Here is a 111,978-nt window from a genome sequence, read left to right as displayed (position 1 = left end):
CCGGCCCGCCGCGGCCGACCAGGTCACGCAGTCGGTGCTCGACGGTGTCGCGCAGGCCCGACGCCAGGTCCGCGAGCCCTCGACTGGAGAACCATCGGGCGTGCGCGGGACGCAACCGCTGGTGGTCGGCCCCGTCCGAGACGACAAGCATCCGGCCGCTGGCGGCCGCCACCGAGTCGCCACCGCCACCGAGGCGCATACCCCGGGTCGAGGTGAAGGTTTCCGGCTGCCGCAACACCTCCCGGGCCGGGCGGTACGCGGTGACCGACCAGAAACCGTCGCGGCCCGGGTTGGTCCAGGCGACCGGGTGCCGGCGGCGGGCCTCGCCGGCGACGTCCAGGAAGCGGTCCCCGGTGAAGAACTGTGGGTCCGCCAGGTCCACGTCCGACCCACCGGCGACGAATAGTGGAGTGCGATCGGTCACAACCATCCTCCGATAATTCCTGCATTTGGGTCACGCAATTATTACCGCTGCCGAAAGGCATCGGAAACGGTCTTTCCTCAGTCCTGTTCTTTTGAAACTCTGGCAATTTCGCAGAGGCCCCCTACAATTGATTCATCCGGCCATCCAGCAGTCCGGGAGACCACGGGCACCCGCAGCGTCGCCCGACGTCCGGCATCGTCACGCCGATATTTCCAGCGTGCTGACGACCGCTTTCCGGGCGTACCGCGCATTCAACTCGGCCGATACGCCGTGGTGTCTGACCGCAACGGGCGCAGCGCGCGTGGTCGCCACCGCACCGACGCACGATCGACAAGTGGGAGAGGGAAGCCACCATGTTCGAAGAAGCCACCGTCTACTCACCGGTGATCCGGCAGGAGAACGGGACAGTCTCGGTGATATTCGCCCGCGAACATCCCGGCTTCGAGGATGCCGACTATCAGCGCCACCGCGCGCGGATCGCGGAGCTGGCTCTGACGTACCAGCTCGGCGATCCGGTGCCCGAGGTCGAGTACACGGCCGAGGAGGTCGACCTCTGGCGGCAGGTCGTCGCCGACCTTCAGGAGAAGCACCGCCGGTACGCCGCGCCGGAGTTCCTCGACGGATCGCGACGCCTCGACATTCCGACGGACCGACTGCCGCAACTGCGCGAGATCTCCGGCCGGCTGCGCACCCTTACCGGGTTCCACTTCACGCCGGCGGCCGGCATCGTCGGCCTCCGCGACTTCTACGGCTCCCTGAACGAGAGCCGGTTCCAGGCCACGCAGTACATCCGGCACTGCTCGATGCCGTACTTCTCGCCCGAGCCGGACATGATGCACGAGGTGGTCGGGCACGGAAACGCCCTGGCCAACGACCGACTGGCGGCGCTCTACCGCCGGGTCGGCCGGGCCGCGAGTCGCGCGGGCAGCAAGAAGGCGCTCGAGGTCCTCTCGCAGGTCTTCTGGTTCACCCTGGAGTACGGGCTGGTGCTCTCCGACGGTGAGCCCAAGGTGTACGGCGCCAGCCTGCTGTCGTCGGTCGGCGAGCTGGAGCAGTTCCGCAGCGCCGCGGAGGTGCGCCCGCTGGACGTCACGGCGATGGTCCAGCAGAGCTACACGGTGCAGAACTTCCAGCCGGTGCTCTTCTGCGCCGAGTCGTTCGACCAGCTGGAGGCGTTCTACGAAGAGTTCCTGTCCTCCATCGAGGCCGGCGAGCCGGTGCTTACCGGCTCCTGAGCGGCGTGCGCGGCCCCGGCGGCCGGCCGGTGTGCGGCACCGGTCCGGCCGGCCGGACCGGGCATCGGCCGAGTCGCCGGGCGTCCTGCTCATGCCGTCGCTCCCGAACGCTGGCGGCCGGGGGTCGGCCCGGCGGCGGCAGCGCTCGCCGGCGACAGCACCCGCAGCAGGTTCTCCCGCAGGATGAGGTCCTGGTCGCGCTGGGAGACCCCGGCGAACACCTCGCCGCCGTCGCGGATCTCGCCGACGAGTCCCTGCAGGCCGCCGGTGAGCTGGTTGAGTGGCCAGTCCGTACCGAAAATGATCTTGTGGTTGATGCCGAGCCGGAACAGCCGGTTCAGGTGCGCGACCCAGCCGCCGACCACCGGGGAGCCGGCGAAGCCACCGGTGTCGACGTAGATGTTGGGCCGGTGCGCCGCCAGGTACGAGCTGACCTCGACGTCGGTGACCCCGCCATGGCCGAGTACGAAGGGCACGTCCGGAAAGTCCCGGGCGGCACGGTCCACCAGGATGGCCTCGCTGGTGGTGAATGTCAGCGACTGCGCGGTCGGTCCGGTGTGGACGAAGACCGGCAGGCGGCGGCTTCGGCACACCTCGTAGTAGGGGTAGAGCGACCGGTCCGAGGGCGAGTAACCGCACGGCGGGTAGAGCTTCATCCCGTCGAGCCCGAAGCGGTCCACGAGATCGGCGAAGGCGCGCGCGCCCGCCTCACCCCGGCGCGGGTCGGCGCCCAGGTACACCCAGAACCGGCCGGGGTGGCGCAGCCTGATCTCGTGGTGCCGCTGGGCCATCGCGGCGAGGTCCGGCTGACCCGGCATGACGTACCCGAAGTCGGGCACCAGCAGCACCGACCGGGCGATGCCGGCGGCGTCCATCTCCGCGACCAGCCGGTCGGCGTCGTGATCCCGGTGCTGCGCGCGGTAGCTCTCGTGCAGCCGGTCCAGTGGGGGACCGGCCGCCACCAGGTCCAACCGCCGGTGCATGCCGTAGGCGACGTCGCCGAGGAACGCGTCCGGGATGAAGTCCGTCGAGGCCACGTGGCAGTGACCGTCGTAGATCATGGCTTCAGGCAGTGCTCGACCGTCTGACGGATGGTCGCGGCGCGGCCGGCGTTGAACGTCATGAGGTTGAACTTGCGGCCGGTGCGGTCCTCCAGGAACGACAGGTAGGCCACCATCCCCATCGAGTCCAGGAGCCCGGTGGTGAGCAGTGGGGTGTCGGCCGTCACCGCGGCCGTCGTCTCACCGTCGTTCCAGTTCTCGATCCACTCGATCAGCTCCTGGTGCAGGGTCGTGGTGTCGACTTCCATCGGTGCCTCCCGAGGCGACGGTGGCCGACGCCTCGCCGTACAGGCGAAGGGCGTTGCCACTCATGATCAACTGGCGGTCCCGGCGCTTGACGCCGGCGAAGAGCGCGTCCCCGGTGAACTCCTCAAGCACCGCGGAGAGCGACAGGGACATGCGGAACGAGGGCCAGCACGTCCCGAAGAGGATCTTGTGGTTGATCCCCCTGCGGAACAGCCGGTTGAGGTGCGCCACCCAACCGTCGGCGCTGAGCATCGACGGGAACTGGCTGATGTCCAGGTGGATGTTCGGCCGGTGGGCGCACAGGTACGACGCCTCGTCGACGTGGGTCACCCCGCCGTGACCGAGGACGAAGTCCACTGTCGGGAAGTCCCGTGCGGCGTGGTCCACAAGCAGCGGTCGCCCGAGCGTGAAGTCGAGCGGACCCCAACCCGGTCCGGTGTGCGTGAGAACCGGAAGTCCCAGTGCCGCGCACACCTCGAAGTAGGGATACAGCCGGCGGTCGCTCGGCGAGTAGCCGGTGAGCGGATAGAGCTTCATCCCGGCGAACCCGTACTCCGTCACGTACCGCTCGAACAGCTCCACGCCCTGCGTGCCAGCCCGGGGATCGACGCCCCACAGCACCCGGAACCGGCCCGGGTGGCGGGCACAGACCCGGTGGTGCAGCACTGCCAACTCCGCCGGGGCGACAGCGTGCGGGCTCGCCCACGAGTAGTCGGCGGCGACAAGCACCGCCTGGTCGACCCCTGCATCGTCGAGTTCGGCGACCAGCCGGTCACCGTCATGGTCCTGATAGCCGGCGAGCAACTGGTCCAGGACAGCGTCGGAGCGGTCCCCGACACCGTAGGCGGCGAGCCGGGCCGCGACGTTTGCCGCCTGCGCCGCGAGGAAGTCCCGTGGTGTGGCCCGGTCGCTGGCCAGCGTGACGTGCGCGTCGACGATCATGCGATGGGGACGGCCGAGTCCCGCCGCTCGGCGTAGTAGGCGGCAGCGGCCGCCCGGCTCAGCTTGAGGTTCGCGGTCAGGAACGCCGGATCGCTGCGCAGCGGCTTCGCGCTGAACAACACAGCGGTGAGACGGTACTGGCCGTCCAACTGCTCGTTGACCTTGGCGATTCCCTCGACGATCGCGGCGCGCTGGCCGTCGCCGTCGTCAGTGGGCGTGCCGATGGCGGCGAGACCGTGCGAGTTCGGGGTGGGCACGACGATCAGGTCCGCGAGGCCGGGCACCCCCGCGAAGTGCGACTCCACCTCGCCGGGATGCACCTTGCGTCCGCTGGCCAGCGCGATGACATCCTTCTTGCGACCCAGCAGGGTGAGGTAGCCGTCCTCGTCCAGGCGCCCGTAGTCACCAGTGACGATGGTGCCGTCGGACCGGAACGTCTCCTCCGCCACCTGCTGGTCCAGCCCGAAGTAGCCGATGCTCAGCGGTGCCGGCCGGTGGATCAGAAGCTCGCCGTCCGCCAGCAGGGTCACCGCGTCCGGGTCGATGAGCTTGCCGACAGTGCCCGGACGGTTCTCCGCCAGGGTGTTCCAGCCGATCATGCCGCTCTCGGTCATCCCGTACGCCTCGAGCAGCGGGACGTCCTGGGACCAGTAGGCATCCATCGTCTTGCGTCCGATGGGCGCCATGCCGGTGATCGCGAACCGCAACCGCCCACCGAGGAACTCGCCGAGTGGCATTCCGGCGCCCGAGGTGGCCGCGAGCTGCAGCACGGCGTCGTAGAAGATCGGCGGCCCGATCAGGAAGGTGGGCCGCTCGGCCCGCAGCGCGGCGAAGACCCGCTGGTACGGCGCGAGCACCAGGTCCGCACCGGTCCACAGGCAGCAGTAGACCGACAGTCGCTGCTGGTAGTTGGCCAGCGGCAGGAAGATCAGGTGCCGGTCCCGGGAGGTGACGTCGAAGCTGTCGATGAACCGCTGGATGACGTACTCGGTGCCCTTGGCGCTGATCCGCAGGCCCTTCAGCAGCCCGCTGGTGCCCGAGGAGTAGACCAGGCTGTGCAGGTCCGGGTTGTTGTGCCGGGCCGGACGCCCGGGATCCCCCGGGTAGGTCTCCTCGCCGAGGACCAGCAGCGCGAGACCGTGCTGCTGGGTGAACGCCGGCACGTCGTCGATGGGGAAGTCGTCCGGGAACGCCTGGAGCACGGCGCCGACGAGCAGTGCGCCGAGATCCCAGGTCAACCAGTCGATGCTGTTGGGCGCGCGCAGCCCCACCACGTCACCCGGTCGGACCCCGGCGGCACGTAACTCCGCGGCCCGACGCTCGGCAAGATTCGCCAGCTCGGCGTGGCTGATCTCCCGGCGGTCGCCGGCGGCGTCGATCTCGACGACCACCGAGTCGGCGTTGTCGCGGTAGTGCTCGATCAGACTGGACAGCTTCACGATCGTCCCTTCGCGTCGGTGGCGCCGGGCGGGCTGGCGCAGCTGGGTGAGCAGGTTGTCCAGGCGGTCGTGTGCGAGTCGGCCGAGGTGGCCGCCCAGCATCGGCTCGTACGGGCCGGTGCCGGCGTCCCAGTCGAGCCGGATGGTGAGCGCGCTGCCGCCCGCCTCGTCGGGCCGCCACCGGACCGAGCGCTCAAGGGAGTTCCAGAGCCAGTCGGGATCGGCGCGGAGCACGACTCCGTCCGGGGTCAGCTCGACGCGGTCGGTCCAGTGCGCCGACCGGCCGCCGAGCGTTCCGGCGAAGTCCGGCTCGACGGTCGCCCCGGTGGCCGCCGGATCGGCGGCGAACGGGTCCAGCAGGTGCGGCCGCTCGTGCAGCAGCGCAGCCAACTCGTCGGGGCTCAGCCCCACGGACACCGTCCGCGTCAGCGGGGGTAGCCGGACCGGAACTGGACCGCCGGCGCCGTCCAGGGTGTCCAGCACCTCGTCGAGCACCGTCAGGCCCGCGACCAGGTCGTCGGTGGAGATCACCATGGGCGGCTGCACCCGCAGGACCCGGTTGTTGTAGAGCGAGTACGTCGAGGTGACACGGCGGCCCAGGAGTTCCCCGAGAACCATCCCGCCCAGCGACTCGTCGTGGAACTCCAGGCCGTGCATCATGCCGACGCCGCGGTGCGCGCTGAGCAGCCGCGGATGGCGGGCCACCATCGCGGCCAGCCGCTCGGTGATCAGCGCTCCCTTGGCGACCACGGACTCGACGAAGCCGTCCGCGGTGGCGATCTCCAGCACCTCCAGGCCCACCCGGGAGGCCAGCGGGTTGCCGCCGAGGCTGGAACCGAACGTCGACGGTTGGTCGCGCAGCGACTCCCAGACCCGCGCGGTGCCCAGGACCGCGGAGATCGGCACGATGCCGCCGCCGAACGCCTTGCCGATGCAGACCAGGTCGGGAGCCACGTCGAAGAGTTGGTGCGCGAACAGGGCGCCGCACCGGCCGAACGCGGTCTGCATCTCGTCGAGGATCAGCAGCGCCCCGCGCTCGTCGCAGAGCCGCCGCACCTCGGCGAGGTATCCCTCGGGTGGCAGCACCACCCCGGCCTCCGCCTGCACCGGCTCCAGCAACACCGCCGCCGTGTCGGTGCCGACCGCGCGGTCGAGGGCGTCCAGGTCACCGAACGGCACCTGCTGGAAGCCGTCCATGAACGGCCGGAACAGCGCGGCGTGCTCCGGGCGCCCGGACGCGCTGAGGGTGGCGAACGTCTTGCCGTGGAAGCAGTCGACAGCTGTGACGAAGCCCGGCCGTCGGGTCGCCGCCCGAGCCAGCTTCAACGCGTTGTCGATGCTCTCGCCGCCCCCGTTTGCGAGGTACGCGTACGGCAGCCGACCGCCGGTGACCTCGGCCAGGCGGGCGGTCAGCCGGATCTGCACCTCCTCGAACATGATCTTCGTGCTGTTGAGGCGGCGACTTCTCAGCTGCTCCTCGATCGCCTCGATCAGCCGCGGGTGCGAGTAGCCGAACGACTGGTTGCCGTACTGGTCGAACAGGGCCAGCAGCTGGGCGCCGTCCTCGTCGGCGACGAAGCTGTCCGACCCTTCGCCCTGGACGCCACAGCCCATGACGAACGACATCGTGGCGTAGGTGGGATGGTTGTGCGCCGCCTTGGACTCGGCCAGCCGCTGTCGTTGTGATCGCACGATGCCCCCGTTCCCCCCGCCGTTGTCAGGCCGCGGCTACGTACGCGTCGTAGTCGGCGAAGAAGTACTGCAGAAGGCGGTTGGTCCGGCCCTGCTCGGTGTGGCACCGGCGGGCGGCATCCTCGACGTCGAGGACCCCCACGATGCTCAGTGGCGCGCTGTGGAACCGCTCGTCCGCGTACGGCGGGGACAGCGCCACGAAGCCGATCTCCAGGTAGAAGGGCCGCAGCCCGCCGGTGTCATCGACGAAGAAGTCCCCGAGCACGTGGGTGGCGCGGTACCGCGCGACGCTGTGGACAAGCGCCTCCCGCATCAGAGCCATGCCGACCGACCGCTGCCGGATCCGCGGCAGCGTCATCAGGTGGCCGAACTCCACAAGCCGGTTCCCGGGCCGACGCAGGGCGCTGAGGTCCACGACGTCGTCACAGGGCAGGCCGATCTCCGCGTCGGGCACCACCTTGATGGTGCCCACCGCGTCGGGTCCGTCCTCGGCGAGGATGTAACTGGCGTACCCGTCGAAGCGGTCGAACGTGTCGGCCGTGTCGGCGACGTCCGCGAGCCGGGACTGCTCGTGCACGTACACCGCCTCACGCAGCCGTCTCACCGCGCTCCAGTCCTCCGCCGACCGCGCCACCCGGAAGCACGTCACGTCCGCCATCAGCCCCGCACCACCTTTCGGAAGAAGTCCACGTAACCGGTGTGGAAGTGCTTCAGCCGAGGCCGCACCTCGTCGTGCAGGGCCGGCAGCCGTTCGATCGGCAGGTTGGGCATGAGGTGGTGCTCGACGTGGAAGTTGTTTCCGTTCGTGAACCACGTCATCAGGCGGTTCGACCGGATGGTGCGGGTGTTGGCGAACGCGTCCTGGCTGAGGGTTTCGCAGCGGAAGTGCTCCGGCAGCTCGATGAGCGCGTGCACCGGGCCGGCGACCAGCAGCAGCGGAAGGAGCCACACCCACAGCACGACCGGCTCGCGCAGCACGACGGAGAGCAGAGTGAACGCCAGCAGGGCGGTGAGGATGAGGTAGTGGTCGCGTCGGATGCGCCGGGACGTGGTCGCCGACTCACCGTCGTAGTCCCGGCGCAGCACCGCTCGGGCGGCGCAGGCCAGGAACTGCACGTAGAAGTGCAGCATCGTGAACCGGATGGTCCAGGTCAGTGCGGTACGCCACCGGGAACCGCCGCCGTCCACGCCGTACTGGTCGCCGTAGTCGAAGAACTCCCGGTTCTCGGGGGTCCCCAGGTCACGGTGGTGACGCATGTGCGTAGCCCGGTAGGCGGCGAACGAGATCAGCATGGGGATGCCGAGAACGATGCCGGCGACAGTGTTGGCACGCCGGTTCCGGAACCCGAGACTGTGCAGCGTCTGATGCTGCAACTCGGCGGCGTGCGCGAACATGCACCCGAGCAGCAACATCCCGGCGGCGCGGCTCCAGAGCGCCGGCTGCCCGGCAAGCGCCGCGCCGGCACCGGTCAACGCAGCCCAGAGAGCCAGCTTGGCGGCGAAGGTGCGGTCACTGATTCTGGTACGCAGATGCCGGAACTCACCCCGTACGTCCGCCGGGGTGACCGGCTCGGCGCTGCCCAGCGACTGTCGGTCGTCGATCATCTTCATGTGCTCGTCACTTTCTGCCGCTGGCCGGTCTCCTGATGCGGAAGGTCGGCGGCGGTCGCGGTCAGGCGGTTCGGAACGGCGTGCAGGATCGCCCCGAGGCGGGCCAGCGGCTCCGGATCGAACGGCTCCGCCGAGTGGGGGCCGAGATCCTGCCCGCTGACGACGACGGTCTCGCCGCGGTACGCGGGTGCACCGAGACCCGCCGGCTGTACCAGCACCAGGGTTCCCGCTGGTGTGCCGTCGGCCGACAGTGCGGCGGCGAGCCGGCGGGCGAGGTCGGCCGCTTCGCCCACGCCGACGAGGTGGTACGGGCCGGGCAACCCGGTAGCGCGGATGCGTTGGACGTGCGCCGCGATCTGGTCGTCGGTCACCGGGAGCGGCGTGGACAGGCCGTACAGCGGACGATCTGGCAGATGCGGGGCCAGGCGTAGGTGGATCCACGGGTCCGCACCGGGCGCCGCGACGCAGAACAGGGGCTCCCGGCCGCCGGCGGGCCGCAGCGGCACCAGCGGATCCCGACCCCAGACCGCACCGACCACGGCGGCGACCCTCTCGGCCACCGCCTCGACGGTCAGGTTCCGGAACAGTTCCCGGACGTCGAGTCGTACCCCGAACCGGTTGCGGAGCCGGCCGACGAGCCGCGTCGCCGACAGCGAGTGACCACCCAACTCGAAGAAGCTGTCCCGGAGGGCGACAGTGGGGATCTGGAGAACCTCGCGGAAGGCGGCGGCGACCGCCTCCTGCACCGGCCCGCGCGGCAGCCGATCGGCCGGCTCGGTGGAGCCGCGCAGGTCGGGCAGAGCCCGGCGGTCCAGCTTTCCGCTGCGGGTCAACGGCAGTTCGTCGAGCACGCCAAGCAGTTGGGGCACGAGGTGGGACGGGAGATCCGCGCTCAGCGCCCGGCGTAGGTCACGTGGGTCGACCCGGGCGCCGGGGACCGGCACGACGTAGCCGAGCAACCGCCGTTCGCCGGTCGGGTCCTCGTGGACCGTGGCCGCTGCCCGCGCCACACCGGGCAGCCGGACCAGCGCCGCCTCCACCTCGCCAAGCTCGATCCGGAATCCGTTGACCTTCGCCTGCCCGTCGTCCCGGCCGACGAACAGGAGTTGGTTGTCGGCGTTCCACCGCACCAGATCCCCACTGCGGTACATCCGCGCGTCGGATCCGGCGAAGGGGTCGGGCAGGAAGCGGTTGTCGGTCAGCTCGGGCCTGTTCAGGTAGCCCAGCGCGACGCCCGCGCCGCCGATGTACAGCTCTCCCACCGCGCCGACCGGGACCGGGCGTAGCTGGTCGTCGAGCACGTGGACGCGCAGGTTGCGCAGGGGCGTGCCGATCGGCGGAGCGGTGGCGTCGGCCGGCGACAGCGGCGGACTCATCGCGGTCGAGATGGTGCCCTCGGTCGGGCCGTAGCCGTTGATGAGCCGGCAGGCCGGGGCGAAGCGCTCGATGACGGTGGGCGCCGCCGCCTCCCCGACGATGGAGACCGTCGTGCCGGGTGGCAGGTCCGCCGGGGTGAGCTGAGCGAGGACCGACGGCACGAGCACGACATCGTTGACCCGGTGCTCGTGCAGCAGTTTCGACAGGTCGGGACCCGGGGCGAGCCGATCCTGCGAGGCAACCACCAGCGTCCCGCCCAGGAAGATCGACTGGGTCATCTCCCCGACGAAGGCGTCGAAACTCGGTGAGGCGAACTGCAGCGTCCGTCGGCCCGGCCCCGGCCCGAGCCGGTCGACCATCGCGTGTGTCACGTTCACCACGCCCCGGTGTGCCACCAGGACCGCCTTCGGGGTGCCGGTGGAACCGGAGGTGTAGATCAGGTACGCGGGCGACCGGGGCGAGAACGGGGCGAGCCGGTCGGCATCGGTGAGCAGCGTCGGCGGCTGCGCGGCCCACGCCGCGCTGGTCTCCGGCGCGTCCAGCACCAGGCGCTCGACGGTCTCTCCCACCACGTCGGCGGTTTCCTCGTGCACCAGGACGACGCCCACCTCGGCATCGGCCACCATGAACGCGATCCGCGCGGCGGGGTAGGTGGTGTCCAGGGAGAGGAAGGCCGCACCCGTCTTCAGGACCGCCAACACCGACACGACGAGGTCCGGGCAACGGGGCAGCGCGATGCCGACGGTCCGCCCCGGTCCGATGCCGCGAGCGACAAGGAGACGCGCCAACCGGTTTGCGCGTTCGTCCAGGTCCCGGTACGCCACGACGGTGTCCGCGTAGTGCAGAGCCGGGGCATCCGGCGTGCGGTCCGCCCACTCCTCAACCAGCTGGTGCACGCCGATGTCCGGAATCGGGTGACTCGGTCCGCTGCCGAGGTCTCGCAGGCGGCGCGACTCCGCCTCGTCCACCAGCGGGACGTCGACCACCGCGGTCGCCGGGCCGGCGTTCGCGGCACCCTCGAAGAAGAAGAGCAGCCGCCGCAGGTGGGCACGAAGCTCGGTGGTCGAATAACCGCCGGCGTCGACATCGATAATCAGTTCGACGTCGCCGCCCGGCAGGTGGAAGAAAATCGCGGAAAAATCCTCGATGTCGGGCTTGGATATCGTTCTGAGCTCGGATCTCTGGCCGGCGAAATTTAATAGTGCGTCCGAGCCCATCACGTTGACAATCGGACCCCACAGGGCGCGTCCCGTGCCGGTCAGGCCCAGGTCAGCAATCATGCTGGGAGTGGGATAACGGCTGTGCGACAGCGCCTCACGCAATTCCAGGGCAACCGAGGTCAGAAATTCACCGAGCGTTACCCGCGAGGTCAGCCGCAGCCGTAGCGGCATCCCGTTCGTCGTCATGCCGGGGGTGGCTCGCTCGGCGCGGCTGATCCGGGCGGTCACCGGCATTCCGACCACCAGGTCGTCCGCACCGGTCATCCGCGCCACGTACGCGGTCACCAACCCGACGGCCAGTTCGGACCAGCCGACACCGAAGCGGTCCGCGGTCGCCCGCAACCGGGCCAGGAGGTCGGCGGGGATGACGGCGCGCTGCCGCAGGACGGTGCCGGAGGGCGCGTACCGGCGACCGGCGAGCCGGACCGGCTCCGGCAGGTCACGCAGGTGCTCGCTCCAGAAGAGCCGATCCTGCGCGTGCCTGGGGCTGGCGCGATAGGCGACGTCGGCGTCGACGAGGACCCGGTAGGGCGGGAACGGCCGGCCAACCTCGGCCGGCTCGGTGGCGGGTGCCGAGACGAAGGCGCCGTAGAGCTCGGCGGTGCGGCGGTGCAGCGCGGCCAGACTCCAGCCATCGACCACCAGGTGGTGGACCCGGCGGTAGAGCACGTGGTGCCGTGGCCCGAGCCGGAGCAGCGCGGCGGTGCACAGCGAGGATCCGAGAGCATCGACCGGAGCGGCGGTGTCCGCCTCCATCCAGTCCGCCGCGGCGCGCTCCGGATCGGCCTCGCCACTGACGTCCACGAACCGCAGCGGTGTGCTCGCCGCGGCATCCACGTACTGCACGGGCCCGTCAGCAGTGGCCCGGAAACGCAGACGTAGCGCCTCCGCCTCCCGCTCGACCTGCCGATGCGCTGCGCTCATGGCCCCACGGTCCAGAGCGCCGAAGAGATCGATGCGGTCGCTGATGCTGCTCGACGCGCCGCCGGAGCCGAGCGCCTCGGCCAGCCACACCCCCGACTGCGCGGGCAGCAGCGGCCAATGCTCCGGTTCGTTCGTAGACACGGTTGAGTCCTCCCCGTTGCACGCCGCTCCCTCCGACCGACTGTCCAACCAATTAGCACGGGCCGAAAGGTGTGGACCACCCACATTTACTTGCGCGACTGGCAAACATCAAAGGGGTCCACTATTCAGTAGTGCAGATTGTGCTAACGGCGATTGTGCGAGGTAATAACTTGTCGCCTTGTTCCACGGACGCCGATGTCTCGGCTACGCTTCGAGGAGATGGCATTCACCGGGGGAGGGTGCCGTGGTCGATGAGTGAGCTGCCCGAAAGTTTCGCCAAGGAGTTCCGCCTCCTGGCGCCGCATCTGGACGAGCGTCAGCGCCGCCTCGTACTGGCCGCCCGCGCCGTGTCCCTTGGGCAGGGCGGAGCCCGCCGCATCGCCCGGGCCGTCGGGGTGCACCCACACACCGTGTCCAAAGGCATCCAGGAACTCCAGGGACCCGAGGAGAACGGCGGCAACCTGCGCCGGCCGGGTGGCGGGCGTAAGAAGATCACGGAAAGCAACCCGGAAGTGCTGCCGGCCCTCCTCGACCTGATGGAGCCGGGCCGCGCCACCGCCCCGCACCTGCAGTGGACGACCTCGTCCACCCGTGCGCTCGCGGCGGCCCTCAAGCGTCGCGGCCACCGCATCTCGGCCTGGTCGGTGGCGAGCCTGTTGCGGCAGAACGGCTTCCGACTCTTTCCCGGCTCCCGTCCGACGGATCAGCACCGGCGGCTCGACCAGCGCGAGCAGTACGAGCGGGTGAACGACCGGGTGGGTCAGTGGTTGGCCGCGGAGCTGCCGGTGGTGACCGTGAGTATTCGCCGCGACCGCCTCGGCTCGCTGCCCGCCGACCCGGATCCGGCCAGGCGGAGCACGGACCGGCCGCCCCGCGGCGCCCCGGCGGCCGTCGCCGGACCGGGTCGCCACGCCGATGACGCGAGGTTGATGCTGGCCTCCGGCACCATCCGCGCCTGGTGGGAACGGCAACCGGAGTGGAAGGGCCAACTTCTGGTGGTGGCCGACAGCACACTGTGGACCGCTGGCAGCCGGTCCCTGCGTCGGGCCATGACGAAGCTCGCGGGCGAGACGAGGCTGGCCATCTCCATCTGCTACCTACCGCCACTCACCATGCGGTGGACGTGGATCAACGAATGCATCCGCTCCAGCATCGTGGTGCAGCGGCCCGGTCGGGAGGCCGACCGCCACGAGGTCGAGCTCGGCGTCATGGCCGGCGCCGGCCGGGGTGCCCAGTCGGCCGCCCCGGTCGTCGACGGCCCTCCGGCGTGGAACTACACGGTCGGCTCGGCGGCCTGAGCCCGGCTCAGCTGGTCGACCAGTTCGGCGAGCGGGTGGTTGACCGAGGGTCGGTGGGAACTGGAGCCTGGTGTGGAACGCAGGCCGCGGTGGCGGCCCACACGGACGACTGCCGGCCGCTCAGGTGAGCGGCCGGCAGCCACGAATCGGGTACGAGTCCTCGTGCGGACGCCAACCGATCAGCCGCGGATCCACTGCTGGTTGCTGCCACCGGTGCAGGTCCAGAGTTGGACGGCGGTGCCGTTGGCGGTGCCCGCACCGTTGACGTCCAGGCAGAGCCCCGAGCCGACCCCGGAGATGGTGCCGTCGGTGTTGACCCGCCACTGTTGGCCACTGCCGCCGTTGCAGGTCATGATCCGTGCGCGGCCTCCCGACGCGGTGCCCGACACGTCGAGGCACTTGTTGCCGTAGATGGTCAGTTGGTTGCTCGAGGTGAGCGTCCACTGTTGGTTGGCGCCGCCGTTGCAGTCCCAGATCTGCACTACCGAACCGTCGGCCTGGCTGGCTCCGTTGACGTCCAGGCACCGGTTGGAGCCCGCGCCCCGGATCGCTGTGGTCGCGCCCGGCTCCCCGGAGTTGCCGACCGGGGTGATGGAGAGATTGTCGAACTGGGCGGAGACTCCCTGACCCGTGCCGTACCCGATCTGGCCGGCGACCCAGGTCGAGTCGGAGGCCGTGCCGACGGTGTTGCCGTCGATGGCCGCGGTCAGGGTGCTCCCGTTGAGCGTCAGCGCCAGGGTGTGCCAGCGCCCGGTGCCCAGCGCCGAGGTGTTCCCGCTGGCCAGCGTGCGCCAGTTGCCACTGGTGTTGTTGCTCCGGATGGACCACGCGCCACCGTCGGTCACCCGGAAGTAGTAACCGTTCAGGTTCTGTGGCCCCTGGTGGTTGTACGTGTTGGCGCGCCCGATGAGCTGCGCGTAGCCGGACTTCTCCAGCAGCACGTCAGAGGAGACCGTGTAGTTGCGCCAGGACAGGTCACCCAACAGCGTGTACGGCTCGGCCTGGCCGGACGTCCAGAAGATCGGCGTCTGCTCCGACATCTGGCGTACGCACCGGCCAGCGCGACCACCCCCGCAGCCGGCGATCTCGAACGAGCCCTGCTGGTCCATCAGATACCGGGCCTCGCGCCCCACGTCGTAGCTGTCGAAGGTGTCGTTGTACGGCAGCTTCAGGTTGCCCTGCGCCGGGCTGACCGCGGTGCCCTTACCCTGGCCGGTGGTGGTGGTGATGCTGTAGACGTAGCCGGGCTGGACGGTGAGCGAGAAACGCCCCCCGCTCGGCGTGATGTCGTTGCCCCGGACGAAGTGGTCGGCGGTGTTGTTCGACCGGACGTTCGTCGACCAGACGTGCACGGCGCCGGTGGACAACCCGCCGGTGACGGTGAAGTCGAGGGTCTGCGCGGAGCCGGCGTCCATCGTCTCGATGACGGTGCTGTAGTCGCTGTTGTTCGTCGACTTCAGCGAGACGTAGCTGCCGTTGTTGCGGTTGCCGCCGAGGTAGCCGCTCGACCCGTCGAGGTAGCGCCAGCCCGGGGCGGTGAACTGCGTGGTCTGCGCCATCACCCACGCGTTCTTGCCGATCGAGTAGGCGCCTGACCAGGGCTGCTGGGCCACCGCCACGCCCGTGGTCGCCCAGGGGATGTTGGGGGTGATGGCGGCGATGGCGGGCCAGTTGATGTAGCCGGTCATCTTGCCGTCGATGTAGCCACGGTTGATGCCCCGGGCGAGGGCCTGCGCCCCGGCGTTGTAGTCGTCGGAGCCGTTCTCGCTGGCCCACAGCGACTTGCCGGTGGACACCGCGTTGCCGGAGCTGGGGCAGCTGGTCTGGGCGCTGCGGTATCCGCAGACGTAGTGGCTGCCGAAGACCTGCACGGCGTTGGCGAACGCCGGATCCCGCAGTGACTCGTCGGCGGCGCCCCAGCCGAAGTCGTCCGAGGCGACGATCTTCACGCTGCTGTAGCCGTGCGAGTTGAGGGCGGAGCGCAGGTTCTTGTACCAGGTGGCGTTGTAGCCCTTCTCGTTCCACCCGCCGAGATAGTTGATGGTCAGCCCGTGGGTACCCGCGCAGTCCAGCCAGGCCACCAGGTAGTCGATCGAGTCGTTGGACCAGAAGTTGCCGTTCCCGATCCAGCCCGGGGCTCCCCAGGACAGGCCCGCCAGGGCGATGTTGGCGTTACGCGCCCTCGCCTGCTCCATCAGCCACCACTCGTAGCCCCGGTTGCAGTTCACGTTGCCCCGGGTGTGTTCGTGGCTGGGCTCCGCGCCGGAGGTGGAGTTGGTGTCCCCGCCGATCTCCACCTTCAGCAGCTGCATCGCGGCGCCGCGACCCGGCTTGAACAGGTAGTCCAGGATGTCGCTGCGTTGCGGTTCCGGGTAGTCGATCAGCAGTCTGCTGTTGCCACCGCCACCACTGACCGCGCCGATCCCGTCGAGCGCCCGTCCACCGGACCCACCGTTGATCGTGATGGCGGTTGCCGCCTGGGCCGGGGAGGCGAAGCCGGTCAGCACAGCTGCCGCCGTCACCACCGCCCCCACCACCGAAGCGGTCAACCGACGCGGACGCCATGTGCTCCGCCACGACAGTCCGCGTGGCCCAACTTCGCCAGCACCGCGCCGACGACTCTCTCGATCGAACATCTGACCCGCCTCCCCAGCCGGTTTCGACCGCGAAGCCGTACGTCACACATCGAGCTGGCGTACTGCACGCAGTCGCTTCAATCGAAGATCACTAATGAGCAGACGTCGTATGTTAGGCACCGGATCGATCGGCGGTCAACCGTGTTGACCAGGTATGCGTCGCTGGTCGGTGCCGGTGACGTGGGGCACCGGGGCGCGGAGATATCCGATGAATGCGCCGCGTCGCCCGCCGGCGGAGCCGGTTGGTTCGGCGGCGAAACCGGGTGGTTCCGCCGCCGAACCGGACCTACCGTTGCCCTCCCGAGACGTTCGCCGGAATCAGCTGCGACTCCATCGTTGGTTGGCCGCGCCGTTGCAGTCCCAGATCTGGATACGCGTGCCGTTGGCTGTGCCGTTGCTGACCACGTCCAGGCACCGGCCCGAGCCAACGCCGGTGATCGAGCCGTCGGCGTTGAGCCGCCACCGCTGGTTGGACTGGCCGTTGCAGTCCCAAATGATCACCGAGCTACCGTTCGCGGTGCCGCCGCCGTTGACGTCGAGACACTTCCCGCCGAAGACGCGCAGCTCCTGGGCGGCGGTCGAGGTCCAGCTCTGGTTGCTCTGGCCGTGGCAGTCCCAGATGATCGCCGCCGCGCCGTTGGTCTGCGCGGCGCCGTTGACGTCCAGGCACCGTCCGGAGGCCGTGTTGCGCAGGGCCGACGTGCCACTCGGTGGCGGGGTGCTGGTCGGGCTGGCGGTGGGCGACGTCGTCGGGGTCGGCGTGGGGTCGGTGCTGCCGAACTGGGTGAAGAACCTCCACACCTCGCCCTTGGTCCAGGTCCTGGCTCCGCTGTCCCCGCCGCCGTCCACCGGACCGGGGGTGTGCCCGCCGTCGAAGGCCGCCCACACCACCGGATAGCCGGATCGGCAGCCGGAGTAGGTGGTGGTGATGTGGGTCAGGCTCCCCGCCCTCGGCTCGGGCGGGCTCTGTGCGGTGCACCCGTTGTTCCGGACGAACGTGTCCCGCAGGGACCGTCCGGCGGAGACGTTCAGCACCGGGTCCCCGATGCCGTGGATTCCCATGTACGCGATCGGCTGGGTGCCGCCGCCGCACCCGCTGAGCTGCCCGCCGGAGTAGACCGCGACAGCGCGGAAGACACCCGCCCGCGAGCAGGCCAGCGAATAACTCATGCCTCCGCCGTAACTGAAGCCGAGCGCGAAGAGCTGCGTGGTGTCGACACACAGGTCTGCCTCGATCAGCGCGATCATGTTGTCGACGAAGGTGACGTCCTGGCCGCCGGGGTTGGCCCAGCCGTTGCCGTTGCCCTGGGGGGCGACGAAAATGGTGCTGTTGTTCGCCTGCTGCCGCAGCCCGTAGTAGGACCAGGCCGCCCCGTCCGCCCCGCCGCCGTCGACGTCGTTGGCGGTGCCGCCGTTCCAGTGGAATCCGAAGATCAACCGGTAGGGGTGACTCCTGTCGTAGTTGTCAGGAATCCGCAGGATGAAACTACGGTTCTGGCCGCCGCTCTGGATGGATCGTGAACCGCTGGTCAGCGTGGGCGCCTTGCCGCACCCGGCGGTCGCTGCGGCCGGTGCGACGTCCGCGGCCGACGCGGTGGTGCCCAGACCGCCGGCCAGTGCCGCAGCGCTCACGGTGACGACGACAGCCGCCGCCGTGGCCAGAAAACCAAGGATGGGTCTACGTCTTGTCATGATGGGGCTCCCGCCACTCGACACGAACTGACTCAGGTGCGGGGATCCACGGCGACACCCACACCGCTACGACTCGCCACTCCCGGTCACCCCGCCGACCACACTCGTCGCGGAGGAAACCTCAGAGACGCGATGTGCCCACGGCGTCCGGCCGGCTCATCGCCACAGGGTCCTGCGGCTGGCCTCGCCGCCCACGCGGGACCAGTTGGTCGTCGAATCGTTGACGGCCGACACCGTGCGCGCCCGAACACCAACGACTGACCGTCGGACGGTCCCCGAGCACCCGGCTCGACGTCGAATCGATTCGCTCCGACGCTAGATCGCGCAGTGAAGTATGTCAATGCTGTGTCCGGCAGGTTGCGGCCTGGTCCCGAGCCTGTCGGCGCGATCGGCCCCCGGTGTCGAGGTCACTCGCGGATCAGCCCCGGTGGCAGCGCGTCCTCGTCGGGCCGGACCCGGCGGGCGTTGGCCAGCGGGTCGCGTTCGAGGGTGTGGATCAGCGGCTCCGGGCCGCCGACGCAGGCCCAGGTGTCGTCCCAGAGTGCGGAGACCAACCATGATCGGTCGGCGGGAAAGAACAGGTCGGGAAGCGATCCACGGCCGTGGCGCAGGTGACCGGTCCGCCAGGTGAGAGCCTGCTCGGAGCCGGCCTCGACCAGCACGTACGGCCAGTCCCAGTAGAGCTTTTCGGGCTCGTGGTCGCCGTCGCGAACGATCCCAACGGCGTTGGCGAATCGTGACGCATGGACGAGGGTCGCCACCTTAATGACGAGTCCGCATGCCTTGGCAGCGGGGCGTGCCTCCGCTACCGTCCATGGGAACGCTCCCATGAATTCGGTAACATCTATGTGATCAGGAGGCAACACGTCGTGGCTATGCTTTCCTCGCTTCTCCGCAGATCGGTGGCCACCAGTGTGGCGGCCGTCGCGGGTGCCACCGCCGTCGGCGTCTGCCTCGCCGTCGGCAGCGCCTCCGCCGGCACGCTGTCCGGATCGCTATACCGCGACCCGAGTTCGGCTGTCGTCCGCTGGGTCGCCGCCAACCCCGGCGACTCGCGTGCCGCCGTCATCCGCGACAAGATCGCGAGTCAGCCGCAGGCCCGCTGGTTTGCCAACTTCAACCCCTCGACCGTGCAGTCCGAGGTCTCCGGGTTCATCGGCGCTGCCAACGCCGCGCAGCAGATCCCGGTGCTGGCGGTGTACGAGATCCCCAACCGGGACTGCGGCGGGGCCAGCGCCGGTGGGGCGCCGGACCTCAACCAGTACCAGACGTGGGTGTCCAACTTCGCCCGAGGGCTGGGCAACCAGACCGTCATCATCATCCTGGAAACCGACTCGCTCGCCCTGCTGACGTGCTTGAACAGCAGCGAGATCAACGCGCGTAACCAGGCGATCTCGACGGCCACCCGGACCATCAAGTCGGGCAACCCCAATGCCAAGGTGTACCTCGACGGTGGCCACTCCACCTGGAACAGCGCTGGCGAGACGGCCAACCGGCTGCGGGCGGCCGGCGTGCAGTACGCCGACGGCTTCTTCACCAACGTGTCGAACTACAACTCCACCTCCGGTGAGGCGAACTTCGGCCGGGCCGTCATCTCCGCCCTCAACGGCATGGGCATCTCGGGCAAGCGCCAGGTCATCGACACCAGCCGCAACGGGGGCGCCAGCGGGGACTGGTGCGGCGACGACAACACCGACCGGCGCATCGGGCAGTACCCGACGACCAACACCGGCGACAGCAACATCGACGCGTACCTCTGGGTGAAGCCGCCGGGAGAGGCGGACGGCTGCCGTTACACGGCCGGTTCGTTCCAGCCCGACCTGGCCTACAGCCTGGCCAACGGCGTGCCCAACCCGCCCACCACCGCGCCGCCGACGACCGCCCCTCCGACCACGGCTCCGCCGACCACGGCTCCGCCGACCACCGCCCCTCCGACCACGGCCCCGCCGACGACCGCGCCGCCGACCACGGCCCCGCCCACCACGGCTCCCCCCACCACCCCGCCGCCGACCGGTAACGGCTGCTCCGCGTCGGTGGCGGTCAACCAGTGGTCCGGCGGCTTCACCGCGAGCGTGACGGTCACCGCCGGCTCTGCCAGCATCAACGGCTGGACCGCGACCATCACGCTGCCCAGCGGCGCCACGGTCACCAGCGCTTGGAACGCCCAGGCCAGCGGCACCAGCGGAACCATCCGGTACACCAACGTGAGCTACAACGGACGCGTCGGCGCCGGACAGTCGACCAACTTCGGCTTCCAGGGCACCGGCACCGGCCCGGGCACGACGGCCACCTGCGCGGCCAGCTGACCACACCCGATGCCAGGGCCCGGCGCGGAGGACCATCCTCCACGTCGGGCCCTGCGGTACGAGCACCTGGACACGTGCTTCGTGGCGACGTCGGAGGTGTCGTCGGACGCGTCCCGGCCGACCACCAGCACTTGGTCGTCATCGTGATTCACGTCCTGGCGGACGAGGGACTCAAGCATCAGCTGCGGAATGTCCGACCGGTTGTAGATCGGGACTACGACGGACAGTTTCCTGGCCGTTCCCTCTCCTGCGGGACAGCTCGTGGCAGGCGAGCAACGCGAACGCCGCGGCCGTCAGCAGGCCACCGAACAAGGGGATGACGCGTACCCCGGTCGTCGCCAGCAGGCCCGCGCCGATGAGCGAGCCGGCGGCGAGGCCGACGTTGAACGCGACGCTGAGGCTGGCCGACGCCATGTCGGTGGTCGACGGGGTCACCTGCATGATGCGGTGCTGGAGGCCCGCGATCAGCGAGCTGAACGACATCCCCGCCACGGCGAGCAACGGGATCGTCAGCGCCTTGCTCGCGCCCACTCCGTAGAGGCCGAGCATCGCGGCGGTGATGAGCCCGAGTAGAGCCAGCACGACACCGAGCGGAAACCGGTCCAGGACCCGGCCCACCGCCCAGGTGCCGGCGACGCCGAACGAGCCTTGGACGAAGAGCAGCATGCCGAGAGATGCTGCGGCGAACCCGCTGACGTCGAGGAGGAAGACGGTCATGTAGGTGAACGCGCCCATGGCGCCGGTGACCGCGAGGACGGTGGCGACGAGGAGCACCACGAAGCGGTGTCGATCCGGCAGTGGCCCGGTGTCGCCCGTACTCTCCTGGGGTGTGACGCTCGGCAGGAGCAGGGCCACCGCGAGGCAGGTCACGAAGCCGAGGATGGCCATCGCGACGAACGCCGCCCGCCACCCGGCCTGCCCGCCCAGCCAGGTGCTCAGCGGCACGCCGAGGACCGGGCCGAGGGCGTTACCGATCGACAGTCGAGCCACGATGCGGCCGCGGACGTTCGCGGGGAACATCGAGATGGCTACGGGGAACACCACCCCCCAGAAGACACCGTTGGTGGTGGCGGACACCAGCCGTGCGGCGAGCAACACCTCATAGGAGGTTGCGAAGGCCGACACCGCTGTCGCTGCGGCGAACACACCGAGGGAGCCGACGAGCAGTGGGCGCCGGGGCACTCGCCGAGTGACCCGGGTCAGCGGAAGCGCCACAATCATGACCACCACGGCGTATCCGGTCACCAGTAGGCCGGCCTCCGACCTGGAGCGTCCCAGGTCCGGCGCGATCAGCGTGAGCAACCCGATCGGAAGCACCTCGGTGGTGACGTAACAGAAAGTGGCCGCGGACAACGCGGCGAGGGCATAGGCCGCGCGTCGTTGGTGCGCCATTGGCTACCTCCCAGGTCTTGGGCAAGGTGCGGCAAGAAGCCGCAACGCAAGCGGTACGCAGGAGACCCTCGATCATCCCGAAGGCACCAGCTGCGCCGGCGTGATTCTTGCTAATCGGGTTTTGACGGTAGCATAGACAACTCGACATCTCTCGCCATCTGCACCCTGCGAAGCCGTACTGCACAGGCAGGTCTCAGCCACCAAGCCGCTCGGGTAAAGCTGACTAAAGCCGCAGGCCAAACGGTGGGCTTCGCCGTGCTCACCAGCCAGCCCTGATGCCGAGCGGATAATAACCGTCTTAGGCGGTCTAGGTGGTAGCCTCTTCGGCATGCCACTCGACGTGTGCCAGCTACCGTTGGTCGGCGGGCACCCCGCACTCGATCTGGTCAACACACTCGAGCGAGGGGGCGGGTCGCCGCACGACTTCCTGTCCGATAGCTCCGCTCTGCTGCGCTGGTCGGCCCGGGTGGGCATGATCAGCGCCGCGGAGGCCGACCAGGTTGGCCGGGCGTGGCTTGACGAGCCCGCGGCGGCGCACGCGGGACTGGCCGCCGTGCGGGACGTTCGTGAGGGGCTGCATCTCGTGCTGCTCGCGACGATCGCCGACGCGGACGGTGGGACGGCAGGTGACCCTGTCGCGGCCGGCGCCGCGCTGGTCGCACTACATCAGCGCTGGTCCGGCGCGGCCGCCCGAGCAAGATTCGTGCTCGACCCGTCGAGGGTGCGGCTGACCTACGGCACGGTCCCGGCCATGATGGTGCCCGACCGGATCGCCGAGGCCGCCCGCGACATCATGCTGACCGCCGACCTGACCCGGGTGCGCCGCTGCCCGGTGCTCGAAGGTGGCTGTGGCTGGCTGTTCCTCGACCAGAGCCGCAGTGGTTCCCGCCGTTGGTGTCGCATGGCCGACTGCGGCAACGCGGTGAAGGCCCGACGGCTCACTGCGCGTCGCCGCGCCGCCCGGGCACCCCGCTCGTAGACAGTCGACCATGACTGTGTCGGCGTCACGGAGGCCGCGTAGGTTTCCGAACCTTGATCGCCGATTTACCGAAGGGTCATATTCGGCGCGGTTCGGCTCCGTCCTGCCAGCGGTAGAGGTCGCGTAGCAGGGAGATCTCGGCGCCGTGATGGATCAACTCCCTGTTGACGTGCAGGACGATGCCCTCCATGGGACGCAGCTCGGGACCCACCGTGGGCGGATTCTCCAGGTCAGCGTCCGAGAGTTCGCGGACCCCCGCGTTCCATCTCCCATACAACTCATCGAGCTGTTTCAGCGCCTCGTCAGCGGTCCCCGCGTAGGCGAACGTCTGGGAGTCGATGTCCTGGCCGCCGAAGTGCCATCCGACCCGATAGCCCAGGCACGAGACGATGATGTGCGCCAGCCGCCAGGCAATCGTGGTCACCGGCGCCGGCACCGGGTCAGGGGACGCGGAGTCCAGCGTCCACTCTCCCGAACCTGCCGACATCGGTGCGGCCGACATGCCACGGGGGCGGATGCTCCAGCAGCCGCGCACCGGCTCCCAGAGGTACTCCACATCGGTAAGACCGTCCAGCCGCGGCCGCAGGCTTCTGTGCCAGTACCAGTCCAACTGCTCCGCGAGCCGCTCGCTTCTTGTCACTTCCGCACCTTACAGACAACGGAGACCTGGCTGTGACCCTCGCGGACGCCGGCAGGCCCCGATCCAGGGGCATGGCATGGGACGACGAGTTGCGGGTCCAGCGCAGCCCGTGGCTGATCCGGGCGCTGAACGTCGTGCGGGATTCCTGCCGGACGCTGACCGGCATCCGCGTCGTGACCTGAGTCAGCCCTCGAAGCCCGCGAGAGATGCTGTCGATTTATCGCTGCCAAAAGCTGGAAGTAGAGTCACCCTGGGCCTCGGCGAAATTCTTTGTTTATGCCTTAAGAGGCCAAGAGCGCAGGGCGCCAACTGAGCCCCGTGGGATCAGCTGAAGGAGCTGTCAGGTCGACCGGGTTCCTCCGCGCCGAGCAGTTCACGGCGCCATTCGGCGAACGGCGTAACCGCCGGCCAGAGCGAAGCCGTATCGATCGGCCGCTCCGAGTCCGGTACGGGCGAGGCGTTCGTGGAAGGGGTCCACCGCTACGCCGCGTTGCTGCGGGTTGCGGCGAGTTCGGGAAAGGCTTCCTCCCAGCGCTGACGGAGCTGGGGTGGCAGCCAGATGGTGGGCCAGAGCCGCCGGAGGGGGTCGCCATTGAGCCAGGTGTTCAGATCCTCGACCGTATTGGCTTCGGTGAGCACCACCTTGTACATGCTGGCCAGGCGTGCGATCCGGTTCAGGTCGTACTCGGCCTGCCCGGACCAGTCGAGATGACGCGGAAGCGTCACCGTGCCTTCGGTCGGGCCGTGCAGTTCGGCAAGGGTTTCGGCCACCACGTAGGGCCTCCGGTCACCGTAGCTCCGGTAGTCCGCCGGTGGCTGTGGTGATGTCCTGCGTCGGTTGATGTTGGTCGCCCGCCGGACTTCCACCCGGCAGCGCCGGTACGGGCCAAAGATCGACGAACTCGGCCACTGAACCCATGCCGACCATCCTCGCGCATCGGGCTCCGAACACCTCGGCACCGGTTCGATATCCTCTGCCGATGGCATCGAAGGGAACGCCGCTCTGGAGGCGATGGTCGAGGACGCCACTGTCGACGCGTACGGCGACGACGAGCAGCTCACCGGCCTGTTCGCCATGATCGATGAACATCTGGCGGTGCTGTTCAACACCACCGTCCTCGGCGTCGAGGTCACCGTAGGCAAGATCGACCTGGCCGCGGACAGCATAGGCGCGGTCTGCGCCCGAGGCCGCCACCGGCAGAGGACCGACCTACTCGACCTGCAGCTACCCACCCCCGCGCCGGACGGCGCCGGGTGGATCGACGCCTACCGGCACTGGGCCGGGAGGTAGGCCACGGTGAGCGAGTACCAGTACTACGAGTTCACCGCCGTCGACCGACCCCTTACCGGCCGGGAGCGGGCCGAGCTGCGGTCGCTGTCCACCCGGGCCGACATCACCGCCACCAGCTTCGTGAACACCTACGAGTGGGGCAACTTCAAGGGCGACCCGCGCAAGCTGATGGAACGATACTTCGACGCGCACCTGTACCTGGCGAACTGGGGCACTCGCCAGCTCATGCTGCGGCTACCGAAACACGTGCTCGACCCCGCAACCGTCGCCCAGTACCGCCAAGGTGACAGCGTGTCCGCTTGGACCGCCGGCGAGCACGTCATCATCGACCTCCATGACGAGGACGAGGACGGCACCGACGAGTGGGACCTCGGCGGCCACGGTCTGCTCGCCTCCATTATCCCGGTCCGGGCCGGCCTCGCCGCCGGCGACCTGCGACTGCTGTACCTGGCCTGGCTGCGCTGCGTACAGTCGGAGGAGATCGCCGACGGCGAGCCCGAACCGCCGGTGCCGGCCGGACTAACGACCCTCGACGCGCCCCTCACCGCCGTCGCCGAGTTCCTGCGCATCGACCCCGACCTGATCGCGGCCGCGGCAGCCGGGTCGGCGCCGGCCGCCGCCGGCGAACCCACCGCTGCGCAACTACGCACCTGGGTCGTCGGGCTGCCCGCCCGGGACAAGGACGCCATCCTGACCAACCTGATCACCGGCGGCCACAGCCATCTACGCAGCGGACTGCTGCGCCGGTATCGCGACACACACCGCACCGACGCGTCCACCCCGACGGCTGCCCGTACCGCTGCGGAACTGCTCGCCACCGCCGTGGACCTGCGCGCCGAACGGGAACGACGGGACACCGAGCAGCGCGAACGCGACCGGGTTCGCCGGGAACGGTCCGCCGCAGCAGCTCGGCAACGGCACCTCGACACACTCGCGGTCGATCAATCCGCCGCATGGCTGCGGTTCGACGAACTCATCGCCACCAAGAAACCCCGCGAGTACGACACCGCAGTTCAACTCCTCGTCGATCTGCGCGACCTCGGCGAACGCGACGGAGACAGCACATCGTTCCGAAACCGGCTGGCCGAGCTACGGGCGGTGCACGCCCGAAAGCCCAGCCTGCTCGAACGCCTCAACCTCGCCGGCCTCGACATCTGACGTATGGTTCGCCGCCCGGCGACCGTCGCCAAAATGCGGAAAGGCTCGTAGCGGCCGCCGCGACGTACTGGCGTGACGCCCCGGACGGCCGCCGCCAACGGACGCAGACTTCAGGACGATGGGCAGCCGGTGGGCCGGCGTCGACGTCGGCAAGACCCATCACCACGTGTGCGTGTGGTCCTGGGGCTGCGAGAACGGCAGTCCGGGTGACGTGGGTGAGCGTAAGCCACTCCCTGCCACCCCAGGTGGAGCCCATGTCGCTAGACTGTGCGCTCGCGCCCCCGTAGCTCAGGGGATAGAGCATCGGTTTCCTAAACCGTGTGTCGCAGGTTCGAATCCTGCCGGGGGCACCAGGCAAAACACAGATCATCTCCCTGATCTGGAACTTCGCGTGGCCTCACCGCTTCCGCAAGAAGCGACACCTTCCAGCACTTCTCCGCGGGTTTCCGTGGGGCGGCTGGTGCCTCGGTGGGGCGAGCCAGCTGGCGAGCGTCGGCGGGCGGCGACTGAGCCAGCCTGATTCATCAAGCCCTCGCCAGCCGTCAGCCGCCCTTGCCGCCAGCGCTGAGCGACGACGGCTGAGGCTCGCCAATGTCGCGACGTGGGCGGCCGGCAGTCCCGCGATGACGTCGAGTTCCCAACAAAAATGATGTTGGACGTAACTGGGAGACGTCATGCTCGTACTGGCTGGAGGTAAGCCGGGGTTAAGCGGCCGTCGGCGATCGTCTCGGACGACCTGCGGGCCGAGATTAAGCCGCTCTGCCACCTCGACCGCCTCGCCGGCACCGGTTCCCGGGGGCGCAGCCCCTCGACGACCCCAAGGTGCTGTGCAGGTCGTCATCGCTCTCCGGGTAACCAGCAGCCCGGCAACCGCAACAACGATCGTTTACCGCACCAACGGCATCCAAGACAACTCAACGGACGGCCCTTCGTGGCCGACGGGGGCTACTGCGGCAGCGAGGTGATCATGCCCGTACACGCAAGCCCGCCGACGGTGGCGTCCTGCCAAGCCTGAGAGAACCTGAACAGCCACCACCGCAACGTCCGCGCCGCCGTCGAATAGACTCTCGCCAGGAAGAAAACGCTTCAAGGGCCTCGGTGGCTACCGGTCGCGCCATTCATACATTGACCGATTGATTACAATACCCTTGACCGGCCACAACATCGTCCTGATCGCCCGTGCCGGCGCGCGAAGCCGCGTCTTCTTCTATTTATGAGATTCCCATCTAGGTTGAAGACGGCTCGCTTGCCCTCCGCTTTGCTTGCGAAGCATTAAGGGTGGGTTGTCAGGTTGGACAAATGGCCATGTGATTGGTCGGCACCTTTACGCCTCTCTCATTCGCTGCCATTTCAATTATAAGGTCGTATGCTGCGGGGCATCCAATTTCGCCTTGGGTGAAGGATTCAGCGAGCACTTGCGAAGTATCTAGCGCAAATATCCCCCGTCTTAGAGCGAAATCCAAGGCGGGTCTGTCATCGGTGATGAATATACCTGAGGGCTCCCGGCGCTGGAGGTGGTAGATAACTTCCGCCTCGCCTAGGTGCTTAAGTGGGTCCGCGCTAGTTCCGCCCATCGCTTGGCGAATTAGGTCGATCTCCCGAAGCGCGCGCCGATCTCCCTCCACCTCTACCGGATCACCGAGCCATGACGCCTCTTGGACGCGGCGGAGTCGTGGTTCACCGCACCGATACCCCTCGTCGATCTCGAATCTGACCGTCTCTGTCCAGCGTGCTCGCCAACTGTACCTAATCTCTAGGAGGTCCAGCCTGTCGACGACCGCGAAGTTCCAAAGCGTGCATGTATCGAAAAAGACGTTTCCGACTAGAGCATTCACAATGCAGGCTCCAGCGTGTCCAGGTCCGCCTCCAAATCGCCTGCCACCGGATCATGCTTCGGCGGTGAAAGCTCGTCCAGCAATTGCTCGGGATCTACTCGCAGAAGTCCGGCCAGTGGGCGAACGCTGATCTTGCCGCCGACGTACGCCTCGGCGGCGCGTATAAGGAGGTTTCCAGGTACGCGCTGGTCGTTGCGCGCCTGCAGGTCGGCAGCGCGCCCGCTCCGTAGCGCGATCCGGCTGGACGACATGGACCGAATTCGCTCGCGGCTCGTGGCATTGACCAGGCCCAGGTTGTGTAAACGGAAAGCGAGAGCATCCAGGCTGACGCCGTATATGCCAAGCATGCCCGCCACTAGTTCCTCGCTTGGGAAGGCGCGTGAAACATGGGCTTGCATGGACGCGGCCGGCATCAAGAACGCCGCCGCAAAGGCATTGGCTCGCCGCTCGTCTGGGGTCTTTCGTCCGTAAAGGTTTTCATCCACGAGTAGGTCTTGCGAGTCACCTGCAATCAGGTGGCCCAGTTCGTGGGCAAGCGTGAATCGCTGTCGTGTTGCAGATACTCCACTAGCGACGATCGCCAACCGCAAACTTCCTCGTGCGATGCTTAGGCCATCGAGTCCGGCCGGCAATGACTCAAAGCCGATGTCAACACCGACTCGTTTTTCTATCAGCTCGGCCAGTTCGGCAAGGTCGTAAGGAAGATCTTCCGCGCCAATCCCAATCGCGTCTCGAAGCTCCTGGGCCAGCCTTTCGCCTTGCTCATAGGGGGTGGGAGCGTCGCTGGAAAATGGCCCAATCAAGGAACTTGATTCAAATCCGAGGTTGGACAGCAGGTTGTCCAGCTCGAGGATCTGCTGTACTCGGGTTAGCGCCTCTGCTACGGCTGGATTAGAGTTAGGTTGCGCCCGAGCCGCGAGAGCAACGACAGGCGGTTCCTCCTCGGTGAGGAGTGACTCGGCGGATACGCGGAGGGCTCTGGCGATCAGCGCTATCTCAAGGGACTTGAAGTTGCGTTGTCCGGAGAGTGCGCGGGACAACGCAGAGGGGCTGATATTTACGCTTCTGGCCAGGTCAGCCTGACTGATTCCCGCCTGGGCGATAGCCTTGGCCACCCGTTGAACGAGCGTCTCGCGAGTTACTGCCATGAACCAACAGTAGCGGTGCGTTGCGAAAATCGCAACGATACGCGGCTCAAGCCGGGTAGGCAAGTAATAAAGTATGTCCTTGTCGGATTAGTACACATGTGCGAGCGATTCGAAGCTGGTTGCCCATGTCAGCCATGCGCCCTCCATGCCTGCTGGGTGGACGGCTTGGAGGGTCCGGACGTCGGCGTGCAGCGGCAAGCCCAGCGGGAGATTGGGCCGACTGTCGGCGGTTTAATCGCGGAATCCCGATGGTTGCGGCGCTAGCCGGACTCGACTTGCAGCCGACCCCGACCCCGACCCGGCATCGGGCGACTTCGCAGGCCGGCGATGTCGCGGATCTGCCAGCCGGCGGGCCGCTCGGCCCTTTGCCTTCTGTTGGTAACTCCGGGTGGCTGGCTGGCCGGCTCTAAAGCTCGCCTTGGATCAAGGTCTAAGTCGCAACGGCGGTCACCCTCCGTGAGGCCATGGCCTCACGGGATGTGTCTTCCAGACTCTTACGCGCTACTCCGTGCCTCTGCATCGGTAGGGTGTGACCTGCGGGTCCACTCCCGCCCCTGGGAGGCGCAGTCTTGCGAGTTCGTTTCCTAAACCGTGTGTCGCAGGTTCGAATCCTGCCGGGGGCACCAGGCAAGAGAGCGATCCCTGATCGTCTGGCCGCGCACCAGATACCAGGTGCGACCACCCCGCTACCCGCGCCGCCCCAGCACCTCGGCAATCCGGATGAACCCGTCGGTGCCGTGGCCCAGTCCGATCACCCGGCGGGCCATGCCCTCGGCCGCGCGCATCACGCCAGCGTCGATGCCATGGGCCTCGGAGGTGTGGACGATATGGGCCATTGACGATGCCGCGGAGGTGATGGGGTTGCCCTCGCCGGAGAAGCTGCCGCTGTCCACCTCCTCTGCGGCCTGTTCGAAGATTGGCGGCAGGATCGCGCCGATGCCCCTGGCGAACGGGGCCAGTTCCCGCGCGGTGACGCCCTCCGCCCGCGCCACCGCCAACGCGTGCGCATAGCCCGCCATCGCGGTCCAGAAGATGTCGAGCAACGCGATGTCGTACGCCGCTGCCCGGCCGATCTCCTCGCCGAGGTGGGTGTGGATGCCGCCCAGCGCGTCCAGCGCCGGCCGATGCTCCTGGTAGAGGTGCGTCGGCCCGCTGTGGATGAACACCGCGGCCGGTGTCCCGATGGTGGAGATCGGTGTCATGATCGCACCGTCCAGGTACCCGATGCCGTGCCTGGCCGCCCATTGCGCGGTGTCCCGGGCCCGCCCCGGCGTGTCCGCGGTCAGGTTCGCCACCGTGTGCCCCCGGAGCGCGTCGGTGACCGCGTCGCGTCCCAGGATGGCGTCGGACGCGTCGTAGTTCACCACGCAGACAACTGTCAATTCACTCGCGGCGACCGCGTCCTCGGCTGAGGGGGCGGCGATGGCGCCTCGCTTGACCAGTTCCGGTCCCCGGCCCGGGGTTCGGTTCCAGACCGTGGTCCGTAGGCCGGCGTCCAGGAACGCGCCGGCCAGGGCCCGTCCCATCGGCCCCAGACCCAGCACCGTGACAGACTTTTCGGAGTACGAGGACATGATTCAACTCCCGGAAAGCATATTAAAGGTTACGAATGGGGCGAGGATGACGCGCAGTCGGGCGCAGGACCTGAACGTCTGCGGGGTGACCGCCGCGATCGCCGTGATCGACGGCAAATGGAAGACGGCTCTGCTCTGGCTGTTGGAGTCCGGCCCGCACCGGCCCGGCGAGCTGCGCCGGCAACTGCCGGGCCTCACCGAGAAGGTGCTGACTCAGGCGCTTCGTGAGCTGGAGACCGACGGACTGGTGCACCGGGAGGTGCACGAGGTGCTGCCGCTGAAGACCGTGTACTCCCTGACCGCGTTCGGCCGCGAACTCGCCGAGGCGTTGGCTCCCGTTTCCGACTGGGGCCACCGCCGCCTGGCGAAGCTCACCGAGGCGGGCGGGCTTCCTGGAACATCGGCCACCTCCCCGTAAACCCGGCCGCGACTGCCCACCACCAGATTCACCCCGCGCCCACGCGCCGGCAAGTACCCACAAATAAGTGGCTACCGCAGGCGGCGCGGTGCCCGGATCACCAGTGGTAGGCCAGGTTCACCGCCAGCGTGGCCACGGTGGTGGAGAAGAACACCGCCCACCCCACCAGGTGGCGGGAACCCACCCGCAGGTGCGCGATGAGCGCGCCGACGAAGTACAGCACGAGGCCAGCGGCGGCGAGGGTGCCCAGCAGGGGTACGGCGAATCCGGCCAGCAGCCCCAGGGAGCCCGCCGCCAGCGCCAGGCCCAACCGGGGCAACCACGAGTGTGGCAAGCGCTTCATGTCGGCCTGGGCCTTCGGATAGTCGTGGCCGATCAGGTAGGTGACGGCGGCGATGCCGGTGAAGACCGAGGCGAGAATCGTGATCGTGACGTAAGCGGCGAACATGTGCCCTCCCTTGTGGTTGTCTGCCTCAAGGACGGATCGGTGCCGCGGATTGTTACCTGCGGTGCTGTGAGCTGGGGCACAGCGTTCTCGCAGCGTGTGCCACGCCGGGTCGCGCTTGTCGGCTGACGCAGCGTGGGCTGCGGGAAACCCGCAGCCCACGCTGGTGACGCCGACGATGTGCCGGCCGGTCAGAGGAAGGCGTACATCTCCTCGTCGGCCGCCTCGGTGTCGGCGGCGGGTGGGGCGTCCACAGTGACCGGCTTGCCGAAGTCGCTCATCCGCATCTCGGTGACGAGGTCACCCAGCGACTTCGTGGCAATGGTGTAGGAGAGCATGGTGAGGCGTCCGTCGGCGTCGAGGGTCGCCTCGAACGGAATCGCCGTCGGGTCCTTCGCCAACTTGGCGGACGACTCGATGCCCTCCCGCATTCCGGATTCGGTGCTGGCGACCTCGGCCGCCTTGTTGAGATCGGCGATGCCGGTGTAACGGCCATCGCTCACCTCTTGGGCGGACACGGTGCCGCCGACGAGGCCGGTCTGCGACTTGAAGTCGAACGACTGGCGCAGCGTACTCGTCGACTTGAGCTTGCCGAGGTCGATCTTCATCCAGGGCCTCTCGCCCTCCATCGACTCCGACTTGATGTAGGCGGTTTCGCCGATCAGCCGGACCTCGATCGGTTCCGGAGCGTTGCCGCTGATCTGGATCGCTTTGGCGACGGGGTCCATCTTTCCGCCGAGGGTGATCGACTGGTTGCCAGCCTTGACCGAGGCTTGCATGCTGAGCGTGCCTGCGAGGCTGCGGTCCATGCCCTGCTTGACGGCGGCGACCGGTTCGAGTTTGGACGGGGCGGCCGAGGCGCCGGGCGCCGCGGAGTCGCCGGAATTGGTGCCGCAGCCGCCGACGAGGGCGACGGCGAGGGCTATCGATAGGGTGGGAATCAGTCGGCGCATAGACGTGACCCTAATAGGCGGTCGCTACCCGATTTTCGTCAGTGGCGGCAGCGCTGGCAGGCCGGGGCGGATTCAGACCGCCGTTGGCAGCTGCTCGGCTCGGGTGAGCACCTGGTCGATGAGGCCGTAGTCTCGGGCCTGCTCGGCGGTGAACCACCGATCCCGATCCCAGTCCTGCTGGATCTCGGCGAGGGTCCGTCCACTGTGCTGGGCGATCAGCTCCTGCATCGTCCGCTTGACGTGCAGCATGTTCTCCGCCTGGATGGTGATGTCCGAGGCGGTGCCGCCCATTCCACCGGACGGCTGGTGCATCATGATCCGCGAGTGCGGCAGCGCGTACCGCTTGCCGGCGGCGCCCGCACACAGCAGGAACTGCCCCATCGAGCCGGCGAACCCGAGCGCCAGCGTGGCCACGTCGTTGCGGACGTAGCGCATCGTGTCGTAGACCGCCATCCCCGCGCTCACCGACCCACCCGGCGAGTTGATGTAGAGGAAGATGTCGCGGTCGGCGTCCTCCGCGGCGAGCAGCAGGATCTGCGCACAGATCTGGTTGGCCGACTCCTCGGTCACCTCGTTGCCGAGGAAGACGATCCGCTCGCGCAGCAGCCGCTCGAATACATGGTCACCGAAGGACGGCTGAGCGCCGTCCAGCATCCGTACCCCGTAGGAGATCATGCCGCCGCCTTCCACCACGCCGGCGAGCGGTGGGACCGCCCGATGGACCGGCCCCTTCAGCGTGCGTGCGGCGGCGGTGGCTGGCCCAGTGATTCTGCCGCCGGCAGATCCGCTGACGGCAGAACCGCGCGGCCTACGCGGCGGTCAGCCGCCGCAGGCCCAGCCGGGTCTGTGCGCTGTCAGCCAGGGCGGCGGTACGCGGACCGGGGCGCGAGCCACCAGCGGAGGCTTTTCCGTCGACGCTGAGGGTCGGCTCGCTCGCCCCCGGCCCGCGGTGCAGGACGAACCCGCCAGTACGCGGACCCACCAGCAGGGTGGCGTTGCCGATCTCGCGTCGAGTCGCATCGACCCGCTCGAGGTGGGTCAGCGCGGCGCGCGGCGCGGCCGGGAGGCGGGGCTCGACCCGGCGCATGTCGTCGCGGGCCTCCCCGAGCAGGTCGGCGAGGCTGATGCCGAGTGCCCGGCAGATCGCCGCCAGCACCTCCGACGAGGCCTCCTTGCGGCCCCGCTCGACCTCCGACAGGTAGGGCACCGAGACGTCGGCCGACGCCGCCACCTCGCGCAGCGTGCGGCCCTGACGCAGGCGGTGGCGGCGCAGCACCCCGCCGATCACTCGTCGCAGTAACGACATGCGGGCCTCACTCTCGCGGTCGTCGTCCGGGAACAGTCCCATCATGCCCGCTGCCGGACCCGCCGGCTGCCCGTGCGGGCCCGCGTCGCCGCGCGGCGCGGGCCCGACACGTCACCGAGCGAGGTGGGTGTGCCAGTTGGCGGTTGTCCGCACTGCGCAACCCGCACGTGCCGGGGATGGCGTACCCGCTATGTTGTGCTCGTGCAGGCGACGCTGACGGGGCAGGTTCGACGGTGATCCATTTTCCCGCGCAGCGCCGGGGCCCGCTGAGCGCGCTGAGCCTGCGGCTCGCCGCCGCCCTGGGCCTGGTCTTCGCCGTGGTCGCCGCGGTCTATCTGGGCCGGGCCGGCTACCGTGATGTCAACGAGGACGGCCTGACCCTGCTCGACTGCTTCTACTACGCGGTCGTGTCGCTCTCCACTACCGGCTACGGCGACATCACGCCGGCCGCGCAGTCGGCCCGGCTGGTCAACGTCCTCTTCATCACTCCGGCCCGAGTGATCTTCCTGATCATCCTGGTCGGCACCACCCTGGAAGTCCTGACCGAGCAGTACCGGACCGGCCGTCGCCTGTCGCGGTGGAGGAGAAGCGTGAAGGACCACGTCATCATCTGCGGCTACGGCACCAAGGGGCGAAGCGCGGTCTCCGCCCTGCTGGAGAATGGTCTGGACCGGTCGCGGATCGTGGTGGTGGAGCGCAGCGCCGCCGCGCTGCGGCAGGCCACCTCCGCGGGTCTGGTGGCGATCGAGGGCTCGGCGACCCGCTCGTCGGTGCTGAACGAGGCGCACGTCAAGAACGCCAAGGCCGTGATCATCGCGACCGACAGCGACGACGCGTCGGTGCTTGTCGCGCTGACCGTACGGCAGCTCACCGCCGGGCAGGTCCGGATCATCGCGGCGGCCCGCGAGGCGGAGAACGCGCCGCTGCTCAAGCAGAGCGGCGCGCATCATGTGATCGTCTCGTCGGCCACCGCGGGCCGGCTGCTCGGCCTGTCCACCTCGGCTCCGCCGCTGATCGACGTGGTGGAGGATCTGCTCACTCCGGGCCAGGGCATGGCGCTGGCGATGCGCTCGGCGGAGCGGAACGAGGTGGGTCGCTCGCCCCGCGAGCTGGACTCGTTGGTGATCGCCCTGGTGCGGCGGGGCAAGGTGGTCAGCCTGGCCGACCGGGCCGGCGCGGTGATCGAGACCGGCGACATGCTGGTGCATGTCCGCGACGACCGTCCGCAGTCGGCGACGACCGCCTGACCGTCCCACCCACCCCCCGCACGGCCTTGCCGCCGCCCGTCAGGATGGCTGATCGTCCGGTCGTCAGGGTGGCGGTAGTGGTGCGGCGTCAGCAGGTCTCGTCGGCCGCGCGGATCGCCTCGGTGCAGCTCACCGGCGTCGTGGTGGAGGCTCGCCGGAGCAGTTCGTAGAGCGTCTCCCGCTCGCCGGGAGCCAGCGCCCCCAGCACCTCGTCCTCGGCTCCGGCGAGGGCGCATTCGGCCTGGTTGAGGCGTTTTGCACCGTCTTCGGTGAGTTCGACGACGTGTCGGCGGCGGTCCTCCGGTGAGCGGCGACGCTCGATCAGTTGCTCCGCTTCCAGGTCGTTGAGCAGCCCGACAATGTTCGTGCTGTCCATCTCCAGGATGGTGGCGAGCGCCTGTTGGCTGGTGCCGCCGCCGGCGCGCAGCACGGTGAGCGCGACCAGATGCCGCGGCCGTAGGCCCAGCGGCGCCAGCACCGACTCCGACCGCAACCGCATCCGCCGGGCCAGATGGTCCAGGAGTGCGCCCGAGCGGTGCTCCGAGGGGTCAGGCGGCAGGGCGGACATGTGACCCAGTCTACCGAGCAGATGGAACATCGGCCTGCTATAAATAGTTGGTGCTGCACAGACGATCCTTGTAGGAGGAATAATGCATCTGCTGCATATCGACTCAAGCATTCGGGGTGACTGGTCGGTCAGCCGTCGACTCACCGCCCGCGCGGTCGCCACGTGGCGTGCGGCCCACCCGGACGGCACTGTGACCTACCGGGACCTCGGCGCGGATCCGCTGCCGCACCTCGACGCGGCGGGCGGCCTGGCTCGGATGACGCCGCCGGACCAGCACACCCCTGCCCAGCGCGAATCCTGGGAACTCAGCGAGCGGCTTGTCGACGAGGTGAAGCAGGCCGACGTCGTGCTGCTCGGTCTGCCGCTCTACAACTACGGCGCGCCCAGCAGCGTCAAGTCCTGGGTCGACCACCTGATCGTGCCCGGCCTCGCGTACGACCCGACGACCCAGCAGGGCATGCTCGGCGAGCGCGAGTTCGTGGTGCTGGCCACCCGGGGTGGCGGCTACGGCGAGGGCACCCCGCGCAACGGCTGGGACCACGCGGAGCCGTGGCTCCCGCACGGCCTGTCCCTCACCGGCATGGAGCCGCGCTTCATCAGCACCGAGTTGACCCTGGCGCCCTCGGTTCCGGCGATGGCCGAGCTGATCCCGCTGCACGAGGCGAGTCTCGCGGCGACCGAGAAGGAGATCGACAACCTCTGGACGTTGGCCTCGGCTCAGCGCTGAGGCAGCGCCGGTACGACGAGAGCGGCCGCCCCCGGTTCGGGGACGGCCGCTCTCGTCAACACTGTCGGATCAGAGGATCGTCCAGGTGTCGCCACTGGCCAGCAGGCCGGCGAGCTGCTGCTCGGGACTCTCGGTGACCGTCGCCTTGGCCGCCGCGAGCTGACCCTGCACCACACTGTCGTAGGACGGTCGGTCCACCGAGCGGAACACCCCGATCGGGGTGTTGCGCAGGTCGAGGCCGGGCAGCCGGGACAGCGCGAAGGCGTACGCCGGGTCGCTCACCGTCGCGTCGTGCACGACGATCTCCTCCGGGCGGACCGAGCTGGTCTCCCGGACCTCCAGGCCGAAGGCGCCCGGCGGGTGCACCACACAGAACTGCCCATCGGCCCCGAACGTGATCGGCTGCCCGTGCTCCAGGCGGATCAGGTAGTCGTCCCGGGTGGACGGGTCCTTGAGCTGCTCGAACGCCCCATCGTTGAAGATGTTGCAGTTCTGGTAGATCTCCACGAACGCCGAACCCTCGTGCTCGGCGGCGGCCCGCAGCACCGACTGCAGGTGCTTGCGGTCGGAGTCGATGGTCCGACCGACGAAGCTGGCCTCCGCGCCGAGGGCGAGCGAGAGCGGGTTGAACGGGGCGTCCGCCGAGCCGGCCGGAGTCGACTTGGTGACCTTGCCGACCTCGGACGTCGGAGAATACTGGCCCTTGGTCAAACCGTAGATCCGGTTGTTGAACAGCAGGATCTTGAGGTTGACGTTGCGTCGCAGCGCGTGGATCAGGTGGTTGCCACCGATGGAGAGCGCGTCGCCGTCGCCGGTGACCACCCAGACCGACAGGTCCGGCCGGGACACCGACAGGCCGGTCGCGATGGCCGGGGCGCGGCCGTGGATCGAGTGCATCCCGTACGTGTTCATGTAGTACGGGAAGCGCGACGAGCAGCCGATCCCGGAGACGAAGACGGTCCGCTCGCGGGGGATGTTCAACTCCGGCATGAACTGCTGGATGGCCGCGAGGATCGCATAGTCACCGCAGCCGGGGCACCAGCGCACCTCCTGGTCGGACTTGAAGTCCTTCGCGGTGAGCTTGAGGGCGATGGGCTCAGACATTCTTCAGGACCTCTTCCAGCGTCGTCTCCAGCTCGGCGGCCGTGAACGGCAGGCCGCGGACCTGGTTGTAGCTGATCGCGTCGACCAGGTAGCGGGCCCGGATGACGTGGGCGAGCTGGCCCAGGTTCATCTCCGGGATGACCACCCTGTCGTACGAGCGCAGCACCGCACCGAGATTGGCCGGCATCGGCGCCAGGTGCCGCAGGTGCGCCTGGGCGATGGACAGGCCGCGCTGACGCACGCCGCGGCACGCCGCGCCGATCGGCCCGTACGTCGAGCCCCAGCCGAGGACCAGCACCCGGGCGTCGCCGTCCGGGTCCTCCACCTCGATGTCCGGCACCGGAATCGCCTCGATCCGGGCGGCCCGGGTGCGCACCATGAAGTCGTGGTTGGCCGGGTCGTAGGAGATGTCGCCGGTCTTGTCGGCCTTTTCCAGGCCACCGATCCGGTGCTCCAGCCCGGCCGTGCCGGGGATCGCCCACGGCCGGGCCAGGGTCTCCGGATCACGCAGGTAGGGCAGGAAGGTGGTGCCGTCCTCGCCGTTGGGCTCGGTGGCGAACTCGACCCGCAGGTCGGGCAGCGACTCCACGTCCGGCAGCAGCCACGGCTCCGAACCGTTGGCGACGTAGTTGTCGGAGAGCAGGATCACCGGGGTGCGGTAGGTCAGCGCGATCCGGGCCGCCTCCAGGGCCGCGAAGAAGCAGTCCGACGGCGACCGGGGCGCGATCACCGCGACCGGGGCCTCGCCGTGCCGGCCGTAGAGCGCCATGTTGAGGTCGGCCTGCTCGGTCTTGGTCGGCATGCCTGTCGACGGGCCGGCGCGCTGCACGTCCACGATCACCAGCGGCAGCTCCAGCGCCACCGCGAGGGAGATCGTCTCGCTCTTGAGCGCCACGCCGGGGCCGCTGGTGGTGGTCACACCGAGTGACCCGCCGTACGACGCACCCAGCGCCGCGCCGACCGCGGCGATCTCGTCCTCGGCCTGCACCGTGGTGACGCCGAAGCGCTTGTGCTTGCTCAGCTCGTGCAGGATGTCCGACGCGGGCGTGATCGGGTACGCGCCGAGGAACACCGGCAGCCCGGAGCGGACCCCGGCGGCGACCAGCCCCAACGAGAGCGCCGCGTTGCCGGTGATGTTGCGGTAGGTGCCCGGCTTCATCTTCGCCGGCTTGACCTCGTAGCGGACCCCGAAGTCCTCGGTCGTCTCGCCGAAGTTCCAGCCGGCCCGGAAGGCGGCGACGTTCGCCGCGACCAGCTCCGGACGGGAGGCGAACTTGCGCTCCAGGAAGCGCAGCGTCGACTCGTAGGGTCGCGAGTACATCCAGGAGAGCAGACCGAGGGCGAACATGTTCTTCGACCGCTCGGCGTCCTTCTTGGACACCTGGTGGTCGGCGAGCGCGCCGACCGTCATCGAGGTCAGCGCCACCGGGTGCACGACGTAGCCGGCCAGCGAGTCGTCGTCCAACGGGCTGGCCTGGTAGCCGACCTTGGCGAGGTTGCGCTTGGTGAACTCGTCGGTGTTGACGATGATGTCCGCGCCGCGCGGCAGGTCGGCCAGGTTGGCCTTGAGGGCTGCCGGGTTCATGGCCACCAGCACGTTGGGCGCGTCGCCCGGGGTGAGGATGTCGTAGTCGGCGAAGTGCACCTGGAAGCTCGACACACCGGGCAGGGTGCCGGCGGGAGCCCGGATCTCGGCGGGGAAGTTTGGCAGCGTGGAGATGTCGTTGCCGAGCTGCGCCGTCTCCGAGGTGAACCGGTCGCCGGTCAACTGCATGCCGTCGCCGGAGTCACCGGCGAACCGGATGACCACCCGGTCGAGTTGACGGATCTGCTTGGTCACTGTGCCACCTTCGTTCGGGGCTCGCAGAGCTTGACCTCGCCTTGCCCGGCCACGGAACCTCCTTGACGCGACGTTTCACCGCACCGCCCCAGGCTGGTCCGGCCGCTGTCGTACCTCATCTGAGAGCCTACGTCTAAGGGAGCCCTAACCAGCGCCGGAGGTCCGCCGACTGGGACCGGACTGGGCGGAGAAATGCCCGCCATTGCGCGGTTATGCCCCGCCCGCCGTAATTCAGATCACCACGGGTCCACCCCGGCGACCCCGAACAGACCCGGTCCGGGGTCGCTCGTCGATCAGTCGGCGGTGCGCGGCGCCGGCTCGGGCGTCGGGCCGGCGAGCCGGCGACGCAGCGAGATGGTGGCCAGCGTGAGAGCCAGCACCACCAGCAGCGTGGAGACCGCGATCAGGATGATCGCGGTGCGCCGCACCGAGGTCGTGCCGTCGTCGTTGGCGGCAGCACCCCCGGGGAGTACGCCCTGGGAGCCGGTCGGCGCGGGCGGTGAGACCACCGGCGTGGCCAGCGCGGCCGCCGCGGTGATCCGGAAACTCATCTGCATCTGCCGGGTCGGGCCGCTGCGTGGGTCGAGTTGGCCGATCACGGCGCCGGACAACGGCGCTTCCCGCTGGGCCTGCGGCGTCGCCTCCACCGGCAGCCGCAACTCGGCGGTCCGGCCCGCCGCCACAGTGCCCGCGTCGCAGCGGGTCCGGGTCGGGTCGACCGCCACGCAACCGGGCGGCGGGGTCGGGACGGTCACCCCGGCCGGCAGGACGATTTCTACCCGGCCGTCGGCGTCCACCGTGCCGGTGTTGCCCAGCCGGAGCGTGAGGGCGCTGGCGGTGCCGCTGATGTCGAAGCCGACCTCGTCGGCGGCCAGCGTTATCCCGGGCACCGGCGGACCGGGCGGGAAGAGCACAGCGAAACCCTGGTTGTCGACCGCTTCCCCGGGCACTCCCGGCGCGTCCGCGACGACCTGGACGGAGCCGGCGAGGGGCATCTTGCGCCACGCGGCGCCGTCGACCCGCAGCCGGAGCAGAGCGCTGAACCGGACGCCGGCTCCGGCCGTCCAGGCCCCACAGTGGTACGCACCCCCGCCGGCGGCGGCGCAGCCCTTCGTCCCGGCATCGGTCAGCCCGGCCGGCAGCGTGTACGAGAGCCGGATCCGTTGCGTTGTCGTGCCGGTGTTGTTGACGGTGACCTGCAGGGTGGTGGCCGTGCTGGCCGCGTTCCAGTACGCCTTGGTGAGGATGACGTCCTGGGTGGTGACCTGCACACCGAGCGGATTCGGCGGCGGTGCCTCCGGGCCCGGGGCGGGGGGCCGGACCGGCGGGACCGGCGGCGCCGGCGGCAGCGGGGGCGCCGGTGTGGGTGGTCCGCCCGGCGCGGGCGCGGTGTTGCTCGGCGCCGGCGGCACCTCCGGCGCGGTGGTCTCCGGCGCCGGCGGCGGGGTCTCCGGCGGCGGCGCGGTGGTCTCCGGCGCCGGGTTTGTCGGTTCCGGAGACCCGCCCGGCTCCTCGGTCGGGGTCGGGTCCTCCGTCGGGCTGGTGCCGGGGTCACCCCCGGGTTCGCTGACCGGGTCGGTCAGCGCCACGACCGGGTCCGCGTCCGGCGTTGCCGCGCTGGCCCAGGCCGGCCCCACGGCGAGCGCGACGAGCAGACCGAGCGCGAGCGAGGTCCCCAGCAGGGACACGGGGCGCCGCCCCTTCGCCCGCTTACCGGGCGATGCCTTCAGGCGGGCCATCTGTCCTCCGGTGCATGGGTGGGTGTCCAATGTTCGGTAATAGTTGCCCCAGCGCACTAGTCCCAACCCGGAAACAAATCCGTAACGTGTTTGGGACGACCCGTCCGGGCGGACGGTAGGCTCCCGACTGTGACCGGATACCTGGGCTCGTACGCGACGCTCGGGCTCTTGCTGCTCGCCAGTGTTCTGTTCTTTGTTACGGCGTTCTCGGCCAACCGGGTGTTACGCCCCGCGCGTCCGGCCGACCCGCCGGGCAAGCGGGCCAGCTACGAGTGCGGGCTCGACCCGGTGGGCGCGGACTGGGCACAGATGCAGATCCGCTACTACGTCTACGCGTACCTGTATGTGCTGTTCGCGGTCGAGGCGGTGTTCCTCTTCCCCTGGGCGGTGGTCTTCGACCGGCCGGGCTTCGGTCTGGTGACGGTGGTGGAGATGGCGGTGTTCGTGGCGGTGCTCGCGCTCGGCATCCTCTACGCCTGGCGTAGGAACATCCTCCGCTGGACCTGAGCGTCACGACCTCCGGCGATCGGGCCGGTCAGCCCGGCCGTTGACGGTCGGTTCCGGCGACGACCGGTCAGGCCAGGCCGCGGCGGGTCGCCGACGGTGGGCGGTCGCCCCGGATCGAGGCCACCATGTCCAGCACCCGGCGGGTCGGCCCGACCTGGTGGGCCCGGAACACCCGGGCACCCAGCCAGGCCGAGACCGCCGTCGCGGCGAGCGTCCCCTCCAGCCGGTCGGGCACCGGCAGGTCCAGCGACTCACCGATGAAGTCCTTGTTGGAGAGCGCCACCAGCACCGGCCAGCCGGTGTCGGTCAGCTCGCCCAGTCGGCGAGTGATCTCCAGGGAGTGCCGGGTGTTCTTGCCGAAGTCGTGCGCCGGGTCGATGAGGATGCCGTCGGGGCGTACCCCGGCTGCCACCGCTCGCTCGGCGAGCCCGGTCACCGTCGCGACCACGTCGCTGACCACGTCGGTGAAGGCGGCCCGGTGCGGCCGGGTCCGTGGGACCAGGCCGCCGGCGTGCGAGCAGACCAGGCCCGCGCCGGTCTGGGCGGCCACCCGGGCCAGGGCCGGATCGGCACCCGACCAGGTGTCGTTGAGCAGGTCGGCGCCGGCAGCCACGGCCTCCGTCGCCACCTCGGCGCGCCAGGTGTCGATGGAGATCACCACCGCTGGGAACGCGGCCCGGACGGCGGCGATGGTGTCCACCGTGCGGCGGATCTCCTCGACGACGTCCACCTCCGCGCCGGGGCCGGCCTTGACCCCGCCGATGTCGATGATCGCCGCACCCTCCGTCACAGCCCGCTCCACCGCGCGCAGAGCGCTGTCAGCGGCGTAGGTGGCCCCTCGGTCGAAGAACGAGTCCGGGGTGCGGTTGACGATCGCCATCACCACCAGCTCGTCGGGGGCGAACGTGCGCCCGCCCAGCCGAAGCGCCCCGGCCATGCCCGCCTCCCGAGAGTCTGCCGTCGCCGCCGCGTCGGCCGACCCCGACGCTAGTCGGTGGCCCGACCGCAAGTCCGGGCGGCGTCGGTACGGATCGCGATCGGGACGGGTGGCGGGGTCGCTCCCGGCCGGCTGCCGTGCCACGATCAGTACATGGGTCAGCTTCTGCTCCTCCTGGTCGTGGCATTGACGGTTGCGGCGGTGATATTCGGCGTGACGGTGCTGGTCAGCGGCCGCGATCCCGGTCTGGTGCCCGCCGAGCCGGATTCGCAGGCCGTGGCGTTGCCAGGCACCCGGCCACTGCGCGAGTCCGACGTGGGTGCGGTCCGTTTCGACACCGGTTTGCGCGGGTACCGGATGGCCCAGGTCGATCAGGCGATGCGCCGTGCCGCCTACGACATCGGCTACAAGTCGGAGCTGATCGGCGTACTGGAGGCGGAGGTCACCGCGTTGCGTGCGGGCCGCACCGACGACGCGGACGTGCTGCGCGACGCCCGCGAACAGTCCGCCAGCAGGGCGACGAACCCCGAGGCGGCCGACGTGGCGAAGGCCGACGCGGCCGAGCCCGACGCGGCCGAGTCGCCGGCCGACGAGGTGGGCTCCGGAGCTGCCCCGGTCGGCTCGACCGGCGCTGACCCCGAGCCCGCCGCCACCTCGTCATCGGCGGATTCCGACGGTGTGGCGCCGGCCGTCGTGCCGGCCAGTGGTGCGGCGGCCGATTCTGAGCAGACCGACGGCGCACCCGCCGACGGCACCGGGCAGCACGGCGCGACGGTTCGGTCGGAGTCGGCGTGACCGGCCCGGGGGGCGCCGACGATCTTCGTGAGGCCGCCCAACCCGGCGCTGGTGAGGTAACCGCCACAGTGCTCGTCGACGCTCCCGCCGAGCGGGTCTTCGCCGCCCTGCTCGCCTGGGACCGTCAGTCCGACTGGATCCCGTTCACCCGCGTGCGCGTCGTCGAGGGCGACGGGCGCGAGGGCAGCCGCATCGAGGCTGTGACAGCGCTCGGCCGGGCCGTGCTGCGCGACGAGATGCGGGTGGTCCGGGTCGACGAGCCGTACGAGATCGGCGTGGTGCACTACGGCCAGTTGCTGCGCGGGCCGGGTGTGCTGCGCTGTACCCAACTGGGCCGGGACCGTACCCAGGTCGTCTGGCACGAGTGGTTCCACCTGCCGGGCGGCCGGGCCGGTCGACTGGCGTGGCCGGTGCTCTGGCCCGGCTCCAAGCTCGGCCTCACCCAGGCGCTGAAGAGGTTCGCCCGTCTGGTCGAGCAGGGCCGGCTGCCCTGAGCGCTCCCGCCGCCGGCCGCCAGCCCGGTGCCGGCGGCGACGGGATGTCGGAGCGATGCCCTAGCGTGTACGACGTGACTGACCTGGTGATCGGTGCCGACGGGCTGCCTCGCTGCGCCTGGGGGTCGAGCACCCCCGACTACGCCGTCTACCACGACACCGAGTGGGGGCGGCCGCTGCGCGGCGACGACGCGCTCTACGAGCGGATGACGCTGGAGGCGTTCCAGTCCGGGTTGTCCTGGCTGACCATCCTGCGCAAACGCCCCGCGTTCCGGCTGGCCTTCGACGAGTTCCACATCCCGACGGTCGCCGGATACTCCGACGCCGACGTGACCCGGCTGCTCGCCGACGCCGGCATCGTCCGTAACCGGGCCAAGATCGAGGCGGCGATCGCCAATGCCCGCGCCGCTCTGGAGGTGCCGGAAGGGTTGTCCGCGCTGCTCTGGTCCTTCGCACCGGAGCCCCGGCCGACCCGCCCCGCCTCGTTCGGCGAGCTGGCGCCGATCACCCCGGAGTCGACGGCGATGGCCAAGGCGCTCAAGAAGCGCGGCTTCCGGTTCGTCGGCCCGACCACCGCCTACGCGCTGATGCAGGCCACCGGCATGGTCGACGATCACATCGTCGGCTGTCACGTCACCCTCCCATCGGCGACGTGATGGGATGGCTGACATGACGACCGAGACCGCGTACCGGGCCGGCGAATCCGGCCGTGCCGACGGCGTGGGCGCCTGGGCCGTGCTGCTGCCAGCCGAGCGGTACGAGGCCGAGCGGCTCGTGCAGCACGACACGCTGGAGCTGACCGGGCTTGTCGACAGCACCCGGCCGGGCCCGGGAGACCAGGTGGCGGTGCTTGTCGACGCGCCGCCGCGGCTGGTCGCGCTCGGCCGGGTCACCGGGTCGGGTCAGCGCCACCGCGAAGACCCGGACGATCCGCAGTCCCCGGTCGAGCCGGGGACGGTCGTCGTGGCGTACACCCGGCGGGCCTTCGACGAGCCGGTGCCGGCCGACCTGCTGACGCTCGACGGGCCGGTCACCGCGCTGGAGCCGGCGGCCTTCCGGGCGCTGGCCGACCAGCTCGGTCCGCCCCCGGCACGGCGCACCTGGCTGGTCAGCCTCGACCTGCCGATCGAGGCCAGCACGCGGGCCGAGGCGGTCCGGCTGTTCTGGTCCTACGTGCAGGAGCTGGGTCCGCGTGAGCTGCCCGCCTTCGTCTCGCCGTCCGGCGACGAGCTGGCCATGCAGGCGTTCGTGCTGGGCGCGGAGGCCAACCAGGACCCGGAAGAGGACGACTAGAAGAGCTTGTCGAGACGTCCTCGCCAGTCGGCGAGTACCGGGCCCGGGTCGGTGTCCAGCACCCGTTCCAGCAGCGTGGCGTAGACGTCCCGGAAGTCGGTTGTGTATTTCAGGTCGCCGTCGTCGAGGTCGGTGAGGCTCGGTGCGTCCCCGTGCCAGCCGCCGCGTACGCCGCCACCCAGCAGCAGCACGTCCGAGGCGGTGCCGTGGTCGGTGCCGTCCGAGGCGTTGGCCCGGACGCGGCGGCCGAACTCGGAGTAGACAGCCACCACCACCTTCCGGCCCGCCTCGGTGCGACTCATCCGGTCGGCGAACCCGGTCAGCGCCCGGTCCAGCTGACCCAGCAGGACGGCCTGCAACTGCTTTTCGTCGGCGTGCGTGTCGAAGCCGCCGAGCGACACCGAGAAGGCCCGGGTGGACACTCCGGCCTCGACGCACTGCGCGACCAGGTCCAGTTGCGCGTCCAAAGGCGTGCGGGCCCCGCCGGTCGCCGTCGCGGGTGCCTGCTCGCCGTCCGGGTCCGCCGTGTCCGGGTCGGCGGAGTCGCGTACCTGGCGGATCATCTCGTCCACCGACCGCAGGTCGGCGAAGCAGGCGGCGGCCCGGCCCCGGGCCGCCGACTCACCCGCCTCGGCGGCGGCGAGCGCGGTAAGTGTCTCCGCGGGCAGCCCCTTGGCGGCCTTCCGGTCGGTCACCGGCACGGCGGCGCCCGCGCTCTGCGCCCCGGCCAGCAGCGGCGGCAGCGCCGGCTCGAAGGAGACCGCCAGCCGGGGGTCGCCGCCGGCCTGGTCCAGCCAACGACCCAGCCACCCGGTGTTGCCCGGCCGGTCCGGTTGCGCGGTGTGCCAGATGTCCATCGACCGGAAGTGGCTGCGGTCGGGCTTCGGGTAGCCGACCCCGCGCACGATCGCCAGGCCACCGCCGGACCAGCGCTGGTGTAGGCCGGCCAGTGCCGGGTTGAGGCCGAAGCCGTCGTCCAACCGCCGCACCTCCCCGTCCGGGTAGGCCAGCTCGGGACGGGCCGCCCGGTAGGCCGGATCGGCGTACGGGATGACCGTGTTGAGCCCGTCGTTGCCGCCGTAGAGGGTCACCAGCACCAGCGTGCGAGCCTGTGGATCACGGTCGCCGCTGGTGTCCAGCAGGTCCCGCAGGCGGTACGCGCCGGCGCCGGCGGCCAGCGCGCCCGCGCCGACCACCCCACTGGTCACCAGGAACCTGCGTCGGGTCTGGGTGTCCATGTCGACTCCTCCGCTCAGCTGACTGTGTATTCGGGGCTGACCAGGCCGGCGGCCAGCAGCTTGCGGGGATCGCCGGCCAGCGGGGTGAGGGCGGCCCGGGTACGCGCGCTCCAGCCGTCGACCACCAGCAGTCGCGCCAGCGCGTCCGGCCGGCCGGCGGTGGGCGCGGCGGTCAGCCGGGCCAGCACCGCGGGGTTCACCGCCGCGGCGAGCATTTCGGCCGTCCGCAACCGCGCCTGCAACGACGAGGTGGTCAGCCAGGCGGCCCCGGCCGGCCAGCCGCCCACGCTGGGCGGCCGTAGCGGCACCTGGTCCAGTGCGTTCAGGCCGGCCAGTAGTTGTTTGTGTTGCTGCTCGGGCAGGGCGGAGGGTCGGATGCCGAGCTGTCGCAGCGCGCCGACCAGCCACTCCACCGGCTGCTTGACAAGCGTGCCCCGGGTCTGGGCGAAGGCCGGCGCCGAGAAGATCGCCCGCAGGGTCGCGACGGTGTCCGCTCCGGACAGGCCCTCCGGTGCCGGGCTCTCGGTGCCGGCATAGCGGAACCAGAGCCGCCCGGCCACGAACGTCGCCGCCGCGGGTTGGCCGGCCAGCAGCCCGGCGTACGCCTCGGCGTCGAACCGGCCGCTCTGCCCGAGGATGGTCTTCTCGCCGGGGTCGTGCCGTTTGGCCTCGAAGCGGGCGACAGCGGTGGTCTTGTCGACCACCCAGCCGGTGAGGGCTCGCGCGCCGGCCTTCACGTCGGCCTCGGTGTACGCGCCGATGCCAAGCGTGAACAGCTCCATCAGCTCGCGAGCCAGGTTCTCGTTCGGTGCCTTGCGAGTGTTCTTCTGCCCGTCCAGCCAGATGATCAGGGCGGGGTCGCGCACCATCGCGGTGACCAGCGGGCCGAACGGCCCACGTCCGTGCCGGCGCAGCGTCTCCAACTGGCCCTGCATCACCCGTGCCGACTTGACCTTCTGCGCGCTGGTCGCCCAGTGCCCGTGCCAGAAGAAAACCAACTTCTCGGTCAGCCCGTCCTCGGCCGCGACCATCCGGTCCAGCCACCATCCGGTGAGTTGCTGGAGCTGCTTGCGCCGCTCCGCGCTGGCTGCCTGACGCTGCTCGCGGGTGGATTCCTTGGTCAGTGCGGCATAGGGGTCGGCGGCCAGCGGCGGCGGCGGTGTGGCCGCCGCACCACGGTCGGCCCGGGCAGGTGCGAGCAGACTGTCCAGGGTTGCCGCCGGCCCAGCCCGCTCGGCGGCGTCCACCTCGTCTGCGGTCGGCCCGAAGGTGGCCCGGCGCAGCAGATGCGCCACCGCTTCACGATCGCTCATACCGGCCGACGCTAGGCGGCCCGTGTTCGAGGACGGTAAGGGCGGCGTGCGAATTGCGTTCAGCGTCCCTCGAAGACCGGTTTCTGCTTGCCGACGAAGGCGAACGTGGCCGCCCGGTGGTCGGCGGTGGCGCCGCAGATCGACTGGGCCTGCGCCTCGGCCGCGAGGGCGTCGGCGAGGGTGCCGGCGTCGGCGATGGAGAGCTGCCGCTTGATCGCCCCGTAGGCGACAGTCGGGCCGGCGGCGAGGCGAGCGGCCAACTCCTGGGCGGTCGGCAGCACCAGCTCGTCGTCATCCACCAGGCGGTTGAGCAGGCCGATCCGGCAGGCCTCCTCGGCGCGGACGGGCTCGGCCAGCATCAGCAGCTCCACCGCCTTGGCGTGGCCGACCAGCCGGGGCAGGGTCCAGGAGGCGCCGGTGTCGGCGGCGAGGCCGACCTTGGCGAAGGCCATCAGGAAGCTGGTGGTCGGGCCACCGATGCGGATGTCGGCGAGGAAGGCCAGCGACGCGCCCGCGCCGGCGGCCATTCCCCGGACCGCGGCGATCACCGGCTTGGGCAGGTTGGCGAGCCGGGCGGCGATCGGGTTGTAGTGCGCCCGCACCGTACCCAGGGGATCGCTCGCGGAGTTCTCCAGCGTCGACACGTGCTCGCGCAGGTCCTGACCGGCGCTGAACGACCCGCCCGCCCCGGCCAGCACGACCGCCCGGCAGGACCGGTCGGTCTCCAGCTCCGCCAGGGTGTCCCGCAGCGCCTCCTTCAGCGCCACGTCGAGCGCGTTCATCGCGTTCGCCCGGTTCAGCGTGAGAGTGACGACGGCGTCGGTCCGGTCGACAAGCAGCGGCTCGGTCACGTGTCTAACGACCCTTCTGTCGGACGAGGCGGTTGCCGGCGTCGAGGCACTGTTCGACGTACCGGTCCGCGGCCGGACGCAGCCGGGCCGCGTGCCGGTCGAAGAAACTGGCCGCGGCGGTGCCTGGCCAGCGTTCGGGTAGCAGCGCCGGGGGCAGCTGCGGGTCCTGGAAGAGGAACGTACGCCACGCGTGCACCAGTCGGAACCGGGTCGCGTACGCCTCCTCGTCGCTGCTGCGCACGGTGACGGCGGAGAGCAGCGGGCGCTGGTCCGCGACGAACCGCTCGTAGGCGCGGCCGATCTCGGTGAGGTTCCATGCTCGCCGGACCACACCCATCGCACCGGGGGTGCCCGAGAAGTGTGCGGCGGTGAACCGTTCGAACCGGATGCCGGCCTCGGCGAGGATCAGGTCGACGTCCTCGGCGGGACGGGTGGCGACCCAGGTCTGCTCGTCGAGCGTGCCGTAGCCGAGGAAGCTCAGGTTCGCGGCGAGCCGCTGCCGGTCCCGTCGGGAGCCCGGGGCCTCCAACACCAGCAGATCGAACCTGCCGTCCCAGGTGACCCGGCCGGTCCGGTAGATCCGGGACGCCGCCTCGTCGAGTCGCCGGGCGGCTTTCGGTGTGATCGAATATCCCGGTCCGGAGATCAACCGGAGCGGTTCGAGCCAGCCCTGACGCACCATCCGGGACACGGCGGTGCGAACGGCTGGCGGTGCGATTCCCAGCGGCGCCAGCAGCTTGACCAGGGCAGCAACCGGTGCGCGGCCACCCCTCGGCCGGAGGTGGTCGCCGTACAGGTCGAAGAGTGCCGACCGTGCCTGCATGACCGCACATTGTGACAGGCCTTCTCAAGATAAGCTAGATGCTGTTACATCAATGCTGCTCCGGTTTGGGTCCGGCGGTGTTCATCAGGGAAAATCGTCTGTCGACGCCCCCGCGACCGTTGCGGGTGGTCGTGACGAAGTGGCTGTGGGGCAACCCACCGACCCTGGTGTAGGTCTGAGGGGAGACAACATGGCGGCGATGAAGCCGCGGACGGGCGACGGTCCGCTGGAAGTCACCAAGGAGGGCCGGGGCATCGTCATGCGGGTCCCGCTGGAGGGCGGTGGCCGGCTCGTCGTCGAGATGACTCCCGACGAGGCCAACGCGCTCGGTGACGCGTTGAAGGCGGCGGCCGGCTGAGTAAGGAGTGCTCCGGGCGGCTTCCACCGCCCGGAGCGTTCTTCGACCCTGGGCCACCGGTATCGCCGGTGGCTCAGGGTCTTCATCACTGCGGGCAGGCGGGCTGAGTTCCGCTCCGCGACACTTTCCTGGAGGTACGGTTCCGCGTGCTCGCCATCCGTCTGATCGCCGAGCCCGACCGGCTCGACGTCCTCGTCCTGCCTGTCCGTCCCGCCGATCCGGCAGCGGGCGGTGACGCCTCGGCCGAGCCCGTGTCGACCGCTGCGACCCCGCCGGACGACACGGCCGACGAGGCAGCCGCGCTGGTGTCGGCGGCCCGACTGACCGGCCGAGCTGGCGAGATCCACACCCAGCTGCGCCCCGGACGTACCCCTGGCCGGCTCCTGCTGCTCGGCATCGGCGACGGTGGCGAGGCGGCCTGGCGGACGGCCGGCGCGGCCCTGGCCCGCTCCGCGGCGGATGAGACGCATATCACCATCGCGTTGCCGGCCGAGCTGACTCCGGCCGCGGTGCGCGGGCTGACCGAGGGCCTGCTGCTCGCCTCGTACCGGTACCGGCTGACCGAGGCCGGTGACGCGCCGACGCTCGACGGCGTCGACCTGCTGCTCGCCGACCCGGCCACGTTCGAGGCCACCGTCACCACGGCCCGGACCACCGCGGCGATGACCCATCTCGCCCGTGACCTGACCAACACCCCCTCCTCGGTGAAGACCCCGCAGTGGTTCGCCGACCAGGTGGCGTCCGCCGCAACCGACCTGCCGGACCTGCGACTGCGGGTGCGCGGCCCGGCCGAGTTGGCCGCCGAGGGCTTCGGCGGGATCCTCGCCGTGGGCGGTGGCTCGGCCAGTGGCCCCCGGCTGGTCGAGCTGGACTGGCACCCCGCCGACGCGCGTACCCACGTGGTGCTGGTCGGCAAGGGCATCACCTTCGACACCGGCGGCATCTCGATCAAGCCGGTGTCGGCGATGAAACTGATGCGCAAGGACATGGCCGGCGCGGCCGCTGTCGTCGCCGCCACCCTCGGCGCCGCCACCCTACGGCTGCCGGTCCGGATCACCACGCTCGTCCCGCTCGCCGAGAACATGGTCAGCGGCTCGGCGTTCCGCCCTGGCGACGTCATCCGGCACTACGGCGGAACGACAAGCGAGACGACCAACTCCGACGCCGAAGGCCGACTGGTCCTCGCCGACGCCCTGGCGTACGCGGTGCGGCAACTCAAACCGGACCTGCTGCTCGACCTGGCCACCCTCACCGGCGCCAACGCCGTGGCGCTGGGCAAGCGCACCGCCGCCCTGTACAGCGAGAACGACCAACTGGCCGCTGACGTGCTGGCCGCGACCGAGGCGGCCGGCGAGTCGGCCTGGCGGATGCCGCTGCACAGCGACTACGCCGAATACCTGGGCAGCGACATCGCCGATCTCTACAGTGCGCCGGCGCAGGGTGCCGGCTCGGTGCTGGCCGCGCTCTACCTGCGCGAGTTCACCGGCGAACTACGGGACCGCTGGCTGCACCTGGACATGTCTGCCCCGTCCTGGGCGGACGGCGACCAGGCCGAGGTCAGCCGCGGCGCCACCGGGTGGGGCGTTCGGTGGTTGCTGCGCTGGCTGGCCAGCGTCGACTGAACCCAGGTCAGCACTTCACCGCGGCGAGCACCCCGTGCCCGACCGGGAGCAGCGCGGGGATCCAGTGCTCCGACTCCCGGACCGCTTTGATCGTCTCGCGGACCGTCACCGTCTCCGCGTCCCGGGCGGCCGGGTCACCGATCCGGCCGCCTGCCAACACGCCGTTGAGCGCGAGCACGCCGCCCGGGCGCAACAGCCGCAGGGCGGCTTCCACGCAGGCATGGAAGCCGGTCGCCTCCGCGTCCACGAAGACCAGGTCGTACGCGCCGTCGGCGAGCCGGGGCAGCACGTCGAGCGCCCGACCGGTGATGATCCGCGTACGGCCGGCCGCGAAGCCCGCCTCGGCGAAGATCCGCCGCGCGATCCGCTGATGCTCCACCTCCACGTCGATGGTGGTGAGCACACCGTCGGCGCGCATGCCGCGCAGCAACCAGACCCCGCTCACCCCGGTGCCGGTGCCGATCTCCACCACCGCGCGGGCGTTGCCGGCGGCGGCCAGCAGCCGCAACGCCGCTCCCGCGCCGGGGGTGACCGCGTCGAGGCCCACCTCCAGGGCCAGGCTGCGGGCGGTGCGCAGGACGAGATCCTCGGTGACGTAGGACTCGGCGAACTGCTGAGCCTGAGCCGTCGAACTGCCGATACCGGCGACCGTGGCGATGGGGCACCTCCGGGGGCGGTGCGTGGTGCGGGGGGCGGGTTGGCACTGTGAGCGTAGAGGCGACCGCCAGGGCGCGCAGTCGGGCCTCCTCCTGACGCGATCACCGGGGCAACCGCTGACTCCACCGCGTGCATCCGTGCAATCCTGGAAGCGGTATCCCGTCAGCCGCGACCAGACCGGCCCGTGGCCGGGCGACGCGGCGCGGGATCCGGGGACCGACTGGGAGGCACCGACGTGACCGACGGCTGGGACTGGCGCCGGGGCGGTGAGACTCCGGCTCCGGCGCGACCGCCCGGGGCAGAGGCCCCGCCGGCGGGATCGCCAACCACGCCGGGGGCCGGCAGCACGCCTGCCGTGGTGCCGCCGGGCGGCACGCCCGTTGTGCCGCCGGCCGACGTACCGACATCCGGGTACCCGCCCGTGCCGCCCTTGGCCGACGTACCGACATCCGGGTACCCGCCGGTGCCGCCCGTGGCCGGCGTGCCGACCGTGGGGCCGTCGCCGAGTTGGCCGGCACCGGTCGCGGGCGGCACCGGCCCGGCCGGGGCGTCGCCCTGGTGGTCGGACGCGCTCGCCGATCCCTGGCGGGACCCGGCGGCGCCGACAGCGGTGGTGGTGCCGGGGGTGGTGGCGGCCGGCTCCGAGCCCGAGCCGGTCACCGATCCGGACGCGCCGGGTCGGCCGACGCTACGCCAGCTGTTGCTCATTCCCGTGATCACCGCGCTACTGGCCGGCACCCTCGGTGGGGCGCTCGGCTACGCGTTCGCGGTCCGGGGTGGGGCTGGTGGGGTGGTGCTCGGCGGTGTGCCAGCGGAGCCGCCGGCGCTGGCCCAGCGCAAGCCGGAGTCGCTGGCCGGTGTCGCCGAACGCGTCCTGCCCAGCGTGGTCACCGTCCGGGTGAGCAGCCTCGGCGGAACCAGCGAGGGCTCCGGCTTCATCGCCACCGCCGACGGCCATGTGATCACCAACGACCATGTGGTGGCCGGCGGCAGCGGCAAGGCCTCGGTGGTCTTCAACGACGGCAGTACCGCGCCGGCGACCATCGTCGGTCAGGATCCGGAGTCGGACATCGCGGTGATCAAGGTGAGTCGTAGCGGGCTGCGACCTGTGGAGTTCGGTGACTCCGACGCCCTGGCCGTCGGTGACCCGGTGCTCGCCATCGGCTCGCCGCTGTCGCTGGCCAACACGGTCACCGCCGGCATCGTGAGTGCCCTGGACCGGACGATGCAGGCCGGCGAGCCGGGTGGCCCGATCCGCTACTACGCGGCCATCCAGACCGACGCGGCCGTCAACCACGGCAACTCGGGCGGGCCGTTGGTCGACGGCGCCGGACGGGTGGTCGGGGTGAACTCGACAATCAAGTCACTTGTCGCCGAGGGGCAGGAGGCGGGCAACATCGGGCTCGCCTTCGCCATCCCGATCAACCAGGCCAAGCGGGTGACCCAGGACATCATCGGCACCGGCAAGGCCCGGCGTACGGTGATCGGCGCCCGGGCGGACGGCCCGACCGGGGTCGCCGGGGGTGGCCTGCGGCTGGCGGAGGTGGAGCCGTCCGGGCCGGCGGACAGCGCCGGGTTGAAGGTCGGCGACGTCATCCTCAAGATCAACGGGCGGCCGATGACCGAGCCGACCGACCTGACCGCGTTGGTCCGCAAGTTCGCGCCGGGCTCTGTGGTATCCGTCGAGTTTCGACGGGGCTCCGCCCGGCAGAACACCTCGGTAACTCTCGCCGCGGACGCGAAGTGAACACGGCTCACCCCTTGCCCGAACGCCGTCCGACGTGCGTAGTCTTGCTGCTGACGCGGAGAGGAGGCCAGCGGGGATGTTCGAGAACCTGAACTGGTGGGAGATCGGGGCGCTGCTGCTCCTGGCGCTGCTGATCTTCGGTGATCGGCTGCCCGCAGTCATCAACGATGGTCTGCGGCTGGTGCGCAACCTGCGCAACATGGCCCGTAATGCCACCGGTGACCTGAGCCGTGAGCTGGGCACCGACATCCAGCTGGAGGACCTGCACCCGAAGGCCTTCATCCGCAAGCACCTCCTCAGCGAGGAGGACGAGGCGGCGATCCGCAAGCCGTTGCAGGGCGTCTACGACAACCTGCGTGCGGACGTCGGCGGCGTGCACGACGACCTGAAGGACGTGGCCAGCGCCGCGGATCTGCGGTCGAACGGGACCCGACCCGGCACGGCCACCAGCAGCACCGTCACCCCGGCACCCCGCGCCAGCTACGACGACGCCACCTGACCGTCCGCCCCCGCCGCACGCCGCACCCGCCGATCCCGCGCGCCCAGCGCCCGTTCAGCGCCCGCGTGGCGGTGGTCACCGCCTCCGCTTGACAGTGGTCAGCGGCCGGCGGGCTTGAGGCCGAGCGGCTTGCCGAGCAGCGACTCACGGCGCAGCGCCAGCCGGTCGGCGACCGCGTTGAGGGCCTGCGCGGCCGGGGACTCCGGCTCGGCCAGCACGATCGGGTTACCCGCATCACCGGCCTCGCGGACCCGGGTGTCCAGCGGGATCTGACCGAGCAGCGGCACCTGGGCGCCGATGGTCCGGCTCAGCGACTCGGCGACGGCCGTGCCACCCCCGGCGCCGAAGATCTCCATCCGGGAGCCGTCCGGAAGCTCCAGCCAGGACATGTTCTCGATGACGCCAACCACCCGCTGATGGGTCTGCAGGGCGATCGCACCGGCACGCTCGGCCACCTCGGCGGCGGCGGTCTGTGGGGTGGTGACGATGAGGATCTCCGAGTTGGGGAGCAGTTGGGCCAGCGAGATGGCCACGTCACCGGTGCCCGGGGGAAGGTCGAGCAGGAGCACGTCCAGGTCGCCCCAGTAGACGTCGGCCAGGAACTGCTGCAACGCCCGGTGCAGCATCGGGCCGCGCCACACCACTGCGGCGTTGCCGGAGGTGAACATGCCGATGGAGATCACCTTCACGCCGTGCGACTGCGGCGGCATGATCATGTCCTCGACGCGGGTGGGCCGGGCCTCAGTGCCGAGCATCCGGGGCACCGAGTGGCCGTAGATGTCCGCGTCGACAACGCCGACGGAGAGCCCGCGGGCGGCGAGCGCCGCCGCCAGGTTGACAGTCACGCTGGACTTGCCGACGCCACCCTTGCCGCTGGCCACCGCGTACACCCGGGTGCGTGAGCCGGGCTGGGCGAACGGGATGACGGGCTCCTCGGTGGCACCCCCGCCGCGCAGTTGCGACTGCAACGACTGCCGCTGCTCGGGGGTCATCACACCGAAATCGATCTCGACACCGTTCACACCGGGCACCGCGGCTACCGCGGTGGTGATGTCCGTCCGCAGCTTGTCCTTGAGCGGGCAGCCGGCGACGGTGAGCAGCAGCTCGACGCGTACGACGCCGTTGGCAGCGATCGTGGCGGAGCGGACCATGCCCAGCTCGGTGATGGGCCGGCGGATCTCCGGGTCGTTGACGGTGGCCAGGGCGGCCTGGATCGCGTCCTCGACGGTGCTCACTGGTGCTGACATGCCCGCAATGCTACGTCGCGGGGCATCCACTGCCGCTGCTGGCCAGGGCGGTGTGAGCCAATCGATGACCCCGCCGATCACTTGTCCGGCAGGCGCGGCCCGGTGCCGTCCGGCCGGGCGTCCCGGGCGAAGTCGCCGTCCAGGTCGTCGCGTGGTTCGTCCAGGCCGACACCGTCGGTCGGCCGCTGGCTCCGCTTCTCCTGCCGGTTGTCCTTGTCCTGCTGACGGCGCTCCAGCCGTTGCCGGCGCTGCCCCACCTCGTCCAGCTCCTCGGCCAGCCGGGCCAGTTCGGAGCGGAGGAAGTCGCGGGTGGCCACCTCACCCAGCGCGATCCGCAGTGCCGCGATCTCCCGGGCCAGGTACTCGGTGTCCGCCTTCTGCGCGGTGGCTCGCCGCCGGTCCTCCTCCAGGGCCACCCGGTCCCGGTCGGCCTGCCGGTTCTGCGCCAGCAGGATCAGCGGTGCCGCGTAGCTGGCCTGCAACGACAGCACCAGGGTCAGGAACGTGAAGGTGTACGGGTCGAAGCGCAGCTCCGCCGGGGCCAACGTGTTCCAGACGAACCAGATCGCGATCACCACCGTCATGACGACGATGAAGTTCGCGGTGCCCATGCCCCGGGCGATGCCCTCCGACCACCTGCCGAACGCCTCCGCGTCGAACCGGGGCAGCTTGATGCCCCGGGGCTCGCGCGGCTGGTCGAGCCGCTCGTTCCGCCGCTGCTCAGCCATCCGCGCCGTCCATCGCCGCGTCGGTGGTGCCCGGGGCGGTCAGGGCGTCGCGGTCCCGCCAGTCCCGGGGCAGCGAGTGGTCCAGCACGTCGTCCACAGTCACGGCGCCGACCAGCCGGTTGTTCCGGTCGATCACCGGCATGGCGACCAGGTCGTAGGTGGCCATCCGGCGGGTGATCTCCGGCAGCGGGGTGGTCGGGCGCAGCGGGTCGATGTCGTTGACCACCACCTTGCCCAGCAGGTCGGCCGGGGGTTCGCGCAGCAGCGCCTGGAAGTGCACCATGCCCAGGTAGCGGCCGGTCGGGGTGTTCTGTGGTGCCCGGGTCACGAAGACCTGCGCGGCGACGGCGGGGGAGAGCTGGGGCTCCCGGATCCGGGCCAGCGCCTCGGCGACTGTGGCGTCCGGCGGCAGGATGACCGGCTCCGAGGTCATCACACTGCCGGCCGTGCCGGGCGTGTACTTCAGGAGCTGACGCACCGGGTCGGCCTCGTCCGGCTCCATCAGGTCCAGCAGCACGTCCTGCTCCGGTGGGGGCAGCTCGTTGAGCAGGTCGGCCGCGTCGTCCGGGTCCATCTCCTCCAGCACGTCGGCGGCCCGTTCCCGGTCCAGGGCGGCGAGGATCTCCACCTGGTCGTGCTCCGGCAGCTCGCTGAGCACGTCGGCCAGCCGCTCGTCGTCCAGCGCGGCGGCGACCTCGTTGCGCCGTGCGTCGGGCAGGTCCTGGAGCGCGTTGGCCAGGTCGGCGGGGCGCATGTCCTCCAGGACGGCGAGCAGATTCGCCGTACCCCGGTTGTCGGCGATGCCGCTGAGCCCGCGCACCCGGTCCCACTCGACCTGGTGCAGGTGGCCGCGGCGGGTGAGCCGCCCGGTCTGCTCGCGTACGGCGACGCGGGTCAGCGACCACTCGCCGCCCCGGGTGCACTCCATCGCGACGTCCACGACCGCGCCGGGCTGGCCGCCCGGGTCGAGTTGCACCCGCCGGTCGAGGAGTTCCTGGAGGACCAGCAGCTCGTTCTGGCGCTTCTCGAAGCGGCGCAGGTTGAGGGTGCCGGAGCCGAGCACGACGGCGTCCGCGTCGATGGAGGTGATCCGGTTGATGGACAGGAAGATCCGGCGACGCATCGGCATCTCGGCGACGAGGCCCACCACCTCCGGGGGTCGCTTGGTCGCCCGCAGCCGGGCCACGGCGTCACGAACCCGGCCCACCTGGTCACCGTTCGGGTCGAAGACGGCGACTCCGGCGAGGCGGGCGATGTAGACCCGGGTCGGCGTACTCACGGGCACCAGCCTAAGCGCCTAGTGTTTATCAACATGTCGACAGTGGCCTACGAGATCGTGGACGTCTTCACCGACCGCCCCTTCGCCGGCAACCCGCTGGCCGTGGTGTTCGGCGCGCAGGCGCTGGCCACCGAGCAGATGCAGGCGCTCGCGCTGGAGTTCAACCTCTCCGAGACGGTGTTCGTGCTGCCACCGACCCAGGTCGGTGCCACCTACCGGGCCAGGATCTTCACGCCGGTCGAGGAGTTGCCGTTCGCCGGGCACCCCAGCGTCGGTGCGGCGGTCACCGCGAGCCGGCGGGGCATGTTCGGTGTGGGGCAGGTCACCCAGGAGTGCGAAGCCGGGGTGCTGCCGATCGAGGTGACCGCGACCGGCGCGACGCTGACCGGTGGCACCCCGACCCTCGGGCCGGAGTTGGACCCGGAGCCGTTGCTGGAGATCGCCGGGTTGACCGCGGACGACCACGTCGGGCCGGCCCCCCGCGTCGCGGGCTGCGGGCTGGAGTTTCCGTACCTGCCCGTGCGGCCGGAGTCGGTGGCCCGTGCGCGGGTGGACGCGGCGGCGGCGCAGCGGTACGGGGTGTCGCACGTCAGCGTCTTCTCCTGGGACGCCGCCGCGCAAACCGCGCACGCCCGGGTGTTCGTGCCGGGGATGGGCGTCCCGGAGGATCCGGCGACCGGCTCGGCGGCGCTCGGCCTCGGTGTCTGGCTGGTGGCGACCGGGCTGCTGCCCGGTGCGGGGTTGTCCCGGTACGCGGTGCGTCAGGGTGTGGAGATGAACCGCCCGTCCGCGCTGGCCTGCACGGTCACCGCGGCGAACGGGGTGGCGGTCGGGGCGACGGTCGCCGGTCAGGTGATGCCGGTGGCCCGGGGCGAGATCACCGTCCCGCCCTTCGTGGGTTGAGCGGAGGCGCCGATGGGGGAGGATGCGGGTGTGACGGACGAGGACGCCCCCGGGGGCACACCGCTTGTCGACGAGGCGATGAAGAAGGCCGCCGTGGCCTGGGTCAGCGTGTCCGGCGGGCCGGCGCTCGCGCTCTGGTGCGCCCCGCTGGAGGGCGCGCTGCTTGTGGTCTCCGGGCCGGGCGAGCAGGCCGCGCCGGGTCTGGCCGACGCGAGCGAGGCGCAGGTCACCCTGCGCGGCGATCACGGTGGTCGGATCGTCACCTGGCCGGCCCGGGTGAGCCGGGTGCGGCCGGGCACCGAGGCGTGGGACACCGCAGCCCCGCTGGTGGCGGCGAAGCGCCTCAACGCGCCGGGTCCGACCGCCGACCTGGTGGCCCGCTGGGCCGCGGACGGCTGCGCGGTGAACCGGCTCGCCCCGGCCGGTACGCCGCTGGCCGGCGCGGATCTGCCCGCCGACGCGCAGGCCGAGCCACCCCGGGCCACCCCGGCGGTCCGGGCCACCCGCAAACCGTTCCGCCTGCACCGGGTCCGCCGCCGCTGATCAGTTGTTCAGCCGGCCCGGCCGCCGACGCCCGCGACGTCGACGTCGACGTCGACGAGGGTGAGCACCTCACCCAGTGCGCCGAGCGTGGGGCCTCGCCAGTCCAGGTCGGCGTTGAACACCATGTGCGTGGCCAGGTCCGGCGCGGCGAGTCGGACGGCGGTCATTCCGGCCCGCTCGGCGCCGGTCAGCTCCTGGCTGCCGCCGTCGCCGACGTAGAGGCAGTCGCTCGGCGCGAGCCCGAGCCGCTGGCAGGCGGTCAGGTAGAGCGCCGGATCCGGTTTGCACCGCCCGACCTGCACCGAGAAGACCCGCACGTCGAGCAGCGGGGCTACCGCGAGCTGCGGCAGGAAGGCCGGCAGTTCGTGCGTACAGTCGCTGATCACGCCGGTCCGTAGACCGCGTTGGCGCAGGGCCGCCAGGACGGGCACGGCCTCGGCCCGCAGCCAGGTGTCCGCGCGGACCGCCCGGTGCCGGGACGCCACCGCCGCCCGCACCGCATGGTCACTCGGGTGTACGCCGACCTGGGCGCACACCCAGCGCAGGGTCGCCTCCGCGTTGCCGAGCCGGCCGGTGGCCCGCTCGTAGTAGGTGCGGTTCAGCACCTCGGTCAGCGCATCGGTGTGGCAGCCGAGCAGCTCGGCGGTGCCGAGATGCGCGACACCGCGCTGCACCGAACGGGTCAGGGTGCCGAAGAAGTCGAACAGCACCGCCTGGTAGCTGGGCATGGGGAAACGCCTCCGGGCGGTCGAGGGTCGCCGGCGCGGAACCGCGTGATCGTAACGGAGTGATGACCCTCCGTGCTGACCGTCATACGTGTGAGGATTACGTCCCGTGCCCCCACCTTCATCCCGGCCGACAGTGGATCCACTGACCACCGGCGCGGTCGGCCTGGCCGTGGTCGCCGTGTCGTCGTCCGCGCCGCTTATCGCGTACGCGGCCGCCCCCGCGCTGGCCATCGCGTTCTGGCGCAACCTGCTCGCGGTGGCCGTGCTGAGCCCGTTCGCGCTGGCCCGGCGCCGTGCCGAGTTCCGCAGGCTCACCGTGGGGGCGGGGCGGCGGGAGGGCCTGTTCTGCGTCCTGTCCGGGGTCGCGCTCGCCGGGCACTTCGCCACCTGGGTGCCGAGCGCCCAGCTCACCTCGGTCGCCACGTCCACCGCCCTGGTCGCCACACAGCCGGTCTGGCAGGGGTTGATCGCCCGCGCCCAGGGGCGTCGGTTGCCCCGGGTGGTGTGGATCGGCATCTCGGTGGCGGTCGGCGGCGCGGCGGTCGCCACCGGGGTGGACGTGGGAGTCTCCGGTCGGGCCGTCCTCGGTGACGTGCTGGCGTTGGTCGGCGCCATGTTCGCCGCTGTCTACACCGCCTTCGGGGAACGGGCCCGGACCAGCATCAGCACCACCACCTACACCACCATCTGCTACGGGATCTGCGCGCTGATCCTGCTGGCCCTGTGCCTGGTCGGCGGCGTACGGCTGACCGGGTTCGACGGGCGCACCTGGCTGGCCATCCTGGCCCTGGTCGCCGGCGCCCAGTTGCTCGGGCACTCGATGTTCAACTACGCCCTGCAAAAGATCTCGGCGACCACGGTGAGCGTGCTGATCCTGCTGGAGGCCCCCGGCGCGGCAGTGCTCGGCTGGGCCTGGCTGGGGCAGCTGCCCGGCCCGTACGCGCTGGTCGGGATGGCGCTGCTGCTGGTCGGGGTGGCGGTGGTGGTGCTCGGCGGTGGTCGGGCGGCTCGCCGGGTCGCGCCGACCGCGTTGCCGGCCGACCCCGCTCCGCTGGACGGCTGACGGCTCTCACAGGTACGGCGCGAAGTGCTCCGCCACCAGATCGGTCAACTGGTCGCCGTCGAGGCTGCCGTCGACCTGGATCACCCGTACGCCCAGTCGCTCGGCCTGCGCCACCGCGTCCGCCGCCACCAGCTCGTCCCGCGCCCACCGGTTGCGCAGTGCCCGTTCCGGGTCGCTGACCCCGGCGGTGATCGCGCGCGCCCGTGGCAGTCGGGCGATCTGGCGGGTGCGGAACTCGGCGGTGGGCACCAGCACCGCCACCTGTCGCAACGATTCGACGACCGGTGCCACCAGCTCCGGCCGCAGCCCCCACCCTTCGGCTACGACTCGGCGACCGGGCACCAGCGCGCTCAGGTCGTCCAACACCCAAGCGAAGCGGCGAGGGAAGGCGGCCAGCGTGTCGGCCGCCATCCGCGCCGGCTCGGTGCCGAGCCACATGGTCTCCGCATCGGGGCCGGCGGGCGGCTCGCCCCGCCGGGCCCGGTCGGCGATCCGTCGATCGTCGTGGCCGCGGGCATCGTGCCGGTCATAGAGGTACGCGGTCAGCCCGTGTCGCAGAGCCAGGTTGACGGCGACCGTGGACTTGCCGGCCCACTGTCCGCCACCGATCCAGAGAGCTCGCCGCGCGGTGGCTGTCGCATCGAATTCCATGCCTCGACCCTGACCGCCACACCACTCAAGATCAAGTCTTGTTCTCGCCCGCCATGCCGTGATGAAGTGAGGGAAGACGCAGGTCTGCAACTTTGCGGCGCGTGCTGCTGAAGCAATCTTGGACATTTTCCGTTAGCAGTTAACGGAAACTGTCCAAGATTGCCGGGGAATCCGCGGCTCGCCCTGGTGAGGGTCCGATCCCGCCGCTGGGGCGACCACTGCCGCCGAAGGTCAGGCCTCGTGGACCTCGATGACCCGGGTGGTCGGGGCGGACCCGCCGAGCGCGTTCCGCAGAGCCGCCCGCTCCGGGTCGGCGAGGAACGACTCGTACCCGGCCGGGGAGTCGAACCGGATCACGTGCACCTCGGCCTGCCCGTCAGTGCCGCGCAGTCGCCGCTCCAGCCGGCCGCCGTGCCGGCCGAGCAGGGTCAGCACCGTGTCCTCGTAGCGCTGCCCGGCGGCCTCGGCCCCGGCCGGATAATCGACGACAGCGATAAGAGTCAGCATGGCGGCCACGCTACCCATCGATACCGACGGCCGTGGCGCTGGCCGCCCAGAGCCGGGCCGCGAGCTGTGGGTTGGCCGCCTTGCGGTACGGCCTGCGTACTCTGCGGTTGTAGTAGTAGCCGCCGGTGATCAGCCGGGCTGGATCCTGGTTGGCCAGCCACACCAGGGTCTCGGCGCCCTTCTCCGGGCTGCGGAACGGCATGAAACGCATGCCGAAGGCGACAAGCCTGCTGTCGTTGGCGAACCGGGTGCGCACCACCCCGGGGTGGAAGCTGTACGCGGAAATGTCCGGCCAGCGCCGCGCCGCCTCGGCGGTGAACAGGATGTTCGCCTGCTTGCTGGTGCCGTACGCGCCCAGCGAGCGGTAGCCGCGCAGCGGGGCGTTCAGGTCGTCCGGGTCGAGCGCGCCGAAGCGGTGTGCGCCGGAGGCGGTCACCACGATCCGGCCCAGCCGGTCGGCGAGCAGGTTGGTCAGCAGGAACGGGGCCAGGTGGTTGGCCTGGATCGACATCTCGAAGCCGTCGACGGTGCTCAGTGGTTGCAACGCGATCGCGCCGGCGTTGTTGGCGAGCACGTCGATCCGGTCGTACGCGGCCCGGAGCTGCTCGGCCAGTCGGCGCACGTCGTCGAGGCTCGCGAAGTCGGCCCGGAACAGCTCCGGACGCTCGCCCGAGGTCTCCCGTACCCGTTCAGCGGCGGCCTGGAGGCGGGCCGGGTCCCGTCCGACCAGCACCACCCGGTCACCCCGGCAGGCCAGTTGCACGGCGGCGGCCAAGCCGATGCCGGAGCTGGCCCCGGTCACCACCACCAGTCGACGCCCAGTGAGATCTTCCACAGGTCCATTCACCCCGGTCATGGCGCGAGGTTACCGTGGCGTCACAACGCCCTTTGGGATCGTTAAGTTTCCCGCCGAGTCAGGTGGCGTCGGCATGCCCGCCGGACGCTGGAAGGAGCCCATCCATGGCCGCAGTCGGTCGTCCCCGCCGGTCGTGCCTCGCCGTGCCGGGTTCCAGTGTCAAAATGCTCGGCAAGGCGCAGGGGCTGCCGGCCGACCAGGTCTTTCTGGACCTGGAGGACGCAGTCGCCCCCCTGGCCAAGCCGGAAGCGCGCAAGAACATCGTGGCCGCGCTCAACGAGGGCGACTGGGCCGGCAAGACCCGGGTCGTGCGGGTCAACGACCTGACCACCCCGTGGACCTACCGGGACGTCATCGAGGTCGTCGAGGGCGCCGGCGCCAACCTGGACTGCGTCATGCTGCCGAAGGTGCAGACCGCCGAACAGGTGCACTGGCTGGACCTGCTGCTCACCCAGATCGAGAAGACGCTCGGCCTGGAGGTCGGCCGGATCGGCATCGAGGCGCAGATCGAGAACGCAGCCGGTCTGGTCAACGTGGACGCGATCGCCGCCGCCTCGCCGCGCGTGGAGACCATCATCTTCGGCCCGGCCGACTTCATGGCGTCGATCAACATGAGGTCGATGGTGGTCGGCGGCCTGATCCCGGACTATCCGGGCGACCCGTACCACTACATCCTGATGCGGATCCTGATGGCCGCCCGGATGCACGACAAGCAGGCCATCGACGGCCCCTTCCTGCAGATCCGGGACGTCGACGGGTTCCGCGCGGTGGCCAAGCGCTCGGCGGCGCTGGGCTTCGACGGCAAGTGGGTGCTGCACCCGGGTCAGATCGAGGCCGCCAACGAGGTCTACCAGCCGGCGCAGGCCGACTACGACCACGCCGAGTTGATCCTGGACGCGTACGAGCACTACACCTCGGAGGCCGGCGGCAGGCTCGGCGCGGTGATGCTCGGCGACGAGATGATCGACGAGGCGTCCCGCAAGATGGCGCTCGTGATCGCCGCCAAGGGCCGGGCCGCCGGGATGAGCCGTACCTCGTCGTTCACCCCACCGGCCGGGTGACCGGTCGGGCCGGGACGACCGCCGCCGGCTGTCGTCCCGGCTCGACGACCGGCGGTACGCCGACCCGACCCGTTTGTCAGTAGCTGCTGTCGCTTGTCGCGCCCGTGGTGACCGCGTAGATGATCACGACGGCGTAGAAGGCGATAAGCAGCCCGAGCAGCCCGGTGAGGATCCAGCCGATGATGATGGCAGCCTTCGCCATCCCCGCCCCGCCCTCGCCGCTGAGCCGGATCTGTTTCTGCGCCACGTGCCCGAGGATCGCGCCGATCGGCGCGGTGATGCAGGACGCGATGCCGACCAGCGCGAGCACCAGCGCCGCGATCGCCATCCCGTTGGTCTTCTGCGGCGGCGGGTAGCCGTAGCCGGGGTACTGCGGCGGGTAGCCGGGCGCGGCGTAACCGGGCGCGGCGTAAGCGGGCATCGGCTGGCCCCCCGGCGGTTGCCCCCCGGCGTACGGGTCGACCGGCGCGTACGGGTCGGCGGGGCCGGGTTGGGCGGGCACCGGATGGCCGGCCACGAGGGTCGGGTCCGGTGCGGGGCTCGACGGCTGGGCCGACCACGTGGGATCGGACCAGTTGCCGGGCGGCGGGGGATTGGTCATGCGAACTCTCTCCGTCAGGTCGGGATGCGCTGTCAGGGTAGCCAGCACAGCCCAAACCCGACGCCCCCACTACCGGGTGCCGCGTTGCTCGGACCGGTCCCAACGGGCAGGATCCTGGCATGGCATTCGACGCGCGCGCCGCGGACCGTTCCGGCAGCCGACCCAGACGGGACGTCAGCCGCCCGGGTGGGGCCCGGCGTGCCCGCGCGGCCACGCCGGCGGGCAGCCCCGGCCCGGATGAGCCGGCCGCGCTCGCCGACCCGGTGACCATGCGCCTCGACGGGCGGGTCGCCCTGGTGACCGGGGCGGGCAGCCCGGACGGCATCGGGTACGCCACCGCCCGGCGGCTCACCGACCTGGGCGCGCGAGTGGCCATCGTGTCCACCACCCGGCGCATCCACGAGCGGGCCGGTGAGCTGGGGGTGACCGGCTTCGTCGCGGACCTGACCGACGAGTCCGAGGTCGGCGCGCTGGCCGACGCGGTCGCCGAGCAGTTGGGCGACGTCGAGGTGCTTGTCAACAACGCCGGCCTCGCCAGTCGGACCAGCCAGGGGGTGCTGCGGCCGGTCGCGCAGCTGACCTACGACGAGTGGCGCGGCGAGATCGACCGCAACCTGTCCACCGCGTTCTTGTGCAGTCGGGCGTTCATCGGTGGGATGGCCGAGCGGGGCTGGGGCCGGATCGTCAACCTGGCGGCCACCGCCGGCCCGGTCAACGCCCTGCCCACCGAGGCCGCGTACGCCGCGGCGAAGGCCGGGGTCGTGGGGCTGACCCGGGCGCTGGCCATGGAGATGATCGCGGACGGGGTGACAGTCAACGCGGTGGCGCCCGGCACCATCTACACCGCGGCGTCCACGGCGGCCGAGATCAAGCAGGGGCTGGGCACACCGGTCGGTCGACCGGGCACTCCGGACGAGGTCGCCGCCGCTATCAGCTTCCTCTGTTCGCCGGCCGCCTCGTACATCACTGGTCAGATGCTTGTGGTGGACGGCGGCAACAGTGTCCGCGAGGCCCGGTTCCGCTGACCGGCGCGGCGGGTCAGTAGCCGCCGCTGTCGCCGTTGTTGGCGAAGGCCACCAGAGCCAGCCAGCCACAGCAGGCCAGCACGGTGAGCCCGGTGAAGACGTACCCGAGGATCAGCCCCCAGGTGGCGAGCTGGTCGCCTTCCTCGCCGCTGGTGCGGATCTGCCGCTTCGCCACGTGACCGAGCACGGCGCCGGCCGGCGGAAACACGAAGGCGAAGACCAGCGACAGGATCGCCAGCACGTTGGTGCCCCGACCCGGCCCGGACGGCGGCGGGCCGTACTGGGCGTAGGGGCCCTGCGGGGGGTACGGCGGCTGCTGGCTCCAGTGCCCCGACTGGTGCGGTCCCTGCTGCCCGTACGGCGATGGTTCGTCGGCTGGCGGCCCGTACGGTGAGCGTTCCGCCGGCAGCTCGTACGCCGGCTGGTCCGGCTGCGACGCGTACGGCGACTGGCCGGCCGGCGGCGGCGCGTACGGTGACTGGTCCCGGGGTGGCTCGTAGGGTGACGGCGGTTGCTCGTCTGATGGTGGTCCCGACGGCGGCGGGTGGCTCACGCGCTGTCCTCCTCCTGCCGGTGCCGGAAAAGTCCCTCTTGCCGGACGCTACCCGTAGCGGTGAACCTTTTCACAGCGGTTGTGTGGACTGGTCACCTTGGCCTCGTCGGCCCGGGAGGCCGATACTGACCCAGCGTTCAGTTACCCACGAGTAGTGCGCGGATCCCCGGAGGCTGAGATGGCCCGACTCGCCCAGACGCCCGGCCTGACCGATGTGCAACGGTCGATCCTGGAGACCGTCCGGGACTTCGCCGACAAGGAGATCATCCCGCACGCGCAGCGGCTGGAGCACGCCGACGAATATCCCACCGACATCCTCGACGGCATGCGCGAGATGGGGCTGTTCGGTCTCACCATCGACGAGGAACACGGTGGGCTCGGCGAGTCGCTGCTCACCTACGCGCTGGTGGTGGAGCAGCTGTCCCGGGGCTGGATGTCGATCTCCGGCATCGTCAACACCCACTTCATCGTGGCGTACCTGATCTCCCAGCACGGCTCGACCGAGCAGAAGGCCCGGCTGTTGCCGAAGATGGCCACCGGCGAGGTGCGCGGCGCGTTCTCCATGTCGGAGCCCGAGACCGGCTCCGACGTCGCGGCGATCAGGTCCCGGGCCGTCCGCGACGGCGACAACTACGTGCTCAACGGGCAGAAGATGTGGCTGACCAACGGGGCGTACTCCTCAGTGGTGGCCACCCTGGTCAAGACCGACACCGGCGCCGAGTCGGTGTACGGCAACATGAGCACCTTCCTGCTGGAGAAGGAGCCGGGCTTCGGCGAGACCGCCCCCGGCCTCACCATCCCCGGCAAGATCGAGAAGATGGGCTACAAGGGCGTCGAGACCACCGAGATGGTGCTCGACGGGGTGACAGTGCCTGACTCCGCGATCCTCGGTGGCGCCGACCAGGTCGGCCGAGGCTTCTACCAGATGATGGACGGCATCGAGGTGGGCCGGGTCAACGTGGCCGCCCGCGCCTGCGGCATCTCCATCCGCGCCTTCGAGCTGGCGGTCAGCTACGCCCAGCAGCGCAAGACGTTCGGCCAGCCGCTCGCCAAGCACCAGGCGATCGCCTTCAAGCTCGCCGAGATGGGCACGAAGATCGAAGCCGCGCACGCCCTCATGGTCAACGCCGCCCGCCTCAAGGACGCCGGCCAACGCAACGACGTCGAGGCCGGGATGGCCAAGCTGCTCGCCTCCGAATACTGCGCCGAGGTCGTCCAGGAGGCGTTCCGCATCCACGGCGGCTACGGCTACTCCAAGGAGTACGAGATCGAGCGACTGATGCGGGAGGCCCCGTTCCTGCTCATCGGCGAGGGCACCTCGGAGATCCAGAAGACCATCATCTCCCGTGGCCTGCTCAAGGAGTACAAGCTCTGACCTGGCCGCGTCGGTCGGTCGGTGACGGCTCTCAGGAATGGTCCTGGGATTCGTAAGTCCTCACCCGGGGCGGGGCTGCGGACGCAGCGAAGGGCGCTCGCCATCCGCGTTGGCTGCCCGCCATGTCGATGTGCTGGTGAGCGGTATACCTCAGAGGTATGAATATGACTCAGAGGTATACCGCTCACTACCGCATCCGCCCCCCACGGAGGTGACCGACGGTCACCGCCGGCCGCCGCCCGAGCCAGGGGGCCGAGGAGAGACCGACCATCCTTGGCGGTCTGGTCCGGCTGCGTCCGTTCAGTCCTCAGGCATCGGATGGGTCGGTGCCGAACCGGGCTGAACCTCTGGCACCACGACTCGATGATCGACCTGGCGGGGCGGGGCGGGGCGCGGCGGGGCGCGGCGCGGCGGGGCGTGGGATGGGGTGGTTAGGCGAGGCGGCTGAGGCCGGCGGCGGCGCGTTCGACGATGAGGCAGCGGTCCTCGACGTAGTCCATGCCGGCTTCCTCGGCGATCCGCCGCGCCTCGGCCGAGACGATGCCCAGTTGCAGCCAGACCGCCGGGGCACCGATCGCCGCCGCGTCCCGGACCACCTGCACGGCGTCGGCCGCCGGCCGGAACACGTCCACCAGGTCGACCGGGTGCGGAATGTCGGCCAGCGACTTGTACGCCCGTTCCCCGAACAGTTCGTCGACGGTCGGGTTGACCGGGATGATGCGCCAGCCGTGCTGCTGCATCTGCAACGGCACGCCGTGCGCGGCCTTCAACGGGTCGCGGGACGCGCCCACGACGGCGATCACGGCGGCGTCGGCGAGGATCTGCGAAGCGGTACGCACCCGCCGACTGTAGCTCCGCCCCGGCTAGAGCAGGGTGAGCTGCTCGGTGGCTGGCGGTGCGGGTGGCTCGGGCAGGGTGCGGTTGTCGCCCCGCTCGCCGCGGTGCAGCCCGTGCCGGCGGGCCGCGATCCGCACCCGCGCTGTCAACTCCCGCTGGTACGCCTGCGGCGCGTAGGAGCCGGCCCGGTAGAGCTCGCGATAGCGGGGCACCAGGTGCGGGTGCTCCCGGGTGAGCCAGTGCGCGTACCACTCCCGAGCGCCGGAACGCAGGTGCAGGGGCAGTGCGGTCACGCTTGTCGCCCCGGCTGCGGCGATCGCCGACACGGTGGTGTCGATCGACTCGTCGCTGTCGCTGAGGCCAGGCAGGATCGGGGCCATCAGCACCCCGACGGAGAAGCCGGCGTCGGTGAGCGCCCGGACGGCGTCCAGCCGGCGACGTGGATGCGGAGTGCCCGGCTCGACGGAACGCCAGAGCTGCTCGTCGACGAACCCCACCGAGAAGGAGATGCCCACCGTGGTGACCTCGGCGGCCTGACGCAGCAGCGGCAGGTCGCGCAGGATCAGCGTGCCCTTGGTGAGGATCGAGAACGGGTTGGCGAAGTCCCGCAGGGCCGCGATGATCTGCGGCATCAGCCGGTATCGGCCCTCGGCCCGTTGGTAGCAGTCGACGTTGGTGCCCATCGCCACGTGCGCGCCCCGCCACTTCGGTGCGGCCAACTCGCGTCGGACCAGCTCACCGGCGTTGACCTTGACGATCACCTTTCGGTCGAAGTCCGCACCGGCATCGAGGTCAAGATAGGTGTGAGTATTTCTCGCATAGCAGTAAACGCATGCATGGGAGCAGCCCCGGTACGGGTTGATCGTCCACTCGAACGGGACGCGGGACTGCCCGGGCACACGGTTGAGGATGGACTTGGCCTGCACCTCGTAGAAGGTCATCCCGGCGAACTCGGGAGTGTCGAAGGTGCGGGCGATCGTGCCGGGCAGCGCCAGCGGCAGGGGTGGCGTCGCTGGCGCTGCCCGCTCGGGGTCTCCCTCGACCGGGGGAGCGGTGAGGTTGTCCCAGCGCATGGCCACTATTCGAACACGCGTACGAGTGGAGTGCAAGTGACCCGCCGTACACCGGTGGTCGTTCGGGTGGTCGGAGAGGGGAGGATGGACGGCATGGAGACGTCGACCTTCGTCTACGACGGGGACTGCGCGTTCTGCACGCAGTGCGCCGAGTTCATCGCTCGCCGGATCCCCACGGGCGCGCGGGTGGTGCCCTGGCAGTTCTCCGACCTGGACGCGCTCGGCCTCACCGTGGCCGAGTGCGAGGAGGCCGTGCAGTGGGTCGGCGCGGACGGCGCACGTGCCGCCGGCCCGGATGCCATCGCGAAGCTGCTCGCCGACAGTGGTCCGGTCTGGCGGGCGGCCGGGGCGGGCCTACGGTTCCCGCCGGTGCGCGCGGTGGCCTGGCCGGTGTACCGCTGGGTGGCGCGCAACCGGCACCGCCTGCCGGGCGGCACGGCGGCCTGCTCGCTGCCGCAGGAGGCCCGCGAACGGCTCTACGGCCCGGCCGGACGCCCGACCACCGGGGCCTGATCGCCGAGCTGGGTCCGGTCCGCGCTGGGGCTGACCCGCTCCGGATCCGGCGGCGCCGATGCGGTGTCGACGTCCGCTGCCGTCGATTCGGGGGTGTCCCGGCCGGCGAGCCGGCGGGCCCAGACCACCGGGCGGACCCGCTCCAGCGGTAGGAAGCTGGTCATCGCGGCCAGGTGCGGCGCGAACGAGATGGTGATGGCCGCGATGGTGACCACGTGGAACGAGTAGAAGAAGCCGACCATGGCCAGCCGCCAGCGGGCCGGTAGCAGGAAGACGAGCGGGCTGAACAGTTCGAAGGCGACGATGCCGAACTGGGCGACGATCAGCAGGTACGGCACCTGGGCGATGAGGTCCGCCAGGTCGGTGCCGCGCCGGATGATCGCGCGGGCCAGCACCGAGCCGGTCAGCCAGTCCACGCCGCCGAAGCGCAGCTTGGCCCAGGCGGCCAGGAAGTACGTGCAGATCACCGCGAGCTGGGTGACGCGCAGCGCCCACCCGCCGGCCTCGGTGCGGGTGGTGTCGCCGTGTCGGGCTCGACCGGCGGTGGGCAGGACGGCCAGTGCGACGAGCAGCCCGAACCGGTCGTGGTCGACCTTCCCGTAGCTCATCGCGATGATCATCCACTCCAGGTACAGCGCGCAGACCGCCCAGCCGAGCAGCCGGGGCGCACGCCCGGTCGCGGCGAGGAGCGTGAGCAGCAGCAGCGACCAGAAGATGACCGCCACCAGCGCCGGGGTGGGCGTCGGTAGCGGGAGCAGGCGGCCGACCAGTAGCGGCTGGTACAGCTCGCCGGGCACGCTGACCCGGGTGCGTACCCAGGGGGTGAAGATCACCAGGTCGGCGGCGACGAAGAGGTAGATCACTGTCCGGAACGCGGCGATGCGACCGCGCGGCACGGCCTCGGTCAGCCAGCGGCTCATCGGGGGGCCTGCCAGCGGACCACTGTCTCGTCGGTGTGCTGGCCGGTCGGTCGGCCGGCACGGATGCCGTGCCAGCGGATGACGATGCGGATCTCGACCAGCGCGGCGGCATCCGGGTGGCGTTCGGCGTACGCGTCGGCGACCTCGGCGAGCAGCGCCGGGTCGGCGGCGTACCGGCCCTGCTGCCCCTCGATCTCGGCCCGACGGATGCCTGTCGCGTCCTGGTCGAGGTCGACGACTTCGCCGGTGCTGTTCACCCCCTCGACCCGGGTGTCCGGGGCGGGTGCGTTCGGCGGGTTGGAGGTGGAGTACATCCGGAACGGGCCGAACGGGAAGTCGTCGTCGCTGCCCCAGAAGGTGCCGACCAGCAGCAGGACGAGACCGAGTGCGGTCGCGCCCAGCCGGGTCACGCGCCCGCGGGTGGTCAGGGTCTCCATCAGGTCGTGACGATACGGGATGTACCGGCCGCCTCGGGTCCCTCCGACGGTCAGTTGGACCTGCCCGGGCAGATGATCACCGGGGGAAGACGACGAAGGCCGGACCCGCATCGGGCCCGGCCTTCGGATGCACGACTCAGTGGTTGTGCTCGGCCAGCTGCTTACGGACGTCGTCCATGTCCAGGGCCTCGACCTGCTCGATCAGGTTCTCCAGGGCGGACTCCGGAAGGGCGCCCGGCTGCGAGAAGACGATCACGCCGTCGCGGATCGCCATGATCGTCGGGATCGACCGGATGTCGAACTTGGCGCCCAGCTCCTGCTGAGCCTCGGTGTCGACCTTGCCGAAGACGATGTTCTCGTGCTTCTCCGAGGAGCGCTCGTAGACCGGGGCGAACCGCTTGCACGGACCACACCAGTCGGCCCAGAAGTCGACCAGGACGATGCCGTCGTCGCCGGTCACCTCGTCGAAGTTCGCCGAGGTCAGCTCAACGGTTGCCATTGCACTCTCCGATCACCGCGGTTTGTCTACGTCCCGTAGAACCAGGGCTGACCGTATCGAATTCCCAGGCGGTCGGGCCCGAAACGCGCTCGGCCTGCCGGGGGGTGCCGAGGGTCATCGACCCACGTCTGTTCATCTCGATGTGCGGAACGCAAATGCATGACGCACTTGCGTGACCTGCGGTAATGGGAGCGTTTCCAGGGAGATCCACCCGATCGAGCGCTACGAATCGGTAACTTGGTGCCTGACAAGGAGGTATCCGGCCTGCGGAGATCGCCGATCAACCCTCGGTCCGTCACGGAGAGTAGTGTTACAAAAAGATAAATGTGACCTCGATCTCTGTCGGACCTACGCTTCCGTAGGGCAGAATTCTCCCCATCAGAGCGTGGGCGGCGGGTGCCGGGGAGGGCCCCGCCGCTCATTGCGTCTCCCCCCGTGTGAGTGACCGGCGTGACATTTCCGCCGCTGTCGCTCCCGGTCGGTTTCCTTAACCAGCGGTAAGGCATGCTGTGCCGAACTCCATCGCCGCCCGTCGAAGGGGACCAGGATGCAGTTCGGCCGCTACTACGAGGAGTTCGAGGTCGGCGCGGTCTACCGGCACTGGCCGGGCAAGACCGTCACCGAGTACGACGACCACCTCTTCTGCCTGCTCACCATGAACCACCATCCGCTGCACATGGACGCGCACTACGCCGCGACAGCCAGCCAGTTCAAGCGCAACGTCGTGGTCGGCAACTACATCTACTCCCTGCTGCTCGGCATGTCGGTGCCGGACGTGAGCGGGAAGGCGATCGCCAACCTCGAGGTCGAGTCGCTGCGGCACGTCGCGCCGACCTTCCACGGCGACACCATCTACGGCGAGACCACGGTGCTGGACAAGCGTGAGTCCGGCTCCAAGCCCGACCGGGGCGTGGTGTCGGTGGAGACCCGCGGCTACAACCAGGACGGCACGATGGTCTGCGTCTTCCGGCGCAAGGTCATGGTCCCCAAGCAGGAGTACGCGGCCACCGCCGTCCCCGAGGGAGTGGATCCGGAGCGGCCCAGCTTCCCCGAGCCACGCTGAGCGGCGCGGCCGTCGCACGTCCAGGCCACCTCTCCCGACAGCCGGTTCTGTGGGGAAGGGGCGCTGTCGGGTCGCGGGGGACATATGCTGACGCCGGAGGTTCCGATGAGCCACTCCGTCGCCGGAGAGCCGCCCTCTGCCGGCCGTCGAGCCGCACCCCTGACCACTGCCGTCTACTCCGCCGTCGAGTGGGATCTGCTCATCAGCCTGCCCGGTCGGGTTCTCGTGGCCACCGCGGCTCCCGCCCCTGGTCGCCCGGAACGGGGGGTCCTGGCGGGTCTGGCCGGCCTGGATGCCGTGGCGGCGGGCCGAGCCTCCGACAGCGACCTGGTCCGTGCGGTGGTCGCCGCCATCTACGCCCGTCACGACGGCGCCTCGCCGCCCGCCGAACGGCTCACCGACCTGGTGGACCTGCTGGCCGCCTGTCGGGCGGCGAGCCGCGTCCTCGGGCGGCGCGCCGACCCCGCGGACTCGGCCGCGTACCGCCAGTGGGTGCAGTCGGTCGCGGCCCGGGTCTGCCGCGCGGTGCCCGGCCCCGGCGAACGCCGGGTGGACCAACCCGCCACCCCGGCGGACCGGCGTTTCCTGGACCGACTCGGTGCCGCGCTCGGGCTGGGTTGACCGGCGGGCCGTCGCGTCGGGCGCCGGCACGGTCCGTACCCTCTGATGACCGTGACCGACGACCAGCTTGAGGTGGGCGTGGGCCCCTGGCCGGGGGACCCACCGGACGACAGTCGTTACGACCCGCAGTTGCTGGCGGAGGGGGACCGGCGCAACGTCGTCGACCGCTACCGCTACTGGCGGCACGAGGCGATCGTCGCCGACCTGGACCGGCACCGGCACGGCTTCCACGTCGCGATCGAGAACTGGCAGCACGATTTCAACATCGGCACGGTGGTCCGCAACGCCAACGCGTTCAACGCCGCCGAGGTGCACATCGTCGGGCGGCGTCGGTGGAACCGGCGCGGCGCCATGGTGACCGATCGCTACCAGCATGTACGGCACCACGAGACGATCGAGGGGTTCGTCGCCTGGGCGGTCGATCGGCGGCTGCCGGTGTTCGGCATCGACAATCTGCCCGGCTCGCTCCCGCTGGAGACCGGCACCCTGCCCCGGGACTGTGTGCTGCTGTTCGGCCAGGAGGGGCCCGGTCTCTCCGCGCCGGCCCGCGTCGCGTGCGACATGCTCTACTCCATCGCCCAGTACGGCTCGACGAGGTCGATAAACGCGGGGGTGGCCAGCGGGATCGCGATGCACGCCTGGATTCGTGCCCACGCGGGCGCGCCGCCGGACTGAGTCGCGCCCGGGTGCCGAATCGGACGTTCCGGCTTGACGTACCGCCGGTCCGGGGCGACGGTGGAGATGTGAGTGTCGCGGTGAGTTGTCCGAGATGCGGGGGCCCGGTACGGGCGCCGGATCTGATGCACACCGACTCGAGGTGTCTGCGTTGCGGCCCGGTGCCGCCGCTGCACGTGCCCGAGCACATCGGAGCGGAGATCATGGCGAGCGTGGTGGAGCGGATCACCACGACCGCGGATCCACCGGTGACGCCGTTGTGGTGCCCGTGGCCGCTGCCGGCCGGCTGGACGCTCACCGGCGTGGCGTACGCCGGGGACGAGCGGACGGGAGTGCGGGCGACCGCGGTGGCCTGCGCGGGCCCGGCGCCGCTCGGCGGTGGCCCGGCGGATCTGGTCTTCGTGGCCGAGGAGCCGGGCGTCGGCCTGGGCACCCGGCTCGCCGGACTGGCCGGCCCGGATCCGGGACCGCAGTTGGCCGGAGCGCTGACCGACCCGGGGCCGGGTCACCCCGACCATGTGGGCCAGGCCAAGATCCGGGTCGGCGGGCATCCAACTCCACTGTGGTTGGTGAATTCTCCGACGGATCGAAGCGCGTACGCCGGCGAAGCTCGGGGAATGTGGCTCCATGCGATAGCCTGGCCGGCGAGTGCGGGACATCTGCTCGCGGAAGACGTCGTGTTACACGACCTGACCGAGTGGACTCCGCCCGAGCTCGTGTACGGCGCACCGTCCCCGTATTTACCCCGGAGGGCTTGACAAGCTTTCCGGATTGACGGAGAACGGACGCAGATATTCACTGTACGACACCACACTGATACTCTGGGTGCCGCTGCGGTAATGGGACCCGGCGCCGCGCGAGAGGATGGCCCGCCATGGTCAAGAAGGTCCTCACCTGGGCCGGAATCGCATTCTTGATCTTCTTCGTCGCCTACCGGCCAAACTCTGCGGCGGACGTGTTCAAGTCGCTCGGCGGCGGGATCATGGACATCGCCCAGGGGTTCGGCGACTTCTTCACCAGCCTCGTCGCTTAACCGCCGATGGGCAGCCCTTCCGGTCCACCCTTCGACCCGGACGACCCCGACCGGGAACGTCGCGAGCGTGACACCGAGCCGATCCCGCGGATCGGGCCTGATGACGGCCCGGACTACGGGGCCGGTCCCAGCCTGTCCGACGGTCCGTCCCTTTCGGACGACGTCGGCTACGGCGACGGGCCCGGCTATGCCGGCCAGGGTCGTTCGGGTCGAGCGTGGATTCGTGACCCGGAGGCCGGCTACCAGCAGCCGCAGATCTCCGAGGACGAGCTGGCCGGGTTGCGTGCCGACGCTACCGGCGCGACTCCCCGGCGGGTGCTGCCACTGGAGGACGAGCCCAGCTCACTGGTCGCCCGCTACCTCTTCCCCACCGAGCGCTACCGGGGTGAGTGGAAGCGGCACTGGATCCACCTCACCAACCCGCTTCTCATCGGCGTCGCGGCGACCTTCGTGCTCGGCTACCTCTCCGGCTTCCTCGCCGGGAACGGCGTGGGCGCGTTGACCACCATCGCCGTGCTGCTCTGGTTCGCGGTGATGGGGTGGGTGGCGTGGAAGGTCGCCGACTGGTGGTATGACCGTTTCATCCTGACCAACAAGCGGGTCATGGTGGTCAACGGCATCGTCACCCGCAAGGTGGCGATGATGCCGCTGGTCCGGGTCACCGACATGAAGTACGAGCAGACGCCGACGGGTCGCGCCCTCAACTACGGCACCTTCGTGCTGGAGTCCGCCGGCCAGGAGCAGGCGCTCCGCGAGGTCAAGAATCTGCCCAACCCGAACGAGCTCTACCTGCGTGTGGTCGAGGAGATGTACGAGCCGCAGGCGGTCGAGGCACGGCTCGGCAAGGAGGCCGACGAGGCCAAGGCCGACGACGGGGCGTGAAGGTTTCCGACCGAACATCGGAGCAAGTGCGCACCTTTCGTCATGGACCCGAACGCCTCTGACGTGGCACTCTGCCAGGACGGCTGGGGCGTGGAGGTGGGCGGTGGCGAGCAGAGACCCGTTGGAGGAGCAGTTCCGCGAGTTCGTCGCGGCCCGCTCCGCCGCGCTTCTCCGCACCGCCTATCTGCTCACCGGAGACTGGGCCACGGCCGAGGATCTGCTCCAGACCGCGCTGACCAAGACCTACCTCGCCTGGAAGCGGCTCGGGGGGATCGAGGCCGTCGAGTCGTACGCCCGGCGTGTGATGGTCAACACGTCGACCAGTTGGTGGCGGCGACGCTGGCACGGTGAACGCCCCACCGAGGTGCTGCCCGAACGGGCCGGTGTCGACGAGATCTCGCAGCAACTCGACCGGGACCTGCTCTGGCGGCACCTCCGAAAGTTGCCCAACCGGCAGCGGGCGGTGCTGGTGCTCCGCTACTACGAGGACATGTCGGAGGCGCAGACCGCCGCGATGCTGGACATCTCACCGGGCACGGTGAAGAGCCAGGCGTCTCGAGCGCTGGCCACGCTGCGCCGTCGGATGGGCACCGACGCACCGGACCTGACCGCCGCAGCCGACACTGCCGGCCGGTCGGCCACTGTCGGCACTGCCGGCCGGGCGGCCACTGCCGGTGCCGCCGGCCGGTCGGCCACTGCTGGCACTGCTGGCCGGGCGGCTACTGCCGGTGCCGCCCGGTCCGGCGGCTCGGGTGCCTCGACCGGCCCGGTCCCGGCCGCCGGTGCCGCCGCCACGCTCCGAGCCCGGCAGGCGGCCGGTCTACCCGTGCCCCGCCCGGCCACCCCCCGCCCGGCCACCCCCCGCCCGGCCACCCCCCGCCAGGCCACCCCCCGTCCGGCCGCGCCGCGGCCGATCGGCCCGCAGGTCGTGCTCCCCTCCGCCCCGGCGGCCGTGCCCGTCGGCACCGGCCCCGGAGAGCAGCAGTGAGCGCTTTCCCAGGCCAGCCCGACAACCTGACGGACGGCCCGCGGCGTTCTTACCAGGTGCCGCCTGACGAACTGGAAGGTGCGGTGCGGGAGACCCTCTCGCACCAGGTCGCCCTTGCCCGCCCACTGGGCGTCGACCCGGCGGGCCAGGCCATCCGCCGCGCGAACCGGATCCGGCGTCGGCGTGGCGCGGCCGGTCTCGCCATCGCGGCGGTCGCCACCGTCCTGCTCAGCGCCGGCATGGCGCAGCTCGGTGCCGAAACCGGGCGCGACGGGACACCCATCGTGGTGATCGGTGATCCGGACCCGTCCGGTCGGCCGATCCCGACCGCCAGCGTTCCCGGCGCCAAGCCCTCGTCCGGACCGTCGGCGGCTCTGCTCGGCAGCGAGACACTGGTCAGCGCCGACGGACGACGGCTGGTGCTGCCCGATGTCGGGCCGGCCGAACGCGCCCAACTCCTGCCCGGCGGCGGCGGTTGGCTGGTGGTCAGTACGCAGACCACCGCAGGCCGTTTCCTCCGGGTGGTGCAGAACGACGGTCTGGTGCAGGTGCTGCTGGCCGGGGCGGGGGCGATCGTCCTGGCACCGGACAGCCGCCAGGTGGCCTGGCGGGACGGCGGCGATCTGCTGGTGGCGGGGGTGGTCGGCGGCCAGCTCATCGGTGCGGCGCGCACCGCGGTGCCCACCGGCGCGATGCCCGTCCGGTTCGTCGGCGACAGCGTGCTGGTCCGACCCGACCCGGCGGACGCCGGTCACATCCTGTGGCGGCCCGGCACGGGGCCGTTGACCGAGGCCGTCGACCAGAAAACCGTCAACTTCTACGGAGGGCTGCCCGACGGGCGGCTCGTTGGGCAGATCTCCAACGACCCGGGCCGGACCTGCCTGGCCGTGCTCGACCCGACCCGTCACCTGAACCCGGTCGAGACCGGCTGCGGGCCGGACCTCAGCCAGGACGGGGCCGGCGGGATCTCCGCTGACGGGCGGTGGCTGCTGGTGAACGGGCGGGTCGGCAAGGCAAGTCGGGCACTGCTTGTCGACCTGCGGCGGCTCGGGTCGAACCCGACCGCCGTCGCGGCCGGGCCGCCGATGACCGGCGCGATCGTCTGGATCGACGAGTCCCACGCCTCCTACCTCGACGCCGCCGGCGAGCTGGTCCGGGTCGACGTCGGCCGGGTACGAGCAGGAAAACCAGCCAGCCCCGCTGCGGTGTCCGACGTGCCGGCCGGGGACCGACCAGTCCTGGTGGCCCCCTTCTGACCCACGCGGTCGAGGTGACCTCCGTGAGTCGGGCTCGGTTGTTCCTCGGTAGCGTCGGACGGTGACCTCGCGTACCGGCTCCGCCCCGCGCATCGACCTGCACACCCACTCGACGGCCAGCGACGGCACGCTGCCCCCGGCTGAGCTGGTTCGCGCTGCCGCCGAGGCCGGGCTGGACGTGCTGGCGATCACCGACCACGACACCACCGCCGGCTGGGCGCCGGCCGTGCGGGCGCTGCCGCCGGGACTACGCCTGATCCGGGGGGCGGAGCTGTCCTGTCGATGGTCCGGGACCCGGCCGGCGGTGCCGCTGCACCTGCTCGCGTACCTGTTCGACCCGGACCACCCGGACCTGGTGGCCGAGCTGGGCCGGGTGCGGGCCGCCCGGGAAGAGCGCGGCGAACGGATCGTCGGGCTGCTGCGCGCCGACGGCATCGACGTGAGCTGGCCGGACATCCTGGCCGGTGCCGGCGGCGGCACCGTGGGCCGCCCGCACATCGCGCAGGCGTTGATCCGGGCCGGCCTGGTCGGCAGCACCCGGGAGGCGTTCGGCCCGGACTGGCTGGGCGAACGCTACCGGCTGCCCAAGGACGACATCGACGTGTTCCGGGCGATCCAACTGATCCGGTCGGCCGGCGGCGTGCCGGTCTTCGCCCACCCCCGGGCCACCCGGCGCGGTCGGGTGGTGCCCGACGAGCTGATCGCCGAGCTGGCCGTCGCCGGGCTGGCCGGGCTTGAGGCCGACCACGAGGACCACAGCCCGGCCGAGCGGGAGCACGTGCGGGCGCTCGCCGCCGAGTTGGGCCTGTTCTTCACCGGCTCTTCGGACTTCCACGGCACTCACAAGACCGTCCAACTCGGGGCCTTCTCCACGAGCACCGAGGCGTACGAACGGATCGTCGCCGCCGGGGTGACCGAGGTCGCTTCGGGCTGATCCGGGTATTTCGCCCACTGCGGCGCGGCTAGGTTGATCACGTGGATCTGAAGCTGTTCGGCGAGGTTTTCGTGACCCTGCTGGTGATCACTGACCCGCCGGGCATGATGCCGATCTTCCTGGCGTTGACCGGCCCGCTGCCCGCCCGTGACCGTAACCGGGCCGCCTGGCAGGCCGTCACGCTGGCGTTGGGCGTGATCGTGGTCTTCGCGGTGGCGGGGCAGACCCTGCTTGACTACCTGCACGTCGACCTACCGGCATTGCAGGCCGCCGGTGGGCTGCTGCTCGTGCTCGTCGCCCTGGAGTTGCTCACCGGGAAGACCGACGGCCCGAGCGCGGACGCCACCTCGAACATCGCCCTGGTGCCGCTGGGCACCCCGCTGCTTGCCGGTCCGGGCGCCATCGTGGCGACCATGCTCTTCGTCCAGCAGGCCGACGGGTGGGGCGACTACACCGCCATCGCCGTGGCCATCCTCGCCGTGATGCTCGCGGTGTGGATCGTCCTCCGCTTCTCCGGCGGCATCGTGAAGATCCTCCGGCCGGGCGGCATCGAGGTGCTGACCAGGATCGCCGGCCTGCTGCTGGCCGCGATCGCCGTTCAGCTCATCGCCGACGCGGTGTTCGCCTTCGTCACCCAGTACGTGAACATGACCTGACCGGCGTACGCACTGTGTCGGGGGTGGATGGCAGGATCGCAGGCGTGCGACGATCCTCCTCAGCGGGACGGCCCGCGGCCGGTGGCCGAGCTCCCCGACAGCGCGCCGGCGATGCCGAGCAGCTTGGCTTCGAGGGCATGCCGGAGCGACTGTTCGTCTGCACACCGAGCAAGCTCGGCGCGTACGCGGACTGCCCGCGCCGCTACCGCTACTCCTACGTCGACCGGCCGGCCCCGCCCAAGGGCCCGCCGTGGGCGCACAACTCGCTCGGTGCCAGCGTGCACACCGCCCTGAAAAACTGGTATGCGCTGCCCGCCGACCGGCGCCGCCCCGAAGCCCTGGCCACCCTGCTCAAGGGCACCTGGGTCCGCGAGGGCTACCGCGACGACGAGCAGGAGCGGGCCGCCTACCGGCGGGCATTGGGCTGGTTGGAGGCGTACGTCGAGACGCTGGAGGCCGACTCCGACCCGCTCGGCGTGGAGCGGGTGGTGGCGGTCAAGACCGCCGTGCTGGCGTTCAACGGTCGAACCGACCGGATCGACTCGCGTCCCGGGCCGGACGGGCCCGAGCTGGTCATCGTCGACTACAAGACCGGTCGCACCGGGCTGGACACCGACGACGCCCGGGGTTCGCAGGCGTTGGCGCTCTACGCGTATGCGGCCGAGCGGGTGTTCCGCCGGCCGTGCCGTCGGGTGGAGCTGCACCACCTGCCGACCGGCACGGTCGCCGGCCACGACCACACCGTCGAATCACTGACCCGGCAGTTGACCCGTGCGGAGGAGACGGCCCGCGACATCATGGCCGCCGAACGGGCGGTCGCGGACGGTGCCGACGCGGACGAGGCGTTCCCGGTGGCACCCGGCCCGCGCTGTGGCTGGTGCGACTTCCGGCGGCACTGCCCGACCGGAGCGCAGGTGCCGGGCAAGGAGCCGTGGGCGGCAATGGACCGGCACACCGACGGCTGACCTCGATCGGCGGCCGGGTCAGCCGGCCAGCGGGGTGGCCGCGTGACGCGCGGCCCGCTCCTTGGCGGCCTGAATCAACGGCCCCTCCAGATAGCGGCGGGGCACGGCGGCGAACGCGAGCCGCAGCGCGCGCAGGGTCAGATCCGCCGACACCGCAGTGGTGGGCAGCCCGAGCCCGCCGTACATCCGGTGCGCCCAGGCCGGCAGCAGCGCGAAGGCGGTGCCGGCGATCCCCAGGTACGCCCAGCGCGGCGGGCCGAGGGTGAGCCCCAACCGGGCCGGCAGGCTGAGCTTCCAGGGCAGCGGCGGGGCAGTGAGGAAGAGCGCCGTCTCGGCGGCCTCCCTGGTCATCCCCAACTGCGGCCGTACGGCGCGGTAATAATCGGTGACCTCGGCCGCGGTGCCCGGCACGGTTGTCGGGTCCAGGCCGACCAGAGCGGCCGAGCGGCGCTGCTCGGTGTAGTAGCCGTCCACCTCGTCGTCGGTGAGCGGCAGCCCGGCCCGCCGGGCCGTGCTGAGGAACGACTCGACCTCTGTGACATGCACCCAGCGCAGCAGGTCGGGCTCGTCGATCCGGAACTCCTCGCCGGTGCGCGGGTCGGTGGCCCGCAGCCGGTCGTGCAGCCGGCGGAGCCGGGCTCCGGCCGCCTCCGCCTCGGCGGTGGTTCCGTAGACGGTGGTCGCGACATAGGTGGCGGTGCGGACCAGGCGGCCCCAGGCGTCGGTGCGGTAGTTGCTGTTCTGCGCGACCCCGGCCATCGCCCGGGGGTGCAACGCCTGGAGGTAGAGCGAGCGCAGGCCAGCGACGATCAGGATCGGCTCCTCGTGCACCTTCCACGTGACCGAACCCGGACCGAAGAGGCCGAGGTCATCGGAGTCCACCGCCCAAGAGTGCCACGCTCAGGCCGACCCCGTCGGGCACGTCCCGGCGGTGCCGCCGGGTCACACGTCGGCGGAGCGGCGCGCCCGGCAGGCCGGGCAGAGGCCCCAGAAGGTCACTTCCGCCTCGTCCACCTCGAACCCGTGCGACACGTTCGGCTCCAGACACGGTGCGCTGCCCACCGCGCAGTCGATGTCGGCGATCTCACCGCAGCTCCGGCAGACCACGTGGTGGTGGTTGTCGCCGACACGTGCCTCGTAGCGGGCGGGACCGCCGGCCGGCTCGATCCGGCGGGACAACCCGGCCCGGGACAGCGCACCCAGCACGTCGTACACCGCCTGGGTGGAGACCGAGTCGAGGCGTTCCCGGACGCGCCGGCTGATCTCGTCGACCTCCAGGTGGCCGCCGCCGGCCAGCACGTCGAGCACCGCGAGGCGGGGCCGCGTGACACGCAGGCCCTTCGATCGCAGCAGCTCCTCGGCGGCGGACATGCGCCAATGACAGCACGCGCGACAAGCATCGACAACCGTCGCCCGGCCCGGGTGGTCACCGACACAGACCGGGAAGATCGGGATCACGGCCCGCGACGGTGAACCCGATCGACGCGGCGCGCGTGTGACCGGTCGAGAGCCTGGGGACGGTCGGTGGACCGTACGCTGGCCCTCCCCTGACCATGATCCACCTGGAGGGTTCGATGTTCGAGCAGATCCTGGGTCTACCGGGACACGTCCTGGTGGTCCACGCGGTCGTCGTGTTCGTGCCGCTGCTGGCGGTGCTGGCCATCGCCTACGTGGGGCTGCCGCGGTGGCGGCACCGGCTGGACTGGGCCCTGGGCCTTTTCGCCGTGGTTGCGCCGGTGACCGCGTTCGTGGCCGTCAAGTCGGGTGAGGTGTTCACCGACGCGCTTGTCGCCAGGGGATTCCAGGGACCGATCCTCGACCAGATCTTCGAGCACTCCCGCTACGGCGACATCCTGTTCCGCATCGTGGTGCCGCTCGGGATCGGGGCCATCCTGCTGCTGGTGGCGACCAGTGGGCATCCCCGGGTGCCGCGGCTGCCGGCGCTGGTCACCCCCGTGCTGGCGGTGGCGGTCGTGGGGCTGTCCATCGCCGCCCTGGTCTACGTCTACCTGACCGGCCACAGCGGCGCCGAGGCCGTCTGGGGCACCACCCTCTGACCCGCTCCGCTCGCCGCTCAGAAGATGATTCGCGAGCAGAGCAGGCACACCACGACCACCAGCACCACGGCGGCCGCCACACCGAAGCCGTAGGTGACCCGCTGCGAGCGCTGCTCAGCCACGTCCAGCTCGGCCATGTCCTGCGGTGGCAGCCGTCGTGGCGGTGCCGGCCGCAGATGTACGGGGGGACGCCAACCGGTCGGCGGCGGCACGCTCGGCGGCGGGCCGGCATAGCCGCTCGCGGGGGTGTGCGTGGACGTGGCGGGGGGCTGGTCCGCCACCGATTCGTCACCGGCGCTGGGCCGTCGCCAGTAGTCGTCCGGGGTGCTGCCACCGCTGGGGGTCGTCACGCCGTCCGACGCTACCAACGCGGCCGGCGGCCCGTCCGCTTCTGCACGACGCGCCACCGTCGGCGACCGGTCCGCTGCCCGTCCGCTGCCCGTCCGCTGCGCTAGTCTTGCCGCTCGTGAGCACCATGGACCCCGGCACCCAGGCCCCTCCGGACGACGACCGCACCGTCGACCTGAGCGAAGACTTCGTGGTGCTGCCCGAGCAGACCTCCGACGACACCGACCGGGGCTGGGGCGAGCGGGCGAGCGGCAACGATGACTGGCTGCTCGCCGAACGTCCTCCGCACTGGGACTGACACCGAGCGCAGCCAGCTCCCGTCGCGGTTCAGTTGCGGACGACAATGGCGGTTGTGCCGGTCGGTGGTGGACCCGTCGGTGGTGGACCCGTCGGTGGTGGACCCGTCGGTGGTGGACCCGTCGTTTCGCCGTCGTCGGTGGGGCCTGCCTCGCCGTCGTCGTCCGGTCTGCCGTGGTTGATCGGAGTGCCGTCGGCGGTTTGTCTGGACGTGGCGCTTGCTCCCGTCGGCCCCGGAACGGGCGCGGCGGGCGGCGGGCAGCCGGTCGGGGTGTGCAGGACGGCGGCGGCCAGGCCGAGGAGAGCGGCGACCAGACCGGCCCGGAACAGGGTGGGCCCGCCGGGCAGGGTGGGTCGGCGCTGCGGACGTAACGCCCGCGCGGAGTCCGGATCGCCCATCGCCTCTGTCGCCTCCCGCCCGGGTGTCGCTGTGACAACCCCTGGGCGGCAGACTAGGCGGCTCAAGCCCTGGTCAGCCGGCCGTTCGTCGGTGCCTGTGGATAACCGGACGGCCTGTGGACAACCCCCGCCTGCCGGTTTGATCTGCTAGGCGGACGGATGCGCCGAAGCCCCGCAGCCCGCTGATCGACTCGGGGTCACGGAAGCCGGGGTGTCCCGCCAGCTTGACCGGGCCGATCCCGTGAACCCGAGTGGATCAAGATTCGGTCGCCGAGGGAGTCGGCGCTGGCGAATCAGGACGCGGAGCTGGCCGCCGGGGCCTTGCCGCCGCTCGACCCGCCGGACGAGGACGAGCCCGACGAGGACGACCCGGACGACGACCCGGACGATGACGAGCCCGACGACCCGGACGAGGACGAACCCGACGACGAGGACGAACCCGACGAGGAACCCGACGACCCGGAGTCTCCACCCGAGGACGATGACTCGGACTTACCGGGCTTGCTGGCCGTGCCGCCGGCCGTCGCCTCAGAGGCGGACGCCCGCGAGTCGGTGCGGTAGAAGCCCGAACCCTTGAAGACGATGCCGACCGAGTTGAAGACCTTGCGCAGCCGCCCCTGACACGCCGGGCACTCGGTCAGCGGCTCGTCAGAGAAGGACTGCACCGCCTCGAGCTGGTGACCGCACGTGGTGCAGGCGTACTGGTAGGTGGGCACGTTCTCCTCCGGATCTGGGCTCAGCCAGTTGGCACTCGACGTATTCGAGTGCCAATGGTGCGTCATTCGCCCCGGGTTCGTCCAGCGGACGTGTGGGGCGCGACACCCTGCGGCGCACCCGGGCCGGCGTCAAGCGTACGCACCCCGTCGGCGGGGGTGACGACCGCGCGGACACGACGGTCGTGCGGTTCGGTCGGCAGCGCCTCGACCAGCTCGCCGTCGTGCAGCGGCACCACCGTCAGCGTCGCCTCGGGCACCCGGGCGAGTGCCCGGTCGTACGAGCCGCCGCCGCGTCCGAGCCGCCGACCGACGCGGTCGACAGCGAGAGCCGGTACGAGCACCAGGTCCGCCTCCGCCACGGCGGCCACCCCGAGGCGGACACCGGTCGGCTCTCGGATACCCCGACCCGCGGCGATCAAGGCTCCGGGCCCGGTATACGTCGCCCAGTCCAGATCCAGGTCGGTGAGGAGGACCGGCAGCAGCAACTCGGCGTCCGCCGGAAGGGCCGCTCGCAGCACCTCCGGCAGGTCCGCGCCGCCCGGTTCGGAGCCGACCGGCACGTACGCCGTCATCCGGCGCGGGCGCAGCCGGCGTACCAGCGTGACCAGTTCGGCCTGCACGCGCCCGGCGGCGACGGCCCGGGTGGGGCCGCTCAGCGACCGGCGGCGGGCGAGCAGCTCGACGCGGGCGTCCCGCTTCCTTAACCGGGTCACTTCCGCTTCATCAGAAAATTCCGCCACGCAACACTCCTGACGCAACGCCTCTCTCACGGTTGCACTGTGTCAGCATCGCAAGCAACGGAGGCGGAACTTCCGGGGGGACCGAGTGACGCTACGCGGGCGGTTGACGACAGCCTTCCTCGTGGTGGTGCTCGGGCCGGTCCTGCTCGGCGCGCTCTTCGTCGCCTCCACCGTCGGCGCCGTCGACCGCAGCCGCTCCACCGAGCGCCTGGCGGTGGCGGCGTCCACAGTGCGTACCTCGGTCGACGCGCTCTGCCAGCAGCTACGCGCCACCGCCGACGTGCTGGCCCTCACCGCCGATCCGGCTGTCGCCGCCGCCCAACTGATCGGCCGGGGCCTGGTCGCCGCGGTGCTGATCACCGACGTGAAAGGCGAGGTCACCTATGTCTCGCCCGGGGCGCCGTCGACCCCGTGGCGGGACTGCTCCGGCCCGACAACGGATGCGGCAGGTCCGGTCCGCGCGCTGGCCGCCCACGTCGACCTACGCGACAGCGCCGGCGCACTGCTGGGCACGGTGACCGCCGCGCAACTGGTCGACCCGGACTTCGTGGCCCGGCTGGCGGCGGTGACCGGGGTGGCGGTCACCCTGCTCGACAGCGGGGCCAGCGCCGCCCGGGTCACCCACACGACCGAGTCCCGCGAGGTACGCGACGCGGTGCTGGCCGCCGCCCGCGCTGTCGACGGTGATCGGGTGACCGAGACCAGCCAGGGCCGGTACGTGCGCAGGATCGGGCCGTCCGACGCGCAGCCGCTCCCGCTCGTGGTCTCCGTGCCCAGCGAGCGCCCAGCGGGGCTGCACGCCACGCTGATCGGGGTGGTAGTGGTGGCCGCGTTGCTGGCCGTGCTGACCGCCTGGCGGCTGGCCCGGGTGACCACCCGACCGCTGATGGAGTTGGCCGGCGCGGTCGACCGGGTGGCCCACGGTGACCTCACCGCCCGGGTGCCGGTCCGCAGCCGCGACGAACTGGGCCGGCTGGCCGCCGCGTTCAACCGGATGACCCGGGAGACCGGGGCCTACGTCGCGGCGCTGACCAGCAACCGCGACCAGCTCCGCGGTCACCTCGCGGTGCTCGGCGACACCCTGGCCAGCACGCACGACCTGCAACGCATCCTGCGGGTGATCCTGCACAGCGCCATCGGCGCCACCGGCGCGCGGGCTGGCGCGGTGCTGCTTGTGGAGACCGGCGGGATGCTCGTCGCACAGTGCACCGAGGGGTTGGACGGGCGCTGGCCGGAGGTGGGCGGGGACGGGTCGTCGACGCTCCGGGTGCCGGTCGGGGTCGGTGTGGTCGGCGCCGTCGCCGCCACCGGGGAACCGCAGCGGGGGAGGGCGGAACCGACCGACGTCCCGTCCATCGAGCCACGCTGCCGCACGTACGTCGCGGTCCCGTTCGCCACCCCCGGCTCCACCGCAACCACCCTCAGCGGATCGGCCGGCCCGGCCGACGAGGCCGGCGTGGCGGCGGCGCTCGGCGTGCTGGCTCTCTACGACCGCCTGGGCGCCGACGAGTTCGACGACGACGACCTGGTCACCCTGCGCACCTTCGCCGGACACGCGGCGGTGGCGGTCGACAACGTCCGGGTGCACGAGGAGGCCCAACGGCTCTCCCTCACCGACCCGCTCACCGGGCTGTGGAACTACCGCTACCTGCGCGAGTCGATCCGGCGCGAGGTGGAACGGGCCAGCCGCTTCGGGCGGATGCTCAGCGTCCTCGCCCTGGACCTCGACCGGTTCAAGGACGTCAACGACACGTACGGGCACGCCGCGGGGGACACCGTGCTGGCCGAGTTCGCCCGACGGGTGCGCGGCGAGATCCGCGAGGTCGACCTGGCCTTCCGGCAGGGCGGTGAGGAGTTCGTGGTGCTGCTGCCGGAGACCGACGCGCGGGGCGCGGCGATCGTGGCCGAGCGGCTCGGCGCGGCGGTCCGCGAGACGCCGATCGCCGTCGAGGCGTACGCCGGGCCGGTGGTGGTGACGGTGTCGGTGGGCATCGCCGTCTATCCGGACAACGGCAGCACCGGGCGGGAGGTGCTGGAAGCCGCCGACGACGCGCTCTACGCGGCCAAGGCGGCCGGCCGGGACACCTACCGGGTCGCCGAGGTACGCCCGGACGTGGACACGCGGGAGATACCTGTGCTCGCGGGTGCCGTGAGCCCACCCGACGGGCTGCCGCGCGCCGGCCAGCCGGCGCAGGTCAACCGGGAGCCGGGCGGGCCCGCCCGGTCGGAGCCGACGGTGGGCGTACCGGAAGGGTCGCCGGCGCACGCGTGGCCCGACCCGGCCGACGACCCGGCGGACATCGACGCGGATGCGGCCCGCGCCGGCCCGGACGCGGCGCGGCCGGGGTCGGGTGGCGGCGCGTCTTCTGGGCCACACCCGCCGCGACAGAGCCGTGGCCGATAGTCTCGCGGCATGTCGGAGCACTCAGCGAACCCCTCATCGGCGGCCGCCGCAACCGGCCGTCCCCTGGCGGTCAAGGCCGTCATCCCGGCCGCCGGACTGGCCACCCGGTTCCTGCCGGCCACCAAGGCGGTGCCCAAGGAGTTGCTGCCGGTGGTGGACCGGCCGGTGTTGCAGTACATCGTCGAGGAGGCCACCCAGGCTGGCATCGGTGACGTGTTGCTGATCACCGGTCGGGGTAAGACATCGATGGTGGACCACTTCGATCGTCGTCCGGACCTGGAGGCCAGGCTGGAGGAGAAGGGCGACACCGAGCGGCTGGCCGCCGTGCGTCGGCCCAGCGAGCTGGCCGAGATCTACACCGTGCGGCAGCCCGAGCAGCTCGGGCTCGGCCACGCCGTCGGGTACGCCGAGTCGCACGTCGGCGACCAGCCCTTCGCGGTGCTGCTCGGCGACGAGTTCGTCAAGCCGTCGGAGCCGCTGCTGCCGGCGATGCTGGAGTTGCAGGCCCGCACCGGCGGTGTGGTGCTCGCCTTCTTCGAGGTCGACCCGGCCGAGACCAAGCGGTACGGCATCGCCTCCGTCGAGCCCGCCGAGGCGGAGCTGACCGACATCGCTGAGGTCGTCAAGGTGACCGGGATGGTGGAGAAGCCGCAGCCCGAGGACGCTCCGAGCAACCTCGCGGTGCTCGGCCGGTACGTGCTGCCCGGCAAGATCTTCGATGCGATCCGGCGGACCAAGCCGGGCAGTGGCGGCGAGATCCAGCTGACCGACGCGATGGAGCTGCTGCGCACCGAGGGCACTCCGGTGCACGCGATCGTCTACCGGGGCACCCGTTACGACACCGGCATGCCGCTGGGCTACCTCCAGACGGTGGTGCAGATCGCCGCCGAGCGTGAGGATCTGGGCACCGAGTTCCGGTCCTGGCTGGCCGACTTCGTCAAGGCCGACGCGGCAGGCGGATCTGGTACATGACCTCGACGGCCGACGCCGAGGCGGCCGCGAACGAGTTGACGCCGCTCGCCGACTACCTGGGCAGCGTGCTGCGCAGGTTGCGCGCGCTGCCGCCACTCGACCTCGATCTCACCCAGGCACACGGCAACGTCCTCGCCGAGGACGTCGTCGCGCCGCACGCCTTCCCGGCCTTCGACCAGGCGGCCGTCGACGGGTATGCGGCCCGCTGGGAGGACATTTCCGGAGGGGGCCGGGGCCCGAGCTACGTCCCGGCCCCCTCCGGCACGCCCGGTGGGCGGACCATCCGGCTCAACGTCGTCGGCGATCTGGGGGCGGCGAGTTGGCGGCCGGTGCGACTCACCCCGGGCTCGTGCTTCTCGGTGGCCGCCGGGGCGCCGCTGCCGATCGCCGCCGACGTGGTGGTCCCGGTGGAGTGGACCGACCAGGGCATGGCCGCGGTGGAGATCTTCCGCACCCCCAAACGGGGGTACGGGGTCCGCCGCGCCGGCACCGAACTGCCCGCCGGCACCCTGCTCGCCCGTGCCGGCACGTACGTCTCCCCGGCCCTGGTCGCGGTCTTCGCCGCCACCGGCATCGGGCACGTGGTGGTCCGGCCCAGCCCACGGGTGGTCATCGTGGCCACCGGCGACGAACTGGTCGACGTGGGTCGGGGCAGCCAGCCGGGGCAGGTGGTGGACGCGAACTCGCACGCGCTGACCGCCGCCGCGGCCGAGGTGGGCGCACTGGCGTACCGGGTGGGGATCTGCGACGACGACCCGGAGGGGCTGCGCGGGCTGCTGGAGGACCAGACCCTGCGCGCCGACCTCATCATCACCACCGGGGGCACCGGCACCGGCCCCGGAGACATGGTGCGCCGGATCCTGTCCCGCCGCGAGGGCGGCCGGGCCGGGCCTGTCACGTTCACCGACGTGGCGCTCTATCCCGGCACCGCGCTCGGGTTCGGCACGGTCGGCGCCGAGGAGGTGCCGGTGGTCTGCCTGCCCGGCGACCCGGGTGCCGCGCTGATCGGGTTCGAGGTGCTGGCCCGTCCCGCCATCCAACTGCTCGCCGGCGCCGAGCCGGTGTTCCGGCCCAGCGTGCGGGCGCACCTGCTGGAGACCGTGTCGTCCCCGGCGGGGTTGCGCGAGTTCCGGCCGGCGCACGTCGCCGAGCGGCGTGGGGGCGGGTACACGGTGCAGCCACTCAGGGGCGGGCCGTTCACCCTCTCCGGGCTGGCCGAGGCGAACGGGCTGCTGGTGCTCGGTGAGCGGGTCAACACCGCCGCGGCCGGCTCCACGGTGGACGTCCTGCTGCTGGACCGCCGCCGGTGACGGTTTATCCGGCCGAACCGCCGGTTGGCTGCTCGGCTGTCGCACGGTCGTCGGGTCATCGCGGTGGGTCCACTTGCGCGCGCCACGGTCCCGCGCGGGAGACTGTACGGGTGAGTCTCTTCGGACCCCCGCGGGCACCGGGCTGGCCGGTGGAGTTGGCGGACGGCCCGGTGTTGCTGCGGCCCTACCGACGCTCCGACGCGGTGCCGTGGTCGGAGATCCGGCGGGCCAACCGGGCCTGGTTGGCGCCGTGGGAGTCGTCGATGCCCGGCGGCTGGGACGAGCTGAACTCACCGGCCGCGTTCCGTTGGGTGCTCCGTGACCAGCGGCGCTCGGCCCGGGAGGGTGACGGCATGCCGTTCGCGGTCTGCCTGCGCGAAGCCGACCGGGACCGGCTGGTCGGGCACATCAACGTGGGCAGCATCGTGCGACGGGCGCTCTGCTCCGGCTATGTCGGCTACTGGGTGGACGCCCAGGTCGCCGGCCAGGGCGTGATCCCGACGGCGCTCGCCCTCGCCGTGGACCACGCGTTCGGCCCCGGCGGGCTGCACCGGGTGGAGGTCAACATCCGTCCGGAGAATCGGCCGTCGCGGCGGGTGGTGGAGAAGTTGGGCTTCCGTGAGGAGTCGTACCACGTGCGCTACATGCACATCGACGGCGCGTGGCGCGACCACATCGGATACGCGATGACGAGTGAGGAGATCGCCGCCGAGGGCGGCCTGCTGGCCCGCTGGCATCGGGTACGCGCCTCCGCCCGCTGAGAGGGTGTCCCACGCACGGGATCGGCGCGGCGCGACGGCTTCCTGGTCGGTGCGCCGTAACCTCAAGTAACTGCAAGTTGCGGCGAGCGCTCTCCGGCCGGACGATCCACGCACCCAGGCGCGATCGGTGGAAGATCCTGCGGTTGGGTAGCGGTTGCTCCGAATTCGGTGACGGGAGGGGTGAGGGTGCCGACCTCGGTGCTCCTCGCCGTCCTCGCCGCCGCCGGCCTGCTCGCCCTGGCCCCGGCGTTGGTTCGCCGGTACGACGCCACCGAGCGGCTGGTGGCGGAGCGGGCGCAGTCGACGGCGCGGGTGCTCCAGCGCCGCCGGCGGCGCCGTACTGTCCCGGGGCGGCGTCCGGTCCACCCCCCGCGCTCACTTGTCGTCACCCTGAGCGAGGATTTGACTACCGGGACGTTGACCGCGCCGGTTTCCGCGCCTTCGGCGGGCCGCCGCTCCGGCCGCCTGCGCGCCGTGCCACCCGCACCGAAGCGGTCCCGCCGTCGCCCGCCGGCCCGGCGTCAGCACACCCCGGCCGTGTACCGGCGTCGCCGGGTGCTCGCCGCCCTGCTGCTGCTCAACGTCGTCGAGCTGATCGGCGTGCTGTTCGCCAGCCCCGGGTTCTGGATCGGCTTCGCGGTCACCTTCCTGCTCCTGGCCGTGTACGTCGTCCACCTGCGCGGTCGCGCCCTCGCCGGGCGTCGCCGCCGCCGCGCCCGGGCCCGGGAGGCCGCCTGGCTGGCCGCCCGGCAGGCCGAGGTGCGCCGGGAGCAGGCCCGCCGTGCCGCGGCCCGCCGGGAGGCGCAGCGCCGCCTGGCCGCCCAGCGCGAGGGGGTACGCCGAGCCGCGATGGGCCTGGACCGCCCCGGAGATCTGCCGGCGGCGGTCAACGGCGGGTCGGTCTCGTACCGACGGTCGGGCGGGTTGCGCGGGCGTCCCTACGAGGCCGGCCGAGGCGCCTGACCCCTCCTGGCCGCGGGCCTTCTGGCTCGGTCTCCTGGCCCGGCCTCCTGGCCGCGCGGGCGGCGCTCAGCTTGATCGACTCGCTTTCCTGGAAGGCGGGGTGTCGCGGCGTCCCGGATGCCCCGTTTCCCGGAGCCCGAGTGGATCTCCGGGGCGGTGGGCGCCGGGCCGGGGGCGGATTCGCGGTGGGGGCCAGCGACCTGTTAGCCTTGCTGCCGGCCCGCCCGGTGTAAGCCGGGTGGGACCGAAGCCGGTTCGCCGGCGGGGGGCTGTGGCGCAGACTGGTAGCGCACCTCGTTCGCATCGAGGGGGTCAGGGGTTCAAATCCCCTCAGCTCCACCAAGAAACAGCAGGTCAAGGGCGGGTTTCCGGAAGACGGGGAACCCGCCCTTGATCGTTTGACCGTCGGACGGAGCCCCACACCGTGGCACCGGGTGGCAGAACTCAAGCCGAACGGGCGAGTTCGACGGCTCTGGTGGCGCTGAACGAGTTGCGCGATAACCGAGTGCCACCACGACGCGCCGTCGCGGTGGGCCGGTGCCTTCCCGCCCAGATGAGTAATTCCTAACCCAGGCTCGGGCGGTGACTGTCGGTCACCTCCGTCGGGGCGGATGCGGTAGTGAGCGGTATACCTCTGAGTCATATTTATACCTCTGGGGTATACCGCTCACCAGCACATCGCGATGGCGGGCAGCCGCAGCGGATGGCGAGCGGCCCTTCGCTGCGTCCGCAGCCTCGTCTTGAGTGGGGACTTACTCGTCTGGACGAGTAGGTTCTGACTACCCGGTCTCTGGACATAGACGAAGGGTGTTGATGAATCCTGATCTCACGCAGACCCGCCCGAGTCAGCTGATCATCGCGGACAAGGGTCATATCTCCGCCGAACTCGATCGGTGGCGGCCGCTCCATCGAAGGCATTCGTGCCCGCATCGCTCAGCGCCTACTCGCCATGACCGCCGCGATCTGGCACAACCGCGCCACCGGACAACCCTGTGCCGCCGCATATCGAACGTCACAGGCCCGCATACCGAACATCGCCGAGCCGCAGATCGAAAGCGTACCTGCCCGCAGATCGTAACCCCGACGGTTATCATGACTCGTGCCCACACCGCACTTGATCCCCCGCCACGCCGCCGCGCAGGTCGACGCAGCACTCGCTGACACCCGCGTCGTGCTGATCAGCGGAGCACGTCAAGCAGGCAAGAGCACCCTGGTTCGCATCGTCGCGGGCGACCGGCTCGCCGAGCGCCGCGATCTCGACCGGGCGCAGGACCGGGCTGCGGCGATCGCCGACCCGGTTGGTTTCGTGGACTCCTCCGAACTGCTGGTGATCGACGAGATCCAGCGCGCTCCGGAACTGCTGCTGGCCATCAAGGCGGCCGTCGACGAGGATGTTCGTCCCGGCCGCTATCTGCTCACCGGCTCATCGCGGCTGTTCGGCATGGTGGGTGCCCCGGACGCGCTGCCCGGCCGGATGGAAACCGTCGAGCTCTGGCCGTTCTCACAAGGTGAACTCGACGGCGAGCCGGACGGGTTCATCGACGCCGTCTTCGCGCTCGGCCCCGAACTGCGACACGAGTCGGACGTGACCCGCGCCGACTACGCGGCAAGGATCGTGCGAGGCGGCCTGCCCGAGGCCACGAACCGCGTCGACCCGCGGCGCCGCCAACGGTTCTTTGACGCGTATGTCCAAGCGCTCATCGATCGCGATGTGCGACAACTGTCCGACATCCAGCACAAGGGCGAGCTGCGCAAGTTGGTGCGCCTACTCGCCGCCAGATCCGCGACCATCATCGCCGCCAACGCCCTCGAATCCGCCCTCGGACTGAGCCGCCCGACGATCGCACGATACTTCCAGGCACTGGAAGAGATCTTCCTCATCAAGCGGATCCCCGGTTGGTCCCGAAATCTTGGCACCCGTTCAACTGCCGCGCCCAAACTGATCTTTGTCGACTCGGGCATCGCCGCCAACGAGATCGCGACCGACGCCCGCGCACTGCTCCGGCCTGGCGCATCGTTCGGCGCATTGCTCGAATCATTTGTCTTGTCCGAGCTGTCCCGCCAGCTCACCTGGTCGGAGCAGTCTGCCGACCTCTCCCACTACCGCGACCAGAGTAGGTACGAGGTCGACGCGGTGCTCGAGAACAGATCCGGGCATGTGGTCGGGATTGAGGTCAAGGCAGCTACAACCGTCGGATCCGACGACTTCCGCGGATTACGCCGACTAGCCGACCGCCTCGGCGACGACTTCATCGCCGGCATCGTCCTCTACACCGGGACCTCGACACTGCCGTTCGGCGACAGGCTCCGCGCGTTGCCGGTCAGTGCGTTGTGGCAGGTTGCCGGCCCAGGAACAGACTGACCGGGGCGGTCGCCGCCGGCGCGACGGCGCCCAGTGCGAGCACCCGAGCCGGGTCGAGGTCTTCCGGCGGCTTGTCCGTGGCGGTCCGGTGCAGCCCGTCATTGCCTTCGGGCACCGAGCCCGGCCCTGATCCTCTGCTTCGAAAGCCTGAAGTACTGGTCCAGCAGCGCCACCCTGGCCGGGAGACAGAGGCGCCGATCCGCCTACGTCTTCTGTCCCTCGATCGGCGGCGCCCGGTGCACGCCAGCGATCCTCGGCTTAGCTGCTCCGGCGCATCGGCCGACACTCGTCGCATGTTGCTGTGCGGCAGCGAGCGAACCGACGCGCGAGTGCGATGGCACCCGAGGGGACGCGGCAGGCCAGGACGCGCCGACAGCCGTTGCGTCGATCCTAGGATTTGCGCGCGAGGCGCAAGTCATGCGCCCGATCGGCGGCGATGTTTCTTGGGCCACCAGTGAAAGCAGCCTGTCGCAGGCCAGACCTGTCCTTCCGCGCGGGTCGCCAGGCGGACTGCTCAAGGCCGCAACAGCTGAGTGCTCACCTCCGGCTGGAAAGAATTCGCCCCCGGCACCAATCCGGCCGCCGCTAAGCCACGAATCCCTCCCGACCGCACCTGAGTGCAAACGCCGTACCGGCGGAGACGGAGAGCTGTTGTGAGATTGTCCCGAGCCTTGCTCACCGTGCCAGCGGCTGCGCTGATCCTCGCGTTCCCCGGCGTCGCGCACGCCGACGAGAGCGTGCAGGTTCAGTTGCAGGACCTGAACGAGACCGGCGCGACCGGCGTCGCGACGTTGACCGCGACGAGCGGCGGCGACCTGAAGGTCATGATCCGCTCGAAGGGCATGACGCCGAACTCGCCGCACGCGCAGCACGTACACGGCGCGGCCAACGGCATGGACTTCCACTGCCCGGACAAGTCCGCCGACGCGAACGGCAACGGTTACGTCAGCACCGAAGAGGGCCTGAAGATGTACGGGGACATCTTCATCTCGTTGACCACCACCGGCGACACGACAAAGGCCAGTGGCCTGGCGGTGGACCGGATGCCGACGGCCGACGCGAAGGGCAACCTCAGTTACGAGCGCACCATCGCCGCCGCCGATCTGCCCAAGGGCACGATCGAGCACCTGAAGGACCTGCACCTCGTGCAGCACGGCATCGACGCGAACAAGAACGGCAAGTACGACATGGAGGCGCTGGGGGAGTCGACGTTCGCCAAGTCGGTCGGCGTCAACGGCATCCCCGCCGAGGCCACCGACCCCGCTACGTGCGGCATGGTCAGCGGCGCGGCTGCTGGTTCCGTACCCGCGGGGGGTGTTGCCACCGGTGACGGCAGCACCTCCGGTGGATCGCCGATGGTGATGTACGCCGTGGGTGGCCTCGCGCTGCTCGGCGCCGCCGGTGCGGTCGTCGCGCGCCGCCGGCTCGCCGGTGAGCGCTGAGTCGGATCATCCGATGGACAACGGCGACGTACCTGTGCCTGCCGGCCACCGTCGAGGGCGCTACGCGCTCCCGGCGGTGGCCGGCGTCCTCACCCTGACGGCGGCCGTGACCATCGGTCTCGCGGTCGCCGGTCGCGGCGAGGAACCACCCCGACCCGACGCGTCCGCTGCGGCACCGGCCGCGAACGCGTCGCCTGTTCCTGCGACCAGTCCGGGCGAGTTGACCTCGGGACCGCTGATGGTCGGCTCGCCGCCGGTGCGGGTGTCGATCCCGTCGCTGAAGGCCGCCGCGGCGACGGTCGCCCTGGGCCTGCAGCCGGACGGGGCGATGCAGGTACCGGACAGCGCCGCCGAGGTCGGCTGGTTCACCAAGGCGCCGATGCCCGGTGCGCTCGGCCCGGCGGTGCTGGCCGGTCACGTCAACTGGAAGGGTCACCGGGGAACGTTCTTCGATCTCGCTAGGGTGAAGGTTGGGGCCGCGATCACAGTCGACCGGCAGGACGGCAGCACCGCGATGTTCACCGTCACCAAGGTCGAGCAGTATCCGAAGGACCGCTTTCCCACCGACGAGGTCTACGGTGCGACCGACCACGCCGCGCTGCGCCTGATCACCTGCGGCGGGGAGTTCGATGACAGCACGCAGCACTACCGCGACAACGTCATCGTGTACGCGCGTCTCGCCCACGCTCATCCCGCCTGATGCGCACCGTCCGCCTCCAATGGCGCGTCGAGGCGCCGCCCGCACAGGGAAGGACCTGCCGAGCATGAGCGGTGAACCGGAACAGGCGCGACGCTTGCGGTCGGTGCCGCAGGACGCCGCGAGCCCGCCGACCGCCGACGAGTTGCTCTCGCGGGTGGCGCGCGGGGACGAGGCGGCGTTCGCGGCGCTGTACGACACCATGGCGGGCCGGGTCCTCGGGCTGACCCGCCGCGTCGTGCGCGATCCGGCGCAGGCGGAGGAGGTGACGCAGGAGGTGATGGTCGAGGTGTGGCGCACCGCCGGCCGCTTCGACGCCGGTCGCGGCTCGGCCTCGGCGTGGATCCTAACGATGGCGCACCGCCGCGCCGTGGACCGGGTGCGCTCCGAGCAGTCGCACCACAACCGTGCGCGGCAGGTCGCCGCCACCGAGTCGCAGGTCCCGTACGACGAGGTGGTCGAGGGCGTCACCGCCCGCTTGGAGCGGGAGCAGGTGCGCCGGTGCCTGGGCCGGTTGACGCCGGTCCAGCGGGAGGCGGTGACCCTGGCCTACTACGGCGGCCACACCTACCGTGAGGTCGCCGAGAAGCTGAAGACACCGCTGCCGACGGTGAAGACGCGGATGCGCGACGGACTGATCCGGATGCGCGACTGCCTGGGCATCGAGATGGAGGGGCGGGCATGAGCGCCGACATTCACACCCTCGCCGGCGCGTACGCCCTGAACGCGGTCGACGAACTGGAGGGCGCGGCGTTCGAGCGGCACCTGGCCGACTGCGAGCCGTGCCGCCTGGAGGTGGCCGAGCTGCGGGAGACTGCCGTGCGGCTCGCCGACGAGACCGTCGTCGAGGCCACACCTCCGGGGCTGCGGGAGCGGACCCTGGCCCAGGTGGCCCGCACTCCGCAGCTCAGGTCGGGTGCCGGAGGCGCCAGTGCCAGGCGGCAGGCAGGCAGGTGGCGACGGATCACTGTGGCCGCCGCCGCAGCCATCCTCGTGGCCGGCGGCGCGAGCGCGGTGACCTGGACCGTGAGCAACGATCGGATCAGCGACGAGCAGGCCAGCAGTGAGCAGGCCCGGCAGATCGCCGCCGTCCTGGACGCACCGGACGCCCGGGTGTTCGAACGGTCGCTGCAGCCCGGTGGTGCCGCCACCGTGGTGGTCTCCCGCGACCGCGATCGCGGTGTGGTGCTGCTGCGTGACCTGCCCGAGGCCGGCCCCGGGCGGATCTACGAGCTCTGGCTCATCCGCGGCAGCCAACCCCGCAAGGTGGGACGGCTCGCCGAAGGTGCCAGAGCGTCGACCACGATCATCGGTCCGGTCGCCGAGGCAGGCACGTTCGGCGTGTCCAACGAGCCCGCGGGCGGCTCCGCCGCTCCCACGCGGATCGTGGGTACGGTCGAGCTGAGCTGAGCTGAACTGAACCCGCGGGCCGGCCGTCAACGACCCATCCAGGCGGCGAGCCGCTCCGAATCACTCACATGGATGACGAGCTGCTCGCCGGCCGGTACCGCCGGCTCCTGCTGATCGGCGACACCGCGACCCCCGGACGCGTCTGGCTGGCACGCGACGAAGTGCTCGACCGGCACGTGGCGCTCAGGCAGATCGCGCTACCGGGATGGGCGAGCGACGCCGAACGGTCACGGTTGCAGGAGCGCACGCTCGACGAGGTTCGTGGACTGGCCGGTCTGGATCATCCGTGCATCGTGGGAATGTGGGATGTGCTGAGCGCCGATGGGCACCTGTGGCTTGTCGTGGAGCACGTACCCTCTCGGTCCCTGTCCGAGGTGGTCGCCGCCGACGGCCCGCTCGCGCCTGCCGAGGTGGCGCGGGTCGGTCTGCACGTGCTCGCCGCACTGGGCGCCGCCCATGCGACGGGGGTCGTGCACGGGGAACTGAACCCGCAGAACGTGCTGCTCGCCGACGACGGGCGGGTCGTACTCGGCGGGTTCGGCCTGTCGATCTTCGACAGCCGTAGCCCGGCGACCGTCACCGCGCCGACCCTGTCGACGGTCCAGTACGTCGCGCCGGAGCGCGCCCGCGACGGCAGGTCCACCCCCGCCACCGACCTGTGGGCCCTGGGCGCGACCCTCTACCTGGCTGCGGAGGGCCGCCCGCCGTGGAGTCGGTCCACGACCCTGGCCACGCTCGCTGCCCTGGCCACCGAGACGCCCGACCGGATGACCGTTCTGCCGCTCGAACCCACGATCACGGGTCTGCTGCTCCGCAACCCCCGCCAACGTCTGTCCGCGCAGGAGGCCCGCGACCAGCTCGAACAGGTGGCCGCGGCGACAGTACCCATCGAGCCCGTGTCGGCGCGCCGACGGCACCGCTGGCGGCGCGTTCCCGCCACCCTCCGTCGCTGGCCGGGAGTCGCCACCCCGGCCTTCCCGGTCGCGCAGGGCGGAACCGACACCACTGTCATTCGAGTCCGGGCGTCAGCCCCTCGCGACCGGACGACCGGTTGGGCGTTCGCTGGCGCCGTGGTGGGCCTGTTGGCGGTCGTGGCCGTCGTCGTCACGGCAACCGGCGTCGTGATCGGCGGCCTGCGCGGTCAAGACGGCACGCCGGCCGCCGAACCAGGCGGTGCGGCGGCCGGCGGGATGGAGACGACCGCTGCGGCACCACCCGCCCACCTTTGCCTGAGCGATGCCGCCTCCAGCGAGGCTGAGCCTCTGCAGGAGTCCACCGGGCCGCTGCCGTACGCCCTGCCGGACGGGTGGGCGTGGCATCAGGACACCGCCGGCTTCCTATTGGCGGTGCCCGTGGGGTGGACTCGGCACACCGAGGGCGAAACGGTCTGCCTCCGCGACCCTGCCGAGGTGCGGGCCGTCGCCGTCGACCTCGCCGCCGAAGTGTCCTCCGTACCGTCAAAGCGGTGGGAAACCGCGGAGCGCGACGTGCTGAAAACCGGGGCGCTGCCCGGTTACCAGAAGATCAGCATCGGGCCGGTCATCCGCCCGGGTGGTGCGGCGGAGTGGGAGTACACCTGCGACCAGGCCAGCGGTGCCCGGCTGCACGCCCGCCGGCTGCTCGTCAACGAGAGCAAGAGCCGCGCCTACAGCCTGTCCTGGATCACCCAGGACAGGCTGTGGAACGAGACCGAGCCCTTCCAACGACTGGCCTTCGCGAGCTTCCGCCTCAACTAACGTGGCGAATATCCGCGCCGGTGACCATCCGCCCTGTCGGGCAGCTAGCTTGGTGGGCGCTGTGCCGAGGTCGAGGACCACCGCGGCCACGGGTAGGCGCCGGTGTAGCCGGACAGCTGCGGACGCGGCGAAGGGTGCTCACCATCCGCTGTGGCTGCCCGCCATCTCGATGTGCCCGTGAGCGATATACCTCAGAGGTATGAATATGACTCTGCGGTATACCGGTCTTTACCGCATCCGCCTTCCCCGGAGGTGACCGACGGTCGCCGAGCCGCCGGCCGAGTCAGGGTGAGGAATCACGCGTCTAGCAGAACCGCTCGGTCGTCACGGGTATCAGACCGTGCTGGCGCAGGACGGCCGTCAGGTCGGACAGGGTCGAACCCACCCCGTCGTCGTCGGCGGCGCCCAGCAGGACTGTCACGTCGAGAGCCCAGGCACGTGTGTGGCCGACCCGTCGTAGCTCCCAGCTGAACTGGTCGCCGTCCTTCGCCAGGTGGCCGCTGGCGGCTGACGCGCTCGTGCCGTCGACCGGCGTACGCCAGTTCGCCCGGAGGTTCGTCACCTGGGCCGCGCTCAGATCCTTGGCGAAGAGGACGCGGTAGACGCGCCGTTCGTGGCAGCCGTCCGGCGGTTGTGTGGGGCCGAGCCGCAGTGGCGCGGCGGTCGCGATCGGTTGGTGGGTGAGGAAGTACGAGCGCAGCACCGTGTCGTCGGGCAGTTGCCCGCCACCGAGCGTGCGGTAGTGGCGCTCGGCCTCGACGCGAGAGGTGGGAATCACCCGGGCGAGGGTTTCCGGGTCGGTGCGGATGCCCCGGCTGAGTGCGGCGGAACTTCACCAGCCGGCGGTGGGCGTCCAGCCCGCGCTGTGCAGGCCCGTGCTGACGTGGTCGTGCTCGCGGGTGAACTCCTCGACGACGAGCCCGCCGACCGCGCTGGTCGGGTCAGGGTCACCGGGTCGAGGCAGGACCAGGTAGTAGTCCAGCGGGGACGGTGACTGGTTGGCCGTAGTGACCGCCGGGCGAGGCACGGCGTGCACGGGGTGGGCAACCATCGGTGACATCTTTCGTCGTGCTTCCGTCGCGGACCCGGCAACCGTAGCGCCTGGCGGCCGGGCCGTGCCCGGCCGCCAGGCGTCGACGGGTCAGGAACGGGTGAGCTTCACGACCGAGGTGTCGCTCACGTTGACGTACTCGTCGTATTCGGTGTCGTAGCCGCTGGCCCGGGTGATGGCCTCGGCCAGGCCCTTGGCGAACGGGGTGGTGCCGGTCGGGACGGCCGCGGCCGTCCACTGCGTCGGGCTGCCCGGGGTGCAGGTCACCTGGGTGGAGAAGTTGCCGCGGACCAGCACCTTCCTGACGATCTGGGTGACCGTGCCGTCCAGCGACACCGAGGTGGGCTGGTTGCAGGTCACAGTGCCGTGCAGGACCGCGTTGCCGTTCACCCGGTTGGCGATGCCGTTGGTCGCCACCCCGATTTCGAGGTCCAGCGGCTCGGGCGGCGCCGGGTTGGCGATGTGCACCTCGCCGCGAGCAGCCGCCGTCCCGCCCTCGCAGTGCTGCTCGAAGGTGGCGTCGAAGGTCTGCACGTAGCCGTTGGGGCCGAACACCGCGTTGGTGATCGTGAAGGTGCCGGTCAGCTCGTTGCAGCCCCGCCCGTTGCCGGACAGGTCGAGGCCGGGGCCGGCCCCGTTGAACGGGTATCGGGTCGCTGCCGTGTAGGTGCCCGGAGCCAGTGCCGCGGTGCCGGGCGCGTCGAAGTTCAGTGACCACCAGTCGCCGTTGTAACCGCTGATGTTTACCGACACGCGGCTGTTGTCGACCGCGCCATTCGTCGTGAGTTGGTCGCCGTCGTCGGTGGAGTACGAGTAGGAGTCGCCACCGGTGATGTAGTCACCGGGGTCGCCGCTGAAGGAGACCGATCCGGACTCCACGGTCTGCGCCTGTGCGGGCGCCGCCAGGACCAACCCACCCGCCACACCTACGATCGACAGGGCGGCCGCGAGTGCCGCCCTACGCCAGGATCCCTGCATCCCCGTTCCTCTCTGAAGCGAGACAGCCACGCGGGCCGGTGCCCGATGGTTGCTGTCGGCCAATTACCGCACGAATCGATTGTCGTCGTCGGCCGGGGCGACAGATCGTACAAAGTGGAGCGTGCCGCGCCAGCCGCCCGTACGGTCCGAAGCCGGCGGGCCAGGCGAGGACCGGGCGGCTAGCATCCGGGTCTCGACGTGAGGAGCCCAGATGACAGCGACGGCCCAGACCCGGTTCGGCATCGTCGGCAGTGGCTGGCGGGGTGAGTTCTTCCTTCGCCTGGCCCGGCTCCTACCGGAGCGGCTCCGGGTGACCGGGGTGGTCACGCGTACCGAATCGCGCGGTGCGGTGGTGGCGGCCGAATGGGGCGTGCCGACCTTCCGCACGACGACCGACCTGCTCGCCCACGAGCGACCGGACTTCGTCATCGTGTCGGTGCCCTGGCCCGTGACGCCCGACGCGACCCGCGAGCTGGTCGCGGCCGGCGTACCGGTGCTCGCCGAAACGCCGCCCGCCCCCGACCTGGCGGGGTTGCTGTCGCTCTGGGCCGACGTCGGCGCCAGCGGTCTGGTGCAGGTCGCCGAGCAGTACCTGCTGATGCCCGGGCACGCGGCCCGGCTGGGGTTGGTCCGCGCCGGGGTGCTCGGCGAGCCGACCTCGGTCCAGCTCTCCTCGACGCACCTCTACCACGCCGTCTCCCTGATCCGTGGCCTGCTCGGCGTCGGCTTCGACGCCGCCGAGGTCAGCGCGCGCGCCTTCGTCGCACCGCTGGCCGACCCGCTGTCGCCGACCGGTTGGCGGGGCGACAGCACCCCGCAGCAGCTCACCACCACCCTCGCGACAATCGACTTCGGTGGGCGGATGGGCCTGTACGACTTCACCGACAACCAGTGGTGGAATCCGCTGCGCGCCCGCCGGCTGGTGGTCCGGGGATCACTCGGCGAGTTGGTGGACGACCGGGTCGTCCGCCTGGTCGACCCGCAGACCCCTGTGGAGTCGTCCCTGGTGCGCCGCCAGACCGGGCTCGACCTGAACCTGGAAGGGCTGGACCTTAAGCACATCAGCTTCGACGGCGACGTCGTCTATCGCAACCCGTTCGTCGGCAGCGGAATGTCCGACGACGACATCGCCGTGGCGGACATCGTCGCCCGCACCGGCGCGTGGGCGCGCGAGGAGAGCCCGGCACCATACCCGCTGGCCGAGGCGTGTCAGGACCATCTGATCAGCCTCGCCATCGAAGAATCGGTACGCACCGGCCGGCCCGTCGTGGCCGCAGCTCAACCGTGGGCACCGTAGGCCAGTCCGATTCCGCTGCTGTCCCCTCCCCGACACCCCGCAACCGTGCGGGCCGCTGCGGCGTGAGACAGGTAGTAATCGGCGCCCGGGATCACCCTGGCCTACACGGGGAGTAAAGATGACTCAGACCGCTCGACGGACGCTGGCCGGCATCACCGCCGCCGGACTGCTGACCACCGCTCTCGGTGTCGCTGTCTCCGCGCCGGCAACCGCCGCGCCCGGCGGCTCGGCCCTCGGCGCCTGCCGGATCAGCACGCTGCCGTACCCGACCGACACCTACCGGGCCGGTGCGAACGTCATCGATCCGTCCGGCCGCTTCATCGCCGGCGACGGACTGCGCAAGACGGAGAGCGGCAACCAGTACCTGCTGCTGGTCTGGGACGGGCAGCGGCTCACCGAGGTCGCGACACCGCGCCAGGTCGAGGCGGTCGACGCCAACGCCGACGGGGTCGTCATCGGCAACGGCACGGTCGCCGGGGGCATCGCCCAGCCGTGGCGGTACCGCAACGGCCGGATCGAGCAGTTGCCGGTGGTGCCGTCCGCGGGCATCGGTGTCACCGCCATCAACAAGGCCGGCGACATCGTCGGCCACGGCACGGACGCCGCCACCGGGGAGTTCTTCGCGCTGCGCTGGCCGGCGGCCCGGCCGGGTACGGTCGAGGTGCTCGACGCGCCGGCCAACGCCATGCCGACCGGGATCACGGCGAACGGGACCATCGTCGGTGTCGCCGGTGACTTCGGTTACTGGACGAGCTGGGTCCGGCGGCCGAACGGCCGATTCGACGCACTGACGGCCCCTGGCGCGCAGACGAGCGTTGTCGGGCCGGCGGCTGGGCACTGGGCGGCCGGTCGGGTCGACCTGGGCGGCCTCAACCCGCTCAAGGTGCGGTGGGACCTGCGGAACGGCTCGTACACGGCGCTCGACCAGCAGTTGGCGTTGTTGGAGGACATCAACGTCAGGGGTGTCGTCGTGGGCGGCGACCGGGTCGCGCGCGGTGCCACCTCCCGGGTTCTGCCGGGTGCCAGCGACGGGGTCGGCGTTGGTGCCGAGTCCATCTCCGACACGGGCACCATCGTCGGGTTCCGCAACGGGGAGCGCCTCACCCCGGTGCGCTGGACGGGCTGCTGACCCGGCCGGCGACGGCACCCGCGGACAACCGAAGCGGGCGAGCATCCGAAAAGGATGCTCGCCCGCTGGGCGTCACGACTTCCCGGAGCCGGTGGTTCCGATCGCGTTGGTGCTTGTGTGCTCGGGCCGGCTGGTGCCGATGACGACCGCCACGATGCCGCCCGCGCAGCAGAGCAGGGTGAGCACCGCCGCGGTGACCGCCACGACCACCGCTGTCGTCTTGGCGGCGTTCGTCTGCGCCGTCGCCGGAGCGACGAGCGGATAGCCCGGCAGGCCCGTCACCGGGAATCCGCCGCCAGCGCCCGGGTGCCCGCCGCCAGCTGTCGGGTACGCGGCTCCCGAGAACGGTGGCTGCGGTGTCGCCGCGAACCGGTGGGTCGGCGGTGCCGCGTTCGGCTGCTGGCGATGGTGCGGCCCGACGGGGGGCTGGGGGTGGGTCACCGTACTCCTTGACGCCTCGGTACGTGCGGTTCGAGAACTCCATCGACGCTACCGTGCGTGGCTGATGGCCCGGTCGCCGCGCCGGAGCGCTCCCTACCGGTGGCGATGGCCCGCCCACCCGGCCAGCCTGGACGGGCCGGCCCGATCGGCGGGCCAGTGTGGACCCGGTGGCCCACCCGTCGCTTCGGGTGACTGCGGAGATCAGCGAAGGGACAGTACGGCGGCGGTGCGGACCAACCCGTCGGCGACCACGAACCGACCGGTGATCACTGCGGGCGGGTCGTCGACCTCCGCCTCGTTGACCCGGCCCGGCGCGATCCGGGCCGTGAACGTGCCAGCGTCCGGATCGATGTCGAGTCGGGCGTCCTGGAAATCCAACCAGCTCCCGACGACCGGATGCCAGACCTTGTAGACGGTCTCCTTGGCACTGAACAGCACGATCGGCCAGAAGACGTCGCCGGGCAGCCGTGCGCAGTCGGCCTCCTCCTCGGGCAGCAGCACGAGTCGGCGTACTCCCGGACTGATCTCGCGGTGTTGCTCGGCGTCCATGCCGACGGACCTGATGTCGGCGGTGCGCGCCGCCGCGGCGGCGCAGTAGCCGGCGGTGTGGGTGATGGTGCCGACCACCCCCGCCGGCCAGACCGGCGCCCGGTCGGCGGCGGTCGGCACGGCGGTCGGTGGCAGGCCAAGCTCGGTCAACGCCCGGCGGGCGCAGACCCGACCGGCTGTGAAGTCCCTCCGACGGGTCTGCACGGCCTGATCGCTGAGGCACGCCTGCTCGGCGGCGAGTAGTTCGCCGACCCAGTCGTCCGGCCCGGCGACGGCCACCGCGACCGTCGATGGCAACAGGTCACGCATGGCGCTGGCTTACCCGTCGGTAGGGATGGAGCATCGGGTCAACCGTCAAATTTCCGACTCCCACAACCGGAGAAGGTACCGCAAGGATGTAACACCGGAGGGCCGCGCAGGCCCTCTCTGATGGCTCCGGGGGGACCACCATCGAACCCTGGCCGGGCACCGCTGCTGGCCAGTCCCGTGGACATCTGGAAGGACGTGCGATGACCGATGGTGCCGAACGGCCGGGGGTGCGGGCCGATGATCACGCCCCGAAAACCCCCTGCTGGAGCTGCGGCTCCTGCGGTGACGAGTGGCCGTGCGAGACGAAACGCAGCAGGTTGTTGGCCGAGTACGGAAGTGACAGGGCGATGCTCAGCGTCTATCTGGGCTCCTGCCTCGCCGCCGCCACGGAGGATCTGCGCACCGCCCCGGTGATGTCGCTTCAGGACCGGTTCATCGGCTGGCTGCCACGCGGCCCTCGGCGCGGCTGAACCGCTGGTGGCCCCGCCGTCGGGCGGGGCCACCAGCGGGGCCGGTCAGCGGCGCCGGGGCCGCCAGGTCACCGCGAAGCCCACCACTCCGGCCACCGCGGCGAGCGCGCCGCCGATGCCGGTCCAGACCCAACGCGAGCCGAGATCAGGCAACCAGTCCGCGAGCGGGTCGCCCTCGTCGTCGGCCTCCGGGTCCGCCGGGGGTACGGCGTTGAGCACAGTGCCCGCCTTGGTGTTCGGCACCAGCGGTGCTGCCAACTCACCGTCGTCAGCCGAGGCGCCCCGATCAGCGATGGTGCCGACCAGCAGGTCCACGTCGATCGGTGCGCCCAGATCCGGCTCCGGCAGGTCGATCACGGAGAGCCGGACGACGTACGAGCCGGGCAGCGGGTCGGCCGACCAGGGCTCGGCCCACGGCCGCACCTCGCGCAGCGTGCAGCCCAGCGCGACGCTCGTCGCTGTCGCGTCCACGGTCGGGGTCTGCGCCCCGGCGGTGCACGCCTGACGCCGACGCAGCCCGTCGAAGACGTCGACAGTCCAGGTGGATGCGCCGCTGCGCCCCTTCGGGAAGGTGACGGTGGCGCTGATCTCCTGCACCTGACCGGCGGTCGCCGGGAACGACCAGTAGAGGTGGTCGCCGATCGAGGCGTCCACCCGCACCGGTTGTCCGGCGGAGATCGGGGTGGCGCTGAGGAACGACGTGCCGGCCCGGTTCACCGGCGTGGCTCCGGGGGAGGGGGTTGGTGCGGCGACGGCCGTGGCGGGGAGCAGCGCGGCCCCGCTGGCAGCGAGCAGCGCCGCCAGCGAACGCAACAGTGCGGTACGCATCAGTTCTCCCTCCAGGTGGCGACCCACCAGCGGGTGAGCAGCCCGGCGAGCAGGCCGGTGAGCAGCCCGGCGATGGTGAGCAGGGCGAGCAGCACCCAACCTCGGCCGAGGTCTGGTCCGTTCGGGGCGGGTGCGGCGGCGACCACGTCGATGGTCAACTCCACCGGCAGGCCCGGTGTCGCCGCGGTGCCGGGGCGTGGGGCGAACGAGTTGCTCACCACCAGGCAGACGGTGGTGGGCTCGACGACCGGTGTGGCGGTCTCCTCGGTTCGCGCGTCCTCGTCGTCGGCGGTGGCGGACCAGCGCAGCCCGGCGGAGAGCACGTCGGCTCGCCCGCTGCCGGCGTCCGCGCCGCGGACCAGTTCCCGGCCGTCCGCCGCGGTGGCCCGCAGCAGCACCCCGTAGTCGCGGTTGACGGGCCGGTCCAGCGCCATGCTCACCGACGCCCGAAGCTCCTGCCCGGGGCGTACCGGCACCCGGTAGTAGCGATGCTCGGAGAACGCCTCCCGGTCGGCGTAGACGCCGGGGGCGAGTAGTGGCGCGGAGTCGCAGGCGTTCGCGCCGCCGACGACTGTCGGCGCCCGGGTGTTGGTGTCGCCGGCCCGCTCGATGAGCTGCTTGATCCGGCCGGTCAGCTCCTCGGCGCTCTGGGCGGCGGTGTAGGTGCCGCCGGTCGCGCTGGCGATGCAGAGCAGTTGTCGCCGGACCTTCTCGTCGGGGGCCAGGCCGAGGGTGTCGACGACCAGGCTGGTGCCCTGGGCGGCAAGTTCCCGGGCCACCTCGCACGGGTCCGGCGGGGCGCAGGTGTCCTCGCCGTCGGTGATCAGCACGATCCGTCGGGTGGTGGCACCGGTGCCCAGGTCCTGTGCGGCCGAGCGCAGTGCGAGGCCGACCGGTGTGAACCCGGTCGGCCGTAGCGTCGCCACCGCGCCCTTGGCCGCGGATCGGTCCACCGGACCGACCGGCACGATCTGCTGGGTGTCCTGGCAGCCGACCTTCTTGTCCTTGCCGCGGTAGGTCGCACCGAGCACCCGGATGCCGAGTTGGGTGTCCTCCGGCAGCGCGTCCACCACCTCGTTGAAGGCCTGCTGGGCGACCGAGATCCGGCTGCGTCCGTCGATGTCGGCGGCGCGCATCGAGCCGCTGACGTCGAGGACCAGCTCAACCCGGGGAGGCTCGGGCACCGGCTCCTCGTCGGCCTGCGCCGGGACCGGCCCGGCCAGCGCGGTGGTCGCCAACAGTCCGAGAAGGACAGCCGCCGATCGTTTGAAGTTGATCACGGCCCGCAGTGTAGTGAGATCCACTTTGGATGATCACGTGGGCTGGCGCGGGTTCCGGTCCTGCCGTTCCCGTGCGGAGTCGACGAGCACCGCTGGCGGGCAGCCGTCGCGCGCTGCGTCCACGCCGGGTCACCCACTGTCAACTACTCGATGGCAAGAGTCGGCCCGGAGCGCCATCGGTCGGAAATCTGACTTAAGTTGACCCGTTGTGCCGGTGGTGTGCGGTGGTTAAGCTCTTCATGCGCGCCCCAATCGCCCGCTTCCCCCGTGGCAGGCGATCGGGGCGCGCGTCTATGTCAGAAGGGCCCGCACGCTTCGGCGTGCGGGCCCTTCTCCGTCGCGCTGTGCGGCGCGTCGCCTGTCGGTGCTTATATCCACCGGCCGTCAAGCCACATTCGGGACAACCAGTCCGAATACGGGATGAGCTTGCCGACGAAGATCGGATAGAAGTACGCGAAGCAGAGCGCCACCAGCAGCACGTACGCCCCGGCCGCGACGCTGCCCACCAGTCGGCGCTCGTAACTCGGGTCACCGGGCACCAGCGGCGCCACAGTGCCCACCTCACCACCGGCGGGAGCGATCAGCACGCCCAGCACGTACACCACGGCCAGCACCAGGAAGGGCAGCGCCGGCGCGGCGTAGAACGAGAACATCGTCCGGCCGTCGAGGGCGAACCAGAACCACGGCAGCAGCCCGGCGGCCACGCTGAGCAGGATCGCGCCGGCCCGCCAGTCCCGACGGGCCACGCCCAGCCAGGCCAGCGCCACCAGGGCGGGCAGGAACGACCACCAGAGCAGCGGGGTGCCCAGCAGCAGGATCTCGGAGGCGCAGGTCGGCGCGCCGCAGGCACCGTCGCCGGACCAGTGGAACGCCACCGGCCGGCCCAACAGCAACCACTGCCAGGGCCAGGACTGGTACTTGTGCGCGTCGTCGAGCTGGGCGTGGAAGCCGTACGCCGCGCGGTGGTACTCGAAGAGGTTGATCAGCGGGCCGATCACCGGGCGGTCGCTGAGCGGGGCGCTCGGGTAGGCCGACGCGAGCCGGTAGTAGCCGTCGTCGGTGATCAGCCAGCCCGACCAGGTGGCGAGATAGGTGCCCACCACGAGCACGCCGGCCAGCACCAACCAGGGCAGCTCGTCGAGCAGGGCGTCCCGCCAGGGTCGGCGGACCCCCGCCGAGCGGCGGACGCCGACCTCCCAGAGGAGGACCAGCAGGGCGAAGGCCGGTACGAAGTACAGAGCGCTCCACTTCACCGCGCAGGCGCAGCCGATCAAGACGCCGGCTGCCAACCGCCACCACGGCCAGGTGCGCCAACCGGTCGGCGGTCGGCCGGCCCGGCCCGGTTGGCTCGGGTCGAGCCCGTCGTCCAGCGCCCGCGCCCAGCGGCGACGGCGGGCGTCCCGATCGAGCACCAACGCGCCGAACGCGGCAAGCACGAAGAAGAGCAGGAAGATGTCGAGCAGCGCTGCCCGGGACAGCACCAGGTGGAAGCCGTCCAGGGCGAGCAGCAGGCCGGCGGCGCAGCCGAGCACCGTCGAGCGGAACATCCGCCGACCGATGCGGATCAGCAGCAACACCGACAGGGTGCCGACCACGGCCGCCGAGAACCGCCAGCCGAACTCCGGCGCGGTGGTCATCAGGTGCCCGGGGACGGACACCTTCGAGTCGGCGTCCTGATAGCCGAAGGCCCACTCGCCGAGGCCGATCAGCCACTTGCCCAGCGGTGGGTGCACGACGTACGACGGGCCGTTGTCCTTGTAGTTCCACTCCACACCACGGGAGATCAGCCCGTAGCCGTCCTTGGCGTAGTACGTCTCGTCGAAGATCTTGCCCTTCGGGCTGGACAGCCCGACGAAACGCAGGATCGCCGCGATGACCACCACCACTGCCGTGGCCAGCCAGGAGAACCGGTCCACCTGGGTGTCGACGGTGGCGAACCGTCGTCGGATCTGGGCGGGCACGCCGCCGTCACCGGTGGGCGGTGCCGTGGGCTCCTGGTCGGGGCTGGGCTCGCCCGTCACCTCGACCAGCTTGGCAGGATCGGCGCTCGGGCTCTGCGCTGTCGACGCACTCGTCACCCGGCGATCGTAGGCTGCCAAGGTGCTCGGTGGCGCCCGTCGTCCCCGATACCGGTACTCGCTGTCGATGAAGGAGACGAATTCGTGGGTGAAATGTCCGAAGTTGGGCGCCTGATCCTGCTCGGTGCCCCACTCGGCAACCCCGCCGACGCCTCGGCCCGATTTCGGGAGGTGCTGATCAGTGCCGACGTGGTCGCGGCCGAGGACACGCGCCGGCTCACCCGGCTGGCCCGCGACCTAGACCTCACCGTCGGCGGTCGGATCGTCTCCTACTTCGAGGGCAACGAGGAGCGGCGTACGCCCGAGCTGGTCGAGGTCATCCTCGGCGGATACGTGGTGGCCCTGGTCACCGACGGGGGGATGCCGAGCGTCTCCGACCCCGGCTACCGGCTGGTCCGGGCCGCGTTGGACGTCGGGGCGCCGGTCACCGTCGCTCCCGGGCCCAGCGCCGTCACCACCGCGCTGGCGGTGTCCGGGCTGCCCTGCGACCGGTTCTGCTTCGAGGGCTTCCTACCCCGTACCCCCGGTGCCCGCCGCACCCGGCTGCGCGCCCTCGCCGCCGAGGAGCGCACGCTTGTCTTCTTCGAAGCCCCGCACCGGATCGGCGCGGCGCTCACCGACCTGGCCGACACGTTCGGCGCGGATCGGCCGGCCGCGCTCTGCCGTGAGCTCACCAAGACCTATGAGGAGGTGCTCCGCCGTCCCCTCGGCGAGTTGGCCCGGTGGGCCGCCGAGGGAAACCCGCGCGGTGAGATCACCCTGGTGGTGGCCGGTGCGCCGGTGACCGCCCCGGAGCGCCCCGACGACGACACCCTGCGCGCGGCGGTCGCCGAGCGGGAGGCCGGCGGCCGGTCCCGCCGCGACGCCATCACCGACGTCGCCACCGAGTACGCGCTGCGCCGCCGGGACGTCTACACGATCGTGCACAGCTGACCGAGGCTCCCGGCCGTGCTGGGGCGCACCAGGCGGCGGAATCACCAGGCGGCGGCCAGGAAGCCGACGGTGATCAACACCGGGCCGGTGACGGCGACCGCCACGGCCCAGCGGCGGTGCCGGCGGCCGGGCAGCCGGGCCGACCCGGTCCACCGCACGATGCCGGCGGTGCAGCCCAGCACCACCAGCAGGCCGGGCAGCCAGCGCAGGTGCCGGACCACTCCGGTGTCCGCGTACGCGGTGTCGCCGTCCCGGCCGGTCATCCGCGCCGGTAGCGGTGTGCCGGTCGCGTCCGCTCCGGCGGGTACGCCGCTGACCCGTACGCCGTGCGCGACGAACCGCCCGTCCTGCGCCGTGAAGATTCCCCGGCACCGCTGGGTGAGCCCGCCGCCGGTGCACTCGGCGATCACCACCGTGCCCGCCCGCGCGTGCCCGACCGCCAGCCAGAACGGGCCGGCGCTGACCCAGGCGAAGAAGGCCGTGACCAGGGCCAGCGCCACCAGCGCGGCGAGCCCGGGCAGGGGATCCGGCGGTGGGACGCCACGGCTCGGCGCGCGACGCCGCGCCAGGCGTGAGCCGCGGTCGCGCTCCGGCGACGGCTCCTCCCGGACCGGGGTGCCGTCCCAGTGCACCTGCTCGATCGGCGCCCAGAAGGCGCCGTCGTCGTCCGGTTGGTCACCGTCGGGCCGGCGGTCCCGCTGCCGGCCGCTCTGCTGTCGGACGGGCACCCGACTCGGCACCGCGTCCACCGGCGCCCCGGTGGTCGGCTCCACCTCGACAGCCTCCGCGCCGACCGGCGGGACCGGCGGGCCAGGTCGGGCCGGGCTGGGTACGGGTGCCGCCGGGGTCGGACGGACCGGGGTGGGCGTCGGCGCGGCCGGCGTGGGCCGGGCCGGGGTGGCGGCGAGGTTCGTGGGCTCGGCACGCCTCGGCGCTGCCGCCCGTCCGGACGGCGCGGGCCGTTGTTCCGCTGGCCGGTCGGCGGCCGGGCCCGGTCGTGGGGCCGGGCTCGGTCGCGGCGCGGAGGTCGGGTCGACACCGGGCACCGGCCGGGGCTGGGGCGCGATCCCGGCGCCGCGGGGCGCTGCCGGTTCGGGGTCGCCGCCGACCGTCGGGTCGGTGGGACGGTCCTCGTGGTCCCGCGCCGCTCGTCTGCCAGTCACGAGGTTCATTGCACACCGGCCAGGAGGGCGTATCGGGCAGTTGAGCCGCGTGTCGGCGACAAATCGGACCATTGGGCGGGGTGGTCGGCCCGGTCCGCCGGCCCGGCACCCCCCATTGGTTCGCGGTCGCCCCGGACGGGTCACTAGGCTTGCTGCTCATGAGTCACGTTCTCGCGGCAGTGGCCTGGCCGTACGCCAACGGCCCCCGCCACATCGGCCACGTCTCCGGTTTCGGCGTTCCCTCCGACGTCTTCGCCCGGTACATGCGGATGGCCGGCCACGACGTGCTCATGGTCTCCGGCACCGACGAGCACGGCACCCCGATCCAGGTGCAGGCCGACGCCGACGGGGTGACCCCGCGCGAGCTGGCCGACCGGTACAACAGGGTGATCGTCGAGGACCTGCACGGCCTCGGTCTCTCGTACGACCTGTTCACCCGCACCACCACCCGCAACCACTACGCGGTGGTGCAGGAGCTGTTCGAGGGGATGTACCGCAACGGCTACATCGTGCCGAAGACCACCATGGGCGCGATCTCGCCGTCCACCGGGCGCACCCTGCCCGACCGCTACATCGAGGGCACCTGCCCGATCTGCGGATACGACAGCGCGCGCGGCGACCAGTGCGACAACTGCGGCAACCAG

114 protein-coding genes, 2 tRNA genes and 2 pseudogenes (1 of these 118 only partly in view) are annotated in these 111,978 nt (G+C 70.9%); 57 read left to right on the top strand and 61 right to left on the bottom strand.

The features are described from left to right. A protein-coding gene (locus tag ABZU25_RS00590) for a cytochrome P450 (protein ID WP_355027176.1) crosses the window boundary here: on the bottom strand, positions 1–424 show its 5' end (the start). It extends 839 nt beyond the left edge of the window; 424 of the gene's 1,263 nt are visible here — the first part of the coding sequence; its start codon is at positions 422–424; the stop codon falls past the left edge of the window. A 353-nt stretch (positions 425–777) separates the two neighbouring features. Here ABZU25_RS00590 and ABZU25_RS00585 point away from each other — a divergent pair, with 353 nt between their 5' ends. Further along, the gene (locus tag ABZU25_RS00585; protein ID WP_355027175.1) at positions 778–1,659 is read left to right on the top strand and encodes a phenylalanine 4-monooxygenase; all 882 of its coding nucleotides are present in this window, start codon (positions 778–780) and stop codon (positions 1,657–1,659) included. A gap of 89 nt (positions 1,660–1,748) precedes the next feature. Here ABZU25_RS00585 and ABZU25_RS00580 read toward each other — a convergent pair whose 3' ends face one another. The 7 genes from ABZU25_RS00580 to ABZU25_RS00550 are packed head-to-tail and all read right to left on the bottom strand — an operon-like array spanning position 1,749 to position 12,312. After that, positions 1,749–2,720, bottom strand: coding sequence for an amidohydrolase family protein (locus tag ABZU25_RS00580; RefSeq protein WP_355027174.1), 972 nt, complete (start codon positions 2,718–2,720; stop codon positions 1,749–1,751). Then, positions 2,717–2,968, bottom strand: a complete 252-nt coding sequence (locus ABZU25_RS00575) for a hypothetical protein (protein ID WP_355027173.1) — start codon at positions 2,966–2,968, stop codon at positions 2,717–2,719. Before ABZU25_RS00575 ends, ABZU25_RS00580 begins: the two co-directional genes overlap by 4 nt. Further along, positions 2,901–3,908 (bottom strand): amidohydrolase family protein, encoded by a 1,008-nt coding sequence (locus ABZU25_RS00570; protein WP_355027172.1) that lies wholly within the window; start codon positions 3,906–3,908, stop codon positions 2,901–2,903. The genes ABZU25_RS00575 and ABZU25_RS00570 overlap by 68 nt, the downstream gene beginning before the upstream one ends. Further along, positions 3,905–7,039: an aminotransferase class III-fold pyridoxal phosphate-dependent enzyme gene (locus ABZU25_RS00565; RefSeq protein WP_355027171.1), complete on the bottom strand. Its 3,135-nt coding sequence runs from the start codon at positions 7,037–7,039 to the stop codon at positions 3,905–3,907. The genes ABZU25_RS00570 and ABZU25_RS00565 overlap by 4 nt, the downstream gene beginning before the upstream one ends. A 25-nt stretch (positions 7,040–7,064) precedes the next feature. Next, positions 7,065–7,697 (bottom strand): GNAT family N-acyltransferase, encoded by a 633-nt coding sequence (locus ABZU25_RS00560; RefSeq protein WP_355027170.1) that lies wholly within the window; start codon positions 7,695–7,697, stop codon positions 7,065–7,067. Beyond that, positions 7,697–8,650 (bottom strand): fatty acid desaturase, encoded by a 954-nt coding sequence (locus ABZU25_RS00555; protein WP_355027169.1) that lies wholly within the window; start codon positions 8,648–8,650, stop codon positions 7,697–7,699. Before ABZU25_RS00555 ends, ABZU25_RS00560 begins: the two co-directional genes overlap by 1 nt. After that, positions 8,647–12,312: an amino acid adenylation domain-containing protein gene (locus ABZU25_RS00550; RefSeq protein WP_355027168.1), complete on the bottom strand. Its 3,666-nt coding sequence runs from the start codon at positions 12,310–12,312 to the stop codon at positions 8,647–8,649. The genes ABZU25_RS00555 and ABZU25_RS00550 overlap by 4 nt, the downstream gene beginning before the upstream one ends. Before the next feature lie 251 nt (positions 12,313–12,563). On the opposite strand from ABZU25_RS00550, the gene ABZU25_RS00545 reads away from it, so the two are divergent. Continuing rightward, entirely contained in the window at positions 12,564–13,610 is a 1,047-nt protein-coding gene (locus ABZU25_RS00545; protein ID WP_355027167.1) for a hypothetical protein, read from the top strand. A gap of 179 nt (positions 13,611–13,789) precedes the next feature. Here the strand turns inward: ABZU25_RS00545 and ABZU25_RS00540 are convergent, their stop codons facing one another. From ABZU25_RS00540 to ABZU25_RS00530, 3 genes are all read right to left on the bottom strand, one after another. Then, entirely contained in the window at positions 13,790–16,246 is a 2,457-nt protein-coding gene (locus tag ABZU25_RS00540) for a ricin-type beta-trefoil lectin domain protein (protein ID WP_355027166.1), read from the bottom strand. Between the two features lie 318 nt (positions 16,247–16,564). Beyond that, entirely contained in the window at positions 16,565–17,938 is a 1,374-nt protein-coding gene (locus tag ABZU25_RS00535) for a lectin (protein ID WP_355027165.1), read from the bottom strand. 407 nt (positions 17,939–18,345) lie between these two features. Continuing rightward, entirely contained in the window at positions 18,346–18,699 is a 354-nt protein-coding gene (locus ABZU25_RS00530) for a hypothetical protein (protein ID WP_355027164.1), read from the bottom strand. A gap of 114 nt (positions 18,700–18,813) precedes the next feature. On the opposite strand from ABZU25_RS00530, the gene ABZU25_RS00525 reads away from it, so the two are divergent. Continuing rightward, the gene (locus ABZU25_RS00525) at positions 18,814–20,244 is read left to right on the top strand and encodes a glycoside hydrolase family 6 protein (protein ID WP_355027448.1); all 1,431 of its coding nucleotides are present in this window, start codon (positions 18,814–18,816) and stop codon (positions 20,242–20,244) included. On the opposite strand, the gene ABZU25_RS00520 is transcribed toward ABZU25_RS00525, so the two are convergent. Both ABZU25_RS00520 and ABZU25_RS00515 read right to left on the bottom strand, forming a co-directional pair. Next, positions 20,148–20,423 carry a hypothetical protein gene (locus ABZU25_RS00520; protein WP_355027163.1) on the bottom strand — a complete coding sequence of 92 codons (276 nt, stop codon included), beginning with the start codon at positions 20,421–20,423 and terminating at the stop codon, positions 20,148–20,150. The two genes, ABZU25_RS00525 and ABZU25_RS00520, sit on opposite strands and share 97 nt — an antisense overlap. After that, entirely contained in the window at positions 20,416–21,636 is a 1,221-nt protein-coding gene (locus tag ABZU25_RS00515) for an MFS transporter (protein ID WP_355027162.1), read from the bottom strand. The genes ABZU25_RS00520 and ABZU25_RS00515 overlap by 8 nt, the downstream gene beginning before the upstream one ends. Before the next feature lie 328 nt (positions 21,637–21,964). On the opposite strand from ABZU25_RS00515, the gene ABZU25_RS00510 reads away from it, so the two are divergent. Next, on the top strand, positions 21,965–22,615 hold the full coding sequence (locus tag ABZU25_RS00510) for a CGNR zinc finger domain-containing protein (protein WP_355027161.1): 651 nt from the start codon (positions 21,965–21,967) through the stop codon (positions 22,613–22,615). Between the two features lie 76 nt (positions 22,616–22,691). On the opposite strand, the gene ABZU25_RS00505 is transcribed toward ABZU25_RS00510, so the two are convergent. Further along, positions 22,692–23,255, bottom strand: a complete 564-nt coding sequence (locus ABZU25_RS00505) for a DinB family protein (RefSeq protein ID WP_355027160.1) — start codon at positions 23,253–23,255, stop codon at positions 22,692–22,694. Between the two features lie 480 nt (positions 23,256–23,735). Further along, positions 23,736–24,119, bottom strand: a pseudogene (locus ABZU25_RS00500) (hypothetical protein); the annotation flags it as partial. A gap of 148 nt (positions 24,120–24,267) precedes the next feature. Between ABZU25_RS00500 and ABZU25_RS00495 the strand changes: the two are divergent. The 3 genes from ABZU25_RS00495 to ABZU25_RS00485 all read left to right on the top strand — a co-directional run bounded on the left by ABZU25_RS00495 (position 24,268) and on the right by ABZU25_RS00485 (position 26,057). Next, positions 24,268–24,546, top strand: a complete 279-nt coding sequence (locus ABZU25_RS00495; protein WP_355027159.1) for a hypothetical protein — start codon at positions 24,268–24,270, stop codon at positions 24,544–24,546. A gap of 6 nt (positions 24,547–24,552) precedes the next feature. After that, positions 24,553–25,704: a hypothetical protein gene (locus ABZU25_RS00490; protein ID WP_355027158.1), complete on the top strand. Its 1,152-nt coding sequence runs from the start codon at positions 24,553–24,555 to the stop codon at positions 25,702–25,704. Between the two features lie 277 nt (positions 25,705–25,981). Next, positions 25,982–26,057 (top strand) — tRNA-Arg (locus ABZU25_RS00485). Between the two features lie 933 nt (positions 26,058–26,990). Here the strand turns inward: ABZU25_RS00485 and ABZU25_RS00480 are convergent. The 3 genes from ABZU25_RS00480 to ABZU25_RS00470 form a co-directional block, all read right to left on the bottom strand. Next, entirely contained in the window at positions 26,991–27,539 is a 549-nt protein-coding gene (locus ABZU25_RS00480; RefSeq protein ID WP_355027157.1) for a hypothetical protein, read from the bottom strand. Further along, a complete protein-coding gene (locus tag ABZU25_RS00475; protein WP_355027156.1) occupies positions 27,536–28,687 on the bottom strand; it encodes an XRE family transcriptional regulator in 1,152 nt (383 codons plus the stop codon). Before ABZU25_RS00475 ends, ABZU25_RS00480 begins: the two co-directional genes overlap by 4 nt. A 686-nt stretch (positions 28,688–29,373) precedes the next feature. Beyond that, entirely contained in the window at positions 29,374–30,261 is an 888-nt protein-coding gene (locus tag ABZU25_RS00470) for an NAD(P)-binding domain-containing protein (RefSeq protein WP_355027155.1), read from the bottom strand. A 46-nt stretch (positions 30,262–30,307) separates the two neighbouring features. Between ABZU25_RS00470 and ABZU25_RS00465 the strand changes: the two genes are divergently transcribed. Then, the gene (locus ABZU25_RS00465; protein WP_355027154.1) at positions 30,308–30,679 is read left to right on the top strand and encodes a helix-turn-helix domain-containing protein; all 372 of its coding nucleotides are present in this window, start codon (positions 30,308–30,310) and stop codon (positions 30,677–30,679) included. Positions 30,680–30,776: 97 nt separating this feature from the next. On the opposite strand, the gene ABZU25_RS00460 is transcribed toward ABZU25_RS00465, so the two are convergent. The 4 genes from ABZU25_RS00460 to ABZU25_RS00445 form a co-directional block, all read right to left on the bottom strand. Beyond that, positions 30,777–31,127, bottom strand: a complete 351-nt coding sequence (locus ABZU25_RS00460; RefSeq protein WP_355027153.1) for a DoxX family protein — start codon at positions 31,125–31,127, stop codon at positions 30,777–30,779. Positions 31,128–31,315: 188 nt separating this feature from the next. After that, on the bottom strand, positions 31,316–32,077 hold the full coding sequence (locus ABZU25_RS00455; RefSeq protein WP_355027152.1) for a hypothetical protein: 762 nt from the start codon (positions 32,075–32,077) through the stop codon (positions 31,316–31,318). A gap of 72 nt (positions 32,078–32,149) precedes the next feature. Then, entirely contained in the window at positions 32,150–32,752 is a 603-nt protein-coding gene (locus tag ABZU25_RS00450) for an ATP-dependent Clp protease proteolytic subunit (protein WP_355027151.1), read from the bottom strand. A 133-nt stretch (positions 32,753–32,885) separates the two neighbouring features. Further along, entirely contained in the window at positions 32,886–33,383 is a 498-nt protein-coding gene (locus ABZU25_RS00445) for a helix-turn-helix transcriptional regulator (protein ID WP_355027447.1), read from the bottom strand. A gap of 233 nt (positions 33,384–33,616) precedes the next feature. Here ABZU25_RS00445 and ABZU25_RS00440 point away from each other — a divergent pair, with 233 nt between their 5' ends. Further along, positions 33,617–34,630 (top strand): potassium channel family protein, encoded by a 1,014-nt coding sequence (locus ABZU25_RS00440; RefSeq protein ID WP_355027150.1) that lies wholly within the window; start codon positions 33,617–33,619, stop codon positions 34,628–34,630. An 88-nt stretch (positions 34,631–34,718) separates the two neighbouring features. On the opposite strand, the gene ABZU25_RS00435 is transcribed toward ABZU25_RS00440, so the two are convergent. Beyond that, positions 34,719–35,198 carry a MarR family winged helix-turn-helix transcriptional regulator gene (locus tag ABZU25_RS00435; RefSeq protein ID WP_355027149.1) on the bottom strand — a complete coding sequence of 160 codons (480 nt, stop codon included), beginning with the start codon at positions 35,196–35,198 and terminating at the stop codon, positions 34,719–34,721. Positions 35,199–35,280: 82 nt separating this feature from the next. On the opposite strand from ABZU25_RS00435, the gene ABZU25_RS00430 reads away from it, so the two are divergent. Next, positions 35,281–35,925 carry an NAD(P)H-dependent oxidoreductase gene (locus ABZU25_RS00430; RefSeq protein WP_355027148.1) on the top strand — a complete coding sequence of 215 codons (645 nt, stop codon included), beginning with the start codon at positions 35,281–35,283 and terminating at the stop codon, positions 35,923–35,925. 69 nt (positions 35,926–35,994) lie between these two features. Here the strand turns inward: ABZU25_RS00430 and ABZU25_RS00425 are convergent, their stop codons facing one another. The 3 genes from ABZU25_RS00425 to ABZU25_RS00415 form a co-directional block, all read right to left on the bottom strand. Further along, entirely contained in the window at positions 35,995–37,029 is a 1,035-nt protein-coding gene (locus ABZU25_RS00425; RefSeq protein WP_355027147.1) for a 2-oxoacid:ferredoxin oxidoreductase subunit beta, read from the bottom strand. Then, the gene (locus ABZU25_RS00420) at positions 37,022–38,869 is read right to left on the bottom strand and encodes a 2-oxoacid:acceptor oxidoreductase subunit alpha (RefSeq protein WP_355027146.1); all 1,848 of its coding nucleotides are present in this window, start codon (positions 38,867–38,869) and stop codon (positions 37,022–37,024) included. The genes ABZU25_RS00425 and ABZU25_RS00420 overlap by 8 nt, the downstream gene beginning before the upstream one ends. A gap of 293 nt (positions 38,870–39,162) precedes the next feature. Beyond that, positions 39,163–40,557 (bottom strand): hypothetical protein, encoded by a 1,395-nt coding sequence (locus ABZU25_RS00415; RefSeq protein ID WP_355027145.1) that lies wholly within the window; start codon positions 40,555–40,557, stop codon positions 39,163–39,165. A 180-nt stretch (positions 40,558–40,737) separates the two neighbouring features. On the opposite strand from ABZU25_RS00415, the gene ndhC reads away from it, so the two are divergent. Then, the gene (gene ndhC, locus ABZU25_RS00410; protein ID WP_088986508.1) at positions 40,738–41,115 is read left to right on the top strand and encodes an NADH-quinone oxidoreductase subunit A; all 378 of its coding nucleotides are present in this window, start codon (positions 40,738–40,740) and stop codon (positions 41,113–41,115) included. A 67-nt stretch (positions 41,116–41,182) separates the two neighbouring features. On the opposite strand, the gene folP is transcribed toward ndhC, so the two are convergent. Next, positions 41,183–42,052, bottom strand: coding sequence for a dihydropteroate synthase (gene folP, locus ABZU25_RS00405; protein WP_355027144.1), 870 nt, complete (start codon positions 42,050–42,052; stop codon positions 41,183–41,185). Positions 42,053–42,205: 153 nt separating this feature from the next. On the opposite strand from folP, the gene ABZU25_RS00400 reads away from it, so the two are divergent. From ABZU25_RS00400 to ABZU25_RS00385, 4 genes are all read left to right on the top strand, one after another. Next, positions 42,206–42,847, top strand: coding sequence for a DivIVA domain-containing protein (locus ABZU25_RS00400; RefSeq protein WP_355027143.1), 642 nt, complete (start codon positions 42,206–42,208; stop codon positions 42,845–42,847). Next, positions 42,844–43,341, top strand: a complete 498-nt coding sequence (locus tag ABZU25_RS00395) for an SRPBCC family protein (RefSeq protein WP_355027142.1) — start codon at positions 42,844–42,846, stop codon at positions 43,339–43,341. Before ABZU25_RS00400 ends, ABZU25_RS00395 begins: the two co-directional genes overlap by 4 nt. Before the next feature lie 74 nt (positions 43,342–43,415). Continuing rightward, positions 43,416–43,997 (top strand): DNA-3-methyladenine glycosylase I, encoded by a 582-nt coding sequence (locus tag ABZU25_RS00390; protein ID WP_355027141.1) that lies wholly within the window; start codon positions 43,416–43,418, stop codon positions 43,995–43,997. Positions 43,998–44,010: 13 nt separating this feature from the next. Next, on the top strand, positions 44,011–44,634 hold the full coding sequence (locus ABZU25_RS00385; protein WP_355027140.1) for a hypothetical protein: 624 nt from the start codon (positions 44,011–44,013) through the stop codon (positions 44,632–44,634). Here ABZU25_RS00385 and ABZU25_RS00380 read toward each other — a convergent pair. The 4 genes from ABZU25_RS00380 to ABZU25_RS00365 are packed head-to-tail and all read right to left on the bottom strand — an operon-like array spanning position 44,631 to position 48,859. Beyond that, positions 44,631–45,872: a DUF1501 domain-containing protein gene (locus ABZU25_RS00380; protein ID WP_355027139.1), complete on the bottom strand. Its 1,242-nt coding sequence runs from the start codon at positions 45,870–45,872 to the stop codon at positions 44,631–44,633. The two genes, ABZU25_RS00385 and ABZU25_RS00380, sit on opposite strands and share 4 nt — an antisense overlap. A 14-nt stretch (positions 45,873–45,886) precedes the next feature. Next, positions 45,887–47,185 (bottom strand): DUF1800 domain-containing protein, encoded by a 1,299-nt coding sequence (locus ABZU25_RS00375; protein WP_355027138.1) that lies wholly within the window; start codon positions 47,183–47,185, stop codon positions 45,887–45,889. 59 nt (positions 47,186–47,244) lie between these two features. Further along, a complete protein-coding gene (locus ABZU25_RS00370) occupies positions 47,245–48,036 on the bottom strand; it encodes an enoyl-CoA hydratase-related protein (RefSeq protein WP_355027137.1) in 792 nt (263 codons plus the stop codon). 4 nt (positions 48,037–48,040) lie between these two features. Beyond that, positions 48,041–48,859, bottom strand: coding sequence for a PaaX family transcriptional regulator C-terminal domain-containing protein (locus tag ABZU25_RS00365; RefSeq protein WP_355027136.1), 819 nt, complete (start codon positions 48,857–48,859; stop codon positions 48,041–48,043). Positions 48,860–49,049: 190 nt separating this feature from the next. Between ABZU25_RS00365 and ABZU25_RS00360 the strand changes: the two genes are divergently transcribed. Together ABZU25_RS00360 and ABZU25_RS00355 are read left to right on the top strand one after the other, a co-directional pair. Next, positions 49,050–49,217: a DUF3117 domain-containing protein gene (locus tag ABZU25_RS00360; RefSeq protein WP_007455245.1), complete on the top strand. Its 168-nt coding sequence runs from the start codon at positions 49,050–49,052 to the stop codon at positions 49,215–49,217. 146 nt (positions 49,218–49,363) lie between these two features. Beyond that, entirely contained in the window at positions 49,364–50,839 is a 1,476-nt protein-coding gene (locus ABZU25_RS00355) for a leucyl aminopeptidase family protein (RefSeq protein WP_355027135.1), read from the top strand. A gap of 7 nt (positions 50,840–50,846) precedes the next feature. On the opposite strand, the gene ABZU25_RS00350 is transcribed toward ABZU25_RS00355, so the two are convergent. Beyond that, positions 50,847–51,479 (bottom strand): O-methyltransferase, encoded by a 633-nt coding sequence (locus ABZU25_RS00350; protein WP_355027446.1) that lies wholly within the window; start codon positions 51,477–51,479, stop codon positions 50,847–50,849. 507 nt (positions 51,480–51,986) lie between these two features. Here ABZU25_RS00350 and ABZU25_RS00345 point away from each other — a divergent pair. Together ABZU25_RS00345 and ABZU25_RS00340 are read left to right on the top strand one after the other, a co-directional pair. Then, positions 51,987–53,243: a trypsin-like peptidase domain-containing protein gene (locus ABZU25_RS00345; RefSeq protein WP_355027445.1), complete on the top strand. Its 1,257-nt coding sequence runs from the start codon at positions 51,987–51,989 to the stop codon at positions 53,241–53,243. Positions 53,244–53,319: 76 nt separating this feature from the next. Continuing rightward, positions 53,320–53,742: a preprotein translocase subunit TatB gene (locus ABZU25_RS00340; protein WP_355027134.1), complete on the top strand. Its 423-nt coding sequence runs from the start codon at positions 53,320–53,322 to the stop codon at positions 53,740–53,742. A gap of 98 nt (positions 53,743–53,840) precedes the next feature. Here the strand turns inward: ABZU25_RS00340 and ABZU25_RS00335 are convergent, their stop codons facing one another. The 3 genes from ABZU25_RS00335 to ABZU25_RS00325 all read right to left on the bottom strand — a co-directional run bounded on the left by ABZU25_RS00335 (position 53,841) and on the right by ABZU25_RS00325 (position 56,996). Next, positions 53,841–54,989: an Mrp/NBP35 family ATP-binding protein gene (locus ABZU25_RS00335; RefSeq protein WP_355027133.1), complete on the bottom strand. Its 1,149-nt coding sequence runs from the start codon at positions 54,987–54,989 to the stop codon at positions 53,841–53,843. A 77-nt stretch (positions 54,990–55,066) separates the two neighbouring features. Then, complete coding sequence (locus ABZU25_RS00330; RefSeq protein ID WP_355027132.1) at positions 55,067–55,717, bottom strand: DUF1003 domain-containing protein; 651 nt, start codon at positions 55,715–55,717, stop codon at positions 55,067–55,069. Then, the gene (locus ABZU25_RS00325; RefSeq protein ID WP_355027131.1) at positions 55,710–56,996 is read right to left on the bottom strand and encodes a CBS domain-containing protein; all 1,287 of its coding nucleotides are present in this window, start codon (positions 56,994–56,996) and stop codon (positions 55,710–55,712) included. The genes ABZU25_RS00330 and ABZU25_RS00325 overlap by 8 nt, the downstream gene beginning before the upstream one ends. 33 nt (positions 56,997–57,029) lie before the next feature. Here ABZU25_RS00325 and ABZU25_RS00320 point away from each other — a divergent pair, with 33 nt between their 5' ends. Together ABZU25_RS00320 and ABZU25_RS00315 are read left to right on the top strand one after the other, a co-directional pair. Next, complete coding sequence (locus ABZU25_RS00320; RefSeq protein ID WP_355027130.1) at positions 57,030–57,899, top strand: PhzF family phenazine biosynthesis protein; 870 nt, start codon at positions 57,030–57,032, stop codon at positions 57,897–57,899. A 12-nt stretch (positions 57,900–57,911) separates the two neighbouring features. Then, positions 57,912–58,442, top strand: a complete 531-nt coding sequence (locus tag ABZU25_RS00315; RefSeq protein ID WP_355027129.1) for a hypothetical protein — start codon at positions 57,912–57,914, stop codon at positions 58,440–58,442. 8 nt (positions 58,443–58,450) lie between these two features. Here ABZU25_RS00315 and ABZU25_RS00310 read toward each other — a convergent pair whose 3' ends face one another. Beyond that, complete coding sequence (locus ABZU25_RS00310; RefSeq protein WP_355027128.1) at positions 58,451–59,170, bottom strand: HAD family hydrolase; 720 nt, start codon at positions 59,168–59,170, stop codon at positions 58,451–58,453. Positions 59,171–59,276: 106 nt separating this feature from the next. Between ABZU25_RS00310 and ABZU25_RS00305 the strand changes: the two genes are divergently transcribed. Beyond that, positions 59,277–60,233 carry a DMT family transporter gene (locus ABZU25_RS00305; RefSeq protein WP_355027127.1) on the top strand — a complete coding sequence of 319 codons (957 nt, stop codon included), beginning with the start codon at positions 59,277–59,279 and terminating at the stop codon, positions 60,231–60,233. A gap of 6 nt (positions 60,234–60,239) precedes the next feature. On the opposite strand, the gene ABZU25_RS00300 is transcribed toward ABZU25_RS00305, so the two are convergent. The 3 genes from ABZU25_RS00300 to ABZU25_RS00290 form a co-directional block, all read right to left on the bottom strand. Beyond that, positions 60,240–60,884: a hypothetical protein gene (locus ABZU25_RS00300; protein WP_355027126.1), complete on the bottom strand. Its 645-nt coding sequence runs from the start codon at positions 60,882–60,884 to the stop codon at positions 60,240–60,242. A gap of 231 nt (positions 60,885–61,115) precedes the next feature. Then, positions 61,116–61,391, bottom strand: a complete 276-nt coding sequence (locus ABZU25_RS00295) for a hypothetical protein (RefSeq protein ID WP_355027125.1) — start codon at positions 61,389–61,391, stop codon at positions 61,116–61,118. Positions 61,392–61,401: 10 nt separating this feature from the next. Further along, positions 61,402–62,226, bottom strand: coding sequence for an SDR family NAD(P)-dependent oxidoreductase (locus tag ABZU25_RS00290; protein ID WP_355027444.1), 825 nt, complete (start codon positions 62,224–62,226; stop codon positions 61,402–61,404). Positions 62,227–62,351: 125 nt separating this feature from the next. Between ABZU25_RS00290 and ABZU25_RS00285 the strand changes: the two genes are divergently transcribed. Beyond that, positions 62,352–63,308: a CoA ester lyase gene (locus ABZU25_RS00285; RefSeq protein WP_355027124.1), complete on the top strand. Its 957-nt coding sequence runs from the start codon at positions 62,352–62,354 to the stop codon at positions 63,306–63,308. Positions 63,309–63,384: 76 nt separating this feature from the next. On the opposite strand, the gene ABZU25_RS00280 is transcribed toward ABZU25_RS00285, so the two are convergent. Continuing rightward, on the bottom strand, positions 63,385–63,909 hold the full coding sequence (locus tag ABZU25_RS00280) for a DUF4190 domain-containing protein (RefSeq protein ID WP_355027123.1): 525 nt from the start codon (positions 63,907–63,909) through the stop codon (positions 63,385–63,387). A 119-nt stretch (positions 63,910–64,028) separates the two neighbouring features. Between ABZU25_RS00280 and ABZU25_RS00275 the strand changes: the two genes are divergently transcribed. Continuing rightward, positions 64,029–64,934, top strand: coding sequence for an SDR family NAD(P)-dependent oxidoreductase (locus ABZU25_RS00275; RefSeq protein ID WP_355027122.1), 906 nt, complete (start codon positions 64,029–64,031; stop codon positions 64,932–64,934). Positions 64,935–64,947: 13 nt separating this feature from the next. Here the strand turns inward: ABZU25_RS00275 and ABZU25_RS00270 are convergent, their stop codons facing one another. Next, positions 64,948–65,487, bottom strand: a complete 540-nt coding sequence (locus tag ABZU25_RS00270; protein ID WP_355027121.1) for a DUF4190 domain-containing protein — start codon at positions 65,485–65,487, stop codon at positions 64,948–64,950. Positions 65,488–65,665: 178 nt separating this feature from the next. On the opposite strand from ABZU25_RS00270, the gene ABZU25_RS00265 reads away from it, so the two are divergent. Continuing rightward, positions 65,666–66,862 carry an acyl-CoA dehydrogenase family protein gene (locus ABZU25_RS00265; RefSeq protein ID WP_355027443.1) on the top strand — a complete coding sequence of 399 codons (1,197 nt, stop codon included), beginning with the start codon at positions 65,666–65,668 and terminating at the stop codon, positions 66,860–66,862. A gap of 431 nt (positions 66,863–67,293) precedes the next feature. Here ABZU25_RS00265 and ABZU25_RS00260 read toward each other — a convergent pair whose 3' ends face one another. Both ABZU25_RS00260 and ABZU25_RS00255 read right to left on the bottom strand, forming a co-directional pair. Continuing rightward, on the bottom strand, positions 67,294–67,701 hold the full coding sequence (locus tag ABZU25_RS00260; protein ID WP_355027120.1) for a CoA-binding protein: 408 nt from the start codon (positions 67,699–67,701) through the stop codon (positions 67,294–67,296). 24 nt (positions 67,702–67,725) lie between these two features. Further along, positions 67,726–68,772, bottom strand: a complete 1,047-nt coding sequence (locus ABZU25_RS00255) for an Rv2578c family radical SAM protein (RefSeq protein ID WP_355027119.1) — start codon at positions 68,770–68,772, stop codon at positions 67,726–67,728. Between the two features lie 93 nt (positions 68,773–68,865). Between ABZU25_RS00255 and ABZU25_RS00250 the strand changes: the two genes are divergently transcribed. Further along, positions 68,866–69,285 (top strand): DUF393 domain-containing protein, encoded by a 420-nt coding sequence (locus ABZU25_RS00250; RefSeq protein ID WP_355027118.1) that lies wholly within the window; start codon positions 68,866–68,868, stop codon positions 69,283–69,285. On the opposite strand, the gene ABZU25_RS00245 is transcribed toward ABZU25_RS00250, so the two are convergent. From ABZU25_RS00245 to trxA, 3 genes are all read right to left on the bottom strand, one after another. Further along, entirely contained in the window at positions 69,249–70,205 is a 957-nt protein-coding gene (locus ABZU25_RS00245; protein ID WP_355027117.1) for an HTTM domain-containing protein, read from the bottom strand. The two genes, ABZU25_RS00250 and ABZU25_RS00245, sit on opposite strands and share 37 nt — an antisense overlap. Next, positions 70,202–70,642 (bottom strand): hypothetical protein, encoded by a 441-nt coding sequence (locus tag ABZU25_RS00240; protein ID WP_355027116.1) that lies wholly within the window; start codon positions 70,640–70,642, stop codon positions 70,202–70,204. Before ABZU25_RS00240 ends, ABZU25_RS00245 begins: the two co-directional genes overlap by 4 nt. Positions 70,643–70,778: 136 nt before the next feature. Then, complete coding sequence (gene trxA, locus ABZU25_RS00235) at positions 70,779–71,141, bottom strand: thioredoxin (protein ID WP_355027115.1); 363 nt, start codon at positions 71,139–71,141, stop codon at positions 70,779–70,781. A gap of 547 nt (positions 71,142–71,688) precedes the next feature. Between trxA and ABZU25_RS00230 the strand changes: the two genes are divergently transcribed. The 11 genes from ABZU25_RS00230 to ABZU25_RS00180 all read left to right on the top strand — a co-directional run bounded on the left by ABZU25_RS00230 (position 71,689) and on the right by ABZU25_RS00180 (position 80,214). After that, entirely contained in the window at positions 71,689–72,204 is a 516-nt protein-coding gene (locus ABZU25_RS00230; RefSeq protein ID WP_355027114.1) for a MaoC family dehydratase, read from the top strand. A gap of 84 nt (positions 72,205–72,288) precedes the next feature. After that, positions 72,289–72,825, top strand: coding sequence for a hypothetical protein (locus ABZU25_RS00225; RefSeq protein WP_355027113.1), 537 nt, complete (start codon positions 72,289–72,291; stop codon positions 72,823–72,825). 51 nt (positions 72,826–72,876) lie between these two features. Next, entirely contained in the window at positions 72,877–73,500 is a 624-nt protein-coding gene (locus tag ABZU25_RS00220) for an RNA methyltransferase (protein ID WP_355027442.1), read from the top strand. An 11-nt stretch (positions 73,501–73,511) separates the two neighbouring features. Then, the gene (locus ABZU25_RS00215) at positions 73,512–74,258 is read left to right on the top strand and encodes a DUF6758 family protein (protein WP_355027112.1); all 747 of its coding nucleotides are present in this window, start codon (positions 73,512–73,514) and stop codon (positions 74,256–74,258) included. 116 nt (positions 74,259–74,374) lie between these two features. Continuing rightward, positions 74,375–74,533 (top strand): hypothetical protein, encoded by a 159-nt coding sequence (locus ABZU25_RS00210; RefSeq protein ID WP_007455302.1) that lies wholly within the window; start codon positions 74,375–74,377, stop codon positions 74,531–74,533. Between the two features lie 6 nt (positions 74,534–74,539). Beyond that, entirely contained in the window at positions 74,540–75,415 is an 876-nt protein-coding gene (locus ABZU25_RS00205; RefSeq protein ID WP_355027111.1) for a PH domain-containing protein, read from the top strand. Positions 75,416–75,518: 103 nt separating this feature from the next. Continuing rightward, positions 75,519–76,403 (top strand): SigE family RNA polymerase sigma factor, encoded by an 885-nt coding sequence (locus tag ABZU25_RS00200; protein ID WP_355027110.1) that lies wholly within the window; start codon positions 75,519–75,521, stop codon positions 76,401–76,403. Then, positions 76,400–77,659, top strand: coding sequence for a hypothetical protein (locus ABZU25_RS00195; RefSeq protein ID WP_355027109.1), 1,260 nt, complete (start codon positions 76,400–76,402; stop codon positions 77,657–77,659). The genes ABZU25_RS00200 and ABZU25_RS00195 overlap by 4 nt, the downstream gene beginning before the upstream one ends. A 61-nt stretch (positions 77,660–77,720) precedes the next feature. After that, positions 77,721–78,593 carry a PHP domain-containing protein gene (locus tag ABZU25_RS00190; protein WP_355027108.1) on the top strand — a complete coding sequence of 291 codons (873 nt, stop codon included), beginning with the start codon at positions 77,721–77,723 and terminating at the stop codon, positions 78,591–78,593. Between the two features lie 41 nt (positions 78,594–78,634). Next, positions 78,635–79,249: a MarC family protein gene (locus tag ABZU25_RS00185; RefSeq protein ID WP_355027107.1), complete on the top strand. Its 615-nt coding sequence runs from the start codon at positions 78,635–78,637 to the stop codon at positions 79,247–79,249. Positions 79,250–79,293: 44 nt separating this feature from the next. Further along, positions 79,294–80,214 carry a PD-(D/E)XK nuclease family protein gene (locus ABZU25_RS00180; RefSeq protein WP_355027106.1) on the top strand — a complete coding sequence of 307 codons (921 nt, stop codon included), beginning with the start codon at positions 79,294–79,296 and terminating at the stop codon, positions 80,212–80,214. An 18-nt stretch (positions 80,215–80,232) separates the two neighbouring features. Here ABZU25_RS00180 and ABZU25_RS00175 read toward each other — a convergent pair whose 3' ends face one another. Both ABZU25_RS00175 and ABZU25_RS00170 read right to left on the bottom strand, forming a co-directional pair. Further along, positions 80,233–81,096 (bottom strand): oxygenase MpaB family protein, encoded by an 864-nt coding sequence (locus tag ABZU25_RS00175; RefSeq protein WP_355027105.1) that lies wholly within the window; start codon positions 81,094–81,096, stop codon positions 80,233–80,235. 60 nt (positions 81,097–81,156) lie between these two features. Further along, positions 81,157–81,585 (bottom strand): Fur family transcriptional regulator, encoded by a 429-nt coding sequence (locus ABZU25_RS00170; RefSeq protein ID WP_355027104.1) that lies wholly within the window; start codon positions 81,583–81,585, stop codon positions 81,157–81,159. 203 nt (positions 81,586–81,788) lie between these two features. On the opposite strand from ABZU25_RS00170, the gene ABZU25_RS00165 reads away from it, so the two are divergent. Continuing rightward, positions 81,789–82,271, top strand: a complete 483-nt coding sequence (locus ABZU25_RS00165; RefSeq protein WP_355027103.1) for a hypothetical protein — start codon at positions 81,789–81,791, stop codon at positions 82,269–82,271. Positions 82,272–82,288: 17 nt separating this feature from the next. Here the strand turns inward: ABZU25_RS00165 and ABZU25_RS00160 are convergent, their stop codons facing one another. After that, positions 82,289–82,621 (bottom strand): hypothetical protein, encoded by a 333-nt coding sequence (locus ABZU25_RS00160; RefSeq protein WP_355027102.1) that lies wholly within the window; start codon positions 82,619–82,621, stop codon positions 82,289–82,291. Positions 82,622–82,737: 116 nt separating this feature from the next. On the opposite strand from ABZU25_RS00160, the gene ABZU25_RS00155 reads away from it, so the two are divergent. Further along, positions 82,738–82,917, top strand: a complete 180-nt coding sequence (locus tag ABZU25_RS00155) for a hypothetical protein (RefSeq protein ID WP_355027101.1) — start codon at positions 82,738–82,740, stop codon at positions 82,915–82,917. A gap of 29 nt (positions 82,918–82,946) precedes the next feature. Here the strand turns inward: ABZU25_RS00155 and ABZU25_RS00150 are convergent, their stop codons facing one another. Beyond that, positions 82,947–83,315, bottom strand: coding sequence for a hypothetical protein (locus ABZU25_RS00150; protein WP_355027100.1), 369 nt, complete (start codon positions 83,313–83,315; stop codon positions 82,947–82,949). Positions 83,316–83,636: 321 nt separating this feature from the next. Between ABZU25_RS00150 and ABZU25_RS00145 the strand changes: the two genes are divergently transcribed. Next, positions 83,637–83,876, top strand: coding sequence for a hypothetical protein (locus ABZU25_RS00145; protein WP_355027467.1), 240 nt, complete (start codon positions 83,637–83,639; stop codon positions 83,874–83,876). A gap of 14 nt (positions 83,877–83,890) precedes the next feature. Here ABZU25_RS00145 and ABZU25_RS00140 read toward each other — a convergent pair. Both ABZU25_RS00140 and ABZU25_RS00135 read right to left on the bottom strand, forming a co-directional pair. Further along, a pseudogene (locus ABZU25_RS00140) lies at positions 83,891–84,097 on the bottom strand (FmdB family zinc ribbon protein); the annotation flags it as partial. Then, the gene (locus ABZU25_RS00135) at positions 84,094–84,771 is read right to left on the bottom strand and encodes a 5-formyltetrahydrofolate cyclo-ligase (protein WP_355027099.1); all 678 of its coding nucleotides are present in this window, start codon (positions 84,769–84,771) and stop codon (positions 84,094–84,096) included. The pseudogene ABZU25_RS00140 and the gene ABZU25_RS00135, both read right to left, overlap by 4 nt. 85 nt (positions 84,772–84,856) lie before the next feature. Here ABZU25_RS00135 and ABZU25_RS00130 point away from each other — a divergent pair, with 85 nt between their 5' ends. The 12 genes from ABZU25_RS00130 to ABZU25_RS00075 all read left to right on the top strand — a co-directional run bounded on the left by ABZU25_RS00130 (position 84,857) and on the right by ABZU25_RS00075 (position 98,828). Further along, positions 84,857–87,175 (top strand): diguanylate cyclase, encoded by a 2,319-nt coding sequence (locus ABZU25_RS00130; protein ID WP_355027098.1) that lies wholly within the window; start codon positions 84,857–84,859, stop codon positions 87,173–87,175. Between the two features lie 9 nt (positions 87,176–87,184). Continuing rightward, complete coding sequence (locus tag ABZU25_RS00125; RefSeq protein WP_355027097.1) at positions 87,185–88,147, top strand: UTP--glucose-1-phosphate uridylyltransferase; 963 nt, start codon at positions 87,185–87,187, stop codon at positions 88,145–88,147. Further along, positions 88,144–89,457: a gephyrin-like molybdotransferase Glp gene (gene glp / locus ABZU25_RS00120; protein ID WP_355027096.1), complete on the top strand. Its 1,314-nt coding sequence runs from the start codon at positions 88,144–88,146 to the stop codon at positions 89,455–89,457. The genes ABZU25_RS00125 and glp overlap by 4 nt, the downstream gene beginning before the upstream one ends. A gap of 110 nt (positions 89,458–89,567) precedes the next feature. Then, positions 89,568–90,218 carry a GNAT family protein gene (locus tag ABZU25_RS00115; protein WP_355027095.1) on the top strand — a complete coding sequence of 217 codons (651 nt, stop codon included), beginning with the start codon at positions 89,568–89,570 and terminating at the stop codon, positions 90,216–90,218. Between the two features lie 180 nt (positions 90,219–90,398). Continuing rightward, on the top strand, positions 90,399–91,181 hold the full coding sequence (locus tag ABZU25_RS00110) for a hypothetical protein (RefSeq protein WP_355027094.1): 783 nt from the start codon (positions 90,399–90,401) through the stop codon (positions 91,179–91,181). Between the two features lie 265 nt (positions 91,182–91,446). Continuing rightward, positions 91,447–91,523 (top strand) — tRNA-Ala (locus tag ABZU25_RS00105). 757 nt (positions 91,524–92,280) lie between these two features. Next, positions 92,281–93,543, top strand: coding sequence for an ATP-binding protein (locus ABZU25_RS00100; RefSeq protein ID WP_355027093.1), 1,263 nt, complete (start codon positions 92,281–92,283; stop codon positions 93,541–93,543). A 680-nt stretch (positions 93,544–94,223) separates the two neighbouring features. Further along, positions 94,224–94,985, top strand: a complete 762-nt coding sequence (locus tag ABZU25_RS00095) for a hypothetical protein (protein ID WP_355027092.1) — start codon at positions 94,224–94,226, stop codon at positions 94,983–94,985. 13 nt (positions 94,986–94,998) lie between these two features. Continuing rightward, positions 94,999–95,685, top strand: a complete 687-nt coding sequence (locus ABZU25_RS00090) for a class F sortase (protein WP_355027091.1) — start codon at positions 94,999–95,001, stop codon at positions 95,683–95,685. Between the two features lie 64 nt (positions 95,686–95,749). Continuing rightward, positions 95,750–96,367: an ECF RNA polymerase sigma factor SigK gene (gene sigK / locus ABZU25_RS00085; protein WP_355027090.1), complete on the top strand. Its 618-nt coding sequence runs from the start codon at positions 95,750–95,752 to the stop codon at positions 96,365–96,367. Beyond that, entirely contained in the window at positions 96,364–97,092 is a 729-nt protein-coding gene (locus tag ABZU25_RS00080; RefSeq protein ID WP_355027089.1) for an anti-sigma factor, read from the top strand. The genes sigK and ABZU25_RS00080 overlap by 4 nt, the downstream gene beginning before the upstream one ends. A 68-nt stretch (positions 97,093–97,160) precedes the next feature. Further along, positions 97,161–98,828 (top strand): serine/threonine-protein kinase, encoded by a 1,668-nt coding sequence (locus tag ABZU25_RS00075; protein ID WP_355027088.1) that lies wholly within the window; start codon positions 97,161–97,163, stop codon positions 98,826–98,828. A gap of 304 nt (positions 98,829–99,132) precedes the next feature. On the opposite strand, the gene ABZU25_RS00070 is transcribed toward ABZU25_RS00075, so the two are convergent. From ABZU25_RS00070 to ABZU25_RS00060, 3 genes are all read right to left on the bottom strand, one after another. Continuing rightward, positions 99,133–99,606, bottom strand: coding sequence for a hypothetical protein (locus ABZU25_RS00070; RefSeq protein ID WP_355027087.1), 474 nt, complete (start codon positions 99,604–99,606; stop codon positions 99,133–99,135). A 54-nt stretch (positions 99,607–99,660) separates the two neighbouring features. Next, positions 99,661–99,879, bottom strand: a complete 219-nt coding sequence (locus tag ABZU25_RS00065; protein ID WP_355027086.1) for a hypothetical protein — start codon at positions 99,877–99,879, stop codon at positions 99,661–99,663. A gap of 90 nt (positions 99,880–99,969) precedes the next feature. Next, positions 99,970–100,857: a hypothetical protein gene (locus ABZU25_RS00060; RefSeq protein WP_355027085.1), complete on the bottom strand. Its 888-nt coding sequence runs from the start codon at positions 100,855–100,857 to the stop codon at positions 99,970–99,972. Positions 100,858–101,068: 211 nt separating this feature from the next. Here ABZU25_RS00060 and ABZU25_RS00055 point away from each other — a divergent pair, with 211 nt between their 5' ends. Next, the gene (locus tag ABZU25_RS00055) at positions 101,069–102,154 is read left to right on the top strand and encodes a Gfo/Idh/MocA family oxidoreductase (protein ID WP_355027084.1); all 1,086 of its coding nucleotides are present in this window, start codon (positions 101,069–101,071) and stop codon (positions 102,152–102,154) included. Positions 102,155–102,272: 118 nt separating this feature from the next. Beyond that, complete coding sequence (locus tag ABZU25_RS00050) at positions 102,273–103,283, top strand: hypothetical protein (RefSeq protein ID WP_355027083.1); 1,011 nt, start codon at positions 102,273–102,275, stop codon at positions 103,281–103,283. A 72-nt stretch (positions 103,284–103,355) separates the two neighbouring features. Here ABZU25_RS00050 and ABZU25_RS00045 read toward each other — a convergent pair whose 3' ends face one another. Together ABZU25_RS00045 and ABZU25_RS00040 are read right to left on the bottom strand one after the other, a co-directional pair. Next, positions 103,356–103,724 (bottom strand): hypothetical protein, encoded by a 369-nt coding sequence (locus ABZU25_RS00045; protein ID WP_355027082.1) that lies wholly within the window; start codon positions 103,722–103,724, stop codon positions 103,356–103,358. Between the two features lie 201 nt (positions 103,725–103,925). After that, positions 103,926–104,582, bottom strand: a complete 657-nt coding sequence (locus ABZU25_RS00040) for a 4'-phosphopantetheinyl transferase superfamily protein (protein ID WP_355027081.1) — start codon at positions 104,580–104,582, stop codon at positions 103,926–103,928. Between the two features lie 200 nt (positions 104,583–104,782). Here ABZU25_RS00040 and ABZU25_RS00035 point away from each other — a divergent pair, with 200 nt between their 5' ends. Further along, the gene (locus ABZU25_RS00035) at positions 104,783–105,052 is read left to right on the top strand and encodes a hypothetical protein (protein ID WP_355027080.1); all 270 of its coding nucleotides are present in this window, start codon (positions 104,783–104,785) and stop codon (positions 105,050–105,052) included. A 45-nt stretch (positions 105,053–105,097) separates the two neighbouring features. On the opposite strand, the gene ABZU25_RS00030 is transcribed toward ABZU25_RS00035, so the two are convergent. The 3 genes from ABZU25_RS00030 to ABZU25_RS00020 all read right to left on the bottom strand — a co-directional run bounded on the left by ABZU25_RS00030 (position 105,098) and on the right by ABZU25_RS00020 (position 109,181). Then, positions 105,098–105,880, bottom strand: a complete 783-nt coding sequence (locus ABZU25_RS00030) for a peptidase (protein WP_355027079.1) — start codon at positions 105,878–105,880, stop codon at positions 105,098–105,100. After that, positions 105,880–107,160, bottom strand: coding sequence for a VWA domain-containing protein (locus tag ABZU25_RS00025; RefSeq protein ID WP_355027078.1), 1,281 nt, complete (start codon positions 107,158–107,160; stop codon positions 105,880–105,882). The genes ABZU25_RS00030 and ABZU25_RS00025 overlap by 1 nt, the downstream gene beginning before the upstream one ends. Positions 107,161–107,528: 368 nt before the next feature. Beyond that, the gene (locus ABZU25_RS00020) at positions 107,529–109,181 is read right to left on the bottom strand and encodes a phospholipid carrier-dependent glycosyltransferase (RefSeq protein WP_355027441.1); all 1,653 of its coding nucleotides are present in this window, start codon (positions 109,179–109,181) and stop codon (positions 107,529–107,531) included. A gap of 141 nt (positions 109,182–109,322) precedes the next feature. Here ABZU25_RS00020 and rsmI point away from each other — a divergent pair, with 141 nt between their 5' ends. Further along, positions 109,323–110,171, top strand: coding sequence for a 16S rRNA (cytidine(1402)-2'-O)-methyltransferase (rsmI, locus tag ABZU25_RS00015; protein ID WP_355027077.1), 849 nt, complete (start codon positions 109,323–109,325; stop codon positions 110,169–110,171). 41 nt (positions 110,172–110,212) lie between these two features. On the opposite strand, the gene ABZU25_RS00010 is transcribed toward rsmI, so the two are convergent. After that, positions 110,213–111,334 carry a hypothetical protein gene (locus tag ABZU25_RS00010; protein WP_355027076.1) on the bottom strand — a complete coding sequence of 374 codons (1,122 nt, stop codon included), beginning with the start codon at positions 111,332–111,334 and terminating at the stop codon, positions 110,213–110,215. A gap of 158 nt (positions 111,335–111,492) precedes the next feature. On the opposite strand from ABZU25_RS00010, the gene ABZU25_RS00005 reads away from it, so the two are divergent. Then, positions 111,493–111,978, top strand: a 486-nt coding sequence (locus ABZU25_RS00005) for a class I tRNA ligase family protein (RefSeq protein ID WP_355027075.1), incomplete at its 3' end; no start/stop codon positions are given.

The organism is Micromonospora sp. NPDC005215 (assembly GCF_040607915.1).
GTDB lineage: Bacteria > Actinomycetota > Actinomycetes > Mycobacteriales > Micromonosporaceae > Micromonospora.
Note: the sequence above shows the minus strand (reverse complement) of the source record. Positions and strands in the feature narration are given on the sequence as shown.

Coding starts and splice junctions, on each gene's coding strand:
- ABZU25_RS00585 (WP_355027175.1), top strand. CDS start 778: ATGTTCGAAGAAGCCACCGTCTACTCACCGGTGATCCGGCAGGAGAAC.
- ABZU25_RS00580 (WP_355027174.1), bottom strand. CDS start 2,720: ATGATCTACGACGGTCACTGCCACGTGGCCTCGACGGACTTCATCCCG.
- ABZU25_RS00575 (WP_355027173.1), bottom strand. CDS start 2,968: ATGGAAGTCGACACCACGACCCTGCACCAGGAGCTGATCGAGTGGATC.
- ABZU25_RS00570 (WP_355027172.1), bottom strand. CDS start 3,908: ATGATCGTCGACGCGCACGTCACGCTGGCCAGCGACCGGGCCACACCA.
- ABZU25_RS00560 (WP_355027170.1), bottom strand. CDS start 7,697: ATGGCGGACGTGACGTGCTTCCGGGTGGCGCGGTCGGCGGAGGACTGG.
- ABZU25_RS00555 (WP_355027169.1), bottom strand. CDS start 8,650: ATGAAGATGATCGACGACCGACAGTCGCTGGGCAGCGCCGAGCCGGTC.
- ABZU25_RS00545 (WP_355027167.1), top strand. CDS start 12,564: ATGAGTGAGCTGCCCGAAAGTTTCGCCAAGGAGTTCCGCCTCCTGGCG.
- ABZU25_RS00540 (WP_355027166.1), bottom strand. CDS start 16,246: ATGTTCGATCGAGAGAGTCGTCGGCGCGGTGCTGGCGAAGTTGGGCCA.
- ABZU25_RS00535 (WP_355027165.1), bottom strand. CDS start 17,938: ATGACAAGACGTAGACCCATCCTTGGTTTTCTGGCCACGGCGGCGGCT.
- ABZU25_RS00525 (WP_355027448.1), top strand. CDS start 18,814: ATGCTTTCCTCGCTTCTCCGCAGATCGGTGGCCACCAGTGTGGCGGCC.
- ABZU25_RS00520 (WP_355027163.1), bottom strand. CDS start 20,423: ATGCTTGAGTCCCTCGTCCGCCAGGACGTGAATCACGATGACGACCAA.
- ABZU25_RS00515 (WP_355027162.1), bottom strand. CDS start 21,636: ATGGCGCACCAACGACGCGCGGCCTATGCCCTCGCCGCGTTGTCCGCG.
- ABZU25_RS00510 (WP_355027161.1), top strand. CDS start 21,965: ATGCCACTCGACGTGTGCCAGCTACCGTTGGTCGGCGGGCACCCCGCA.
- ABZU25_RS00495 (WP_355027159.1), top strand. CDS start 24,268: ATGGTCGAGGACGCCACTGTCGACGCGTACGGCGACGACGAGCAGCTC.
- ABZU25_RS00475 (WP_355027156.1), bottom strand. CDS start 28,687: ATGGCAGTAACTCGCGAGACGCTCGTTCAACGGGTGGCCAAGGCTATC.
- ABZU25_RS00470 (WP_355027155.1), bottom strand. CDS start 30,261: ATGTCCTCGTACTCCGAAAAGTCTGTCACGGTGCTGGGTCTGGGGCCG.
- ABZU25_RS00465 (WP_355027154.1), top strand. CDS start 30,308: ATGACGCGCAGTCGGGCGCAGGACCTGAACGTCTGCGGGGTGACCGCC.
- ABZU25_RS00460 (WP_355027153.1), bottom strand. CDS start 31,127: ATGTTCGCCGCTTACGTCACGATCACGATTCTCGCCTCGGTCTTCACC.
- ABZU25_RS00455 (WP_355027152.1), bottom strand. CDS start 32,077: ATGCGCCGACTGATTCCCACCCTATCGATAGCCCTCGCCGTCGCCCTC.
- ABZU25_RS00450 (WP_355027151.1), bottom strand. CDS start 32,752: ATGATCTCCTACGGGGTACGGATGCTGGACGGCGCTCAGCCGTCCTTC.
- ABZU25_RS00445 (WP_355027447.1), bottom strand. CDS start 33,383: ATGTCGTTACTGCGACGAGTGATCGGCGGGGTGCTGCGCCGCCACCGC.
- ABZU25_RS00435 (WP_355027149.1), bottom strand. CDS start 35,198: ATGTCCGCCCTGCCGCCTGACCCCTCGGAGCACCGCTCGGGCGCACTC.
- ABZU25_RS00430 (WP_355027148.1), top strand. CDS start 35,281: ATGCATCTGCTGCATATCGACTCAAGCATTCGGGGTGACTGGTCGGTC.
- ABZU25_RS00425 (WP_355027147.1), bottom strand. CDS start 37,029: ATGTCTGAGCCCATCGCCCTCAAGCTCACCGCGAAGGACTTCAAGTCC.
- folP (WP_355027144.1), bottom strand. CDS start 42,052: ATGGCCGGGGCGCTTCGGCTGGGCGGGCGCACGTTCGCCCCCGACGAG.
- ABZU25_RS00400 (WP_355027143.1), top strand. CDS start 42,206: ATGGGTCAGCTTCTGCTCCTCCTGGTCGTGGCATTGACGGTTGCGGCG.
- ABZU25_RS00385 (WP_355027140.1), top strand. CDS start 44,011: ATGACGACCGAGACCGCGTACCGGGCCGGCGAATCCGGCCGTGCCGAC.
- ABZU25_RS00380 (WP_355027139.1), bottom strand. CDS start 45,872: ATGGACACCCAGACCCGACGCAGGTTCCTGGTGACCAGTGGGGTGGTC.
- ABZU25_RS00375 (WP_355027138.1), bottom strand. CDS start 47,185: ATGAGCGATCGTGAAGCGGTGGCGCATCTGCTGCGCCGGGCCACCTTC.
- ABZU25_RS00365 (WP_355027136.1), bottom strand. CDS start 48,859: ATGCAGGCACGGTCGGCACTCTTCGACCTGTACGGCGACCACCTCCGG.
- ABZU25_RS00360 (WP_007455245.1), top strand. CDS start 49,050: ATGGCGGCGATGAAGCCGCGGACGGGCGACGGTCCGCTGGAAGTCACC.
- ABZU25_RS00340 (WP_355027134.1), top strand. CDS start 53,320: ATGTTCGAGAACCTGAACTGGTGGGAGATCGGGGCGCTGCTGCTCCTG.
- ABZU25_RS00335 (WP_355027133.1), bottom strand. CDS start 54,989: ATGTCAGCACCAGTGAGCACCGTCGAGGACGCGATCCAGGCCGCCCTG.
- ABZU25_RS00330 (WP_355027132.1), bottom strand. CDS start 55,717: ATGGCTGAGCAGCGGCGGAACGAGCGGCTCGACCAGCCGCGCGAGCCC.
- ABZU25_RS00320 (WP_355027130.1), top strand. CDS start 57,030: ATGTCGACAGTGGCCTACGAGATCGTGGACGTCTTCACCGACCGCCCC.
- ABZU25_RS00315 (WP_355027129.1), top strand. CDS start 57,912: ATGGGGGAGGATGCGGGTGTGACGGACGAGGACGCCCCCGGGGGCACA.
- ABZU25_RS00310 (WP_355027128.1), bottom strand. CDS start 59,170: ATGCCCAGCTACCAGGCGGTGCTGTTCGACTTCTTCGGCACCCTGACC.
- ABZU25_RS00300 (WP_355027126.1), bottom strand. CDS start 60,884: ATGGAATTCGATGCGACAGCCACCGCGCGGCGAGCTCTCTGGATCGGT.
- ABZU25_RS00295 (WP_355027125.1), bottom strand. CDS start 61,391: ATGCTGACTCTTATCGCTGTCGTCGATTATCCGGCCGGGGCCGAGGCC.
- ABZU25_RS00285 (WP_355027124.1), top strand. CDS start 62,352: ATGGCCGCAGTCGGTCGTCCCCGCCGGTCGTGCCTCGCCGTGCCGGGT.
- ABZU25_RS00280 (WP_355027123.1), bottom strand. CDS start 63,909: ATGACCAATCCCCCGCCGCCCGGCAACTGGTCCGATCCCACGTGGTCG.
- ABZU25_RS00275 (WP_355027122.1), top strand. CDS start 64,029: ATGGCATTCGACGCGCGCGCCGCGGACCGTTCCGGCAGCCGACCCAGA.
- ABZU25_RS00265 (WP_355027443.1), top strand. CDS start 65,666: ATGGCCCGACTCGCCCAGACGCCCGGCCTGACCGATGTGCAACGGTCG.
- ABZU25_RS00255 (WP_355027119.1), bottom strand. CDS start 68,772: ATGCGCTGGGACAACCTCACCGCTCCCCCGGTCGAGGGAGACCCCGAG.
- ABZU25_RS00250 (WP_355027118.1), top strand. CDS start 68,866: ATGGAGACGTCGACCTTCGTCTACGACGGGGACTGCGCGTTCTGCACG.
- ABZU25_RS00245 (WP_355027117.1), bottom strand. CDS start 70,205: ATGAGCCGCTGGCTGACCGAGGCCGTGCCGCGCGGTCGCATCGCCGCG.
- ABZU25_RS00240 (WP_355027116.1), bottom strand. CDS start 70,642: ATGGAGACCCTGACCACCCGCGGGCGCGTGACCCGGCTGGGCGCGACC.
- trxA (WP_355027115.1), bottom strand. CDS start 71,141: ATGGCAACCGTTGAGCTGACCTCGGCGAACTTCGACGAGGTGACCGGC.
- ABZU25_RS00230 (WP_355027114.1), top strand. CDS start 71,689: ATGCAGTTCGGCCGCTACTACGAGGAGTTCGAGGTCGGCGCGGTCTAC.
- ABZU25_RS00225 (WP_355027113.1), top strand. CDS start 72,289: ATGCTGACGCCGGAGGTTCCGATGAGCCACTCCGTCGCCGGAGAGCCG.
- ABZU25_RS00210 (WP_007455302.1), top strand. CDS start 74,375: ATGGTCAAGAAGGTCCTCACCTGGGCCGGAATCGCATTCTTGATCTTC.
- ABZU25_RS00205 (WP_355027111.1), top strand. CDS start 74,540: ATGGGCAGCCCTTCCGGTCCACCCTTCGACCCGGACGACCCCGACCGG.
- ABZU25_RS00170 (WP_355027104.1), bottom strand. CDS start 81,585: ATGTCCGCCGCCGAGGAGCTGCTGCGATCGAAGGGCCTGCGTGTCACG.
- ABZU25_RS00165 (WP_355027103.1), top strand. CDS start 81,789: ATGTTCGAGCAGATCCTGGGTCTACCGGGACACGTCCTGGTGGTCCAC.
- ABZU25_RS00150 (WP_355027100.1), bottom strand. CDS start 83,315: ATGGGCGATCCGGACTCCGCGCGGGCGTTACGTCCGCAGCGCCGACCC.
- ABZU25_RS00125 (WP_355027097.1), top strand. CDS start 87,185: ATGTCGGAGCACTCAGCGAACCCCTCATCGGCGGCCGCCGCAACCGGC.
- glp (WP_355027096.1), top strand. CDS start 88,144: ATGACCTCGACGGCCGACGCCGAGGCGGCCGCGAACGAGTTGACGCCG.
- ABZU25_RS00090 (WP_355027091.1), top strand. CDS start 94,999: ATGGACAACGGCGACGTACCTGTGCCTGCCGGCCACCGTCGAGGGCGC.
- sigK (WP_355027090.1), top strand. CDS start 95,750: ATGAGCGGTGAACCGGAACAGGCGCGACGCTTGCGGTCGGTGCCGCAG.
- ABZU25_RS00080 (WP_355027089.1), top strand. CDS start 96,364: ATGAGCGCCGACATTCACACCCTCGCCGGCGCGTACGCCCTGAACGCG.
- ABZU25_RS00075 (WP_355027088.1), top strand. CDS start 97,161: ATGGATGACGAGCTGCTCGCCGGCCGGTACCGCCGGCTCCTGCTGATC.
- ABZU25_RS00065 (WP_355027086.1), bottom strand. CDS start 99,879: ATGGTTGCCCACCCCGTGCACGCCGTGCCTCGCCCGGCGGTCACTACG.
- ABZU25_RS00060 (WP_355027085.1), bottom strand. CDS start 100,857: ATGCAGGGATCCTGGCGTAGGGCGGCACTCGCGGCCGCCCTGTCGATC.
- ABZU25_RS00055 (WP_355027084.1), top strand. CDS start 101,069: ATGACAGCGACGGCCCAGACCCGGTTCGGCATCGTCGGCAGTGGCTGG.
- ABZU25_RS00050 (WP_355027083.1), top strand. CDS start 102,273: ATGACTCAGACCGCTCGACGGACGCTGGCCGGCATCACCGCCGCCGGA.
- ABZU25_RS00040 (WP_355027081.1), bottom strand. CDS start 104,582: ATGCGTGACCTGTTGCCATCGACGGTCGCGGTGGCCGTCGCCGGGCCG.
- ABZU25_RS00035 (WP_355027080.1), top strand. CDS start 104,783: ATGACCGATGGTGCCGAACGGCCGGGGGTGCGGGCCGATGATCACGCC.
- ABZU25_RS00030 (WP_355027079.1), bottom strand. CDS start 105,880: ATGCGTACCGCACTGTTGCGTTCGCTGGCGGCGCTGCTCGCTGCCAGC.